General features: G+C 46.5%; 103 protein-coding genes (2 of these 103 running past the window's edge). 91 read left to right on the top strand and 12 right to left on the bottom strand.

The window, feature by feature from the left end; all coding sequences use genetic code 11:
• Positions 1 to 334 carry the 5' portion of an SBBP repeat-containing protein gene (locus tag AC6RGY_RS06290; RefSeq protein WP_499860696.1) on the bottom strand. The gene continues 1,694 nt to the left of window position 1, outside the view, so only the first 334 of its 2,028 coding nucleotides appear in the window; its start codon is at positions 332 to 334; the stop codon falls past the left edge of the window.
• A 333-nt stretch (positions 335 to 667) separates the two neighbouring features.
• On the opposite strand from AC6RGY_RS06290, the gene rimP reads away from it, so the two are divergent.
• The 12 genes from rimP to AC6RGY_RS06230 all read left to right on the top strand — a co-directional run bounded on the left by rimP (position 668) and on the right by AC6RGY_RS06230 (position 13,434).
• Positions 668 to 1,129: a ribosome maturation factor RimP gene (rimP, locus tag AC6RGY_RS06285; RefSeq protein WP_499860693.1), complete on the top strand. Its 462-nt coding sequence runs from the start codon at positions 668 to 670 to the stop codon at positions 1,127 to 1,129.
• A 23-nt stretch (positions 1,130 to 1,152) separates the two neighbouring features.
• Positions 1,153 to 2,337: a transcription termination factor NusA gene (gene nusA / locus AC6RGY_RS06280; RefSeq protein WP_499860691.1), complete on the top strand. Its 1,185-nt coding sequence runs from the start codon at positions 1,153 to 1,155 to the stop codon at positions 2,335 to 2,337.
• Positions 2,338 to 2,375: 38 nt separating this feature from the next.
• The gene (gene rnpM / locus AC6RGY_RS06275; RefSeq protein WP_499860688.1) at positions 2,376 to 2,633 is read left to right on the top strand and encodes an RNase P modulator RnpM; all 258 of its coding nucleotides are present in this window, start codon (positions 2,376 to 2,378) and stop codon (positions 2,631 to 2,633) included.
• Between the two features lie 14 nt (positions 2,634 to 2,647).
• Positions 2,648 to 2,941 carry a YlxQ family RNA-binding protein gene (locus tag AC6RGY_RS06270; protein WP_499860685.1) on the top strand — a complete coding sequence of 98 codons (294 nt, stop codon included), beginning with the start codon at positions 2,648 to 2,650 and terminating at the stop codon, positions 2,939 to 2,941.
• A gap of 21 nt (positions 2,942 to 2,962) precedes the next feature.
• On the top strand, positions 2,963 to 5,176 hold the full coding sequence (gene infB / locus AC6RGY_RS06265) for a translation initiation factor IF-2 (RefSeq protein WP_499860683.1): 2,214 nt from the start codon (positions 2,963 to 2,965) through the stop codon (positions 5,174 to 5,176).
• Between the two features lie 2 nt (positions 5,177 to 5,178).
• Positions 5,179 to 5,454, top strand: coding sequence for a DUF503 domain-containing protein (locus AC6RGY_RS06260; protein WP_499861474.1), 276 nt, complete (start codon positions 5,179 to 5,181; stop codon positions 5,452 to 5,454).
• A 25-nt stretch (positions 5,455 to 5,479) separates the two neighbouring features.
• Positions 5,480 to 5,845, top strand: coding sequence for a 30S ribosome-binding factor RbfA (gene rbfA / locus AC6RGY_RS06255; RefSeq protein WP_499860681.1), 366 nt, complete (start codon positions 5,480 to 5,482; stop codon positions 5,843 to 5,845).
• Positions 5,820 to 6,815, top strand: a complete 996-nt coding sequence (locus tag AC6RGY_RS06250; RefSeq protein WP_499860679.1) for a DHH family phosphoesterase — start codon at positions 5,820 to 5,822, stop codon at positions 6,813 to 6,815. The genes rbfA and AC6RGY_RS06250 overlap by 26 nt, the downstream gene beginning before the upstream one ends.
• Entirely contained in the window at positions 6,812 to 7,717 is a 906-nt protein-coding gene (gene truB, locus AC6RGY_RS06245; protein WP_499860677.1) for a tRNA pseudouridine(55) synthase TruB, read from the top strand. The genes AC6RGY_RS06250 and truB overlap by 4 nt, the downstream gene beginning before the upstream one ends.
• Positions 7,653 to 8,663: a bifunctional riboflavin kinase/FAD synthetase gene (locus tag AC6RGY_RS06240; protein ID WP_499860675.1), complete on the top strand. Its 1,011-nt coding sequence runs from the start codon at positions 7,653 to 7,655 to the stop codon at positions 8,661 to 8,663. The genes truB and AC6RGY_RS06240 overlap by 65 nt, the downstream gene beginning before the upstream one ends.
• 233 nt (positions 8,664 to 8,896) lie before the next feature.
• Positions 8,897 to 10,984 (top strand): SBBP repeat-containing protein, encoded by a 2,088-nt coding sequence (locus tag AC6RGY_RS06235; RefSeq protein ID WP_499860673.1) that lies wholly within the window; start codon positions 8,897 to 8,899, stop codon positions 10,982 to 10,984.
• Between the two features lie 362 nt (positions 10,985 to 11,346).
• Entirely contained in the window at positions 11,347 to 13,434 is a 2,088-nt protein-coding gene (locus tag AC6RGY_RS06230; protein ID WP_499860671.1) for an SBBP repeat-containing protein, read from the top strand.
• A 206-nt stretch (positions 13,435 to 13,640) separates the two neighbouring features.
• On the opposite strand, the gene AC6RGY_RS06225 is transcribed toward AC6RGY_RS06230, so the two are convergent.
• The 4 genes from AC6RGY_RS06225 to AC6RGY_RS06210 all read right to left on the bottom strand — a co-directional run bounded on the left by AC6RGY_RS06225 (position 13,641) and on the right by AC6RGY_RS06210 (position 15,896).
• Positions 13,641 to 14,087 (bottom strand): GNAT family N-acetyltransferase, encoded by a 447-nt coding sequence (locus AC6RGY_RS06225; RefSeq protein WP_499861473.1) that lies wholly within the window; start codon positions 14,085 to 14,087, stop codon positions 13,641 to 13,643.
• Positions 14,088 to 14,254: 167 nt separating this feature from the next.
• The gene (locus AC6RGY_RS06220; protein ID WP_499860669.1) at positions 14,255 to 14,446 is read right to left on the bottom strand and encodes a hypothetical protein; all 192 of its coding nucleotides are present in this window, start codon (positions 14,444 to 14,446) and stop codon (positions 14,255 to 14,257) included.
• 186 nt (positions 14,447 to 14,632) lie between these two features.
• The gene (locus tag AC6RGY_RS06215; protein ID WP_499860666.1) at positions 14,633 to 15,082 is read right to left on the bottom strand and encodes a PH domain-containing protein; all 450 of its coding nucleotides are present in this window, start codon (positions 15,080 to 15,082) and stop codon (positions 14,633 to 14,635) included.
• Positions 15,083 to 15,179: 97 nt separating this feature from the next.
• Positions 15,180 to 15,896 carry an aspartate/glutamate racemase family protein gene (locus AC6RGY_RS06210; RefSeq protein ID WP_499860664.1) on the bottom strand — a complete coding sequence of 239 codons (717 nt, stop codon included), beginning with the start codon at positions 15,894 to 15,896 and terminating at the stop codon, positions 15,180 to 15,182.
• A gap of 479 nt (positions 15,897 to 16,375) precedes the next feature.
• Between AC6RGY_RS06210 and AC6RGY_RS06205 the strand changes: the two genes are divergently transcribed.
• Entirely contained in the window at positions 16,376 to 17,671 is a 1,296-nt protein-coding gene (locus AC6RGY_RS06205) for an MDR family MFS transporter (protein ID WP_499860662.1), read from the top strand.
• A 30-nt stretch (positions 17,672 to 17,701) separates the two neighbouring features.
• On the opposite strand, the gene AC6RGY_RS06200 is transcribed toward AC6RGY_RS06205, so the two are convergent.
• Entirely contained in the window at positions 17,702 to 18,157 is a 456-nt protein-coding gene (locus AC6RGY_RS06200; RefSeq protein ID WP_499860659.1) for a nucleoside deaminase, read from the bottom strand.
• Between the two features lie 241 nt (positions 18,158 to 18,398).
• On the opposite strand from AC6RGY_RS06200, the gene rpsO reads away from it, so the two are divergent.
• The 14 genes from rpsO (at position 18,399) to AC6RGY_RS06130 (ending at position 35,117) form a co-directional block, all read left to right on the top strand.
• Positions 18,399 to 18,668 (top strand): 30S ribosomal protein S15, encoded by a 270-nt coding sequence (gene rpsO, locus AC6RGY_RS06195; protein ID WP_499860656.1) that lies wholly within the window; start codon positions 18,399 to 18,401, stop codon positions 18,666 to 18,668.
• A gap of 122 nt (positions 18,669 to 18,790) precedes the next feature.
• On the top strand, positions 18,791 to 20,896 hold the full coding sequence (pnp, locus tag AC6RGY_RS06190) for a polyribonucleotide nucleotidyltransferase (RefSeq protein ID WP_499860653.1): 2,106 nt from the start codon (positions 18,791 to 18,793) through the stop codon (positions 20,894 to 20,896).
• A 175-nt stretch (positions 20,897 to 21,071) separates the two neighbouring features.
• Positions 21,072 to 22,031 carry a polysaccharide deacetylase family protein gene (locus AC6RGY_RS06185; RefSeq protein WP_499860649.1) on the top strand — a complete coding sequence of 320 codons (960 nt, stop codon included), beginning with the start codon at positions 21,072 to 21,074 and terminating at the stop codon, positions 22,029 to 22,031.
• Between the two features lie 87 nt (positions 22,032 to 22,118).
• Positions 22,119 to 23,375, top strand: a complete 1,257-nt coding sequence (locus tag AC6RGY_RS06180; RefSeq protein WP_499860647.1) for a M16 family metallopeptidase — start codon at positions 22,119 to 22,121, stop codon at positions 23,373 to 23,375.
• The gene (dut, locus tag AC6RGY_RS06175) at positions 23,368 to 23,811 is read left to right on the top strand and encodes a dUTP diphosphatase (protein WP_499860644.1); all 444 of its coding nucleotides are present in this window, start codon (positions 23,368 to 23,370) and stop codon (positions 23,809 to 23,811) included. The genes AC6RGY_RS06180 and dut overlap by 8 nt, the downstream gene beginning before the upstream one ends.
• A 17-nt stretch (positions 23,812 to 23,828) precedes the next feature.
• On the top strand, positions 23,829 to 24,005 hold the full coding sequence (locus AC6RGY_RS06170; RefSeq protein ID WP_499860640.1) for a Spo0E family sporulation regulatory protein-aspartic acid phosphatase: 177 nt from the start codon (positions 23,829 to 23,831) through the stop codon (positions 24,003 to 24,005).
• Positions 24,006 to 24,113: 108 nt separating this feature from the next.
• Entirely contained in the window at positions 24,114 to 24,359 is a 246-nt protein-coding gene (locus tag AC6RGY_RS06165; RefSeq protein WP_499860637.1) for a YlmC/YmxH family sporulation protein, read from the top strand.
• Positions 24,360 to 24,464: 105 nt separating this feature from the next.
• On the top strand, positions 24,465 to 25,364 hold the full coding sequence (gene dpsA, locus AC6RGY_RS06160; RefSeq protein ID WP_499860634.1) for a dipicolinate synthase subunit DpsA: 900 nt from the start codon (positions 24,465 to 24,467) through the stop codon (positions 25,362 to 25,364).
• Positions 25,361 to 25,963 (top strand): dipicolinate synthase subunit B, encoded by a 603-nt coding sequence (locus AC6RGY_RS06155; RefSeq protein WP_499860632.1) that lies wholly within the window; start codon positions 25,361 to 25,363, stop codon positions 25,961 to 25,963. Before dpsA ends, AC6RGY_RS06155 begins: the two co-directional genes overlap by 4 nt.
• A gap of 233 nt (positions 25,964 to 26,196) precedes the next feature.
• Positions 26,197 to 27,243: an aspartate-semialdehyde dehydrogenase gene (locus AC6RGY_RS06150; protein ID WP_499860629.1), complete on the top strand. Its 1,047-nt coding sequence runs from the start codon at positions 26,197 to 26,199 to the stop codon at positions 27,241 to 27,243.
• Positions 27,244 to 27,261: 18 nt separating this feature from the next.
• A complete protein-coding gene (gene dapG, locus AC6RGY_RS06145; protein ID WP_499860627.1) occupies positions 27,262 to 28,491 on the top strand; it encodes an aspartate kinase in 1,230 nt (409 codons plus the stop codon).
• 310 nt (positions 28,492 to 28,801) lie between these two features.
• Positions 28,802 to 29,671, top strand: coding sequence for a 4-hydroxy-tetrahydrodipicolinate synthase (gene dapA, locus AC6RGY_RS06140; protein ID WP_499860623.1), 870 nt, complete (start codon positions 28,802 to 28,804; stop codon positions 29,669 to 29,671).
• 204 nt (positions 29,672 to 29,875) lie between these two features.
• A complete protein-coding gene (locus AC6RGY_RS06135) occupies positions 29,876 to 31,555 on the top strand; it encodes a ribonuclease J (protein ID WP_499860619.1) in 1,680 nt (559 codons plus the stop codon).
• 253 nt (positions 31,556 to 31,808) lie between these two features.
• Complete coding sequence (locus AC6RGY_RS06130; RefSeq protein WP_499860617.1) at positions 31,809 to 35,117, top strand: DEAD/DEAH box helicase; 3,309 nt, start codon at positions 31,809 to 31,811, stop codon at positions 35,115 to 35,117.
• A 120-nt stretch (positions 35,118 to 35,237) separates the two neighbouring features.
• On the opposite strand, the gene AC6RGY_RS06125 is transcribed toward AC6RGY_RS06130, so the two are convergent.
• The gene (locus tag AC6RGY_RS06125) at positions 35,238 to 35,510 is read right to left on the bottom strand and encodes a hypothetical protein (protein WP_499860615.1); all 273 of its coding nucleotides are present in this window, start codon (positions 35,508 to 35,510) and stop codon (positions 35,238 to 35,240) included.
• A gap of 343 nt (positions 35,511 to 35,853) precedes the next feature.
• Positions 35,854 to 36,159: an SRPBCC family protein gene (locus tag AC6RGY_RS06120; protein WP_499860611.1), complete on the bottom strand. Its 306-nt coding sequence runs from the start codon at positions 36,157 to 36,159 to the stop codon at positions 35,854 to 35,856.
• A gap of 607 nt (positions 36,160 to 36,766) precedes the next feature.
• On the opposite strand from AC6RGY_RS06120, the gene AC6RGY_RS06115 reads away from it, so the two are divergent.
• The 21 genes from AC6RGY_RS06115 to AC6RGY_RS06015 all read left to right on the top strand — a co-directional run bounded on the left by AC6RGY_RS06115 (position 36,767) and on the right by AC6RGY_RS06015 (position 63,216).
• Positions 36,767 to 37,525, top strand: coding sequence for a ClpP family protease (locus AC6RGY_RS06115; RefSeq protein ID WP_499860607.1), 759 nt, complete (start codon positions 36,767 to 36,769; stop codon positions 37,523 to 37,525).
• On the top strand, positions 37,522 to 37,743 hold the full coding sequence (locus AC6RGY_RS06110; protein WP_499860604.1) for a YlzJ-like family protein: 222 nt from the start codon (positions 37,522 to 37,524) through the stop codon (positions 37,741 to 37,743). The genes AC6RGY_RS06115 and AC6RGY_RS06110 overlap by 4 nt, the downstream gene beginning before the upstream one ends.
• Before the next feature lie 96 nt (positions 37,744 to 37,839).
• Positions 37,840 to 40,146, top strand: coding sequence for a DNA translocase FtsK (locus tag AC6RGY_RS06105; RefSeq protein WP_499860601.1), 2,307 nt, complete (start codon positions 37,840 to 37,842; stop codon positions 40,144 to 40,146).
• A 201-nt stretch (positions 40,147 to 40,347) separates the two neighbouring features.
• Positions 40,348 to 41,391 (top strand): BMP family lipoprotein, encoded by a 1,044-nt coding sequence (locus AC6RGY_RS06100; RefSeq protein ID WP_499860599.1) that lies wholly within the window; start codon positions 40,348 to 40,350, stop codon positions 41,389 to 41,391.
• A 78-nt stretch (positions 41,392 to 41,469) separates the two neighbouring features.
• Positions 41,470 to 42,987 carry an ABC transporter ATP-binding protein gene (locus AC6RGY_RS06095; protein ID WP_499860596.1) on the top strand — a complete coding sequence of 506 codons (1,518 nt, stop codon included), beginning with the start codon at positions 41,470 to 41,472 and terminating at the stop codon, positions 42,985 to 42,987.
• Positions 42,988 to 42,993: 6 nt separating this feature from the next.
• Positions 42,994 to 44,064, top strand: coding sequence for an ABC transporter permease (locus AC6RGY_RS06090; RefSeq protein ID WP_499860593.1), 1,071 nt, complete (start codon positions 42,994 to 42,996; stop codon positions 44,062 to 44,064).
• The gene (locus tag AC6RGY_RS06085) at positions 44,057 to 44,986 is read left to right on the top strand and encodes an ABC transporter permease (protein ID WP_499860592.1); all 930 of its coding nucleotides are present in this window, start codon (positions 44,057 to 44,059) and stop codon (positions 44,984 to 44,986) included. Before AC6RGY_RS06090 ends, AC6RGY_RS06085 begins: the two co-directional genes overlap by 8 nt.
• Positions 44,987 to 45,150: 164 nt before the next feature.
• A complete protein-coding gene (gene yfmF, locus AC6RGY_RS06080; protein ID WP_499860590.1) occupies positions 45,151 to 46,455 on the top strand; it encodes an EF-P 5-aminopentanol modification-associated protein YfmF in 1,305 nt (434 codons plus the stop codon).
• Complete coding sequence (yfmH, locus tag AC6RGY_RS06075; protein ID WP_499860589.1) at positions 46,442 to 47,722, top strand: EF-P 5-aminopentanol modification-associated protein YfmH; 1,281 nt, start codon at positions 46,442 to 46,444, stop codon at positions 47,720 to 47,722. The genes yfmF and yfmH overlap by 14 nt, the downstream gene beginning before the upstream one ends.
• Before the next feature lie 500 nt (positions 47,723 to 48,222).
• A complete protein-coding gene (ymfI, locus tag AC6RGY_RS06070) occupies positions 48,223 to 48,975 on the top strand; it encodes an elongation factor P 5-aminopentanone reductase (protein WP_499860587.1) in 753 nt (250 codons plus the stop codon).
• Between the two features lie 112 nt (positions 48,976 to 49,087).
• Entirely contained in the window at positions 49,088 to 49,333 is a 246-nt protein-coding gene (locus AC6RGY_RS06065) for a DUF3243 domain-containing protein (protein ID WP_499860585.1), read from the top strand.
• Between the two features lie 259 nt (positions 49,334 to 49,592).
• Entirely contained in the window at positions 49,593 to 50,366 is a 774-nt protein-coding gene (locus AC6RGY_RS06060; protein WP_499860581.1) for a DUF3388 domain-containing protein, read from the top strand.
• A gap of 56 nt (positions 50,367 to 50,422) precedes the next feature.
• A complete protein-coding gene (locus AC6RGY_RS06055) occupies positions 50,423 to 51,622 on the top strand; it encodes a helix-turn-helix domain-containing protein (protein WP_499860576.1) in 1,200 nt (399 codons plus the stop codon).
• A 24-nt stretch (positions 51,623 to 51,646) separates the two neighbouring features.
• Positions 51,647 to 53,125, top strand: a complete 1,479-nt coding sequence (locus AC6RGY_RS06050) for a helix-turn-helix domain-containing protein (protein ID WP_499860573.1) — start codon at positions 51,647 to 51,649, stop codon at positions 53,123 to 53,125.
• Between the two features lie 142 nt (positions 53,126 to 53,267).
• Complete coding sequence (locus AC6RGY_RS06045; protein ID WP_499860570.1) at positions 53,268 to 53,999, top strand: hypothetical protein; 732 nt, start codon at positions 53,268 to 53,270, stop codon at positions 53,997 to 53,999.
• Between the two features lie 124 nt (positions 54,000 to 54,123).
• Complete coding sequence (pgsA, locus tag AC6RGY_RS06040; protein WP_499860566.1) at positions 54,124 to 54,711, top strand: CDP-diacylglycerol--glycerol-3-phosphate 3-phosphatidyltransferase; 588 nt, start codon at positions 54,124 to 54,126, stop codon at positions 54,709 to 54,711.
• A gap of 18 nt (positions 54,712 to 54,729) precedes the next feature.
• A complete protein-coding gene (locus AC6RGY_RS06035; RefSeq protein WP_499860563.1) occupies positions 54,730 to 55,992 on the top strand; it encodes a competence/damage-inducible protein A in 1,263 nt (420 codons plus the stop codon).
• Positions 55,979 to 57,562: a DEAD/DEAH box helicase gene (locus AC6RGY_RS06030; RefSeq protein WP_499860560.1), complete on the top strand. Its 1,584-nt coding sequence runs from the start codon at positions 55,979 to 55,981 to the stop codon at positions 57,560 to 57,562. The genes AC6RGY_RS06035 and AC6RGY_RS06030 overlap by 14 nt, the downstream gene beginning before the upstream one ends.
• Before the next feature lie 210 nt (positions 57,563 to 57,772).
• Positions 57,773 to 59,857, top strand: coding sequence for an SBBP repeat-containing protein (locus AC6RGY_RS06025; RefSeq protein ID WP_499860557.1), 2,085 nt, complete (start codon positions 57,773 to 57,775; stop codon positions 59,855 to 59,857).
• A 77-nt stretch (positions 59,858 to 59,934) separates the two neighbouring features.
• Positions 59,935 to 62,091, top strand: a complete 2,157-nt coding sequence (locus AC6RGY_RS06020; protein ID WP_499861472.1) for an SBBP repeat-containing protein — start codon at positions 59,935 to 59,937, stop codon at positions 62,089 to 62,091.
• Between the two features lie 222 nt (positions 62,092 to 62,313).
• Positions 62,314 to 63,216 carry a vanadium-dependent haloperoxidase gene (locus AC6RGY_RS06015; RefSeq protein WP_499860554.1) on the top strand — a complete coding sequence of 301 codons (903 nt, stop codon included), beginning with the start codon at positions 62,314 to 62,316 and terminating at the stop codon, positions 63,214 to 63,216.
• Positions 63,217 to 63,303: 87 nt separating this feature from the next.
• Here AC6RGY_RS06015 and AC6RGY_RS06010 read toward each other — a convergent pair whose 3' ends face one another.
• Positions 63,304 to 63,615, bottom strand: coding sequence for a metal-sulfur cluster assembly factor (locus AC6RGY_RS06010; protein ID WP_499860552.1), 312 nt, complete (start codon positions 63,613 to 63,615; stop codon positions 63,304 to 63,306).
• Between the two features lie 187 nt (positions 63,616 to 63,802).
• Between AC6RGY_RS06010 and recA the strand changes: the two genes are divergently transcribed.
• From recA to AC6RGY_RS05815, 39 genes are all read left to right on the top strand, one after another.
• Complete coding sequence (recA, locus tag AC6RGY_RS06005; RefSeq protein WP_499860549.1) at positions 63,803 to 64,891, top strand: recombinase RecA; 1,089 nt, start codon at positions 63,803 to 63,805, stop codon at positions 64,889 to 64,891.
• A gap of 28 nt (positions 64,892 to 64,919) precedes the next feature.
• The gene (locus tag AC6RGY_RS06000) at positions 64,920 to 65,561 is read left to right on the top strand and encodes a RecX family transcriptional regulator (RefSeq protein WP_499860546.1); all 642 of its coding nucleotides are present in this window, start codon (positions 64,920 to 64,922) and stop codon (positions 65,559 to 65,561) included.
• A 16-nt stretch (positions 65,562 to 65,577) separates the two neighbouring features.
• The gene (locus tag AC6RGY_RS05995) at positions 65,578 to 66,564 is read left to right on the top strand and encodes a metallophosphoesterase family protein (protein WP_499860541.1); all 987 of its coding nucleotides are present in this window, start codon (positions 65,578 to 65,580) and stop codon (positions 66,562 to 66,564) included.
• Positions 66,561 to 68,009, top strand: coding sequence for an AAA family ATPase (locus AC6RGY_RS05990; protein ID WP_499860538.1), 1,449 nt, complete (start codon positions 66,561 to 66,563; stop codon positions 68,007 to 68,009). Before AC6RGY_RS05995 ends, AC6RGY_RS05990 begins: the two co-directional genes overlap by 4 nt.
• A 5-nt stretch (positions 68,010 to 68,014) precedes the next feature.
• Positions 68,015 to 68,260 (top strand): hypothetical protein, encoded by a 246-nt coding sequence (locus AC6RGY_RS05985; RefSeq protein WP_499860533.1) that lies wholly within the window; start codon positions 68,015 to 68,017, stop codon positions 68,258 to 68,260.
• Between the two features lie 2 nt (positions 68,261 to 68,262).
• A complete protein-coding gene (locus tag AC6RGY_RS05980; RefSeq protein WP_499860529.1) occupies positions 68,263 to 68,955 on the top strand; it encodes an OLD family protein in 693 nt (230 codons plus the stop codon).
• A 158-nt stretch (positions 68,956 to 69,113) separates the two neighbouring features.
• Complete coding sequence (gene rny, locus AC6RGY_RS05975) at positions 69,114 to 70,667, top strand: ribonuclease Y (RefSeq protein WP_499860527.1); 1,554 nt, start codon at positions 69,114 to 69,116, stop codon at positions 70,665 to 70,667.
• A 51-nt stretch (positions 70,668 to 70,718) separates the two neighbouring features.
• A complete protein-coding gene (locus AC6RGY_RS05970; protein ID WP_499860524.1) occupies positions 70,719 to 71,513 on the top strand; it encodes a TIGR00282 family metallophosphoesterase in 795 nt (264 codons plus the stop codon).
• 329 nt (positions 71,514 to 71,842) lie between these two features.
• Positions 71,843 to 72,103, top strand: a complete 261-nt coding sequence (locus AC6RGY_RS05965) for a stage V sporulation protein S (protein WP_499860522.1) — start codon at positions 71,843 to 71,845, stop codon at positions 72,101 to 72,103.
• Between the two features lie 116 nt (positions 72,104 to 72,219).
• On the top strand, positions 72,220 to 73,170 hold the full coding sequence (locus AC6RGY_RS05960) for a dipeptidase (protein ID WP_499860518.1): 951 nt from the start codon (positions 72,220 to 72,222) through the stop codon (positions 73,168 to 73,170).
• Positions 73,171 to 73,351: 181 nt separating this feature from the next.
• Positions 73,352 to 75,112, top strand: a complete 1,761-nt coding sequence (locus AC6RGY_RS05955) for a 2-oxoacid:acceptor oxidoreductase subunit alpha (RefSeq protein ID WP_499860517.1) — start codon at positions 73,352 to 73,354, stop codon at positions 75,110 to 75,112.
• Positions 75,099 to 75,965, top strand: a complete 867-nt coding sequence (locus AC6RGY_RS05950) for a 2-oxoacid:ferredoxin oxidoreductase subunit beta (protein ID WP_499860515.1) — start codon at positions 75,099 to 75,101, stop codon at positions 75,963 to 75,965. The genes AC6RGY_RS05955 and AC6RGY_RS05950 overlap by 14 nt, the downstream gene beginning before the upstream one ends.
• Before the next feature lie 434 nt (positions 75,966 to 76,399).
• A complete protein-coding gene (locus AC6RGY_RS05945; RefSeq protein WP_499860511.1) occupies positions 76,400 to 77,137 on the top strand; it encodes an MBL fold metallo-hydrolase in 738 nt (245 codons plus the stop codon).
• 244 nt (positions 77,138 to 77,381) lie between these two features.
• Positions 77,382 to 78,527, top strand: a complete 1,146-nt coding sequence (locus AC6RGY_RS05940; RefSeq protein WP_499860508.1) for a cation:proton antiporter — start codon at positions 77,382 to 77,384, stop codon at positions 78,525 to 78,527.
• 345 nt (positions 78,528 to 78,872) lie between these two features.
• Complete coding sequence (locus tag AC6RGY_RS05935) at positions 78,873 to 79,658, top strand: TerC family protein (RefSeq protein WP_499860506.1); 786 nt, start codon at positions 78,873 to 78,875, stop codon at positions 79,656 to 79,658.
• Between the two features lie 231 nt (positions 79,659 to 79,889).
• On the top strand, positions 79,890 to 80,930 hold the full coding sequence (gene tdh / locus AC6RGY_RS05930; RefSeq protein WP_499860504.1) for an L-threonine 3-dehydrogenase: 1,041 nt from the start codon (positions 79,890 to 79,892) through the stop codon (positions 80,928 to 80,930).
• A gap of 147 nt (positions 80,931 to 81,077) precedes the next feature.
• Positions 81,078 to 82,271, top strand: a complete 1,194-nt coding sequence (locus AC6RGY_RS05925; protein ID WP_499860501.1) for a glycine C-acetyltransferase — start codon at positions 81,078 to 81,080, stop codon at positions 82,269 to 82,271.
• Between the two features lie 370 nt (positions 82,272 to 82,641).
• Positions 82,642 to 83,658 carry an NAD-dependent epimerase/dehydratase family protein gene (locus tag AC6RGY_RS05920; RefSeq protein ID WP_499860500.1) on the top strand — a complete coding sequence of 339 codons (1,017 nt, stop codon included), beginning with the start codon at positions 82,642 to 82,644 and terminating at the stop codon, positions 83,656 to 83,658.
• Between the two features lie 15 nt (positions 83,659 to 83,673).
• Complete coding sequence (locus AC6RGY_RS05915) at positions 83,674 to 84,480, top strand: GNAT family N-acetyltransferase (RefSeq protein ID WP_499860498.1); 807 nt, start codon at positions 83,674 to 83,676, stop codon at positions 84,478 to 84,480.
• 1,040 nt (positions 84,481 to 85,520) lie between these two features.
• Complete coding sequence (locus tag AC6RGY_RS05910; RefSeq protein ID WP_499860496.1) at positions 85,521 to 86,843, top strand: hypothetical protein; 1,323 nt, start codon at positions 85,521 to 85,523, stop codon at positions 86,841 to 86,843.
• 676 nt (positions 86,844 to 87,519) lie between these two features.
• The gene (locus AC6RGY_RS05905; protein WP_499860492.1) at positions 87,520 to 87,852 is read left to right on the top strand and encodes a DUF6944 family repetitive protein; all 333 of its coding nucleotides are present in this window, start codon (positions 87,520 to 87,522) and stop codon (positions 87,850 to 87,852) included.
• 195 nt (positions 87,853 to 88,047) lie between these two features.
• Positions 88,048 to 89,523 (top strand): tRNA (N6-isopentenyl adenosine(37)-C2)-methylthiotransferase MiaB, encoded by a 1,476-nt coding sequence (miaB, locus tag AC6RGY_RS05900; RefSeq protein WP_499860489.1) that lies wholly within the window; start codon positions 88,048 to 88,050, stop codon positions 89,521 to 89,523.
• Positions 89,516 to 89,941, top strand: coding sequence for a YlbF/YmcA family competence regulator (locus tag AC6RGY_RS05895; protein ID WP_499860487.1), 426 nt, complete (start codon positions 89,516 to 89,518; stop codon positions 89,939 to 89,941). Before miaB ends, AC6RGY_RS05895 begins: the two co-directional genes overlap by 8 nt.
• 104 nt (positions 89,942 to 90,045) lie before the next feature.
• The gene (gene cotE / locus AC6RGY_RS05890) at positions 90,046 to 90,627 is read left to right on the top strand and encodes an outer spore coat protein CotE (RefSeq protein ID WP_499860484.1); all 582 of its coding nucleotides are present in this window, start codon (positions 90,046 to 90,048) and stop codon (positions 90,625 to 90,627) included.
• A gap of 130 nt (positions 90,628 to 90,757) precedes the next feature.
• Positions 90,758 to 92,158, top strand: coding sequence for a putative amidoligase domain-containing protein (locus AC6RGY_RS05885; protein WP_499860481.1), 1,401 nt, complete (start codon positions 90,758 to 90,760; stop codon positions 92,156 to 92,158).
• Positions 92,159 to 92,204: 46 nt separating this feature from the next.
• Positions 92,205 to 94,829 (top strand): DNA mismatch repair protein MutS, encoded by a 2,625-nt coding sequence (gene mutS / locus AC6RGY_RS05880; RefSeq protein WP_499860479.1) that lies wholly within the window; start codon positions 92,205 to 92,207, stop codon positions 94,827 to 94,829.
• Between the two features lie 17 nt (positions 94,830 to 94,846).
• On the top strand, positions 94,847 to 96,919 hold the full coding sequence (mutL, locus tag AC6RGY_RS05875) for a DNA mismatch repair endonuclease MutL (RefSeq protein ID WP_499860476.1): 2,073 nt from the start codon (positions 94,847 to 94,849) through the stop codon (positions 96,917 to 96,919).
• Position 96,920: 1 nt separating this feature from the next.
• Positions 96,921 to 97,703 carry a class I SAM-dependent methyltransferase gene (locus AC6RGY_RS05870; RefSeq protein ID WP_499860473.1) on the top strand — a complete coding sequence of 261 codons (783 nt, stop codon included), beginning with the start codon at positions 96,921 to 96,923 and terminating at the stop codon, positions 97,701 to 97,703.
• The gene (gene miaA / locus AC6RGY_RS05865) at positions 97,700 to 98,635 is read left to right on the top strand and encodes a tRNA (adenosine(37)-N6)-dimethylallyltransferase MiaA (RefSeq protein WP_499860470.1); all 936 of its coding nucleotides are present in this window, start codon (positions 97,700 to 97,702) and stop codon (positions 98,633 to 98,635) included. The genes AC6RGY_RS05870 and miaA overlap by 4 nt, the downstream gene beginning before the upstream one ends.
• A gap of 39 nt (positions 98,636 to 98,674) precedes the next feature.
• Positions 98,675 to 98,929, top strand: a complete 255-nt coding sequence (gene hfq, locus AC6RGY_RS05860) for an RNA chaperone Hfq (protein ID WP_499860467.1) — start codon at positions 98,675 to 98,677, stop codon at positions 98,927 to 98,929.
• Positions 98,930 to 99,076: 147 nt separating this feature from the next.
• Positions 99,077 to 100,012 carry an AAA family ATPase gene (locus AC6RGY_RS05855; RefSeq protein ID WP_499860463.1) on the top strand — a complete coding sequence of 312 codons (936 nt, stop codon included), beginning with the start codon at positions 99,077 to 99,079 and terminating at the stop codon, positions 100,010 to 100,012.
• A 113-nt stretch (positions 100,013 to 100,125) separates the two neighbouring features.
• Positions 100,126 to 101,379, top strand: a complete 1,254-nt coding sequence (gene hflX, locus AC6RGY_RS05850; protein WP_499860461.1) for a GTPase HflX — start codon at positions 100,126 to 100,128, stop codon at positions 101,377 to 101,379.
• A 68-nt stretch (positions 101,380 to 101,447) separates the two neighbouring features.
• Positions 101,448 to 102,722 carry a methionine gamma-lyase family protein gene (locus AC6RGY_RS05845; RefSeq protein ID WP_499860458.1) on the top strand — a complete coding sequence of 425 codons (1,275 nt, stop codon included), beginning with the start codon at positions 101,448 to 101,450 and terminating at the stop codon, positions 102,720 to 102,722.
• Positions 102,723 to 102,726: 4 nt separating this feature from the next.
• A complete protein-coding gene (locus AC6RGY_RS05840) occupies positions 102,727 to 103,218 on the top strand; it encodes a DUF456 domain-containing protein (protein ID WP_499860456.1) in 492 nt (163 codons plus the stop codon).
• 514 nt (positions 103,219 to 103,732) lie between these two features.
• A complete protein-coding gene (locus tag AC6RGY_RS05835; RefSeq protein ID WP_499860454.1) occupies positions 103,733 to 104,134 on the top strand; it encodes a MerR family transcriptional regulator in 402 nt (133 codons plus the stop codon).
• 30 nt (positions 104,135 to 104,164) lie between these two features.
• Positions 104,165 to 105,508, top strand: a complete 1,344-nt coding sequence (gene glnA, locus AC6RGY_RS05830; RefSeq protein WP_499860451.1) for a type I glutamate--ammonia ligase — start codon at positions 104,165 to 104,167, stop codon at positions 105,506 to 105,508.
• 492 nt (positions 105,509 to 106,000) lie between these two features.
• Positions 106,001 to 106,849, top strand: a complete 849-nt coding sequence (locus AC6RGY_RS05825; RefSeq protein ID WP_499860449.1) for a sialate O-acetylesterase — start codon at positions 106,001 to 106,003, stop codon at positions 106,847 to 106,849.
• A 30-nt stretch (positions 106,850 to 106,879) separates the two neighbouring features.
• The gene (locus AC6RGY_RS05820; RefSeq protein ID WP_499860447.1) at positions 106,880 to 107,407 is read left to right on the top strand and encodes a PadR family transcriptional regulator; all 528 of its coding nucleotides are present in this window, start codon (positions 106,880 to 106,882) and stop codon (positions 107,405 to 107,407) included.
• 199 nt (positions 107,408 to 107,606) lie between these two features.
• A complete protein-coding gene (locus tag AC6RGY_RS05815) occupies positions 107,607 to 108,911 on the top strand; it encodes an ammonium transporter (protein ID WP_499861471.1) in 1,305 nt (434 codons plus the stop codon).
• 276 nt (positions 108,912 to 109,187) lie between these two features.
• On the opposite strand, the gene AC6RGY_RS05810 is transcribed toward AC6RGY_RS05815, so the two are convergent.
• The gene (locus tag AC6RGY_RS05810; protein WP_499860445.1) at positions 109,188 to 109,439 is read right to left on the bottom strand and encodes a hypothetical protein; all 252 of its coding nucleotides are present in this window, start codon (positions 109,437 to 109,439) and stop codon (positions 109,188 to 109,190) included.
• Positions 109,440 to 109,551: 112 nt separating this feature from the next.
• Here AC6RGY_RS05810 and AC6RGY_RS05805 point away from each other — a divergent pair, with 112 nt between their 5' ends.
• Entirely contained in the window at positions 109,552 to 110,049 is a 498-nt protein-coding gene (locus tag AC6RGY_RS05805; protein WP_499860444.1) for a hypothetical protein, read from the top strand.
• A 66-nt stretch (positions 110,050 to 110,115) separates the two neighbouring features.
• On the opposite strand, the gene AC6RGY_RS05800 is transcribed toward AC6RGY_RS05805, so the two are convergent.
• Positions 110,116 to 111,306: a CapA family protein gene (locus tag AC6RGY_RS05800; protein ID WP_499860442.1), complete on the bottom strand. Its 1,191-nt coding sequence runs from the start codon at positions 111,304 to 111,306 to the stop codon at positions 110,116 to 110,118.
• Positions 111,307 to 111,473: 167 nt separating this feature from the next.
• Positions 111,474 to 111,932 (bottom strand): Dps family protein, encoded by a 459-nt coding sequence (locus tag AC6RGY_RS05795; RefSeq protein WP_499860440.1) that lies wholly within the window; start codon positions 111,930 to 111,932, stop codon positions 111,474 to 111,476.
• Between the two features lie 170 nt (positions 111,933 to 112,102).
• Between AC6RGY_RS05795 and asnS the strand changes: the two genes are divergently transcribed.
• The 3 genes from asnS to AC6RGY_RS05780 all read left to right on the top strand — a co-directional run.
• Positions 112,103 to 113,392: an asparagine--tRNA ligase gene (asnS, locus tag AC6RGY_RS05790; RefSeq protein WP_499860438.1), complete on the top strand. Its 1,290-nt coding sequence runs from the start codon at positions 112,103 to 112,105 to the stop codon at positions 113,390 to 113,392.
• 227 nt (positions 113,393 to 113,619) lie between these two features.
• Positions 113,620 to 114,345, top strand: a complete 726-nt coding sequence (locus tag AC6RGY_RS05785) for a DnaD domain protein (protein WP_499860436.1) — start codon at positions 113,620 to 113,622, stop codon at positions 114,343 to 114,345.
• 113 nt (positions 114,346 to 114,458) lie between these two features.
• Positions 114,459 to 115,343, top strand: the start of a protein-coding gene (locus AC6RGY_RS05780) for a YheC/YheD family protein (protein ID WP_499860435.1). The gene runs 1,383 nt beyond the window's last position; only the first 885 of its 2,268 coding nucleotides appear in the window; it begins with the start codon at positions 114,459 to 114,461; its stop codon lies beyond the right edge, outside the window.

Genomic DNA, 115,343 nt, shown 5'->3' with positions numbered 1-115,343 from the left:
TCACCGCCTCCATACAGGCACCTGGATGAACGACAACATCATACTTTAGCTGCTTCCCTTCGCCATAGAAGAGGACATCAATTCCTTGCCATACCTCTTTATAGAGGATGTGTTCGCCTCTGGACTTACTGGTTTTTACTCGTTCGGGGAACGAGTTCCCGTCTGTACCGATAAACCGGAACAGGAGCTGAGAAGATTCATCTAGCGTGAGGGAGAGTCCTTGCGGTAGAAAGGTATACTTGATTCCCTTCGTTTGCGCCACATAGAGACCTTCTAACTGATAACAGCGTTTAAATGGAAGAGACTCATCTAACGCCTGCTTTGCTATTTTCACACCACTAACCTCCAAATAAAAATGAATATATTTCAGATTATTCTATGATGAATGAGAGAAAAGAGGAAGAGATAGCTGTGTAAATGGGTTTAAAAGAAACTTCTATCCCTAAATGTGAGGGATAGTAAAGAAAGAGATCATACTTCTATTCTCGGATGATGAGGCCCTCTTGACCCTTACAAATTGCGTAAGATAGGGAGAGTATGCTATAATCAACTTGGCTATACTGTAAGGTAGATATGTTCGGGGAGAAAGAGTGGGTCTGCCGCCCACTCTTTCCATTTGTAATGGACATGCAGGCGTTTTAAGATGGATTGTGAAAGGAGTTACAGTATGAGCCAGAAAGTAACAGAAGCGGTCGAGGCCCTGGTGCTTCCGGTCTTAGAAGAAGAAAAAATGGAATTGGTCGACATTGAATTTAAAAAAGAGGGGAAGAAGTGGTTTCTCCGTCTCTTTATCGAACGGATGGAAGGCCGCATCGATATTGATGATTGTGGACGCATCAGTGAACGTGTAAGTGCTGTCCTGGATCAAGAAGATCCGATCCAAGTTCCTTACTACTTAGAGGTATCTTCTCCAGGTGCCGAACGTCCGCTGAAGAAAGAGCGGGATTATGAGCGCGCAGTTGGAAAGAGAGTCCACGTGTCTACATATGAACCGATCAGCGGACATAAAACAGTGGAAGGGACACTTTCCCATGTGACAGCGGAGGAATTGTCAGTGGAGATGGATGGGGAACTGATTGTGATTCCACGCATAAAAGTGGCGAAAGCACGTCTTGCCATTGCTTTTTAACCTGAAGGGAGGATATTAAAGCGATGAATGTAGAATTCATCGAAGCGCTCAATCAGCTAGAGAAAGAGAAAGGTATCAGCAAAGATATCCTGATTGAAGCGATCGAAGCGGCACTTATCTCGGGCTACAAACGAAATTTTCATTCTGCGCAAAATGTGCGGGTAGACGTAGATCGAGATAGCGGTCAAGTGCGTGTTTTTGCGCGCAAGGTAGTAGTAGAGGAAGCACTCGATGCTCGGCTAGAAATCTCGCTGGAGGCAGCGAAAGAGATTAACCGTTCGTATGAACTAGACGATGTGGTGGAAATTGAAGTGACCCCGGCGGATTTTGGGCGGATTGCAGCACAAACAGCCAAACAAGTGGTGACCCAGCGCATTCGCGAAGCGGAGCGGAGCATTGTTTATGAAGAGTATGTCGATCGGGAAGACGACATTGTGACAGGGATTGTTCAACGTACGGATCATCGCTACTATTATGTAGATTTAGGTCGTACGGAGGCTCTTTTGCCTCATGCAGAAGTGATGCCAGGTGAGAAATTTCAACATGGGGATCGTGTGAAAGCGTACATCACGAAAGTGGAGAAGTCCACGAAAGGGCCTCAGGTCTATGTGTCACGCACGCATCCAGGTCTTTTAAAGCGATTATTTGAACTGGAAGTGCCAGAGATTTATGATGGGATAGTAGAGATTCGTTCGGTGACAAGAGAAGCAGGTTACCGCTCCAAAATCTCTGTTCATTCACGGGATGAAGATGTGGATCCGGTAGGTGCCTGTGTAGGACATCGTGGCATGCGCGTACAAACGATTGTTAAGGAATTGCGTGGCGAGAAGATTGACATTGTCCGCTACTCCGAGGACTTAACCGAGTATGTGTCCAATGCACTTAGCCCTTCCAAAGTCGTTCATGTAGAGATCTTGGAGGAGCAGAAGATGGCACGGGTGGTGGTGCCAGATCACCAGCTTTCCCTCGCCATTGGCAAGGAAGGACAAAATGCGCGTCTAGCAGCTAAGCTGGTCAGTTGGAAGATTGATATTAAGAGTGAATCGGAATACGAACCAGCAAAGGATGCCCCTACTGTAACGGAGACCTTGGAAGAATCTGAGGAAATGGAACCGACCCATGCAGGAACAGGCGCTCTGGAAAAGGAAACATCTGGTGTGAGTGAGGGAGATACTCCCAAAATGAACGAAGAAGAGATGGAATCATAGCATCCTTTTTTCACCACCGCGGGGAGGTGAACGAGGTTATGAAAAAAAAGAAGAAGACGCCACTGAGAAAGTGTGTCGCGTGTCAAGAGATGAAAGATAAGAAAGCGTTGATTCGAGTCGTTCGCACACCAGAGCAAGAAGTGCGGATCGATCCGACTGGTAAACAATCGGGTCGGGGCGCGTATGTCTGTGCGGAAGAAGCATGTATTGAGCTTGCACAGAAAAAAGGCTCTTTGGATCGGGCACTCAAGACGAAAGTGAGCGAAGATATTTTCAATGCATTAAAGTTATCGTAATGGGGAGCGAAATCATGGATAAGAAGAAACAATTATTGGGGTTGGCCATGCGTGCCAATAAAGTGGAGAGTGGAGAGGAGAACGTACTACGTTCCATTCGCTCGGGAAGAGCTCAACTTGTCTTCTTGGCGACAGATGCCTCACACAATACTTCCAAGCGATTAAAAGATAAGTCTTCTTATTATGATGTTCCGCTCATCGCCTATGGTTCCCGCATTCAATTGGGGGAAGCCATCGGAAAACCATCGCGAGTCGTTGTTGCTATTACGGACCCAGGTTTCGCTCGTGCACTAATGAAGCACACGTAAACGTTAACGGGGGTGAGGCGAATGGCAAAATTACGCGTCTATGAATATGCGAAGAAAATGGATATGAGTAGTAAGGAAATCTTAGCGATCTTAAAGCGATTAGAGATTCCCGTTCGCAATCATATGAGTGTGATGGACGACAATATGATCAACAGCGTAGAAAAATTCTTTAAAGATGTAAAAAAAGGGGCGGCAAAATCGACAGTGGAGAAACAAACCAATATGAAAGAAAAAAATACGAGACAACCGTCGGAAAAAAGCAAAACACAAGCAGCATCAACAGCACCGAAAAAGAAGACCTCTGGTTCCACAGGCAAATCCCCTAACGCTCGAGGTGGTAAGGGCAAAGGTGGACAGCAACAACAAAGCCGTGGAGGACAAAAAGGAGGAGCACGTCCTCAGAATGCACGCGGACGTGGAAACTACCGTAACAATAAGCGCAGAGGGCGTTCACAAGCTCCAAAGCAACCTCCAGTATTACCAACCGAAATCGAAATCACCGGTCCAATGACCGTTGGGGACTTAGCGAAAGCACTACGCAAAGAAGCCTCTGCGGTAATTAAAAAATTGATCCCTCTTGGCATTATGGCAACGATTAACCAAGAGATCGATGTGGACACGGTTACTTTGGTTGCAAGTGAATTTGGTGTGAAAGCCAACTACAAAGAAGAAGTAGATGAGTCAGCGATTGAAGAGATTGAAGAGGAAGATCGTGATGAAGATCTTTCGATTCGTCCACCAGTCGTTACCATCATGGGGCACGTCGACCACGGGAAGACTACCTTGCTTGACACCATCCGTAAGAGTAAAGTGACTGCAGGCGAAGCGGGTGGGATCACCCAGCACATCGGTGCTTATCAGGTGGAAGCCAATGGGAAGAAGATTACCTTCCTCGACACCCCTGGTCACGCCGCATTTACAACGATGCGGGCACGTGGGGCAAGCATTACCGATGTGACTATACTTGTGGTGGCCGCAGATGATGGTGTGATGCCTCAAACCATTGAAGCGATTAACCATGCTAAGGCAGCCGGAGTTCCAATCATTGTCGCTCTTAATAAGATGGATAAAGAAGGGGCCAATCCGGAGAAAGTAAAACAACAGCTGACCGAGCATGAATTGGTACCGGAAGATTGGGGCGGCGATACGGTTTACGTACCTGTCTCTGCAATTAAAGGCGAAGGTATCGATGATATCTTGGAAATGGTGTTATTGGTTTCCGAAGTACAAGAGCTTAAAGCGAATCCGAATAAGCGTGCGCGCGGAATCGTTATTGAAGCAGAGCTGGACAAAGGTCGGGGCGCTGTGGCAACCGTGCTTGTACAAAACGGGACGTTGCAAGTAGGCGATGGCGTGGTAGCAGGGAACTACTTCGGGAAAGTCCGGGCCATGCTGAACGACCGTGGACAGCGTGTCGAAAAAGCTGCACCTTCCATGCCAGTTGAAATCCTTGGTTTGCCCGATGTTCCAAGTGCAGGCGATCCGTTCATGGTATTTGAAGATGAGAAAAAAGGACGCGTCGTAGCAGAAAAACGGAACTTGAAGCAACGCCAAAAAGATTTGGGTGCGAGCAGTCGTGTTACGCTGGATGACTTGTATCAACAACTCCGCGAAGGTGAAATCAAAGACCTCAACATCATTATTAAAGCAGACGTACATGGGTCCGCAGAAGCCCTGCGAGGTTCGTTGGAGAAGATTGATGTGGATGGTGCACGCGTGACGATCATTCATATGGGTGTTGGGGCGATTACGGAATCCGATATCATTCTGGCCTCCGCTTCCAATGCGATTATCGTTGGTTTCAACGTTCGTCCAGAACCTAATGCACGTTCGATGGCCGAACAAGAACAGGTAGACGTTCGTTTGCACAACGTGATTTATAATGTGATGGAAGAGATTGAGTCAGCGATGAAAGGTCTTCTCGATCCGATTCATGAAGAGCGTGTCGTCGGTACCGCAGAAGTACGTCAAACCTTCAAAGTATCGCGTCTCGGTACGATTGCTGGTTCCTATGTGACCGAAGGAAAAGTCGTACGAAATGGGAAAGCCCGCTTGATTCGTGATGGCGTCGTGATCTTACAAGAAGTTGAAATCGAAGGCTTAAAGCGCTTTAAAGATGATGCGAAAGAAGTGCAACAAGGATACGAATGCGGAATCACCTTGAAAGATTTTAATGATGTAAAAGAAGGCGACTTAATCGAAGTCTTCGTTATTGAAGAGGTGGCTCGCGATTGATCGTGGCAACGGCAGAGATAAAGTGCCGGGTCCCGGCATCCACTTCGTTAAAACAGAAGCGAAGTGTGATTAAAAGCGGACTCGCACGAATTGGACATCGCTTCAACTTGTCGGTGGCAGAGGTGGATTATCAGGACCATCGACAATTGGCGATGTTGGCACTCGCTGGTGTGGCGAGCAACAAGAAAATTGTGGAACATGAGTTACAACAAGCCCTGTACTTACTCGAAGAGAAAGAGGGGCTAGAAATTTTGGATACGGTCGTCACCATCCTGTGACGTCCGTGCAAAGGAGGTGTCGCCGATGGCGCGCATCCGTGTGAGCCGTGTCGGCGAACAAGTTAAGAAAGAGCTGAGCCAATTACTGCAACAAGAATTGAAAGACCCACGAATCGGGTTTGTCACAGTGACAGACGTTGAGATGAGTGGAGATTTGCAACAAGCCAAAGTATTTATTAGTGTACTTGGTTCTGATGAGCAGAAGGAAGCGACCTTAGCGGGCTTGTCACGGGCAACAGGCTTTTTACGCAGTGAGATTGGGCGTCGTATTCACATTAAGCACACTCCGGAACTGATCTTTAAGTTTGATGAGTCGGTCGAATACGGACAGCATATTGAAAAACTTCTATCGGAAGTTAATCATAATGATCCCCGTGACAAAGATGAGTAAAGAGGCAACTGTAGCGAGTGCTTTCTTAGAAGAAGCAGAACGCTTCCTGGTAATTGGGCATGTGGACCCGGATGGAGATGCGATTGGCTCTACGCTAGCGGTGGGTGAAATCCTAAATCTCATGGGAAAGCAAGCAGTTATGGTGAATGAATCTCCCATTCCACGCCGGTTTCATTTTCTGGAAGGAATAGAGAAAATAAAATATCCAGAGGACGTGGATGTGGACTCTTTTTCGCATGCGATTACGGTGGATGCAGCAGACATTCACCGTATCGGTGCGCTTGGTACCACACTCGCTACAACTGCTAAGGTCCTTAATATTGACCACCATGGAACCAATGATGGATATGGTGTGGTTAATTGGATTCTTGCGGACGCTGCGGCCACAGCCGAAATTTTGTATCAGTGGGTGGAACATCTACCGATAGCTTGGACAAAAGCGTTGGCTACTGCGGTGTATACGGGCCTATTTACAGATACAGGTGGTTTTCGCTACTCCAATACCAATCAACAGGTGATGAGCATCGCTTCTCATTTACTTGCCCACGGAGTACCCGCTCATCAAGTGGCGGAGGAGGCAGTTGAGACGGTTTCCCGCTCCCATCTGGAGTTGCTCCAAAGAGCGCTGTCAACGCTTTGTTTTTCCTCTGATGAACAGATAGCTTGGATGCTATTAACAGAGGAAGACTTAGCAGAGGGGCGTATGAATGAGGTAGAGGGCATCGTCAATTATGCACGCAATGTTGAGGGTGTTGAAGTGGGCATTCTCTTTCGTGAGGTCGATAATCATGTGTGGAAAGTGAGTCTTCGTTCACGTGAAATTGTTGATGTGAGTCAAGTAGCAAGCTCTTTTACAGGGGGAGGCCATGCCCGAGCGGCCGGCTGTACCGTCAAAGGAACGAAAGAGGACGTGATCGAACGAGTCCTTTTGCTTGTTGAACGTGCTCTGTCAGATGAGGAGATTGTATGAAACATGGTGTAATTCCAGTGATAAAACCTCAAGGGATGACCTCTCATGATGTGGTTGCTGTCGTCAGACGGCTCGCTGGACAAAAACGAGTAGGGCATACGGGGACGCTTGATCCTGATGTAGTGGGGGTTCTGCCTATTTGCTTAGGACAAGCTACTCGCATTGTAGAATATGTACAGGAATTACCCAAGCGCTATCGAGGTAGGATGATACTTGGAATCGCTACAGATACACAAGATGCTTCGGGAAATGTCATCGAAGAGCAAGCGGTCCCAGCGCTTACCGAAGAGCAACTCTTAGATGCTTTTCGCCATTTCACCGGTGAGATCGAGCAGATCCCACCCATGTACTCAGCTGTTAAGGTAAATGGGAAACGTCTTTATGAATTGGCACGAGCAGGGAAAGAAGTAGAACGAAGAGCGCGTCAGGCAACGATCTATGAATTCCACTGTCTCCACTTTGCGCAAAGCGAGAGAAAATGGATCATCGATTTTGATGTCCTGTGCTCACGCGGAACTTATGTACGAACGTTGTGTGTGGATATGGGAGCTTATCTGGGTTATCCGGCGCATATGGCTCACTTGGAGCGTGTGGAGAGTGGTCCGTTGCGGATGGAAGATGGAATTTCGCTAGACCAATTAGGGGAAGCTGCGAGTAAGGATGAGTGGGACGAAGTGTTACTTGCTCCCGATGCATTATTGGGTCATTTTCCTTCGCTCGTGGTGGAAGCGGAACAAGTAAGCGATGTGCTTAATGGACTCAGTCTCTCTTTTCCGCCTCTTTCTACAGCGCTAGACTCGCCATTGTGGCGCGTATATAGTGAGGATGGGCAGTTTTGTGGAATTTATCGATCAGTGGATGAACAATCTGCAAAACCAGAAAAAGTTTTTCGGGATGGGTAAGGTGAAACCGATGGAAATGATTCGACTTTCATATCCCTTAACATTATTTGAATCTGTGCCGCCGGTTGCGATGGCTATCGGCTTTTTTGATGGTGTTCACAAGGGGCATCAAGCGGTCATCCGTGAGGGGCAACAATTGGCGCATGAGCTTGGCGTGCAGTCGGCAGTCATGACATTTGATCCCCATCCGCGTGAGGTACTGGGAAGGGAAAAGCATCAAGGGAGACTGACTCCACTTCCTGAAAAAGTAAAGCAGTTGGAAGCACTGGGCGTGGATCGAGTTTATGTGATGTCTTTTGACCTTTCCTTTGCTAATCTACCGCATGAGAAGTTTGTTGAAGATATTTTGCTTCCTCTACAAGTAAGAGGCGTATCTGTTGGCTTTAACTTCACCTTTGGCCGTCATGCGGCGGGGAAAGCAGGAGATCTCATTCATCTGGGGGAGGGTCACTTTTCGACTCGAGTGATGGAGCCGATTGAAGAGGGGAATATCACCATTAGTAGTACGCGTCTGCGTCAAGCACTGATGGAGGGGGAGATGTCTGTAGCGGCAGCCATCTTGGGACGTTCCTATTCTCTTACAGGTGAAGTGATTACAGGAGATCAACGCGGGCGCACCATCGGCTTTCCTACTGCCAACCTTTCATTGACCGACTCTTATTGGGTGCCCAGAACGGGTGTCTATGTGGTTCGGGTTAAGTGGCGTGGCAAGTTTTACGAGGGGATCATGAATATTGGTGAGCGTCCGACCTTTGATGATCCAACCCCGCGCAAGACACTGGAAGTTCATCTGCTGGATTTTCAGGGAGACCTGTATGGTGATACGTTGGAAGTCCAGTTTCTCCATTTCCTTCGCGAAGAGAAACGCTTCCCGTCAGTGGAGGAACTTACTGAGCAGATCCGCTCCGATGAAGCAACAGCGCGAGCATGGTTACATGAGAAATAATTGATCCGTCATCGACTCTTCTATATGAGAGAACGATGGCGGATTTTTTATGGGTAATCCGCTAGGAGAGGAAAGCGATGCACGATGGCGACTGGCTTTTGTTTTTAAGTTAAGGTGCCATGGAACGAACTTCTTTGTTGAGCGAGGGAGTAGTTGTATATGTTCAGCTGCACCCTTTTCGGATGGAGACATATATCTACTAAAGAATTAACCATCCGAAAGGAGTAATGAAAGTGAATCAAAGAGTCCTGCGTTCGCTTGACTTCACGACCAATGCAGTATCCGATGAGCGGACAGAGTGCTTGTATCGGGCAGACGGAGAACGGTGCCAATTCTTGTTCTTCCGTGATCGAGTGGTGTTTCAGTTTCCCACTAGAGAAAAGGATACCAGCTTGACATTGTTTTTTCTGGGTATCCAATCACACGCGTCTATCGCACTAGATCCCATTGAACAGAAAGTGATCTATAAGGAAGTATGGAGGGGGATCGACCTGATCTTCTCGGGGGATCAAGAGCAGATCAAATATGATGTGGTGGTTCAGCCGGGTGCTTGTATAGAGGATATTCGCTTACGGTACGATGGCGGAGACAACGTGACCCTCAATGAGCGGGGGGACTTATTGGTTCATACATCACACGGTATGCTACGTGAAAGAAAACCCATCAGCTTTCAATTAACAGAGCAGGGAAAACGCTTCGTGCCCACCCATTTTCGATGCTCTCCCGATGAAAGCATCGGATTTGAAATCGAGAAAGAAACATATGATCCCGCAAAGGTTCTGGTGATTGATCCCGTTGTCTTCTATTCTACGTACCTAGGTGGTACGAGGAATGATTTTGGTAATAGCCTTGCCGTGGATTCTGCGCGGAATGCTTATGTAACGGGAGGGACGTTTTCTACTGATTTCCCCGTTACATCGGGTGCGTTTCAGACCATGAAAGCGGGTATTTTCGATGTCATTGTCAGTAAATTTAATGAGGCAGGTACTTCTCTCCTTTACTCTACCTATATTGGGGGAGGCTCTTCTGAATCGGGCAGCAGCATCGCGGTGGACGGTTTGAATAACGCTTATGTGACAGGGGTTACCAATTCGAATGACTTTCCTGTTACTTCTGGTGCTTTTCAGACGGTATTTGCAGGCGCAAGTGAGGTCTTTGTAAGCAAATTAAATGAAACAGGAACTTCTCTTGTGTACTCCACCTATCTTGGAGGAAATAGTATAGATAGGGGTAGAGGGATCGCTGTGGACGGAACGAACAACGCTTACATTACAGGTGACACAGGATCTATGAATTTCCCCATAACTACGGGTGCTTTCCAGACGATAATAGGAGGAGGAGTTGATGCATTTATAACAAAACTAAACGCAACAGGCACAGCTCTTGTGTACTCCACCTATCTCGGGGGAGGGGCAACAGACATTGGAGAAGGGATTGTTCTCGATGAGAATAATCAGGCATTTGTTACGGGGTTAACCTCATCAGGTGATTTTCCTGTAACCACTGGTGCTTTTCAAATAACATTTGGTGGGGCCGTGGATGCGTTCATCACCCAATTAAATACGACAGGGACAGCACTTGTGTATTCTACCTATTTAGGCGGTTTTGCGGGTGATAGAGGTTTTGCCATTGATCTGGATGGAGCGGGGAATGCTTATGTGACAGGGAATACTTCTTCGACCAACTTTCCTACAACAAACAATGCTTTTCAAACCAGCCTATCCGGTCTAAGTGATGCCTTTGTCACGAAGGTGAATCCGGTGGGAAGTGCGTTGATCTATTCCACTTATCTTGGTGGAAGTAGTGATGAAAATACATCATCGAGTGGACCCATAGCGGGTATCGCTGTTGATACTTTTGGCGGTGCATGGGTGACGGGAAATACTCTCTCGACGAATTTTCCTCTTACTTCCGATGCTTTTCAAGACAGCTTAGCAGGTTCATCCGATGCTTTTGTGGCACAGATGAGCTTTTCCGGTCAAGGCATCTCCTTTTCATCGTATTTAGGTGGGAGAGACGTGGAGCAAGGAAACGATGTGGTGGTGGATGATCAGGAGAGTGCTTACTTTACCGGATCGACGACCTCTGTTAATTTCCCTGTTACCTTTGCAGCCTTCCAATCCATCTTTGGAGGGATTAATGATGCTTTCGTAATGAAAGTAGGAACACTTACTTCTGAGGGATTGACGGGTCCTACGGGGCCAACCGGTCCAGCAGGTGCAACCGGAGCGCAAGGTCTACGCGGTCCACGAGGAAGACGTGGACCGAGAGGGCCAAGAGGTCCGCGTGGCGCAGGTGGGGGAGGAGAATCAGGTCTATAGGGCAGCCCATGTTTCATATAAGTAAAAGTAATTTCATTTTGTTCGCGAAGAGAAACGCTTCCTCCGTGGAGAAACTGATTGAGCAGATCCGCTCCGATGAAGGAACAGCGCGAGCCTGGTTACATGAGAATTAATGAATCCGTCATCGACTCTTGTATAGGAGAGAACGATGGCGGATTTTTTATGGTTAATCGCTGGAGGAGAGGAGAGTGACGCACGATGGCGACTGGATTTTGTTTTTAGGGAGTCACGAAACGAGCTTCCTTGTTGAGCGAAGAAGTAGTAGTATGTTTGAGTTGCACCCTTTTTAGATGGAGGCATATATCTAACAAAGAACTAACCATCCGAAAGGAGTAATGAAAGTGAACCAAAGAGTCCTGCGTTCGCTTGACTTCACGACCAATGTAGTATCTGATGAGCGGACAGAGTGCCTGTATCGAGCAGACGGAGAAGGTTGTCAATTCTTTTTCTTCCGTGATCGCGTGGTGTTTCAGTTTCCCACTAGAGAAAAGGATACTGAGTTGGCATTGCTTCTTCTGGGCACTCAACCACATGTGTCTATCGCGCTAGATCCCATTGAAGGGAAAGTGATCTATAAGGAAGTATGGAGGGGGATCGACCTGATCTTCTCGGGGGATCAAGAGCAGATTAAATATGATGTGGTGGTGCAGCCGGGTGCTTGTATCGCGGATATTTGTTTGCGGTACGATGGCGGAGACAACGTGACCCTCAATGAGCGGGGGGACTTATTGGTTCATACACCACACGGTATTCTACGTGAAGGGAAGCCCATTAGCTTTCAATTAACAGAGCAGGGAGAGCGCTTCGTGCCCACCCGTTTTCGATGCTCTCCCGATGAGAGCATCGGATTTGAAATCGAGAAAGAAACGTATGATCCCGCAAAGGTTCTTGTGATTGATCCGATTGTCTTCTACTCTACGTACTTAGGTGGTACAGGGAGTGATTTTGGTTATAGCCTTGCCGTGGATTCTGCGCGGAATTTTTATGTAACGGGAGGGACGTCTTCTACTGATTTCCCGGTTACATCGGGTGCGTTTCAGACCATAAATGCGGGAAGTTTCGATGTCTTTGTCAGTAAATTTAATAAAGCGGGTACTTCTCTCCTTTACTCTACCTATATTGGGGGAGGCTCTGATGATACGGGAATAAGCATCGCGGTGGACGGTTTAAATAACGCGTATGTGACAGGGATTACCGATTCGAATGACTATCCTGTTACTTCAAGTGCGTTTCAGACGGTATTTGCAGGTACAAGTGATGTATTTGTATCCAAATTAAATGAAATAGGGACTTCTCTTGTGTACTCCACCTATCTTGGGGGAAATAATGTTGATGTGGGTAGAGGGATCACTGTGGACGGAGCGAATAACGCTTACATCACAGGTGAAACAGACTCTACGAATTTCCCGATAACCACCGGTGCCTTCCAGACGATAATAGGAGGAGGAGTTGATGCCTTTATAACAAAACTAAACGCAGCAGGCACAGCTCTTGTGTACTCCACCTACCTCGGAGGAGGGGGAGCAGATTTTGGAGAAGGGATTGTTCTCAATGAGAATAGCCAGGCGTTTGTTACGGGGCGAACCTCATCAGTTAATTTTCCTGTAACCACCGGTGCTTTTCAAATAACCATTGGTGGTGGCGTGGACGCGTTTATCTCTCAATTAAATACGGCAGGGTCAGCGCTCGTGTATTCCACCTATTTAGGTGGTTTGGCGAATGATAGAGGTTTTGCCATTGATCTGGATGGGGCGGGGAATGCTTATGTGACGGGGAATACTTCTTCGACCAACTTTCCCACAACCAACAATGCTTTTCAAACGAACCTATCCGGTCCTCTTGATGCCTTTGTCACGAAGGTGAATCCGGTGGGAAGTGCGCTGATCTATTCCACTTATCTGGGTGGAAGTGGTTCTGAAAATGGTTCATCGAGTGGACCCATAGCGGGTATCGCCGTCGATTCTTTTGGCGGAGCCTGGGTGACGGGAGATACCACTTCGACGAATTTTCCTCTTACTTCCGATGCTTTTCAAGACAGCTTAGCTGGGTCATCCGATGCTTTTGTGACACAGATGAGTTTTTCCGGTCAAGGCATCTCCTTCTCATCGTATTTAGGGGGAAGAGGCACCGAGGTAGGAAACGGTGTGGTGGTGGATAACCAGGAAAGTGCTTACTTTACCGGGTCGACGAGATCTACCAATTTCCCTGTTACCTTTGTGGCCTTTCAATCCATCTCTGGAGGGGGTAGTGATGCCTTTGTTACAAAGGTAGGAACGCTCACCTCGATCGGAGCGACAGGGCCAACAGGGGCAACCGGTCCAGCAGGTGCGACCGGAGCGCAAGGTCCACGCGGACCACGAGGAAGACGTGGACCGAGAGGACCACGAGGTCCGCGTGGCGCAGGTGGGGGAGGAGAAGCGGGTCTATAGATTAGTCCATGCTCCTTATAAGTAAAAGTAATTTCATCTCCTTCGCGAAGAGGATCGCTTCCTCCGTGGAGCAGCTAATTGAGCAGATCCGCTCCGATGAAGGAACAGCGCGAGCATGGTTACTTGAGAAATAATTGATCCGTCATCGACTCTTGTATAGGAGAGAACGATGGCGGATTTTTTATGAGAGGAATGAGAGGGATGGTCTACAAAGGAAGCACAACCGCCATTTCTTTACCAAAGCGATCTCCATGATCGATAAAGCCCAAGCTAGCGTATAAGCGGTGTGCTTCCATATTATCGGGATGGTATCCCACAACGATTTTGCGAGCATCAGGGAGCTTAGCAATCTCTTCTATCATCAAGTGAGCTGCTTGTTTGCCGATGCCTTTGCCTTGAAAGCGTTGATCGACCATGATGCGGTAGATCCAGTAGCCATCTAGTTCTTCTCGTACGGTGTTAAACATGAGAAACCCCACGGTTTGATCTTGATAGCGGATGGCGTAAGGCTTAAGTGTGGACTCAAATTTGGATTGAAGAATGGAAATGGCGTTTGATTCCATATACGCTTTCTGTGTTTCGGATACATGTAATTGGCAACATTCATACCAATTTTCCGCGTTTACTTCAACGATGGTTACTTCTGTGTTCATCATGTATGGTTCCGCCTTTTGTCTAATTGATGGTTCTTTTTATTTAGATAGGCTCGAGTTGAGAGATAGTGAAAGTAGAGTACACTGTATTGTACCTTTATCACCAGATAACCACAATTAGGGGGAAAAGAAATCGCCACGTAGAAGGGAGAACGTTCTCCTTAGATCTACTCATTATCTTTAGTAATGACGTCTGCTAGAATGATGGATAATATGATGATGATGAAAACGACGGAAAAGAAAACGAAATGGCTAGTAGCGATTGACCAATTGCTATGATTAATCAGTAGTTTTGTCAGTTGAAATAGAACATAGAATAAGAAAAGAAACACGATCGCGAAATTTATTTTCTGTCTCATGATAGAGAACCTCTTTTGCTAAAGTTACTGGTAGTTTGCGCCCATACTCCTGGATAAAAGGTCCTCAGCATGGGAGCATCAAGTTCTTTCGACCTCTTCCATCCATAAGAGGAGGAGCGTTCTTAAAGGCAGTTTCTCTTTCTTAGCTAGTGGTGATGTTGATTTTCGTCCAGACCCCAACCTTCTCTATTTGAACTCCGATACACCCTCGATTCTTATGTGAGGGTTTTTCTCTTTGAGGATAGCGAGAAATTCCTGCTCATTCTTAGGAGAAATCATGATTATTCCCCTCAGTTTGGCGGTAGTATACGTGATTTCTAGCTTTTCATAGGCGAAAGAAGGGCTAGAGAGAATGCTTTTGCATTGTCTTATCTCATCAATTGAATCATATGGAATGCGCCAATGGAAAGGTCCGCCACGAATAACAAGGGTATTTTCTCTTATTTCGTAGTACGTACCAAGGAGTAGCCAGATGGTAAATAGTTCAACGAGACTGATGGTAACGACGGCTCCTATGGGAGGGCTACTTTCTCCAATGAGAAAGTCAAAGAGGAGTGCTAGAGGGGGAAGGATCAAGATGGCTCCAAAAAAGATACCAAAGATACGGTCTTTACGAGAGTAATAGCGCTGTTTCATGTCTAAAGCATATCTCCTCTCTTGATAGAACTCTTCTACACGAACGTTGATACGGAAATCCTGCTGGATGCTCCATCGTCACCGTTGAATAGCCTAACTACTCTTCCCAATAGGCTTCATAAGGAGAGAGAGCCCATGAGACGGCGGCCTCTGCATGGATTTTGGTGGTGTCTAGCGTGGGCAGTCCTAAAACCTCTTTTTCTGGAAAAAGCATGCCGATCTCGGTACAACCAAGGACCAAGCCACTTGCTTTATGTGATAAGCCTCCGATGATCTTGAGGAAACGTTCCCGAGCATTCTCTGTGACGATCCCTCGACATAGCTCTTCATATATAATCTGATGAATTACTTCTTGTTCCTCTGCATCAGGCGTGTATAATGGAATTCCAAAGCGATCGTTGATACGTTTAGTATAAAAGTCTTGTTCCATTGTAAACTTGGTTCCTAGAAAAATCGCCTTTTGAATCCGTTGCTTTTCTAGTGCGGCTCCTGTGATATCGCTAATGTGGAGAAAAGGGACTGTTACTGCTTGCTCGATGTACGTAGCCACTTTGTGCATGGTATTGGTTGCAAGGAGGATGCCATCCGCACCGGCTTGTTGTAGGAGTGTGGCGGATTGCGCCAATTTTTCGCCTGCTTCATCCCAAGCTGCCTCTCTTTGAAGCTGTTCCATCTCTGCGAAATTACACGAATTTAACAAAATACTGGCGGAATGGAGTCCTCCTAAGCGATCTCGTACTCCCTGATTGATTAATTGATAATAGACAGCTGTTGATTCCCAGCTCATGCCCCCCAAGATTCCGATAGTTTTCATGTATATGCTCCCTTTCTGATTAAAGGTTGGTAATGGAGAGTAAGTAGAGAAATAGAGAAGAGGCAAGGTTACTTTATACTAAACTCATACAGTTCACTCTATTTTATCATATGATCGCTCAGGCTGGACCGACCGATAATATGATTTGCAATCAATAGAAATGCTTGCTTTTTCTATGGGAAAAACATATAATCGATTTATCATATGAGTCGGAAGGAAGTGTGAGGGGAGCCATGCGTTTTGGAATGAAGGTCCGTAATCAACAATGCGCTATTGCATAGTTTGTTTGCGGGAGTCGTCTGTCCAATTTTGGGCATTCACCTTCTTTTAATCCAAACGTAAGGCTTCCCTTTTTTCTTTCCTTAAGCACCGGGAACGGTGCCTTTATGGATCAAACGTGTTTATCAACGCGTGTGGGGAAACCTGCATGCGTTTTTTGTATGAAAATGATGGGATGAGTGAGAGAGCGAGGGTGTACGATGCGTTTACGAGATTGGGATCGAAATTTAAAAGTTCGTCTATATGGAGAAGCTTTGATTAACCTATTATTTTGGATGTTCTTCCCCTTTATGGCGATCTATTTTGCTGAGGAGTTTGGCAAAGTGATGGCGGGGGTTTTACTTGTACTGGCACAAGTCGTCGGTGTCTTCGTCAATTTGATAGGGGGATATTGCGCGGATCGCTTTGGTCGAAAGAAAATGATGGTGATCGGTTCTGTGATCGAAACCGTGGGCTTCTTCCTGTTTGCTTATGCAAATTCGCCCTGGTTGGATTCGCCTGTTCTTTCCTTTATCGCCTTTACTTTATTGGGGGTTGCTTTTTCGCTCTATTGGCCCGCGAGTCATGCTATGGTAGCAGATGTGGTGCAAGAGAAGGACCGAAATTCGGTCTTTGCTGTGTTCTACACAGCGATTAACCTGTCTGTAGTAGCAGGACCCCTTCTGGGTAGTTTCTTCTTCTTTCACTATCGTTTTGAGCTTTTGCTATCGGCAATCGTAGCTAGCATATTCTTAACCTTATTAATCCATTTTCTCATCGAAGAGACTGTTCCTGATCAACCACAAGAACCCGATCGCCAGTCGAGTCGTTGGTACCAAGCCTTGTGGACGCAGTTAATAGATTATCGTGTTATTTTTCAGGATCGCGTGTTTCTCTTGTTTATTGTTGCAGGGGTGTTGGTCATACAAGTGATGATGCAACTAGATTTGTTGGTGGCGATTGCAGTGAGTAATAGTGCAGGTATACAAACGCTCTTTTCACTGGGAGAATGGTCCCTCACCCTGGGGGCAGAACAGATTTTTAGCTTGCTATTAGCGGAAAATGGACTACTCATCGCGTTGTTTACTGTGGTGGTAACACGATGGATGAGTCGCTTTCAAGAGCGAAATGTGTTTGTGATTTCTGCACTCCTTTACAGCTATTCCATGCTCTTTTTTGCGGTATCCATGAATGCATGGGTGCTACTTATCGGGATGTTGGTATTCACAGCGGGTGAAGTGATGGTGGCAGGTATGCAAGATGGGTTTGTCTCCAAATTGGCTCCAGAACATATGCGTGGTCAATACTTTGCTGCGGGTAGCCTTCGTTTTACGATTGGACGTACGATCGCACCCTTCGTCATTCCGTTATCTGCGTGGGTGGGCGATGCCATTAGCTTTGTTGTACTGGGAGCGCTGTCCTTGATCGGGATGTTTGTCTATGTTTGGATGTTCCAGCTATTGGGACAAAAAGAGGCAGCCCAAGTGAGGATGGCAGATGGGAAGAGCACGGTTTAAGAGTGAAGGGAAGGTAGAGAGGGTAACCCACTACCTAAATTGGTATCCTGTGAACACCTCGATTCCTTCTTTATTCAGCACATTGCCAACGAGGTGGGGCTGATAGGGACTACGCGCAAACACTTCATGACAGGGGATCATCATGTTGTCACCCGCAATGGCCGCGAGTTGATCGTGTGAGAGGCTATACACAAGCTTGCCCAGTTGAGCCCATACCATCGCGCCTGCACACATGGCGCAGGGTTCACAGCTGGTATAGAGGGTGAAGTTTTGTAAGTGTGGGGGCGCGTGTTGGCGAAAATAAGTCTGGATTAGGCTTAACTCTGCATGTTGCGTAGGGTCGTGGTTTGTATGAATTTGATTTTTACTCGTCATGATGACTTCATTGTCTTGTACCAATACCGCTCCGAAGGGTTCATTTCCGTTTTCTCTTGCTTGCTGGGCGAGCCGAAGAGCGGTTTTCATATGAATGTTGTCGTTTGTCATGGATAAGATCCTCCTATAATGGACAGTTTGAAAGAAGGGTGAACGTTCATGGGTACATTTTAGCAAAATTATTTTTCTCTTGCCTTGCAATGAGGATGAGAAGCGAGATATACTATACACTAGTGCATTGGATTTATTCCACTGCATAGTAGAAGGAAACCAACCCTAGCGCGGAGAATCGATTGACCTCGGCGATTGACTGGGCTATGGGGGGTTTTTCAATTATTAGGAGGTGTAAGGGATGACCTTGTCCCTAGAAAAGAAGCGGGAAATCATGGAAGAATTCAAAACACATGAGAATGATACGGGTTCGCCGGAAGTGCAGATTGCGATTTTGACTCATCGCATTACGGAACTTAACGACCACTTGCGCGAGCATAAAAAAGATCATCATTCCCGTCGTGGGTTGCTAAAAATGGTAGGACAACGGCGGAATCTGTTGAACTATCTGAAGAAGAAGGACATTACACGTTACCGTACGTTGATTTCCAAATTAGGTCTACGTCGGTAGTAAAAAGCGGGGTGTACCCCCGCTTTTTTCAATCTCCCTTTAAAATGGTGAGAAGAAGGAAATAACAAGGATATGAAGAAGTGTGAAACTGGACAGTTTTGAGAGGAGGAAATGAAGAACCTATGGAACCTGTCGTTTATGAAATGACACTTGCAGGAAGAAAACTAACTTTAGAAGTTGGGAAATATGCCAATCAGGCCAACGGCGCTGTCATGGTGCGTTATGGTGACTCGGTTGTCTTGGCAACGGTAACGGCATCCAAAGAGCCGAAAAACCTTCCCTTCTTTCCATTGACGGTAAACTATGAAGAACGCCTCTACGCAGTTGGGAAAATCCCAGGAGGCTTTATTAAAAGAGAAGGAAAGCCAAGCGATAAAGCGGTGTTAGCAAGTCGGTTGATTGATCGTCCGATTCGCCCGCTCTTTCCAGAAGGCTTTCGCAATGAAGTACAAGTCATGACGACTGTCATGTCGGTTGATCAGGACTGTTCCACGGAGATGGCGGCTATGATTGGCGCTTCCGCAGCTCTATCGATTTCTGACGTTCCGTTTGACGGACCCATTGCGGGTGTGACGGTAGGACGAGTGGATGGAGAGTGGATGATCAATCCCAATGTGGAACAACAAGAAAAGTCGGATGTCGACCTCGTTGTTGCAGGCACCAAAGATGCGATCAATATGGTGGAAGCAGGAGCGAACGAGGTATCAGAAGAGACCATGCTGGAAGCGATCCTGGTTGGTCATGATGTGGTCAAAGAGGTTATCTCTTTGATTGAGCGTATGGCGGAAGAGATGGGTCAAGAGAAGATCGAACCCCAGTTGCATGGTCTTGATCAGGAATTGGAAGAAAAAGTACGCGCGCTGGCGACGGAACGCTTATCCCAGGCGACTCAAACATTTGATAAGCAGGAACGTCAGGCCGCAATTGACACGATTGCGGACGAGATGGTAGCCAACCTGTCAGAATCATACGAAGCAGAAGAGTATGAATCTGAAATGCGGGAGATCCTGGATAAAATCGTGAAAGAAGAAGTGAGGCGCCTAATTCTTGATGAAGGAAAGCGTCCGGATGGGCGTACCCCTGTGGAAATTCGTCCACTGTCGAGCGAAGTAACGATCCTTCCTCGTACCCACGGTTCTGGCTTGTTCAAAAGAGGACAAACCCAGGTCTTGAGCGTTTGTACGTTGGGAGCACTAGGCGATGTACAAATTTTGGATGGCCTCGATTTGGAAGAGTCCAAACGGTTTATGCATCACTATAATTTCCCTCCATACAGTGTGGGTGAAGCACGGCCGGTACGGGGACCTGGACGGCGCGAAGTAGGACATGGTGCCTTGGGTGAACGAGCGCTTGAACCGGTGATTCCGTCAGAAGAAGTCTTCCCTTATACGGTTCGCTTGGTCTCAGAAGTACTTGAATCCAATGGATCTTCCTCACAAGCCAGCATTTGTGCATCCACTCTTGCTTTGATGGATGCGGGTGTGCCGATTAAAGCACCCGTAGCAGGGATCGCCATGGGCTTAGTCAAAGAGGGAGACAAGGTACAAGTCTTAACGGATATTCAAGGAATGGAAGACCACTTGGGTGATATGGACTTCAAGGTAGCCGGTACCGCGGCCGGAGTAACCGCACTCCAAATGGATATTAAGATTAGTGGAATTGACCGTCCTATCTTGGAAGAGGCGCTGGAGCAAGCACGAAAAGCTCGTCTGACACTGCTTGAGAATATGTCAGATGCACTAGAAACCCCTCGTGATCAGCTCTCTCAATATGCTCCTAAGATCTTGACCCTGCGTATCGATCCTGATAAGATTCGTGACGTTATTGGACCGAGCGGACGCGTCATCAATAAGATTATTGATGAAACAGGCGTGAAGATCGACATTGAGCAGGATGGTAAGATCTTTATTGCTTCGAGCGATCCAGAGAAGAACGATCAGGCAAAATCCATTATTGAAGGACTAGTACGCGAAGTGGTTGTGGGAGATATCTACCTCGGTACAGTGAAACGGGTAGAGAAATATGGAGCCTTCGTAGAAGTGATCCCAGGTAAAGAAGGGCTTGTACATATTTCTCAGCTAGCGATGGACCGTGTCAACAAAGTGAGCGATATTGTTGATGTAGGGGACCAGATCACGGTGAAGGTGACGGAAATTGATGGACAAGGACGCATCAATTTATCGCGCAAAGCTGTTCTCAAGTCCCAAGAGGAATCGACAACGAAATAAGGAAGTTGAAACAAAAAGAGTCAGAGCGATCTGTCTCTTTTTTCATCTTTGCATAGGCTTGTTTATCCTCGCATAGATTAGTATCATCCCTGGCTTTCTAGCTGTAACCGATTGCTTTTATGAAAGGCGTGAGCAACGTTTAAGTAGACTTGGCATCAAGGAGGGAATAAGCAACGTGCAACGTCCAGTCGCTCGCCGTTGGGTGTTGGTGTGTACCATTTTGCTCGTTGGTTGGCTGGTTCAATCCGCTCCGATGACTGCTTATGTGGCTTCCGTACAGGAAACAGAAACAACCCTGGGAACCTTCATCGATCCTCTCCAAGACCGGATTGAGAACAAAGCCAAGACAAAGAATGTACCCGCAGTCGATGCTCGACTGGATGATGTGTGGCGACTGATTCCCGGATACAATGGACTCCGCGTAGATGTGGAGCAAACTATACAAGCAACGAAGCAAAAGAGGGACAATAGTAGCATTGCCTGGAGGTTTGAGGAGATCCAGCCGAAGGTCTCACTTGCTGATTTGGGCGCACATCCCATATACCGTGGCAATGAAGAGAAGCCCATGGTAGCATTTATGATCAATGTTGCATGGGGAACGGAGCATATACCTCAAATGTTAACGACCTTGCGCGAACACGAGGTAAAGGCAACCTTTTTCCTTGATGGCTCTTGGTTACAAAAACATCCCGATATGGCGAAGACAATCGTGGAACAGGGGCATGAAATCGGCAATCATGGCTATTCCCATCCGCTTATGAGCCGTTTATCTCAAGCGCAAGTGAACAAAGAAATTCAAAAAACTGAAAGCTTGATTCAGTCTTCTCTTCATCGTTCGTCTAAATGGTTCGCTCCTCCTTCTGGAGACTATAATCAGCAGGTCGTCGATCTGGCCAAGGAAGCGGGAATGTATACCGTGCTATGGACAGTCGATACCATTGATTGGAGAAAGAGTACGACCCCGACCATGATGAGGAAAAGATTACAGTCTGTGGACAAAGGGAGTCTCGTCTTGATGCATCCGACAGATCGAACCGCCGTAGCCCTGCCAGATTTGATCGCATTGGTAGAAGAAGAGAAAGGCTTAACACTGGGGACGGTTAGCCAGGTGCTCTCTTCCGAACGTGTAAAATAGGTTGTGCCTTGTCACCCATTTTGATATAGTGAGATTAACTTCCTTCGGGGGGATTTTTGTTTTTTTGGGTGATTGAGGAGGATTGTCGTGATCGAGAAACATCGGTTGACGAGTGGAGTGCGCGTGGTTGCTGAACATTTGCCTCATGTGCGCTCTGTTTCGCTTGGATTGTGGTTCGGTATTGGCTCTCGTCACGAGATAGAGAGTCAAAATGGAATTTCACATTTCATTGAACATATGATGTTTAAAGGAACCAAAGAGCGAACCGCTCGTCAATTAGCCGAAGCTTTTGATGAAATTGGTGGGATGGTCAATGCGTTCACTTCCAAAGAAATAACGTGTTATTATGCTAAAGTCTTAGATCAACATTTTGATACGGCCGCGTCCATCTTGTCTGATATGGCGTTTCATTCACTCTTTGCGGAAGAGGAAATTGAAAAAGAGAAAAAAGTAGTACTAGAAGAAGTATATATGGTGGAAGATACACCAGATGATCTGGTTCATGATCTTCTATCAGAAGCGATGCTGGCTAATCACCCTCTCGGATTGCCGATTTTAGGGACAGAAGAGACGATCAGACAGTTCACACGGGAGCAGTTGCTGGAGTATCGGCACCAAAACTATGGTCCGGACAATTTGGTGATTGCGTTGGCGGGTCACCTGCCAGAAAATTACTTAGAAATTCTCGAAAAGCAATTTTCTTCTTATCCTTTTTCTTCATCTGCATTGGCGGAAGAAAACCCTCCAGCGTATGAAGCCAAAGCGTTGGTCCGTAAAAAGGAGACTGAACAAGCGCACCTGGCACTGGGGATTCCGGGAATATCTATTCAAGACGCGCGTATCTACTCGTCCGTTCTTTTGAGTAATTTATTGGGTGGCAATATGAGCTCACGCCTTTTTCAAGAAATACGTGAAGAACGGGGGTTGGCTTACTCTGTTTTCTCTCACCATTCTGCTTATCGAGATGGTGGCTTATTTACTATTTATGCTGGCACAAGTCCGGGGCAGGAAGATGAAGTACTGGATGTCGTATGGAATATGCTTGATGATATCTGCCAACATGGTGTTTCCACGTCTGAGTTAGAGAAGGCGAGGGAACAGTTAAAAGGCAGTATGATATTGGGATTGGAAAGCTCAGGGAATCGTATGCACCGTCTAGGCAAGAACGAATTGCTTTTAGGAAAACAAGTGTCTATTGATGACATCATCGCGAAAGTAGATGCTGTTACAAGAGAAGATATTCATCACATGGCTGAAGCACTCTTCTCACAGCCGGTTTCCATGGCGATCGTATCCCCAGATGGTAAGGTTCCGTCTTCATACAGGAGGGATCTTTTTGTTTGATGTTCATATTCAACGAGTAGCAGGGAATGAGGACTTGCCTCTTCCCGAAAAAATGTCGCAAGGGGCAAGTGGATACGATCTCCGGGCAGCAGTCACAGAAACTTGCTGGGTTCAACCAGGAAAGTGGATGCTGATTCCTACGGGCATTGCCCTGGGGATGCCGGCAGGTTTGGAAGCCCAGATTCGCCCACGGAGTGGGTTAGCATTAAAACATGGAATATCGATGGTCAACGCCCCAGGTACCATTGATGCAGATTATCGTGGGGAAATTAAAGTGAATCTATTAAACCTCGGTTCAGAGCCTTTTGCTGTGGAACGTGGGGATCGCATTGCTCAACTTGTTTTTCAAGAAATACCGGCCATACGCCTGACTCCTGTACAACAGTTGGATGAGACAGATCGTGGATCTGGTGGGTTTGGTCACACAGGAAAATAAGAGGAGTTGGGAGCCAATTGAATACCGTTCGGATACAGAGGTTGGAAGAAGAGATGGAAGAGCTCCGGAAGCGGCTGTATCAAGCCGTTGCCGGTCAACCTGCGCGTCTGAATCATGCTGGTGTCCTTCCTATCAGTAGACGGCTCGATCGACTGATTTTAGAATACCAAAAAGAACAACGAGCGAAGCAGTGATAAAAAACCTCCCCTATGGTATCGGGTAACATAGGGGAGGTTTTTTCACATATTTGTGCTGTTTGGGCGATAACCTATAATAGTTTGAGAATAGGAAGGAGAATGAGAATGCGCTGGAGTGAACTATCTGAGAAAGAAGTGATCGATCTAGCGAGTGGAGAACGTTTGGGCGTGATGGGGAAATCGGATATGAAGGTCAATCGTGAGGATGGAGGGATCCAATCGTTTGTTATGCCTATTGGTACTTCTTGGTTAGGTAAAAAACAAGGAGAGTTCGAAATTTCGTGGAACATGATCAAAAAGATTGGTCCGGAAATGCTCATTATTGAGTCCCCACCACGCTATCGCCGCTAGACAAAAGTGCATCGTCACCGATTGCGAGGCCCCTTCATAAGATAGAGCAGATGTGCAAGGCGATTTCCTGTACCCGAAAAGCACCAGGAAAGGGGTCTTGTGAGTATGTTGACAGGAAAGCACGTTGCCTTTCTGGGCGGAGATGCTCGGCAATTGGAAGTAGTGAAGCGATGCATAGAATTGGATGCTACCGTTAGTCTCATTGGATTTGATAATCTGCAACGACCTCTCAGTGGAGCCAGCCTCAAAGAGTTATCAGCGAAGTTACTCAAGACAGTCGATTTGTTGGTGTTACCCATCGTCGGTCCCGATGAGGAGGGACGGGTTCAGAGTGTATTTACGAATAAAGAACTGGTGTTGACAGAGGATCTTCTATTGGCACTACCTACTCACTGTATCGTTTATGCGGGAATGGCGAAGTCTTACTTACAAGCGCTCGCCAAAAAACACGCGATTCGTTTGGTAGAGCTATTAAACAGAGACGATGTTGCCATCTATAATTCCATTCCGACAGTGGAAGGTGCACTCATGATGGCGATTCAGAATACAGATTTCACCGTTCATGGTTCGAACTCGACTGTGCTCGGATTTGGACGTGTGGGGATGACATTATGCCGAACATTGCGTCAACTAGGCGCTCATGTGGAGGTGGGTTTACGGCAATCGGCGCAAATGGCTCGCGCCTATGAGATGAATTTGATACCGTTCCCTATACATTTATTAGAGAGTCGTGTGGCAGCTGTCGATTTACTTTTTAATACGATACCGGCTCCGATTGTTACAGAACAAGTGATTCGTAAGTTGCCCCATCACACGGTGATTATTGACCTTGCTTCTAAGCCGGGAGGCGTTCACTTTGACTATGCCAAAAAGCGTGGAATCAAAGCGATTCTTGCTCCCAGTCTCCCGGGCATTGTGGCACCTAAAACGGCGGGTCGTATGTTGGCGCGTACCATGACGGAACATATGCTGAAAGAGAGTGAGCAAGGAGGTGGGAACTTGTGAATGTAGCAGGGAAAACCATCGGATTTGCTCTAACCGGCTCTCATTGCACGCACGATGAAGTCCTCCCCCAAATGCAACGCCTCGTTGATGAGGGAGCACGTGTGATCCCCATTGTTTCTTATACGGTAGCCAATGTAGATAGTAAGTTTGGAACCGCAGAAAAATGGCTGACAAAGATTAAGGGGATCACGGGTGAGAATCTGATCTCTTCTATTCCTGAAGCAGAACCAATAGGACCCAAAAAGATACTGGATTGTCTCGTGATTGCCCCGTGTACGGGAGGTTCATTAGCTCGATTAGCCAATGCGATTACAGACAGCCCTGTGTTGATGGCGGCAAAAGCACAAATGAGGACGTACCGACCCGTGGTCATTGCGATATCAACCAATGATGCACTCGGACTCAATGCAACGAATATTGCCAAATTACTTCCGATTGGAGAGATCTTCTTCGTTCCTTTTGGGCAGGATAACCCAGAAGGAAAACCGAAGTCGATGGTGGCTCGAATGAATCTAATTCCCGAAACGGTTGGTGCTGCATTAGAGAATAAACAAATTCAGCCAATGATTATTGAAAGATACCGCGACTTACCTTCATAATGGAAAGGAGACCTTTCTTGCTCCTTTCTTTTTTGTGCCGACTTCCGTGGATCAGGGTTGAGAAAAATTATCAATGAGAGTACAATAGGGGAAAATCGATAGCCATAGTACCATATAAAAAAATGAGAACAGACTCAAGAGAAGAGGCCAGAATACAGTGTTTTCTCGCTTCTTTCTCATGCGTGTGGGTTCTAATAGAATACACAATGGGTCGCGGAAGAGAGGGAAAGTAGATGGAGGAAAAGCAATGGGTTATCGCCGTTGTAGGGGCGACGGGTGCAGTTGGACAAGAGATGCTACGAAATTTGGAAGAACGGGCACTGCCTATGAAGGAGCTCTGCCTATTAGCATCTAAACGTTCCGCCGGTAAGCGATTGACGTTCCGGGGAGAAGAAATTGAGGTTAGAGAAGCGACACCAGATGCTTTTACCGGTGTCGATATCGCTCTTTTTAGCGCTGGTGGCGAGACGAGCAAAGCACTTGCCCCCGAAGCAGTCAAACGCGGAGCGGTTGTCATCGATAATTCGAGTGCTTTTCGTATGGATGCTGATGTTCCGCTGGTGGTACCTGAAGTAAACGAAGAAACTTTGCATCAGCATCGTGGGATCATCGCTAACCCCAATTGCTCTACCATCCAACTAGTGGTCGCGTTAAAACCACTGTTGGACCGGTATGGACTGGAGCGTATCATTGTTTCCACCTATCAAGCGGTATCGGGCTCAGGCTGGAAGGCTGTAGAAGAATTGCGCACACAGACGAAAGAAGTGTTGGCGGGTGAGAAGCCCACAACAGAAGTGATGCCGGTAGGCAAGTTGGATGAACATTACCCGATTGCCTTTAACGTCATTCCGCAATGTGATGCGCCTGATGAAGCGGGTTATACATTTGAAGAGATGAAGATGGTTCGCGAGACGAGGAAGATATTCGCGGATGATCAAATTGGACTTACTGCCACTTGTGTGCGGGTTCCGGTGGAGCGTGGCCACAGTGAATCTGTCTATGTTGAGTTAAAGGAAGCGTTTGAACTGGAGGAGTTGCGGCAAGTTTTAGCGGCTGGAGAAGGCATCATCCTAAAAGATGACTTAGCAGCTCAAGTGTATCCAATGCCTCTCGATGCAGAAGGGAAACCGGAGGTGTTTGTTGGGCGCTTGCGAAAAGATCTTACTCATCCTCGTGGTTTAAACCTGTGGGTGGTTTCGGATAATCTCTTGAAAGGGGCAGCGACGAATGCTGTTCAGATTGCAGAGAGCTTGATCCGTTTCAACAAGAATGAGGGATGAAGAAGGGGAAAAAGAGAGATGGATATGATTGTACAAAAGTTTGGCGGTACCTCGCTAGCGACCGATGAGGCGAGACAGCGAGTCATCCACCACATTCGCCGCGAAATGGATGAGGGCAATCAAGTGGTCGTTGTCGTCTCTGCAATGGGGCGAAGTGGAGACCCCTTTGCTACCGATACCTTACTCGATTGGTCTAAAGCGCATGGCCAGCTACAGCCTCGTGAGCGAGATCTTCTCCTTAGCTGCGGTGAGATGATCTCTGCAACGACCTTGTCAGGTTTGCTACATGAAGTGGGGATCTCCAACTGTGTCCTTACGGGCGGACAAGCGGGTATTATGACGACTGATGACTATACCAATGCACAAATTACCTCCATTCAACCACATCGTATCTTTAAAGAATTGGAGAAGCATTCACTTGTGATTGTTACCGGTTTTCAAGGGTCCTCTTCCGAAGGGGATGTGACGACTTTGGGGCGTGGGGGTAGTGATACGACAGCAACGGCTTTGGGAGTAGCTCTTCAAGCGAAAAGGGTGGATATTTTCACCGATGTTGTCGGTATTATGACAGCTGACCCACGGATTGTACAGGATGCGATGCCACTCTCGATGGTGACGTATAATGAAATCTGCAATTTGGCTTTTCAAGGTGCCAAAGTGATTCATCCGCGTGCTGTGGAGATTGCGATGCAAACCAATGTACCGATCCGTGTACGCTCTACATTGAGCGACCATCCGGGAACATTGGTAACGCAAATTACATCCGATCATCCGCTAGCGGGGGAAGTACATGAACGTCCCATTACGGGAATTGCGCATGTCCCTCATGTCACACAAATTGAAATTAAGGCGAAGGAAGGGCAATACGATCTGCAATTGCAAGTATTCAAAGCGATGGCTGAGAACGGAATCAGTGTAGATTTTATTAATGTGAATCCCAGTGGAGTAGCCTATACTGTTTTTGATGAGGTGGCAGAGCGCGCAGAAGCGCTTCTTACGGAGCTAGGTTTTGAGCCAACCCTGCATCCAGATTGTGCCAAAGTTTCAGCGGTCGGTGCAGGCATGAAAGGTTCGCCTGGGGTGATGTCTCAAATTGTGGAGGCATTAACAGAAGAGGATATTCCGATTTTGCAGTCGGCTGATTCACACACGACCATCTGGGTACTGGTACGTGGATTGGATATGGTACGTGCTGTCCGTGCTTTACATCGAACCTTCCATTTACATGAGAGTAATGAAGAATGGTAAATGAGATAATCGCTGTTTCCCCCGCTTTGCTTGCCTTGTGCAAGCAAGACGGGGTTTTTCTCTTTTAGTACACGATCCGATTTCCATGTCGACTTTTGATTTGTTGTATACTAACATTAGTTGAAATGGAGGAAAGATACGACATTCGTTGCGGGTAAAGCGATCGTTACGAGGTAGATCCATGGTCACGGGGTGTTTCCCTGGCATACAATGTGAATCGTGTCGTCTTTCTTTTATTTTTCGATTGCAGGATAGACTGCTGGATGTATGTGTTATTATGGAAAGAAGAAGTGTTTCTGGAGGGATGGTAATGAAACTGGGCCGCTTATTAACAGCGATGATAACCCCGATGAAATCGAAAGGTGAAATTGACTGGGATAGCGTAGGCACGATGATGGATCACCTGATTGCGACAGGGAGTGAATCGATCGTTATTGCGGGCACTACGGGAGAATCCCCTACCCTGTCAACTGAAGAAAAATTGGAACTATTTCGCTTCGCGGTGAAATATAATCAAGGCAGAGTAAATATTATTGGTGGGACCGGTAGCAATGATACGAAAGGCTCGATAACACTAACGCAAGAAGCTACGAAAACGGGCATTGATGGTGTGATGTTGGTGGCGCCTTATTATAATAAGCCATCGCAAGCCGGAATGGTTCAGCACTTTCGTGCGGTAGCTGAGTCAACCTCACTGCCTGTGATGATTTACAATGTGCCACCACGGACGGGCATAAATATGACCGCAGAGACAATGGCGCGTATCGCTCAGTTGGATAATGTGGTAGCGGTAAAAGAAGCGAGTGGAGATCTGGTACAAGTGACGGAACTAGCCACACTGCTTCCCGAGGGCGTGGAATTGTACTCAGGAGTTGATGAACTTCTCCTTCCTTACTTATCTGCGGGTGCCACGGGCGTAGTAAGTGTCGTCAGCCACCTTGCAGGGAGAGAGATGAATGACATGATGAAGTCTTACTTTACTGGCGATGTAAAGCGAGCAACACAAATTCATCAGCAGTTGCTCCCGCTTGTGCAAGCCGTCTTTATGACGTCCAGTCCGGCCCCACTCAAATATGCTCTTGCGCGCAAAGGGCTCTGCGATGCTCATGTACGTCTTCCTGTCATCCAACTAACGGAAACGGAAGCTGGGCAGATGAATGCGGTTTTAGCACAATCGTAAAGGAAATGATGGTGAGGAAAAAGTCCGATGAACCATCGGGCTTTTTCCTCTATTATGATCGAGCTTTCCGCCCTTTTACACTATACGTATCCATTTTTGTTATTCCTGCTTGCAACTCCAATTTCTATTCGTGTATAATACATGTAAGTGACTTGTGCGGTTTCGGGTATTATAAAAAATGAAACACTGAAAGGGGATACACTTTTGAGTCGAAACAACTCGCGAGGCAAATGTACGATTTTTGCACTCGGTGGGTTGGATGAAATCGGGAAAAATATGTACGTCATCCAGTACGATAACGATATTGTCGTAGTGGACTCGGGGTTGATGTTTCCGGAAGATGAGATGCTAGGCATTGATGTTGTCATTCCGGATATTTCGTACCTCGTAGAGAACAAAGATAAAGTACGCGGGATTATTATTACACATGGGCATGAGGATCATATTGGAGGCTTGCCGTATATCTTGCGTCAGCTAAATGTACCTATCTATGCAACAAAGCTGACCATGGGACTTATTGAGCACAAATTACGGGAAGCGCATCTGCTAAATGAGACAAAGAGAATTTTGATTTCTTCCTCGTCGGAGGTTCGTCTTGGCTCAATGACTGCTACTTATTTCAAAACGAACCATAGCATTCCGGATTCTGTCGGAGTTTGCTTAGACACACCAGATGGTTTGGTGGTCCACACCGGTGACTTTAAGTTTGATATGAATCCGGTCAATGGGCAAGAAGCAGAACTTCATAAAATGGCAGAAATCGGGAAGAAGAATGTCTTGGCTCTCCTCTCTGATAGCACCAACGCAGAGAAACCTGGATTTACAGGGTCGGAGAAGGGAGTCGGAGAAGCGATTCACGATGTCTTCCAAAAATCGAAACAACGGATCATTGTTGCTACCTTTGCTTCCAATGTTCATCGCATTCAACAAGTGGTAGATGCTACTGTGGCCTCTGGTCGTAAGCTGGCTGTTATGGGGCGCAGTATGGTAAATGTGACGAACATCAGTACGGAACTAGGGTATCTCGATGTTCCAGATGGACTCATCATTGATCCTGATGAAATTGGTCGTCTACCGGCTCATAAGGTAGCGGTCATCTCGACGGGTAGTCAAGGAGAACCGATGTCAGCGCTGACACGAATGGCGCATGGCTCTCATCGCAAGATTGATATTGTACCTGGCGATACGGTAATCTTGGCCTCTCACCCCATTCCAGGGAACGAGAAGTTTGTAGCCAAAGTGGTAGATCAACTGTTCCGTGCAGGAGCAGAAGTGATCTACAACCCAGGAGCACAACAGCAAGTTCACGTTTCCGGGCATGGTTCGCAAGAAGATCTCAAACTCATGCTCAATTTAATCAAACCCAAGTATTTTATCCCGATTCATGGTGAGTACCGCATGTTGCGGGCTCACGGCCAACTTGCCGAATCTGTTGGTATACGTCCTGAGAATGTCTTTATTTGTGATAATGGTGATACAGTTGAATTCGTCAATGGACGCGCGCGTTATGGTCCCAAAGTGGGAACAGGCAATGTCCTCATTGATGGTTTGGGTGTCGGCGATGTAGGAAATATCGTCCTTCGCGACCGTAAACTGTTATCGCAAGATGGAATTTTGGTCGTGGTGGTCACGTTAAGTAAGCAAAATGGAACCGTCTTATCGGGTCCGGACATCATCTCCCGTGGTTTTGTCTATGTAAGAGAGTCCGAGAAACTCTTGGATGAAGCCAACCGCATTGTCACCCAAACGCTGGAGCGATGTGTCCGTGATCAAGTAAGTGAATGGTCGTCTCTCAAGACGAGCATCCGTGATTCCTTAAGTCGCTTCTTATACGACCGCACGCGCCGTCGTCCGATGATCTTGCCGATCATCATGGAAGTGTAAGAAAGTAGGAAGCCGTCTTCTCATTATAGAGAAGGCGGCTTTATACATATATAGGGAATTTATGGGAGTTTGGATATTCTCTGCTCCTATTCGTAAACACGGTCTGTTATTGAGGACTTCGCTCGCTACGTTTACCTATGAAAACGACCGTCTATACTAAGCAAGAGAATGAAGTGAGGTCCGTATGCTAGAATGAAAGGATAAGCACATTGAAGAGATTTGAATGGGAGCAACCAAAAAGGAGAGCATAAGCATGTCATTGGTGACCACCTTAGAAGAAATCCAACGACGAAGCGCGAATCCCTCTACCTATAACAAAGGGGTTCACTATTATGAAGCGGGTAGAATCAATCGGCTCCAATCCATCTTGAATGAACAAGGATATGAAGCGACTGTAGTTGGACAAAACGAAGATTCATACCTTGTGAACATTTACTGTGGTAAAGAAGGAAAATTACAGGATGCTACCTGTTCTTGTCCTGCTGCAGCTTCTTACTTTGGCTTTTGTAAGCATATTGTGGCAGTTCTGATCCACCTCTTTGAATACACCGTTGTAAACAATGGTCGTTTGACAGGGATAGGAGGGTTACCACCTTGGGTGAAGGAAGGGCACCGGAGGCGAGCAGAAAGCATGATGGAGCACTTCTTAGTTGAGAGCCCTGCCATCGAAGAGAAGGGGAATAGGAGCGAGAACGAAAGGGATAAAGAAGAGTTACACGCCTATTATGAACTCATCCTACAGATGCCAAACCGGAGTCGATTGATGGATCGCCATTTATCTTTGCAAATGCGGATCGGTCCGAAGCGTCTCTATGTTGTGAAGGATATACGTCAGTTTCTTTCTTCTTTCCAATCCAGAGAAGAGTTACCATTTACCAAAACGTTTACATATTATCCGTCTCAGCAGTTTTTTAACGACACGGATCGTGAGATGTTGCGCTTTTTATATGAGCTGGTGCGAGAAGAGTCCCTTTATAAACAACTATTAGTATCTGGTTGGTACGACGAACAGTTGGATAAGCGTTCGTTACTTATTCCCCCGCAACGAATCGAAGAGTTTTTAACCCTTCTACCGGAAGGGCACTATGAGTTGACGGATGAGTTTGATGATGCCCCCTACACACATCTGGTTCGAAGTAGTGATGAAGTTCCTTTTTCTTTTTCACTAACGGAAGAGAATGACTTGTTTGTGATGCAGAATGAACATGATGAAGAGATGGTTCGTTTAACGGATGAGGGATTATGTTTCCGGGCAGGAGAGCTATTTACCTTGACGCAAAATCAACAGAGATATTTGCTTCCTTTTTCTCAGGAAATGGATGAACTACCAGAAGGGAAGCTGTATATTTTACCTGAACAAATCGAGGAGTTTGCTTCGACGGTCTTGCCGGTCTTACAAAAGGAAGATTGCTTAACAATCGATGAAAGTGTCTCGAAAAAAATTGTACAATATCCGCTCCATGTGGATGTCTTCCTGGATCGTACGGAAGAAATTGATGAAAATGAACGGTTGACTGCCAAAATTCATTATCAATATGGGGAAGAGGTGTTGGACCCTTTTGTAAAGCAGGAGGAGCAAGATGAAGAGGAAAGAATCTTGATCCGTGATACAGCCAAAGAACAGACGGTTATGAACATATTTGAACAGGCGGGGTTCCACTTCAATGGAAATGAATTGTATCTAGAAGGGGAAGAAGAGCTGTTTGCTTTTCTCTACGATTACTTGCCACAACTAGAGAAGCAGGCTGAAATTTACTCAACAGAGCGTGTAGAAGCCATTTCTTTGGATGAGCCAGAGGCACTGGCTCCTGCAATTGAGCTGGATCGGGGCATGAATTGGCTGGAGATTCAGTTTGACCTCCCAGATATTGAGGAGCAAGATTGGAATAACCTCACCCGCGCTTTACGCGAAAAGAAGAAGTACTACCGTCTGCCGACGGGTGAGTTTGTCGCACTGGAGAACGAAGGCTTTCAGTTGGTACACCAGCTCATGCAAGAGGGGGATCAACCATTTATTGAGGGGCAGATGATGAAATTGCCTGCTCTGCGTGCTATGCAAGTAAACGAGATGGCTCAGGAACAAGGGGTGGATGTGAAGAGAGGGAGCCGTTTTCGCCGCTTGGTGCGGGATATCAAAGATCCAGAAAACTTGGCTTTTGAACCTCCTGCCTCCGTTGCGCCTATTTTACGTGACTACCAGCGGTTCGGCTATGAATGGATGAAGACACTGGCTCACTATCGCTTGGGTGGGATACTAGCGGATGATATGGGATTGGGAAAAACCTTGCAAGCTCTGTCTTTTATCCTCTCTGAACGAGAGCAGAACCTGGAGAAAGAAGGAACTTCTTCTCTTCCACCGGCACTAGTGGTAGCTCCGGCTTCCCTAATCTATAACTGGGAGGATGAGTGTCGCCGCTTTGCCCCTCATCTGCAGGCTGTGGTTGTTGCGGGTACCGTGTCTGAACGCCAAACGTTGCTGAGTGAGATGGAAGAAGTGGATGTGGTGATTACCTCCTATCCACTGTTACGGCGGGATATTGAATGGTACGCACAACGGGAGTTTCAGACCCTCATTCTAGACGAAGCACAATCCTTTAAAAACCGACAATCACAAACAGCTCAAGCAGTGAAACGGTTACATGCGGGGACGCGCTTTGCACTTAGTGGAACACCGATTGAGAATAAAATTGAAGAGCTGGCTTCGATTTTTGAAGTGATTCTTCCGGGGATCTTTCCGAGTCAGCGCCGCTTTCGTGAATTATCTACCGAACAAATTGCCAAACGGGTTCGCCCCTTTATCTTGCGTCGCATGAAGCAAGAAGTGTTGACCGAGCTTCCCGATAAGATAGAGACCAATCAAGTATCCGAGCTAACTAGTGAGCAAAAGGCGATCTATGTAGATACACTAGGGAAAATTCAAGCGGATGCAGTACAAGCGCTGCGTACGGAAGGCTTTCAGAAGAGCCGTATGAAAATCCTAGCTGGCCTTACTCGCTTACGGCAAATTTGCTGTCACCCTTCGCTCTATTTAGAGAACTATACCAAGGGTGCGGGGAAGTTTGAGCAGTTAGCAGAGTTGGTGGAAGAGTTACTACTCAACCGGCGGAGGGTGCTCATTTTTTCTCAGTTTACCAGTATGCTGGCCCTGATTCAGAATCTCCTTAAAGCAAAAGAGGTTCCCTACCATTATCTTGACGGCCAGACTCCGAGTAAAAATCGTTTGGAGATGGTTAATCGCTTTAATCAAGGAGAGAAGGATATCTTCTTGATTTCCCTCAAGGCAGGAGGAACAGGGCTCAATCTAACCGGTGCGGACACGGTTATCCTTTATGACTTATGGTGGAACCCTGCTGTAGAGCAACAAGCGGCCGATCGTGCCCACCGCTTTGGACAAAAGAAGACGGTACAAGTAATCAAGATGATCGCTCGCGGAACGATTGAAGAGAAGATCCATGAGTTGCAGCAAAAAAAGAAAGCGTTATTTGATCAAGTGATTCAACCTGGTGAACAAATGATTACTTCTCTGGGTGAAGAAGATATCCGGGAGATACTTAGTATTTAGCATTAGAAGATATTGATATGAGAAGAACCCTCCGTTGTCCCTCCTAGCTTGAATGGAGGGGCAACGGAGGGTGAAAAAAGAATAATCTATCGAGACGGAGTTAAGGAGAATATCAGGTATTTATGTTTCTGACCCCTTCCAGGTAATAAAACCTGATGGTTCAAAAAATGGCCTTTCTCCATACTCTTTATAGCGATCTTTAATGGCCAGCATAACATCTTCTTCCTTCATCTTTAGTGGAGGGAAGTCTGTATCAATAATATGAAAGAGCAGAACCCATTTAGGCAATGCGTGCAATAAAAGAGGAAGGAAGTCCTCAATGGGAGTGGGAGTACCATACCAAAAGCTTTCTGGCCAGAAATGCGATCGGTATAATTGCTCTAGTGCATCCATCTTACCTCGTAAATTAAAAGAACAAGAGAGCCACGTTGATCTACATAGTTATCAGGTGTGCTCTCAACCATTTGATGGTGTACAGTAGGGGACGAGTATTTATCTAGCAATTCGGGGAACAACTTTATCGTCTCAAATGTGACATCTCCGTAATCACCACTCCATTTGAATATGCGAGGCTCTTGTGAATAGAGATGACCTCCCCATCTCACCTTCTCTTCCTCTAATGATTGTAATTTTGGAATATACGGTACACATATATCTAAATAAGCTTCCAAGGCAGTCCCTCTCTTCCTTCACTCACTTGTTCATCATTATAAATCAAAGCGCCCCCAAAGAGGTATTAAGCTAGTGATAGAGCCCTCTCTATCCCTCGCGCGCGCTCAGTAAAAAACTTCTCTATTTGTTTAGCGACAAAGAGGGAATGAACGGCTCGCCCAGCTGCTCCTCCGGGGAGCTGATAACTTACACTGTCGGTCACCATAACACCGTCTTTTACTGGAGAGAAAGTGTGTTTATGATGCCAGAAAGCGAAGGGACCAGCCAGCTGTTGATCGATGAAGGATTCGTATTCTGTGACGTGACTGACCACGCTTGTCCAGGTAACCCGAACTCCAGGCAGTGGACGCATCTGAATAGAAAAGAGCATCCCGGGGTGAACGCGTGATCCATGGGGGAATTACAACCGAAGTTTGTGAGATGCAGGGGAGACGACTTTAATATTACGGATATCGGTAAAGAAATCCCACGTTTCTTCCATAGAAAGTGGGAGAATCATCGTACGCTTGACATGGTGCATAGGAGGCCTCCTTTTTTATTATTGTAAATTATAGAAACTAAAATGGTGATCTCCTTTTGACTTGACGTCTAGGAGTGATGGTTAAGGCACCTAGTTCTTTCTCTTATCCTTTACCCCCTTCTTCGTTCTATTAAAGCTAACCATAAGCATGATTGGAGGATAGGAGAACAATTTCTCCTTGAGAGACTCTGAGCCGTGCAGGCAACGATAGGAGATACCGCCTGCCCGTCAACCGCGTTGCGAGAGAACCTGGTACTCTCATGTAGTCTGTTTTTATCTGGGGCATTGTAACCTACATAGACCATGTGTGTTTTCAAAAAAGCTCTTATCAAATCAACAGACGCCCGAAAACGTATTAAAATCCGAATCTTTTCCGTCTAAAAGAGAAGACTTCCTCCTTTTGTATGCCAGTCCCCTCCAGTGGTGCATACTAATGAGCGTTAAAGGAGGGTATAACATGGGAAACCAAGGAAATGACCAACAGAACGACAAACAGCAAGAAGAACAAAAAGAAGAACAAAATGAAGGACAAAATGAAGAACGTAAAACGGTGATGGATGCGATAGAAAAGTTGGGGCAGACCAATGTCCCAAAGGCAGAATCCAATATTCATTGTTTAACTGTCGTAGGCCAGATCGAGGGCCACCTTCTGATGCCATCGCAAAATAAAACCACCAAATATGAGCACGTCATTCCTCAGTTGATTGCAGCTGAGCAAAACCCCAAGATTGAAGGAATGGCGGTGATTTTAAATACAGTAGGTGGGGATGTGGAAGCAGGATTAGCGATTGCAGAAATGATCTCAACCATGAGCAAACCGACTGTGTCACTGGTACTGGGTGGCGGGCATAGCATTGGGGTTCCGATCGCGGTAGCTGCGGATGTTTCCTTCATTGCGGAGTCGGCCACCATGATCATCCACCCTGTGCGGTTGACGGGTTTGGTGATCGGTGTTCCGCAAACCTTTGAATATCTAGAAAAAATGCAAGACCGGGTGGTTCGTTTCGTCGAAACACACTCGAATGTGGATGAAAAAACGTTCCGTAAACTGATGTTCCAGACAGGAGACTTGGCTCGCGATATCGGGACGAACCTGATTGGAGAAGATGCTGTTAAGTACGGCCTTATCGATCGCGTAGGCGGACTGGGTCATGCCTTACAGGAATTGAATCGCCTCGTGCAGGAGCGCAGACCGGCGCAAGAGGTGATCCAATGATTCATTACACCGTCATTCCTCATGAGCTAATCTTTATGGACCCGGAACGACCTGTTCCTGAAACCAAAGAGGTGGTTGTAGATGGGATCACGATGGAAGTATCGATGAATGCCGCCGGAGAGGCGCAAATCGTGCGCCTCCTTTCGTCCGACCCCGCTCACTATCTACATCCTCGTCTTCAGCCAGGAAGCCCGCTCCATATGATTCCGACAATCTAGGGTTGGGAAGTGGGGATACAGATCGAAGCAGTATGGGGAGAGTTTCCATGCTATAATGAGGCTAGAGACGAGCACGTAAAGAAGGTGAAAAGCTCTATGCCTAAGAAAAAGAGAAAACAGAAGAAACAGGAGACTTTACAGCGAGCGATTCGTTTTGAAATTTATGGGATTGCCCTTTTCACCCTATCCTTGATTGCGATGGCGCGCTTAGGCGCTGTGGGGCGATCACTCAGCTATCTGTCACGTTTTATCGTGGGAACCTTTGATTTCCTCATTCCGCTGATGGGGATGGTGGTTGCTGGGTACATTATGTATAAGCGCTCCTGGCCACAGAAATGGTCTGCACGCTGGACGGGGGTATTATTAATCTTACTGGCTCTTTTGATATGGAACCACATGAATACCTTTGAACAGCTCAGAGCGAGTGGCGAAGAAGGTACGGTGTTACGGGTGACGTGGGATAAGATACTAGAAGAACAACATTCACGTTTGCCCACGGATATTGGCGGAGGGTTGATAGGAGCACTAGGATATGCTCTCTTTCTTTATCTCTTTTCTCATACGGGGACTCCCTTTGCCATTGTCGCTTTGCTGTTAGTGGGGATCTTGCTAACCATTCGTCTCTCCTTTGTCAACTTGTTTCAGGCAATGCGGAAGGGAAGCATGGAACAGCTTCGTACATGGAATACCACGGTGAGTCAACGCTGGCGCGAGTACCGGAGCAAAGAAAAGCAACCACCAGTCCAGCCAGAAAAGGCGGATGCCCCAGCCATGCCACCGAAACGGGTGAACTCATCATCAGAACGGCCCGTGATTCATGACTTTGCTGACCGTGAACTGGAGCAGAAGGGAAGAGCAGAGCAACTTTCGCTTTCGCTGGATGGAGAGAATAGCTCTGCTAAGAAGGAGTCCATAAAAGACGGGGAGCTGGATTTGAAATTGTCTCCAGACAAAGCTTCGCCGGATGCGGCTTCTTATCGTCTGCCTGCCTATAACCTTTTGCAGAAGCCAGCGAGACAAGGGCGAGGACGCGAGCGCAAAGATATGACGGCCAACGCCAAAAAATTAGAAGAGACCTTAGAAAGCTTTGGAGTGAAAGCCGAAGTTACACAAATTCATCGTGGACCGACGGTTACACGCTACGAAGTCCAACCACATACCGGGGTAAAAGTGAGTCGGATTGTTAATTTGGCTGACGATATTGCTTTGGCTCTGGCTGCGAAAGACATTCGGATTGAAGCGCCTATCCCAGGAAAAGCGGCCGTGGGGATTGAAGTGCCTAATCAGGAAGTGTCTATCGTTGGCCTACGCGATGTACTGGAGAGTTCGCAATATCATGAGGCCAAATCCAAGTTGAGTATTGCCCTGGGGCGGGACATTTCTGGGGAAGCTATCGTAGCTGATTTAGCAAGGATGCCTCACGTTTTAGTGGCTGGGGCGACCGGTTCAGGTAAAAGTGTCTGTATCAATGGGATTATCACCAGTCTTCTCTACAAGGCAAAGCCACAAGAAGTAAAGTTGATGATGATTGATCCGAAGCGAGTGGAATTGAACGTCTATAATGGGATTCCTCATTTATTGGCACCTGTTGTGACAGACGCGCGTAAGGCGGCTATCGCTCTTAAAAAAGTAGTAGCAGAAATGGAAAAGCGCTACGAATTATTCGCCCAATCGGGTGCACGTGAGATTGAGCGATACAACCAGATGGTACGGGAGAGCGGAGAAGAGGGAGTCTCCCCCTTGCCCTATATCGTTGTTATCGTAGATGAGTTGGCTGACTTGATGATTGTGGCTCCGCAGGATGTGGAAGATGCCATCAGTCGATTGGCACAAATGGCTAGAGCGGCAGGCATTCACCTAATCTTAGCCACGCAACGTCCTTCGGTTGATGTCATTACAGGAGTGATAAAGGCAAACATTCCTTCGCGGATCGCTTTTGCTGTCTCTTCTCAAGTGGATTCACGCACCATTTTGGATGGCAATGGGGCAGAAAAATTACTCGGTCAAGGAGATCTTCTCTATCTGCCTGTGGGTTCTTCCAAACCGACGCGTATTCAGGGGGTATTTGTCTCCGATCAAGAGGTAGAGAAAATCGTTCATTATGTAAAAGATCAACAAGAAGCTAGTTACCAACAAGAGATGATCCCAGATCAAGAAGAGCCTACGTTAGATCAAAATGCAGATGATGAACTTTATCCACGTGCTGTTCAACTGGTGGTGGAATCGAAAGCGGCATCTGCTTCCCTGTTGCAAAGACGCTTGCGGGTAGGCTATACACGTGCCGCGCGCTTAATTGACATGATGGAAAATCGCGGGGTTGTGGGTCCGTATGAAGGAAGTAAGCCACGCGAGGTATTGATCTCGCAAGAACAATGGCATTCACAGCAAAATATTTCTGTGTGACAAAGTTTTATTAAAAAACGTGGCACAAGAGAAATGGGTATGGTATAAATGTGTTGGGACAGCTTTCATTCTTTCCGTAATTAGTAGAACGCAATAGACAATAAAGATATGCTTCGGAAAGGTAAAAAGGGATCACAGCCTTTACATTGTCGTCTAAATGAGTCGATCAGGTCCCATTACTTTTGAAAAGGGGTAATTTGAGTGAAGAAAAAGAGCTGGCTGTTATTGATGTTGTGTGCCATGTTGGTACTGAGCGCATGTGGAACCTCCGGTGGAGGAGAAGAAGGTACAGATAGCAAGAGTGAAGGAGACCTCAAATTGGGTCTGGTTACAGATACGGGCGGGATCAATGACGAATCCTTTAACCAGACTTCTTGGGAAGGCATGAAAAAGGCGCAAGCGGATCTTGGAGCAGAAGTGAAATACTTAGAGTCTAAGCAAGATGCGGATTACATCCCGAACTTGACCAAGCTGGTCCGTGATGACTACTCTCTTACTTGGGGCATTGGATTTAAATTTCAAGAAGCCATGGTCGATGTTGCGAATCAATTCCCAGATGCGAAATTAGGGATTGTGGATTCCAACTTAGGTGGAGAGATTCCGGATAATGTGGTAGCGGTTACATTTAAAGAGCATGAAGGTTCGTTCTTGATGGGGGTTATCGCAGGGGCAACTACGAAAACAGATAAGGTTGGCTTTGTCGGAGGCATTACTTCACCTTTGATTGAGAAATTTGAAGTGGGCTTCCGTGCAGGTGTTCATGCTGTAAACCCAGATGCTGAAGTAGAAGTTGCTTACGCAGAAAGCTTTACCGATACGGCAAAAGGACGTTCCCTCGCGAACGGGATGTATAACAACGATGTGGATATCATTTATCATGCCTCTGGTGGTGTAGGTAAAGGGATATTCAGTGAAGTGAAAGAGCGTGAGCAAGGGAAGTATTGGGCGATCGGTGTGGATATGGATCAATCCGGTCTGGCTCCAAGCCATACCTTAAGCTCCATGATTAAGAAAGTAGATGTGGCGGTTTACGATGTGGCTGAAGACCTTAATGAAGGCAACTTTAAAGGCGGAGAAGAAGTTGTGCTCGGATTGAAAGAAGACGGAGTGGGCATTGCACCTACCAGTAGCACCAATACTTCTGCTGAGGTTCTGAAAAAGGTAGAAGATTTCCGTACGAAGATCATTGATGGAGAAATTGAAGTTCCATCCACCAAAGACGAACTTGAAACTTTCAAGAAGTAACGAAGAGCATATTGATTTCACAGGGGGCTAGCGTTAGCTGGCCTCCTTACCTGCTACAAGGAAAGGGGGAGCCACAATATGAATGTAGTGGAGATGAAAGGCATTACCAAACGTTTTAATGGATTCGTCGCCAATGACTCCATCGACTTGACTGTAAAAAAGGGAGAAATTCACGCCTTATTGGGTGAGAATGGGGCAGGGAAATCGACCTTAATGAATGTTCTATTTGGTTTGTATCAACCCGATGAGGGGGAGATTCATCTTAAAGAGGAGCTCGCTACCATAAGTGGTCCCAATGATGCCAACAAGTATGGGATCGGGATGGTTCATCAGCATTTTATGTTAGTTGAACCGTTTACCGTAACAGAAAATATTATGTTGGGTGCGGAGAAGAAGAAAGGGCTGTTTATCGATCGCGCTCAAGCTGAAAAAGAAGTACAAGCCCTTTCCGATAAATATGGATTACAAGTGGACCCGAAAGCCAAAATAAGAGATATCTCGGTAGGCATGCAACAGCGAGTGGAGATTTTAAAAACCTTGTATCGTGGTGCGGATGTGTTGATTTTTGATGAGCCCACAGCGGTTTTGGGACCAAAAGAAGTAGAAGAACTTCTTACCATTATGAAAAACTTAGTGCAAGAAGGAAAGACGATTATCTTTATTACTCATAAGCTGAAAGAAATTATGAGCGTGTGTGATACGGTTACGGTGATTCGTCGCGGGCGCGTCATTGACTCCTTGACGGTGACGGAAACCGACGAGAATGAACTGGCGACGAAGATGGTGGGTCGTGAAGTAACCTTCTCAGTGGATAAGGAGAAAAGAGAGGCGCAAGAGACGGTATTAAAAGTGGAAAACTTAGTGGTAAATGATCATCGCGGTTTACGTGCCGTCGATGAGTTGAATTTAGAGGTGCGAGCCGGTGAAATCGTAGGGATTGCTGGCGTGGATGGAAACGGTCAATCCGAGTTGATTGAAGCGATTACTGGGCTCAGAAAAGTGGAAGCAGGTAGGGTCCGGTTAAAAGAGGAGGAGCTTACGGGAGCAACTCCACGGACGATCGATCGCGCAGGTGTGGGCCATATCCCAGAAGACCGTCATAAACGTGGATTGGTGCTCGACTTTTCCATTGGTGAGAATATGGTCTTAAAAACATACAATCAATCACCTTTTGCTCGTGGGATGACCATGAAGTATCCTGAGGTATTTAAATATGCTAAAAAGCTGATTGAAGAGTTTGATGTACGGACACAAAACGAGCATACTCCTGCACGTGCCCTTTCGGGAGGGAACCAACAGAAAGGTATTATCGCTCGTGAAGTGGATCAGGACCCAGACCTATTGATTGCCGCCCAACCTACACGTGGGCTGGATGTGGGTGCAATTGAATTTATTCATAAGCGGTTAATTGAACAACGGGACAAAGGAAAAGCTGTCTTGTTGATATCAATGGAATTGGACGAAGTGCGGAATTTGAGCGACCGCATTGCTGTTATATATGAAGGCAAGATCGTGGGTTGGGTGGATCCAGAAACAGCAACCGAAGAGGAATTGGGTCTACTCATGTCCTCAGGGAAACAGGAACAGGAGGTGTAGGCATAAATGCAATCCATTATGAAGATTAACCGGCAATCTCCCCTCGTTCTTTCCCTGGTATCCATCATATTGGGACTGGTGGTTGGAGCGATCTTTATGTTGATCGCTGGGTACAACCCGCTGGTGGCGTATGCAGAACTTTTCCGCTCGGCTTTCTTAGAACCCTATGATATGGGAGAAACACTAAGGCAAGTAACCCCTTTGATCCTTACTGGACTGGCTGTTGCCCTTGCCTTTCGTACAGGCTTGTTTAACATCGGGGTGGAAGGTCAATTGATCGTCGGCTCACTAGCGGCGGTGATTGTAGGAACCCAACTCTCCCTTCCTCCAGGGATTCATGCGGCAGTGGCTATTTTGGCAGGGGCACTCGCAGGAGCATTATGGGCTTTTATTCCTGGGTATTTGAAGGCGAAGAGGGGAGTTCATGAGGTGGTGACGACCATCATGATGAACTTTATTGCACTTAACTTAGCCAATGTGGCCATTCGTGAATGGTTGTCTGAAGGAGCAGATAAAACGGATCGAATTGCGGATTCTGCTTCGATTCGAATGGACTGGTTGTCGGCATTGTTTGGTAACTCCCGTATTAATTTTGGTATCTTCTTGGCACTCATCGTAGCCTTTCTTCTGTATTACTTGTTGTGGCGGACAACCTTTGGTTATGAAATGCGCGCCGTGGGATACAATCGACATGCGGCTGAATATGCAGGCATGAATGTTAATCGTAACATCGTGATGTCTATGATGATTTCCGGAGGTTTTGCGGGGATTGCTGGGGCGACAGAAATCTTGGGAACCTTCGAGTATATGGCGATTGCTGATGGCTTTACTGGGCTTGGCTTTGATGGGATCGCAGTGGCGCTCTTGGGTGCCAATACCGTTATCGGGACAGTACTGTCGGCAGGCTTGTTTGGTATATTGACGTACGGTGGCGGTGCCATGCAGTTTGATCCTGGCGTCCCGTTTGAAGTGATTCGAGTTGTATTTGCTGCCATCATTTATTTTGTAGCTGCCAATATTTCTAAGCTCCTCATGGATGCATTTGGCTCAAAGAAGCGAGGTGAGAAAGATGCTTGATGTTTTATCCAACATTCTGCAATCCATGGTCATTTACGCCACTCCTTTGATTTTGACGGCTATTGGTGGCTTGTACTCGGAGCGTTCCGGTGTGGTAAACATCGGTCTAGAAGGAATGATGATCATTGGTGCCTTTACGGCGGCAGTTACCACTCACTACACAGGTAGCCCGTGGTTAGGGTTATTATTTTCCCTGTTTGCCGGAATTGTGATTGCTATTCCTCATGCAGTCGCTTCCATCACGTTGAGAGCGGATCAGGTTGTGAGCGGGGTAGCCATTAACTTTCTCGCCTTAGGAATAGCGGTTTACTTGGTTAAGCATTTATTTAATTCTGGTCAGACCCCAACGGTTACTGTGTTGGATAAGATTGCTATTCCAGTCTTGAAGGATATTCCTGTCATAGGGCCTGCTTTCTTTAATATGTATCCGACGTCCTACCTAGCCATTATCGTCGTGATCGTTACTTATTTCCTTCTCTACAACACCGCCTTTGGCATGAGACTGCGGGCTGTGGGGGAACATCCGCATGCGGCAGAGACGAGTGGTGTAAGTGTAATCAAAATGCGCTATGTGGCTGTGTTAATCAGTGGTTCATTAGCAGCCCTTGGTGGGGCGGGATTATCGATTGCTATTGGGAACGAATTTAGTGCGACCACGATCGCTGGACAAGGCTTTATCGCTCTGGCAGCACTTATCTTTGGGAAGTGGCATCCACTGGGTGCATTTGCAGCGGCCAGCTTCTTTGGATTGACGGTTGCTCTTGCTTTGGTGGGGCAACTACAAGGACTCACTGATTATGTCCCTAGTGGCGTACTCAATATGACTCCGTATATATTAACCATCCTGGCTTTGGCAGGATTTGTCGGTCGTGCGGAAGCGCCATCCGCATTAGGCAAACCGTTTGAAAAAGGAACCCGCTAGAAAAAAAGAGTGCACCTCCTATGTCCAATGGAGGTGCACTCTTTTTTCAAGGGTTTAAGAGATGAAAAAAATGGTGTAAAATCACGAGCAAGGAGGGATATAATAGTAGTGAAGTCGATCTTGTCTAGAATCCCCTATTAAAAAATGGAAGGTGAGGTGTTGGCATGACGATTGCACCATTTGAAACAATCTCCATGGGAAACTACCGTTTGCACATTTCATCATCAGATAAATTTAAAACAAATGTGGTTATCGCAATGATTCAGCAACAACTGTCTCCGGATACGGTTACACAAACCGCGTTACTCCCCAATGTATTGGAGCGAGGAACAAAATCTTATCCGACGACGGTGGAGCTAAAGCGGAAGTTAGAGTCCCTATATGGAGCCGTTCTTTACTCAGGTGCGTTCAAACGTGGAGAGCGCCATATTCTGCAGTTAGGGATGGAGCTGGCCAACGAAACGTATTTACCCGATCAAGTAAACTTACTCGAACAGGGAATTGCTTTCCTAGGTGAACTATTATTTCAGCCAGCAACAGAGAACGAGGGCTTTTTACCCGCATATGTTGAAGCGGAGAAGAAAAATTTAAAGCAGCGGATAGAGGCACTCAAGGATGATAAGATTCGTTATGCGTCACAACGGGCGACAGAGGAGATGTGCAAAGAAGAGCCATTTGCTCTTTCCAGTCTGGGTCGCATGGAAGACCTTTCTACAATTGATGCCCGATCCCTGTATACATATTATCAGGATATGTTGGCCACACAGCCCCTCGATATTTATGTGATGGGCAACGTTTCTGCCGAACAGGTGGAAAAACTACTCAAGCTTCACTTCCCAACTCCTGGCACAGAGCGAATGGAGGATCCTGTTCGTGTAGGAGCAACAAAGCAACAGGTGGGTGAGATTCGCGAAGTAGTCGAGCGAATGGATGTGAAGCAAGGAAAGCTAAATCTTGGATGTCGAACACATTTGACTATGGCAGATGACGATTATATCCCTCTGCTTGTCTACAATGGCATTTTCGGAGGGTTTCCTCACTCCAAGTTATTTATCAATGTGAGGGAAAAAGCGAGCCTTGCTTATTACGCTTCTTCGCGACTGGAAAGTCACAAGGGCATCATGATGATTCAAGCCGGAATTGAAGTGGAGAATTATGAGCAGACGGTGGATATCATCAAAAAGCAACTGGAAGCCATGAGGCAAGGAGAAATCTCTGACATGGAATTGGGGCAGACGAAGGCGATGCTATCCAATCAGATGCGGGCCCGTCAAGACCGTGCGGTTGAACTGATCGATTATGAATATCACCACGTGCTCAGTGGCCGGAAACGCTCTTTGGAAGAGACGCTTCAAGCCATTGAAGCTGTGCAAGTAGAAGACGTACGCCGTGTCGCGCAAAAAGTGGAGTTGGACACGATTTACTTTTTACGGGATGCTGAGGAGGGAAAAACGAATGGAGCCACTTAGAGACGAACAATTACAAGAGACGTATTATCGTGAACAGCTTTCCAATGGATTAACGGTGGTTCTGCTTCCGCGCCCGGACTATGTGAAGACCTATGCCATTTTTACGACGAACTATGGCTCGATCGACAATCATTTTCGCCTCCCAGGAGAGGAAGAGAACCAGGTCCCCGATGGGATTGCTCACTTTCTCGAGCATAAGATGTTTGAAGAGAAAGAGGGAGATGTCTTTCAACAGTTCTCGCAACAAGGGGCTTCTGCCAACGCTTTTACCGCTTTTAATCGCACCTCCTATCTTTTCTCCTGTACGGAAAATGTCGATCAAAACTTGAATACATTGCTCAATTTCGTGCAGAGTCTCTACTTGACTGACGAAAATGTAGAGAAAGAGAAGGGGATTATCGGGCAAGAAATTCGAATGTACGAAGATAATCCCGATTGGCAAGCTTATTTCGGGTTAATCGGTTCCCTCTATCGCGAACATCCCGTACGTATAGATATTGCGGGTACCATTGAGTCGATCTCTCGCATCGACAAAGAAGTACTGACGACTTGTCATGAGACTTTTTATCACCCTAGCAACATGATTCTCTTTGTAGTGGGACCGATGGACCCTGAAAAAACAATGCAATTGGTTCGTCAAAACCAAGAGAAAAAGCCGTTTCACGATCGTCCGAACATTGAGCGATTTTTCCCTACAGAGCCTCAGCAAGTAGCCAATAAGCGTCACGAAATAAACCTAAACGTAGGAATTTCCAAATGTACCTTCGGCTTTAAAGAACAGCAATTAGGAGCAAAAGGAGATGACTATCTCAAACAACAGTTGTCTACTGACTTGATGTTGGAGTCCATCTTCGGAAGTGGCTCTGACTTTTATCAGTCCCTCTATGATGAAGGTTTGATCGATGAGCAATTTGGCGGAGGCTATACCCTGGAAAGGGGCTTTGGCTTTTCTGCCATCGGTGGTGATACCTCCAATCCCGATCGCTTGCTGGAACGTGTTCAAAAAGAGCTTCCGCGTCGTATAGAGCAGGGGATCTCTGAAGCGGAATTTGAGCGTTTGCGCAAGAAAGAGATGGGGCGCATGGTCAAAGCTTTCAACTCTCCTGAGTGGGTAGCCAATAACTTTACGGGACTTTGGCTCAATGGTAGCAGTCTGTTGCGTTATCTACCGGTATTAGAAGCGATGAGCGTAGAAGATATTAATCGTCGTTTCCGCGAACACCTTCATGAAAAAAGTTTCGCAGCTTCTATTATTAAACCGATGTAGCGTAGGGCCCGTTATCATAAAGTAAAGGAATCTTCCCGTCCTTTGACTTGTGAATAAGAGGAATGCAATTTACGATTATGGCTGTGGGTACTCATGAGGGGGCTCACAGCCTTTTTTATGGAAGTCTCTATCTAGGTTCTTTGGATAGGAAGTTTCCATGGTGTGACTCCTGCGCTGGATGGAAGCAGATTGTATGGGATTTTCAAGTTCTCTCGTGGCGTGGTTGATGGGCGGCGGCATCTCCCTTCGTGCCATGATCCACGGCTCATGAGCTTTCACCCGCAGGGAATCTCTTGGAGTGGCAGTGATAACGTTTTCGGACAGCCGAAAAAAGATACCTGGCTATTTACAACAACACTATGAGAGTATTAGATATATTTTGTATCGTTGCTTCAATACATAGACATGGAGTAGATTATTTGGGATTCTATAACGGTTTACACTCTTCGAGGGTGATGAACTTATAACAGTAGTTCAATACATACATAGGAGGTATATTCATGCAAAAAAATAAGCGGCAAGTCGCCTTTATTTCCGGAGGAAGTCGTGGAATTGGTAGCGCCACGGCAAAAAGGTTGGCTCAGATGGGAATAGATGTAGCCGTGGGTTACCTCCACGCTGAGAAAGAAGCACATGAAACCGTACAAAGCTGTTCCACTTATGGAGTTCGGGCGATACCCGTTCAAATGGATGTACGATCGAGAGGCGCGGTAGAAGAGGGCTTGCAAGTTGTCCGTTGGGAATTAGGAGAAGCTCCTTCCATACTCGTACATAGTGCAGGCGTTGCTCAGATGGGACTGGTCCAAGATATGACCGATACGGATTTTGATCAAATGATGGATGTTCATGTGCGGGGGGCATTGTACCTGATTCAAGCGGTGATGGAGGAGATGATTAGGAGGCGGGATGGACGGATTATATTGCTCTCCTCCATCTGGTCGGAAGCGGGTGGTGCCGGCGAAGTACTGTATGCGACCGCGAAGGGGGCCATTAATGGGCTGGTGCGTTCTCTGGCAAAAGAACTGGCCCCTTCTCAAATCACCGTCAATGGAGTAGCTCCGGGCGCGATTGAGACGGATATGGTAACTGATGTTCTGACACAGGCAGAACAGGTCGCGCTCGCAGAAGAGATTCCGCTTGGTCGTTTGGGGCATTCTGAAGAAATCGCTTCTCTCATCGGATACTTGTGTGAAGAAAAAGCGCGTTACCTAACCGGGCAAATCTTGCACATGAATGGTGGATGGTATTGTTAGTTCGCTGTATAGAAAGTTGCCTTGAAGGACATATTACCCTTAGAAAGCAGGAATGGAGGAATCCGCTTACCTTACGTCGGACCATTCTTGATGAATACAAGGGGGAAAGAACATGTCTGTTTTAGATAACTTTCAGCAGTGGAAAAGCTTCTTGAATGAGCGTTTGGATCAGGCAGAAAATCTAGGCGTCGATCAACAGACGATTAGCAACATGGCTTATCAACTGGGTGATTACTTAGCCAAAGGAGTAGATCCTAAAAACCACCAGGAGCGTGTGTTAAAAGAACTGTGGGATGTGGCTTCAGATGAGGAGCAACATACCATCGCCAACCTAATGGTGAAATTGGTGAAGCACTAATCGTCGTTCGCGAAAAAAAGAGTGTTGAGGGAGTGATCATCCTTCACACTCTTTTTGTATTCCATAAATAAAGGTCTGATAGGTATTTATAAAATTTATTGCCTGAAAATTACTGCAAAAGAGAGGGTGGCGTTTCTTATAAGGCGTACTTTCGGGGATTTTAGACGGTTTTCTGGTCAGAAGGGTTCGCTTATTGACTTACATATGCTATACTATTATATAAATATACTACGTCTATTACTTGAAAGGTGTGACTTTCTTGGGCGGACACGACTGGTATTTAGAGTACCACATTCATAAAAACCGCCCCGGTCTTTTGGGGGACATTGCTTCAATACTAGGCATGCTGTCCATTAACATCTTGACCATTAATGGAGTGGAAAATCAACGTCGTGGAATGTTACTGCGAACGGATGACCGTGAGAAGGTTCATGCTTTGAAACAGATTCTGAACCGTATCGATAATATTACGATTACGGCAATGCGACCTCCCACGTTGATTGACCGCATGGCTGTGCGCCATGGTCGTTATCTCGATCGCTGCTTAGAAGATAAGCGTACCTACCGATTTACGCGTGATGAATTGGGTCTGTTGGTTGACTTTTTGGCGGAGATTTTTCAGAAAAAAGGGCATCAACTGATCGGTGTACGCGGAATGCCACGTGTGGGGAAGACCGAATCTATCGTTGCTTCCAGCGTGTGTGCCAATAAACGATGGACTTTTGTCTCATCAACCCTGTTACGTCAAACGATAAGAAGTCAACTAGCGGAAGATGAAATGGTACCTGGCAATGTATACATCATTGATGGAATTGTGTCCACACTTCGCTCGACAGAACGGCATCATATGCTGATGCGTGAGATTATCCGGATGGATGCAACCAAGGTGATTGAACACCCAGATATTTTCGTCCGAGAGACAGAATATGAGTTGGATGATTTTGATTATTTTATTGAATTACGTAATCATCCAGATGAAGAAATTACTTATGATCTTTTGGATTCAGGATTTTCTGCTTTTGATATCAGTTAAGCACACTACAAGATAGACGAATGAGATTGAATGAATAAATTCAGGGGGTGCGACTGATGGCCGGAATTGGTATTCAGTTGAAACAAGCTAGAGAGTCAATGGGACTCACCATGAATGATGTGCAAAGGATGACCAAAATTCATATCGAATATTTGCAAGCATTGGAGGAAGATCAATTTCACTTGCTTCCCAGTCCTTTCTATGTGCGGGCATTTCTTCGTTCCTATGCACATAGTTTGGGGTTGGATGCAGAGCCATTTTTGAATCGTTATGATAAAATGAACAATGGACAAGCAGAAACAGGTCCAGAAAAAGAAGTTTCTCGAGGTGAGGGTAGCTTTAACACAAGCAGGCAAGAGGAGCAAGCGCTACCACCACGGACAAGTTCTCAAGATACGAAGCGTATGCGACCAGCTACCCCTCCATCTACACCACCGGCAAAGGAGTCTCCACGAACGTTGTCGCGCAGTAAGCGTCATCCCGTTGTTAAGGATTCAGATATGGCTCCACAAGGGACAGAGCAGGAGAAGCCAAGCTCCCCGCGTTCACAAACAACGCGTAGTAATCCAACGATCGAGCAATCCAGAGTTGCCATTGAGAAAACAAGGGTTGCCACCGGAAATACCAACACACCTACTTCATCGCTTGCCTCCCGAAATACAGGGAAGCAAACAGCTGTGGAGCAAGGGAGTGGCACGTCTTCTCGTTCAGTTCATCCTGCCTTAGCTATGATGAATAGCAAGAAGAAGGGCAAACTGAATAAAGGCGTAATCGGTGCCATCGTGGCAGGAATTCTCCTTGTTCCTGTAGGGATTATGTTCGCGCTCAGCGGAGGAGAGGATGAAGCGCAACCGAAGGAAGAGAAAACGGTTCAAGCGGATAAAGCATCTGATTCTGATTCGACGGTTACGGCTAGCGCAGAGGAGTCGACGACATCAACATTGCAAATGGGTGAGAGCGGGGAATCGGACGCTGAGGGTCAACTCTACGAACTAAGTGGAGAGAAAGAAATTATTGTAAGTGTGCAGAACCAAGGCTCGGGCGCGGTAACAATTAAGTATGGAGACAAGATCAATGAGTCAGATGAGAACTTGGATCTGGACCTCGGGAAGAAGATTGAGTTTAAAAAAGAAGACTTTGTATGGTTCCGTATATCCAATCCATCCGATACCAAAATACTCGTGAATGGACATGAAATTGAAACGTTAGCCAATGAATTGCCGAAGAGCTATCGCATTAAACTAGTCAAGGAATAATGATTGTCGAGGGAGGTGGGCCGGGTGTCAGATGAAATCGGTCTCCGGCTCAAGCGAGCACGAGAGGCCATGGGGCTATCAGTGGAAGAGGTAGCAGATCAAACACGTATTCAACCATCAGAGCTTTCATTAATTGAAGAAGGACGATTCGAAGAACTGCCCAGTCCATTTTATGCTCGTTCTTATTTACGCTCATATGCTAACGCGGTGGGAGTGGAGCCACAAACCATTCTACGGCAGTACCGAATCAGCGAGCAACAGCGCTTGCGTGGTGCAGAAGGAGGAGCTCCCTCTGCGGGCAAATCGCGTGCCAGTAGAGTGAAAAGAAATCAACGTCGTATGGAGGAGCCCAGTGCTCGTGATAGTGAGTCGCTACAACCAAAAGGAAGACCTTACAACGAAGAGGTAAAAGAGGCACCTTCCTCACATGCTCCTCCATCAACGCCGATGCAAGAGGAAAAGCAAGAGTCTCGGTCACGTCTCACACGTTCATCAGAGCGAGAATCCAGTGCAAGAGCAAACCTGGAGAAATCGCCGAGCAATCCTCCTACCCAATCGCATGACCGCGTAGAGGAAGAAGGGACGTTGTCACGTCGTGAGACACAGGCAACGCGTCGTGTGCAGATGCCAAGAGATCTACCTAAGCCGGAAGAAGTGGGGTTGCCTTCGCGTTCGCGCACGGAAGAAAAAGCAGAACCTCAGGAGTTATCCCGAAGCTCACGCATGGCTCCGGATTCGACTGGCCAGGAGAATTTACAGCGCTCACGAACGAAACAAGAGGTGGCTTCTACGAGAGAAGAGCCTTTAAAGAAGGAAGAGTCGATCAGTCCTCCTGAGCGAACCTTATCGCGAACAGCTGCACAAAAGGCTGTTTCTGATGGTGGGCGTGTTTCTCGCTCACGCATGCAGAGAGAGGATGGGGAACGTGATTCCTCCTCAGCAACCAAACCCTGGTGGAAGTCTGCTTTTAACATTCTGCTTATCGCAGGAGTGGCTCTCTTCGTGATTGCTGCTATCTTTGTAGCGACACAAGTGTTGGGAAATGAGGAGACACCTGATCCAGCGGATTCTCCATCCTCTAGCGAGCAGGGTGAATCAGGCGGATCAAGTGAAGATGGCACAGGAGAGGCTGATTCGTCAGGAGATTCCTCTGGGCAAGGGGACCTCACGAAGATCGATGCTGGAGAAGGAAAGCCAGATGTCTACGAATTATCGGGAACCAACCAAATGGAAATCGAATTGAAAGCAGAGCAGAAAGTCTGGATTCAATTCCGCAAATATGAAGAATTGGCTAGTGGTGAGGATGGATTCGAGGGTGTTTTAAAGGATCTCGAACTTCCAGATGGAGAAACCTTTAAATATACGCTACCAGAGGATTTAGACGAGGTTTGGATTGAGTTTGGTAATACAGCTGGAATTAGCACCATTAAAGTAAATGGGCATGAATTGGAACTATCATCTAATGAAGCAGAAAAGAAATTGAACATTAAACTACTCCGCTAAAAAGCTCCCGTTCGCGGGAGCTTTTTTGACATAAAAGCGAACCGTAAGGTATACTGAAGTGAACTGAAGCTATTTTCTAGAGACTACGTTCTTGTATTTCCATTTCTTTCGCTGATTGCTTTCATCTTGGGAGATGAGATTTATGTTACAGAGAACAAAGAACTTTCATAGCCAACGTGAGCGGAAGGGTCTTCGCTCCGAAGGACCGGAACAAGAGAAGGAGCAAGCAAGCAACCTTACACGTTCTCAAAGAGAACAACAACGAAAGCAGAAAAAGAACGAAGGCGGCTTTGTGACTTCATTGTATACGTCTTTCCTTTCGTTTGTTCGAAAGCATCGCCTTATCCTGATGATCGTAGGTGGAATCGTACTCCTTTTGGCACTGGGCACTGTGGGTTTCCTTTATGGGAGTCAGACAGAGCAACCGAATGAGTCGGCCGTGGTGGCTGACCAAGAAGAGAACGACGAGGAGACAGATACGAACACGAACGATCAACCGGAGGAGTCATCTTCATCTGAGGGTGGTTCTGCAGGAGTTCAGTTGCAACTAAATGTGCCAGCTGAAAAAAATGATTTCGGTGATGAGTATCTTGTGAAAAACGTAGACAGCATCCAGGTAATGGTGGAAGCGCAAGAGGAAGGAATGGTTCGCTACCGTGCAGGTGGTCCGACAGAAGAGATCACAGAAGAATTGACGATGAAAAAAGGGATGACGAAGACGTTTGAACACGATCAGTGGGTCTCTATTTACTTTGAGAAGCCTGATCAGATGAAATTAGTCGTCAATGGACTATCTATTGATACGAGCGGACAAAAAGAAGCACAAGCGTATCAATTGAAAATAGAGGGGTTAGATGAGCAGGGTGGCGAGTAATAATAGCAGGACTCTCTGCTCGTTTTGACACGTATAAATGAGCTCACGTATACTTGTAATGGATGGACTTTAGTGTTGTGGAGGAAATGAATATGGTGAAGTTCTGCGAAGGGGGGCTCTTCGTGTGAATCTGGCCAATCGAATTACGTTAGCGCGAATTTTTCTTGTCCCCGTTGTGATGTTTTTTCTTCTTGTTAGCTATGATTTCGGTCAGATTTACATAGGCAAGGAAACGGTTTCAGTCAATGAAATCATAGCTGCACTCATCTTTATTGTGGCAGCGGCGACCGATGGTCTAGATGGATATATAGCTCGGAAGAGAAAGATGGTTACGAATCTAGGGAAGTTTCTAGATCCGCTTGCTGATAAGCTTCTCATCACAGCCGCTTTGATTTCATTGGTGGAAATGCAACGCCTAGATGCTTGGATAGCGATCGTGATTATCAGCCGTGAGTTTGCTGTTACGGGTTTACGCCTGGTGGCGGCGGCAGAGGGAGAAGTGATTGCTGCCAGCCCGTTAGGGAAAGCGAAGACGATTGTGCAAATTGTGGCGGTAGCTGTCTTGATCTTGGATAACTTCCCGTTTTCTTACTTTGCGCTTCCTTTTACAGAGATCTTTATCTGGCTGGCTGTGATCATTACCATCATCTCTGGTATCGATTATTTCTATAAGAATCGAAGCGTGATGCAGTTTTCGAAATCACAAGAGTAGCGAGAAGGGAAGAAACATATGCGAGCGGAAGTTATTGGTGTTGGAACAGAATTGCTCTTGGGGCAAATTGTTGATACCCACGCCGCTTTTTTATCAGATGCACTCTCGCAATTGGGGATTGATGTCTTCTATCATACATCTGTCGGTGATAATAGGCAGCGGTTAGAAGAGGTGATTACCCTCGCTTCGTCCCGCTCCGATCTTGTTCTATTGACGGGCGGATTGGGACCGACTGACGATGACCTCACGAAAGAGGCAGTTGCTTCTGTGACGGGTGTATCGCTTGTGGAGCATGCCCCTTCACTGGAGTGGATTGAATCGCTTTTTCGCCGTTTTGGACGTACGATGCCGGTATCCAATCGCAAACAAGCCTTAATGTTTGAGGGTGGCGTTGTTTTTCCTAATAATCGAGGGACTGCCCCAGGGATGGGTGTAACGCATGCTGGAACAACCTATGTGTTGTTACCGGGACCTCCGCACGAGCTGAAAGCGATGTATGAGAAAGCGGTGGTACCGTATCTCACCACGTTAATTCCGCAAGAACAAGTGGTTTTCTCTCAAGTTTTACGTTTTATGGGTATTGGAGAATCCCATATGGAAGAATTGATTGATGATCTTATTCAGAATCAAACCAATCCAACCATTGCTCCTTTGGCTAAAGAGGGAGAGGTTACGCTACGCTTGACGGCGAAGGCGGCTAGTGTAGAGGAAGCAAAGCACATGATTGCCCCTGTGTGTACAGAGCTACGATCTCGCTTGGCTCCTTATTATTATGGAGAAGGCGAAGATCGTTTAGAAAAGCGAGTGGTGGAAGAGTATACTCGTGCACAGAAAACCATTGCGCTTGCCGAAAGCTGTACCGGTGGACAAGTTGCTGGACTGCTTACGCGTGTAGTAGGGAGTAGTGCCGTTTTTCGTGGGGGAGTCGTCTGTTACACCAATGAAGCGAAATCCCAACTATTGGGTGTGAAGCCGGAGCGATTAAAAGAGTTTGGTGCGGTCAGTAGTGAGGTGGCAGCGGATTTGGCTGAAGGAGCATTGTCTCGTTTCCATTCGGATATTGCGATCGGCATTACAGGGGTCGCCGGCCCGGATCCTGTTGAGGGAAAAGAGGTTGGGACTGTCTATATGGGTGTGAGAGAACGTGGAAAGAGTACGGTTGTCTATCAATTGGCGTTGGCGGGGACACGTGATCATGTTCAACTGCGAGCGACTTATCAAGCCTTATTTTTATTATTGGAGCGTATACAGAAAGGTGTAGACATGCATGAAGTCATTTGAGATGTTTGAAATGGATGAGCAAGTGTTACAAGGTGTTAAAGATATGGGTTTTGAAGAACCCTCTCCGATTCAAGAGAAATGTATTCCGATGGTGATGCGAGGAGAGGATGTGATCGGTCAAGCACAGACCGGCACAGGGAAGACCGCTGCATTTGGTATTCCAATCCTAGATCAAGTGGATGTGGAGCGGCGCGTGATACAAAGCCTTATTTTGGCTCCCACACGTGAATTGGCGATTCAAGTATCTGAGCAGTTGCAACGTATCGGTCGTAAGAAGAATGTACGTACCCTTCCGGTATATGGTGGACAGTCGATTGGACATCAGATCAAAGTATTGAAACAAGGCGTTCATGTTGTCATCGGAACTCCGGGTCGTGTGTTGGACCATCTTCGTCGTGGCACATTGAATCTAGACGACGTAGAGATCATGGTGTTAGATGAAGCAGATGAAATGCTAGACATGGGGTTTGTCGAAGATATTGAAGCGGTTCTCAAGTATTTGCCAACACAGCGTCAGTTGCTTCTGTTTTCGGCAACAATGCCCCGCGCGATCCGTTCGTTAGCGCAAAAGTATATGCGCAAACCACGATATATCACGGTGAATCGCGGGGATGTAACGGCTCCTGTGATCGAACAAGTGGTATATAAGGTGCTGGATAGCGGGAAGTTGGATGGCTTATGTCGCCTGATCGACAGCGAAGATGTTAGCTTGGGGATTGTATTCTGTCGGACGAAGAAGGGTGTAGATGAGCTGGCAGATTCTCTCTCCGCGCGTGGCTATCTCGCAGGGGGACTTCATGGTGACTTGGCTCAACCTCAGCGTGACCGGGTGATGAATGCGTTTCGTCGTCGGGAGATTGACTTGTTGATTGCGACCGATGTTGCCGCGCGTGGAATTGATGTCGGGGATGTCTCCCATGTGATTAACTACGATATTCCGCAGGATTCCGAGAGCTATGTGCATCGTATTGGTCGTACGGGTCGTGCCGGTCGCTCGGGAAGAGCCCTTACCTTGGTAACACCGCGTGAAACGAAGCAACTTCGTTCGATAGAGCAAGAAGTGGGCTTCCGCTTAAAGGTCCGCTCGCTTCCTACATTGGAAGAAGTGGCGGAAAAACAACAAGTGGCGTGGACCGCCCGACTAGAAGAGACCATGAAGTCGGATCAAGAGTATCCCATCTTCGACAACATGGTGAAAGAGTTGGCTACTCGTTACGAGCCGGAGCAAATTGCGGTGGCGGCTCTTCACTTGGCGTTTGCTGACCGCTTCACCAATGAGACGGATGCCAATTACAACTTTGGTGAAACGGGTGCCTCCCCAGGTATGGTACGCTTCTTTATTAATGTGGGTCGCAATGCGGAGATCCGCCCACGTGAACTGGTGCACGCGATTGCAGATCAAGCGGGCATCGAAGCGCGGGAAGTGGGACGAATCAATATTTATGATCGCTTCTCGTTTGTAGAGGTACCGGAAGAAGCGGCTCCATTTGTCTTTGAAGCATTACGGCAGACACGCATCAACGGTGCTCGGATCAACCTAGAGCCTGCTCGTCCGCGAAACCGTTCTTAATGAATAATCGATAGAGGTATAGACTGCTTATCGGCTTTAGAAGCTGGTAAGCAGTCTTTTTTTGGCCGTGCGAAATGATATTTTCCTGGCGAGATATAGGCTAGTAAGTAGGATTTCATCTTGTATCTGTAAAAGAATGAATATTGCCTTCACCTCCTGCCTGGTGGGTTGCATACTGTATTATAAGATCGCGAGAGGGACAGATCTATCATGAATGAGTGGAAGGAAGGGCGGGAGAAGATTGCGATGATGAAGGATGATCGAGAGGTTCCGTTGGCGGAGAAGGAAAGGGAGAAGATTTTTGTTAGTGGAGGATACCACAACCTAGGGGTGTGGTTTTATCCAGATTATATCGTCTATTCTGACAATCATTATGGTGCGCAGCTAACCTTACGTTTTATGGAAGACAAAAGCGAGCGATCTTCTTTGAATTTGCCACCTCGCGTTGTTTACCCACTCTCTTCTCAGGAAGTCCTGTATCCTTCTTGTTGGAATGGCATCGATGTGATTTTTTACCTCACCCATGTAGGATGGAAGAGTGATTGGGTGATCCAGCCTTCTTCTTCGATTGAAGCGATTCGCTATGTCTATGAGGGAGCGAAGCACCGTTACCTGGATGATCGTGGAGATCTATGGTTGTGGAGTACACATGGCATCTTCAAAGAGGAAAAGCCTGTCGCCTTTCAATATACTCCTGATGGCAAACGTTATATACCAGTTGCTTATCAAATGAATCAAGATGGGTCCATTGGATTTACTATCGGAAGGGAATATGACTCAACAAGGCCACTCTTGATTGATCCGATCATGCGCTACTCTACCTTTTTAGGAGGAATCAATTTTGATTCTGGCAAAGGGATTGCCGTCGATCAAGTTGGAAATGCGTATGTCGTAGGAAGAACATTTTCGAGAAACTTTCCAACAACGACGGGAGCATTTCAGGAAAACCTAACTGGAGTTTCAGATGCGTTTATTACAAAGATGAACCGCTTTGGATCGTCCCTGATCTATTCCACCTTTTTAGGCGGAATTGGTCCTGATTTTGCTTGTGGCATTGCGATTGACACACAACAAAATGCTTATATCACCGGTTCCACACATTCCTTTAACTTTCCAGTTACTTCTGAAGCTTTTCAACAAAACTTTACGGGTGCCGATGGCTTCATCACGAAGCTGAATGCCAGTGGAAGCTCGCTTATTTATTCTACCTATTTAGGAGGAGCTGGAGGTGTCACGCAAGGGGCCAGCATCAAAGTAGACGAGATGGGCAATGCCTTTGTGGGTGGGGCGAGTAGTTCGGCCAATTTTCCAACGACACCGGGTGTAATCCAAACACAATATGCTGGGGTTTTTCCTAATTTTAATGGGACGATTACGAAGTTAAATGCCAGTGGTTCCTTTCTCATCTATTCTACCTACCTTGGTGGAGGGAACGAAACACAAACCCTAAGTAGGATTGCGATCGACGACACAGGAGCCGCTTATGTGACGGGGACAACATTGGCAAATGATTTTCCTATTACCCCGGGTGCGTTTCAGACTGCCTTTGGGGGCATTTCGCAGGCTTATGTCTCGAAGGTAAATGCGACAGCAACAGCCCTTCTTTATTCTACTTATTTAGGGGGAGTCAATTTCATTGATTTAAATGGTGGCCATGCGATTGAGATCGACTCTGCTGGCAATGCTTATATCACTGGATGTACCTCCTCTACCAATTTTCCTATCAGCGCAGGGGCATTTCAGCAGAACTATGGTGGGGGTAACCTCGATGCCTTTGTAAGTAAGTTGAATCCTACGGGTTCTGCCCTTCTCTATTCTTCTTATTTAGGAGGAGCGTCGATAGATGACGGGCTGGGGATTGATATTGATCGCTTCTTTAATGCGTGGCTCACCGGTTTGACACAGTCGGGGAACTTCCCTGTCACGTCGGACGCGTTTCAAAAGTTCCGCAGAGGTTCACAGAATGCGTTTATCGCTCAGGTAAGCCCAGCTGGAACGGGACTCACTTTTTCTACTTACCTTGGGGGGAATACGACAGAGGAAGGCAACGATATTGTGGTGGACGAAAAGAGAGAAGTATATGCGACAGGGTTTACCGCTTCGCCTAACTTTCCTGTCACGTTAGATGCCTTTCAACAACGGTTTGGTGGAAATGCAGATGCCTACCTCATCAATCTTGGCTTTGGGGTGATGCCAGAGCCTGGTCCAACGGGTCCAGCAGGGCCAACGGGGCCACGAGGTCCACGCGGGCCAAGGGGAGCGAGAGGTCCTGCGGGAGAAGCGGAGAGGGGTTAGCGGTTGCAGAGGAAGCTTTGTCAAAGGGACTCTATTTTTTCATACTATAGTTAGATGAAGGAAGGGGCTTGATTAAAGTGTATTTTCAGAAAAATATTTCTGAGGGTGATTCTTTGTTTGAAAAGTGCAACGCGCATTATGTGGCAAGAAGAGGTGAATGTAATCTTATCTTTTCTTCTGGTTGTGTCCAGTTTGTCTCTTCTGCTAGTAGACAAGGAGATTGCACCTCTTCTGATACCTGGCAAGATAAAAAGAGCGTTCTCACGATGTGGTTTGCCGATAGGACAGAGAGTAAAAGTACCTTAGGAAAGGGGGATAAGGAGGGATATCCTATCCTTTCAGCGCAAGCTGGATCACTGAAGTACCTATCTGTTTGGCCAGGCGCAGATATATATTTTTATGATCGCGATGGCGAGATCAAGTATGATGTGTGGTTGCAAGCGGGAGTGTTACCAGAAGTGATCCGCTTTACTTTTGCAGGATTGCAGGAAGGGATATCACTCAATGAAGAGGGGGATCTTCTCCTCGCAACCCAACAAGGTTGGATGTTACAAAAAAAGCCGGTTTCTTTTCAACCGACTCTTGACCCCGCACGGGAGATTGCTACTCGGTTTAAGCTGATCGATGCTCATACCGTGGGTTTTGAACTAGAAGAGGAGGTAGATTCTTCTCATGCCGTACTGATTGATCCGCTTATTCTCTATTCAACCTACCTTGGGGGAAGCGGGACTGATACGGGATTGGAGGTGGCGGTTGATCAAGGTTCTCCTGTTAATGCCTACGTTACAGGAGATACGAATTCTCCGAATTTCCCCATCACATCGGGTGCCTTCCAGACAACCACTAGTGGGAATACAGATGCTTTTGTTAGTCGGATTAACGATACCGGTACTTCTCTGATCTACTCTACTTACCTGGGGGGAAGTGGGGCGGATTGTGGTTTGGATATCTCCGTGGATGCCTTCTCCAATGCGTATATAGGGGGGAGTACCACTTCGATTAACTTCCCCATCACCTCAGGTGCCTTTCAGACTATCCGTCTGAGTGGGCAAGTCGGCTTTGTGACCAAGCTAAATCCTCAAGGGAACTCACTTGTCTATTCCACTTACCTGGGTGGGGCAGGCGGAACGACGACTGTGGAAGGAGTTGCAGTTGAATCTTTGCCGAATGCCTTTGCAACAGGTCAAACGACCTCCGATAATTTTCCAGTTACCTCAGGAGCTTTCCAATCAACCAGAACAGGTGGGTCAGATGCCTTTGTCACAAAGTTGGACCCAACAGGAAGCTCACTAATCTATTCCACCTACCTGGGTGGAAATGGTGCAGACCCAGCTTTTGACATCGCACTGAATAGCGCAGGAAATGCTTTTCTCATTGGGCAAACGAATTCCAATAATTTTCCTGTAACCAATGCTTTTCAACCGACCAAGTCTGTTGGAAATGATGCCTTTGTTACAAAAGTAAGCCTTACGGGAAGTTCGCTTATCTACTCTACTTACTTGGGAGGCACTGGAGCCGACGTCGGTTTTGATATTAAAGTAGATGTGGATGATCATGCTTATGTGACGGGACAGACAACCTCCAATAATTTTCCCGTTACCTCAGGTGTATTTCAATCGACCAATGCGGGGGGCCAGGATCTCTTTGTCACCAAGTTTACGGTGGGCGGGATGAGTTTGGTCTATTCCACTTATATTGGCGGTAGTCAGAATGATTCGGGCAGGGGAATTTCCCTGGATGCCTTTGGAAACGCCTGTGTGAATGGGATAACTTCCTCCCTTGATTATCCGACGACCTTTGATGCCTTCTCCCCTAATTATAATGGGGGTTCATCCGATTCTTTTCTTTCTATGCTCAGTTTAACGGGCGACAATCTCATCTTCTCCTCCTACATGGGGGGAAGTGGAGCGGATCTGGGAAGGGGGATTGCCACCGATAGACTTAATCGTGTCTATGTAAGTGGGTCAACCACTTCCGCTAATTTCCCCACTACTCCAAATACCATTCAATCGCAAAACGCCGGGGGAGAGGATGTTTTTGTAGCCAAGATTGGAATGACTCCGGCTACCGGTCCAACAGGACCCACAGGTCCGCGAGGGGCAACGGGCGCGAGAGGGATGACGGGGGCAGCAGGTGTTCAAGGGGCGACAGGACCGATGGGCCTACCCGGGAGAAGAGGTCCACGTGGGCCCAGGGGAGCCAGAGGTTTTGCAGGAAGAGGAGAGATGAAGTAGACGCAACAGGTTGAGGTGATCGTATGGTTAGATAAAGGAGTTACGACTGATTCGAGCAACCACCCTGCGATCAACAAGGGGAGGTTGCTCTTCTTTGTGCAGTTAGCTGAAGAGCGCTTTTGTACACGAGCATAAAATTTTTAACATGGGGCGTTTTCTAGCACTCTCTCTATCAAACTAGCATATGTTAGTAGAAGATTGAACAGAAAAGAGATGAGAGAGATGGATGAACCCAATTATTCCTTGTGGTCGGAACTTCCCTATGCTGGAGAAAGTACACCTCCTGACAATCCAGAAGAACCATTGGCCGGTTCTTGGCCACTTTACTATGTCCGAAGAGGAAGAAGGAGAGATGATCAAAACGACGGTCGAGACGGGCGTAGAACGCTGTTTACTGATGCGAATGGTGTTCCACTCAAATTAATCGAAAAACCAAACAAAATCGATTTTCAGTCCGAACTCATCGAGGTACAAGATACGCTAGCCAACTTGACTCCAGAGCAGGTTGCGATTGCTAGATACTGGGGCACGGGACCTGCAACGAAGCAATGGACACCCATCATTGATCGGCTCATTGATACCTATAGTGCCGAACAACCCTTTAACCTTTTGGTGTCCGCTCCGGATGCGGCGCGTATCTTAGCCGCAGTGCAAGCGGGGATGTCAGATACCTTTGTAGTCACTTGGTATCTTAAGTATAAGTACAATGTGGCACGCCCCAATCAGTTGGACCAAAATTTAGCGACGGCCATTTGTACTCCCCGCCATCCTACGTATCCTTCAGGACACGCAGCGACGGCAGGTTGCGCAGCGCAAATTTTGAGCTACTTCTTTCCAACCGAATCGAATCGATTGATGCAATTGGCGGCGGAAGCGGCTAACTCACGGCTGTTGGGCGGTGTTCATTTTCGGAGTGATAATGAACAAGGGTTACGCCTTGGGCGTGAAATTGGCTCCGTCGTCGTCGATGTACTGAGAAAACAAAAAGACTCCAGTGGAAGTTGGATTGATGACCCACCACAACAAAACTTAAATGCTGATTTGAATCCGCCTCCGTATGAACAAGTGATCCCATTTGATTACCCTGAAGTTTGTCAATCCAAGGTGATTGACGAGGACGAGTAACCAGATAGGTAAACGATCGTTTGCAAAAGAAAGAGGACGAGTGCGCACTAGCTTGTGGCTAGTCGCCTCGTCCTCTTCGTGCTTTTATTAATGAATGCCGAGTGCCATCTTGGCATAACGGGACATACGCTCTTTGGACCATGGTGGATTCCAGACGATTTCTACTTCTACATCCTCTACACCGTCTACTTTCTTGACGGCTTGTGTAACCATCTCTTGAATCATTCCAGCGAGAGGGCAACCCATGGCGGTTAAAGTCATGGTGACTTTGGCTTTGTTCTCGTCATCGATATCGACACCATAAACCAAACCAAGATTGACGATGTCAATATTGAGTTCCGGATCGATGACTTCTTCTAACGCTTCCATGATCTGTTCTTCTTGCTTTTCTTTATCCATAAATGTAACACCTCTTTTTTGGCAAAAGGATCAACTGTCTCTCTCTTTACTGTATCATAAGCAGGAACGGGTTAAAATAGGTAACAAAATAAACGAATAAATGTTCGTAAATGATCTTGGCACACAGGAAAAAACCATGTATGATGAGAATAGAATAAAAAGAAGAGAACGAGAGGGAGTGGAAGAGATGTCAGATCGTAAACAAGCATTGGATATGGCATTGCGGCAAATTGAGAAGCAGTTTGGGAAAGGCTCTATAATGAAAATGGGTGAAGATTCATTCCCACCTGTGGAGACCATTCCGAGCGGTGCTTTGGCTGTCGATATTGCGCTGGGGATTGGCGGTTATCCACGCGGACGCATCATTGAAGTATATGGACCGGAATCCTCAGGGAAAACGACCGTCGCTCTCCATGCGATCGCCGAAGTACAACGTGCGGGTGGACAAGCTGCGTTCATCGATGCGGAGCACGCGTTGGACCCGGTGTATGCGCGCAAATTGGGAGTAAACATTAATGAATTGCTCTTGTCTCAGCCAGATACGGGAGAACAAGCGTTGGAGATTTCTGAAGCATTGGTACGGAGTGGCGCAGTGGATATCATCGTGGTGGATTCGGTGGCTGCGTTGGTGCCAAAAGCGGAAATTGAAGGCGAGATGGGAGACTCTCATGTCGGTTTACAAGCTCGCTTGATGTCCCAAGCGCTACGCAAACTGTCGGGTGCGATCAGCAAGTCCAAGACGATTGCGGTCTTTATTAACCAGCTCCGTGAAAAAGTGGGCGTCATGTTTGGCAATCCAGAGACGACACCAGGAGGACGGGCTCTCAAGTTTTACTCCAGTATTCGTTTGGATGTGCGCCGTGCGGAGACGATCAAACAAGGACAAGAGATGGTGGGGAACCGCACACGCATTAAGGTTGTGAAAAACAAGGTAGCGCCACCATTTAAACAAGCAGAAGTCGACATTATGTATGGAGAAGGGATATCGAAAGAAGGCAGTATCCTCGATATCGGAAGCGATCTTGATATCGTCGATAAAAGCGGGTCTTGGTACTCCTTTTCTGGAGAGCGCTTAGGTCAAGGACGGGAAAATGCGAAGCTGTTCCTCAAGGAGCATACGGAGATTGCGGATCAGATTGAGCGCAAAATCCGTGAACACCATCAGCTGATCCAGCCGGAAGAACAAGCAAAAGAAGAAACAGCAAGTGCTTCAAGTTCTGCAACAACGAAGAAGAAGGGCAAGAAGAAAGAGGAAGAACAATCCTTGGATGTCTAGCTTTCCAGGATGAGAGGGAGGGGCAATCATGAAGGGTGGCGTGATAACCCGGATTGAGAAGCAAAAAAAACGTGCAGCCCGCTACCATCTTTATCGAGAGGATGAGTACTGGGGTACGGTTCATGAAGAAGTGTTGGTGAAGAAGGGGTTGCGCAAGGGACTTCAGCTTACACCAGAAGAATGGGAGCAAATTGGAGAAGCGGAGGAGCGCAGTCAGGTGCGGCAGGCCACCTTGCGTTACCTCAGCTATCAACCGCGGACTGTTTTTGAGGTCCGCCGTTTTCTTTTACAAAAAGAATATGCGGAAAGCCATATTGAAACCATCATTGCGGAGTGTAAACAACAGGGATACTTAGATGATGCCCATTTTGCTGAGGCATGGGTTGCTTCTCGATCACGGAGTAAAGGTCTGGGCAAGCGAGCACTGCGTCAGGAACTGGAACGAAAAGGGGTAGAGGATGACGCGATCGATGAGGGGCTTGCGCAGGTCGAGGAAGAAGACGAGTGGGAAAAGGTACAAGAGCTAGCCATGAAGCGTTATCAACGGTTGCGTCATCTACCGTGGCCGACGGTAGAGCGTCGTTTGGGAGGGTATCTTTTGCGTAAGGGGCATCTCCCGCCTCTGGTGTATCGCATCTTGCGTGAAATACGCCAGCAACACCAGGCGTAGAAAGGAGGAAACAGATTTGCGTTTACTTTACTTAACCGATACGCATATACGAGGAACCTCTCCGCGCAGTCGGATGGATGATTTTCCAGAGACTTTGAAAGAAAAGTTGCATGAAGTACTCGCCATTGCGGAAGAAGAAGAAGTGGATGCCGTGCTCCATGGGGGCGACTTCTTTGATCGCCCCGATGTTTCTCCGTCTGTTGTAGGTGAATTTGCCTCTATCCTAAGGCGTTTTCAGGTTCCCATTTTCACCATTGCAGGGAACCATGATATCTATGGTCATAATCCAGAGACGGCGCACCGCTCGATGATTGGTCTGTTGGACGCATTTGGTACCGTGCGCATGCTCCGTGAAGGGGAGAGGGAGCGATTCACCGTGAACGGGCTAACGGTACAGTTGTCGGGCCAACCTTTTCACTATGACTTGGATCGGCGTGACCCTGCTATGGATTATGCGGTGCAAAAGGAGGAAGGGGCATCGTATAGTATCCACATGGTGCACGGGATGGTCGTGGATCGAGCGCTTCCCGACGGGGTCCATCATACGCTGGTGGATCAACTATGGTCTACGGAGGTCGATCTTTTGTTGACGGGTCATTACCATGCAGGGTTCCCACTCCAGGAAAAAGAGGGGAAATACATCGTGAATCCCGGTGCATTGTCCCGCATCAATAACCATCCTTCGGAGATGCGACGAAGGCCACAAGTGGCGCTCATTACCTTAGGTGATACCCTCTCGGTACGTCTCCGCCCCTTGCAATGTGCGGCGGACGGGAAAGATGTGCTGGATCGATCTTATTTGGAGGAAGCGGCATGGAGATTAGAGAAGATGAGCTCATTTGTACAGGAAGTTAAAGCGGCCGGTTCGTTTCAGTCCATGGACATTATGGATATTATTCATGAGATCGCTGATCTAGAAGGGATTAAAGAAGAAGTGAAGCTGGAAGCGATGCGACGTATTGCGGTCATTCAAGAGCGGATCGGAGAGGGGAGAGCATCATGAAATCTTTGCGCCGCTTGGTGATTGAAAATTTTCAGTCCCATGTAGAGACGGAGATCCACTTTACCGACGGGCTTCAAGTGTTTGTTGGCCCGTCCGACAGTGGGAAGAGTGCCATCTTACGCGCATTGCGCTGGGTCTTATACAATCAGCCACGTGGCAGTGATTTTATTCGGACCGGTGCCAATCGATGCCGTGTCTCCCTTACCTTGTCTGATGGGACAACGATTCTACGTGAGAAGAGTTCGTCGCTTAATCGCTATGTGCTTGTTACGCCGGAGGGTGAAGAGCAAGTATACGAGGGTTTTGGCAGTCAAGTGCCACAAGAGGTTTTGGAAGCGCATCAGATGCTCCCGCTAAAAATGGACGGCGATTGGGAGATGGCAATGCAAATAGGAAGCCAGTTAGAAGCTCCCTTTTTGTTAGCGGAGACGGGCAGTGTCAAAGCCAAATCGATTAGCCGCATTAGTGGGGCCCATGTAATGGATATGGCACTCGGCGAGGTGGTACGTGATCGCCAGTCCACACTCACGGAAAAGAAGCAGTTGGAAAGGCAAGCAGAAGAGGCAAAGCAAAACCTTGTACCCTATGAAAACCTCCCGGAACTCAAAGGAAAATTGGACCGTGTGGAACAGCTGCTCGGTCAAGTAGAAGAGAGGAAAGTCCGCTTAGAAAGATACCGACGGTTACAAGCACAGTGGCGAGAGGTTTTAGAGCAGTTGAAGGCGTGGCGGGAAAAGTGGAATCGCTTAACCGAAATTGAGCGAGCGCAGGAGAAAGTGGTCACGGCAGAAGCAGTGGGGTATCGCTTGCAACGAATTGAACGCATAACCAAGCAATGGACCCGGTTGCGGCAAGAGAAGCAGGAATGCAAGCAAACACTTACAGTTGTTGGTAGCCTTCCGCAAGCAGAAGCGTTGATGGAAGCGCTCATGGTCAAACAAGCACAACAAGCGCAACAAAAACAGCTACGACAGAGATGGAATCAACTACAAGAACAGTTGCATCTGAATCGCATCCATACAGCGAAAACAGAGAAGCTTCCCGTTGTTCAGGAGCGGATCGAAGAGATAGAGCATGCCCTTACCTATTTTCGGCGGATGCAACAAGTAGGGCCCAAGTGGAAGCAAGCGCAAACCGTTCGCTTAAAAGTGGAACGAGTACTGGAGCATACGTCTTCCGTTACCAAGGTAGAACAACAGACACACATGTTGACGGAGAAAGCGGACAAGGTGAAACGGTACCGTTCTTATCTCGTACAGCGGAAGGATTTATTGAAGCGCAAACGGGAAGGAAGACAATTTTTTCAGCAAAAAGAGCAAGAGATTGAATCGCTATCAGCGGAATATGTAGGTCTTCTGAAGCAGTGGGGACAGTGTCCCACTTGTGGAGCGCAAGTGGAAGACGAGCATGCGTTACACCATATCTTGGTCAATCATGGAGGATGAGAGCCATGCAAGCATTAGAAGAACGATTGAAACAAGTAAAAACATCATTGGAAAAAGCGAAAGACCTGCGGTATAAAGCGGAGGCACGTCTTGAGCAATTGGAGAAACAAGAGGAAGAACTCTTGTTAGAGTTAAAGGAATTGGCTGTTGAACCGGAACACTTAGATGAAGAGATTGCCAAATTGGAGCGCGAAATGGAGCAGAAGTTGGAAGAAGCGATGGCGCTTCTACCTGAGGAGCTGATGAAGTAACCATGGAACGTTCTCAATTGGAGACAGCCATCAAAGAAAAGCTGGCGTGCGCCAAACAAGAGTGGATGCGTCGTGATGCCAAGCGCGAAGCGTTAAATGGATTATTGACGGAAGTGGAAGAGAGTCTAGCGGAGAAACAGCGCCAATTGGATTTATTTGAGTCGGTGCGTATTCTCTTGCAAGAGTCCTCTAATTATGCGCGTCAGCAGGCGAAAGAACAGATTGAAACGCTGGTGACCAATGCTCTTCAATTTATCTTTGGTTCCGCGTTTCGCTTTGAAATTGAATTGTCCGAATATAGCGGAAAGCCGTGGGCGGAATTTTACGTTGTGACAGAATGGGAAGGGCAAGAGATCAAAAATAAGCCACAAGAGGCACGCGGTGGGGGCATCGTCGATATTACCTCACTCGCATTACGGATTGCGATGGTGGAAACCTTTGATCCGCGACCAGAGGGTCCGGTGATCCTGGATGAGCCAGGAAAACACGTGAGCAACGACTATGTAATGAATATGCTGGAGTTCCTAAAATCGACGGGTCATATGTTTGGACGACAGATGATCCTCGTGACGCACAACCCTCATTTGACGGAAGCGGCCGATCAAGTACTGCAAGTACAGATGAAGAGCGGGCGCACCCAAATAATTCCGTCCGCCTTTCTTGACAGCAACCATACGAAAATAATAAAATCATAGTGTATCTCTGTTTTTTTTATGCGCAAAAGTAACGATGAAATTTGAATAAAATCGGTTAAATTGTCAAGGTATGAACAAAAAACGTCTGAGAGTATGAGCAGACCGAGAGCGATCGGTCTTCTTTTATAGTTGGTGAAGGAAGGAGGGTACCTTGAAAAATGAATGGAGGAGTAGTAGATCTTATCTATATTCTGCTGCTCGTGATTGGACTTGCTGCAGGCATTGCTATTGGGTACTGGGTGCGAAAGCTATTAGCTGAGGCTCGTATTGGCAGTGCGGAGCAAGAAGCTGGACAAATCACCGAGAAAGCAAAACATGAAGCTGAGGCATTGAAGAAAGAAAAAGTATTGGAAGCGCGTGATGAAGCGCACTATTTGCGTCAAGAAGCCGAACATGAGATTCGTGAACAGCGAAATGAGTTGTTGCGCTTGGAGCGGCGTCTGATGCAAAAAGAAGAGGGATTGGATCAGAAGATCGAATCCGTCAGTGAGCAGGAGAAAGGATTCATTCTCCGTGAACGTGAATTAGCGGAGATGGAAGAACGAGCCGCCTCACTGGAGAAGGAACAAGCAAAAGAGCTTCAGCGGTTGTCGGGGCTTTCGACTGAGGAAGCACGTACGTTGATTCTCTCTCGTCTCGAAAATGAAATGAAACACGAGACAGCGCAGATGATCAAAGAGATGGAGCAACAAGCGAAAGAAGAGGCGGACAAAAAAGCGAGAAGCATTCTTTCTCTTGCCATCCAACGATGTGCGGCTGATCATGTAGCAGAGACGACCGTATCGGTTGTTAATTTGCCCAATGATGAAATGAAGGGCCGGATCATTGGTCGTGAGGGTAGAAACATTCGTACATTGGAAACCCTGACGGGCATTGATTTGATTATCGATGATACACCTGAGGCCGTTATTCTCTCCGGTTTTGATCCTGTGCGCCGGGAAGTGGCCCGCGTGGCATTGGAAAAATTGGTGGCGGATGGACGAATTCACCCTGCACGTATTGAAGAAATGGTGGAGAAGTCTCGCCGGGAAGTGGACGAGCGTATTCGTGAGTATGGAGAACAGGCTACATTCGAAACAGGCGTACATGGTTTGCATCCTGACTTGATCAAGATTATTGGTCGCTTAAAGTTCCGGACGAGCTATGGACAAAATGTACTGTTACATTCCATGGAAGTTGCCCATTTGACAGGGATGCTGGCAGCGGAACTGGGCGAAGATGTGATGTTAGCGAAGCGAGCGGGATTGCTCCATGATATCGGGAAGGCGATCGACCATGAAGTAGAAGGCTCTCATGTGGAGATCGGCATCGAGCTGGGTAAGAAGTACAATGAACACCCTGTTGTGATCAACGGGATTGCTTCACATCATGGTGATGTGGAAGCAACCAGTGTGATTTCCGTCTTGGTCGGAGCAGCGGATGCCTTATCGGCGGCGCGGCCAGGAGCGCGCAGAGAAACCTTAGAAGCTTATATTCGTCGCTTGGAGAAGCTAGAAGAGATTTCTGAGTCGTTTGCGGGAGTGGAAAAATCGTTTGCCATTCAAGCAGGCAGAGAAGTACGTATCATCGTGCGACCAGAAGAGATTGGCGACGATGAAGCCGTTCGCTTATCGCGGGATGTAAAAAATGAGATTGAAAAACAGCTGGATTATCCAGGTCATATCAAAGTCACCGTTGTGCGTGAAACACGGGCGATTGAATATGCAAAATAGAAGCGGCTTTTTTAGCCGCTTCCTTTTTTAAGTAGGTTGGAGGAAAAGTGGATGGATGTATTGATGTTTGGCGATATTGTGGGGGACCCAGGAAGAAAGGCGATACAACAATTTCTCCCCCAGTTAAAACGAACGTATCAGCCAGATGTGATTTTGGCAAATGGGGAGAATGCCGCTCACGGGAAAGGAATCACCAAACCGATTGTACAAGAACTATTACAGGCGGGGATTCATGGAATCACAATGGGGAATCACACATGGGACCGCTATGAGATTTTTGACTTTATTGATGCGGAGCCGCGTATGGTTCGTCCAGCCAATTACCCAGAAGGAACCCCCGGTCAAGGGATCATGAAACTGAGTGTAGGGGGAGCACACCTACAGGTAGTCAATTTAATGGGAAGAACCTTTCTTTCCCAGCTGGATTGTCCATTTCGGACGGCAGATCAGTTATTAAAACGATTGGACCCTAAAATCCCAATTTTGGTGGACTTTCATGCGGAGACCACTTCGGAAAAAATGGCGATGGGTTGGCATCTTGCTGGTCGTGTCGCCGCTGTGGTGGGGACACACACCCATGTGCAAACAGCGGACGAGCGTTTGCTCCTCGATCAGACGGCTTATTTAACGGATATAGGGATGACGGGACCGTATGATAGCATTCTGGGAATGGATCGTGAATTGATCCAGAAAAAATTTATGACGCATCTCCCGATTCGAATGGAAGTGGCCGCAGGACGGGTTCAGGTTAATGCGGTTTTGTTAAAGCTCGATCGTACAGGCCAACGTGCTACGCGCATCAAGCGTATTCGTATTGATGAAGATCAGCCCATGATGGAAGGTTGAGCCTCCTCTTCCCCGTACCGAGTATGTAGAGAAGAGGACGTCATTTTCTGGGGGTGCCAAATCATCTGACCCCCTCCTCTTTTTTTAGATTATGAAATCTAAATTATCCGTAAATAAATAGCTCCTGTTTCCACTTTTCCAACCTTTGTGATGGATAGCAGGAATTATTGAAGGAATAGCGAATATAGTTTACTAAGGCGTTTTATGATCATTCATTCTTTCCGATCACTTTTGCGCTAAACAAGAGGCAATGTTCCATCATTTATCCTACTGGTATGGAACCCGTTGTCATTTACTATCATACTTCATCCATCGAGGAGGTACTAAACATGGAAGTATTAAAAGTTTCAGCAAAGTCTAGTCCGAACTCCGTTGCTGGTGCACTAGCCGGCGTATTGCGTGAACGTGGTCAAGCGGAAATGCAAGCGATCGGTGCAGGTGCACTCAATCAAGCAGTGAAAGCAATCGCAATTGCGAGAGGGTTTGTGGCTCCTAGTGGAATTGATCTGATCGCCATCCCTGCATTTACGGACATTATTATCGATGGAGAAGAGCGTACTGCTATTAAATTAATTGTAGAACCACGGTAAATATAAGGTGATCCAATAAAAAATGGACGAACAAAGGGCACAGTGAGGCAGTAATGCCAAGCGAGTGCCTTATATTTTTGGAGTGAAAAGGTGCGAGAAGGAGGAGGAAAAAGGTGATGTGGTGCGATGGTCACTGCGATGTGTTGAGCAAAATGTGGCGAGCAGGCGGAAAGCTTTCTTTCTATGAGGATTCTCACAGTCAGCTCGATGTTTCTTGGCGACGAGCACAAAAGGCGTCTCTTCGCTTTCAGGTTTTTGCCATCTATATACCAGAATCCGTCCATTCTAGTGCGAAGTGGGAAGTTGCACTGGAGCAGGTGGATCTTTTTTATGAACAAGTGATAGCGGATGGAGCACATGTGCAAGCGGTGCGGACGGCTTCCGATTTAGATGAAGTGGTGTCGAGCCCGCGCATGGGCCGCATGGGTGGGCTACTCTCGTTGGAAGGAGCGGATGCCTTGCAAGGGGAGCTCCATCGTTTACGTCTCCTGTATCGCTTAGGAGTGAGACAAGTAGGACTAACCTGGAATTACGCCAATGAAGTAGCTGATGGGATCTTAGAAGAACGGAATGGCGGACTGAGTACTTTTGGACAGCAATTGGTCAAAGAAATGGAACGACTCCAGATGGTACTGGACGTTTCTCACTTGTCTGTGCGAGGGTTTTGGGATGTGTTGGAATCAGCTGAGATACCGGTGATTGCCTCTCACTCCAATTGCCGAACCATCTGTCCACATGTACGCAACTTGCATGATGAACAGATCGAAGCATTGATTCAAGCGGATGGGCTTATCGGGCTGACGTTCGTCCCTCATTTTGTTCATTCGACTGAGCTAGCAACCATCGATCACCTTTTACACCATGTTGAACATGTATGTAGTCTGGGTGGCGAAAACCATCTCGCCTTTGGTTCGGATTTTGATGGGTATCCGCTGTTGGTCGAGGGGTTAGAGCATGCGGGCAAATTGGGAGCACTGACGGAAAAATTGTTGCGCTATTATCCGGAAACCCTTGTAAACAGATGGATGAGTCAAAACTGGCAGGAGATCTATCGTCGAGTCCTGTAAAATGGTAGACGCTCGCACCTTTTTCATATTTGTGCTATCATTTGAGTTAAGCGAAGGATGGAAAAGTTAAGAATAAAGAGGAAGTAAAGGGGGCGATGGTCGGTCTTTTTCAGCCGTTACGCGTAGCCAGACTGAGATGTAAGATAGAATGAGAAAGGGATTTTAATAAGGAGATGAGTTGATGATCCAGCAACTGTCATGGAAAGTGGGGGGCCAACAGGGAGAAGGAATTGATAGCACGGGCGAAATCTTTTGTCTTGCGCTAAACCGTATGGGGTATCATCTATACGGCTATCGCCATTTCTCTTCCCGCATCAAGGGGGGACACTCCAACACCAAGATACGCATTAGTACGCGTCCCATGCGCGCCATCTCGGATAAACTGGATATTTTGGTTGCTTTCGATCAGGAGACGATCGATGTGAATGCCCCAGAGTTGCGCGCAGGTGGAGTAATTTTAGCGGATGAAAAATGGAAGCCAGCTCTCCCAGATGGAATTAAAGCCGATCTGATTCCCATCCCCTTTACGGAGATTGCGAAAGAGATTGGTATGGCACAGATGAAAAATATGGTGGCTGTCGGAGCTTCCAGTCGATTACTTGGCTTGGCTACCGAAGCCTTTCAAGAAGTGATAGAGGCCAAGTTTTTACGCAAAGGCGAAGAGATAGTGGAGCGCAATATGGAGGCGATCGCTCGAGGTGCTGATGCGATTAGTAAACATTTAGAAGGAAATAAGCCCAAATACGAATTGTCTCCAGGTGACGGCAAGAAACGCCTTTATATGATAGGAAATGATGCGATTGCACTTGGGGCATTAGCAGCAGGTGCAAGATTAATGGCGGCTTATCCGATTACCCCGTCTTCTGAAATTATGGAGTATTTGATTAAAAAACTACCGCAATTTGGCGGAACGGTTGTACAAACAGAAGACGAAATCGCTGCAATTTCCATGGTCATTGGTTCCAACTACGGAGGCGTGCGCGCTTTAACCGCGTCTGCTGGGCCCGGTTTGTCGCTGATGACCGAAGCGATTGGATTATCGGGGATGACGGAGACGCCAGCAGTTATTGTTGATACACAGCGGGGAGGTCCGAGTACGGGTCTGCCGACGAAGCAGGAACAGAGTGACTTGAATGCGATGATCTACGGGACTCATGGTGAGATTCCTAAAATTGTGATTGCTCCGAGTACGGTGGAAGAATGTTTTTATGATACGATTCAAGCTTTTAATCTGGCGGATCAATATCAATGCCCAGTTATCATTCTCTCCGACTTGGCCTTGTCTCTAGGAAAACAAACGGTCGATCCACTGGATTATAAACGGATTCAAATCGATCGAGGTAAAATGATCACCGATGAGCAGGATTTAAGTGAGCTTCCCCCATCTGAACTTTTCCCTCGCTATCAGGAAACGGATGATGGCGTGTCGCCACGGGTTATTCCTGGCGTGAAAAATGGCCTTTTTCATGTAACAGGAGTAGAGCATAATGAAGTGGGTCGCCCCTCGGAAAGCCCCACCAACCGTGCCAAGATGATGGAGAAGCGTCTGCGTAAGTTAGCGGATGGAATCTCCTTTAAAGAACCGGTGATGGTAAATGCGAAATCGGACAAGGCAGATGTGTTGATCGTGGGGATTTGCTCGACGCGAGGCACCATCGAGGAAGCAAAGGACCGGTTAGAGAAGGATGGTCTAGAAGTGAATCATATTCACATTCGGCAGTTGCTTCCCTTCCCTACCGATGAAGTGAAAAAGCAAATCGGTCGAGCCAAGAAAGTGCTCGTGGTAGAGAACAATGCAACAGGACAGCTCACATCGTTGATCACGCAATATTGCGGTTCGGGAGAGAAGATGATCCACTTTGGCAAATACGACGGAAATCCCTTCCTTCCATCAGAAATCTATAACCAGTGCAAGGAGTTGATGGTTCATGGCCACGTTTAAGGATTTCCGCAATAAAGTGAAGCCCAATTGGTGTCCTGGCTGTGGGGACTTCTCGGTGCTGGCAGCGTTGCAACGGGCACTCGCGAGTACAGGCAAAGAGCCGGAAGAGGTGGCGTTGGTTTCCGGGATTGGTTGTTCGGGACGCATCTCCGGTTATACTCACTCTTATGGGTTTCATGGCATCCACGGTCGCTCCCTACCTATTGCACAAGGATTAAAGCTGGCCAATCGTGATCTGACGGTTATTGCCGCTGGGGGAGATGGAGATGGCTTTGCCATCGGATTGAGTCATACCATTCACGCCATTCGGCGCAATATCAACATGACCTATATCGTGATGGATAACCAAGTATATGGGTTGACCAAGGGGCAGACGTCTCCACGTAGTGCGGTCGGATTTAAGACGAAGAGTTCCCCACAAGGAGCGATCGAAGCGGCCCTTAATCCGATGGAGATGGCACTATCTGCAGGTGCCACTTTTCTCGCACAAGGTTTCTCCAGCGATCTGAAACAGATGACCCGCGTGATTGAAGAAGGCATCCGTCATGAAGGCTTCTCCCTTATCAATGTCTTTAGCCCCTGTGTAACCTATAATAAAGTGAATACGTATGAATGGTTTAAGCAGAATTTGACCAATTTAGATGAAGAAGAAGGTTACGATTCTTCCAACCGTCTCGCAGCGATGCAAAAGTTGATGGAGAATGAAGGTTGGGTAACCGGTATTATTTATCAGAATAAAGAACAACCACCCTACGAGCAGTTGGTACGCGGGTATAGTGAAGATCCGCTCGCTCATCAGGACTTACGGATGGAGAAAGCAAAGTTTGAGGAATTGATGATGGAGTTTACATGAGTCTCACATGAGTTTCGTATCGAAGACTCTCTAACAATCACATACCAGTGACTACTCAGTGAGGCGAGTGGTTGCTGGTATGTTTTTATTGGCAGAGGTTACGCGTTGTCCATCCTTGGTTGCAAGGTGCGTACTTGGAGCTTGAGGATATATTCAAATCAAGATGATAGAGGCATTGATGAAGCGATCACAAGGTGTGGGTGCTCCTTTGAGGAAGAAAGTTTCTAAGAAAGCTAGGGAGCGATTAAATCTAAATGGTCATACTGAAATGAAAGGGATCATCATCAGTGAAAAACTGGCTAGACCAAACAAAAGCGTGGTTATCGCCTGTAAACCTTCTATAGCAAGTGCGATTTGTAGACTGTTTAGACTTAATACATACTTCTTTGGTCGCCTTTTGATAAACTCTATATTAAAGAAACGGAGTGATTACGATGAAATGGACCGTACTCGGCTATCAATCTCCTTATCCTGGTGCAGGCGGGGCCACGCCAGGATATTTATTAGAAACGAATAACCAACGCATCTTAATCGATTGTGGAAGTGGGGTGTTAGCGCAACTGGCTCACTACATTTCTCCTTATGACATCGATGCGGTCATCTTATCACACTTGCACCACGACCATATCGCTGACTTCTTCCCTCTGCAATACGCGATTCAAACAGCACGTCGCTTAGGGAAACGCCAGGAGCCTTTGCCCGTGTATGCTCCGGAGAAACCACATAAATGGGGAAAGCTCCTGCCATACCACGATGCGATCCAGTTGACAACCATTCAACAACATACAAGCATCTCCTTAGCGGATGTAGAAGTGACCTTCTTTCTGACGGACCATCCCATTCCTTGTTATGCGATGAGAATAACGGATGGGAAGAAAACGATTCTTTACGGAGCAGATGCCGGTCCCAAGACGATTTGGTCTGCGATGGATCGTGCTCCTGATCTCTTTATCTGTGAGGCCACCTTTTTACATAAAGACCTTCCGCAAACCCCGATTGGTCACTTATCCGCCCACCAGGCGGCTTTGGCGGCTCAGACTGTACAAGCGAAGCAGTTGTTATTAACGCATCTCTATCCAGAGTTATCAAGAGATGCTTACGAGCGGGAGGCACAAGCATCTTATCAAGGAGAATTATTGGTGGCAGACATCGGATTGACAGTAGAGGTTTAATGAATAAAAGAAAACCTTGAAACCAACCATTCACCAAACGTTCATTTATTTTTGGATTGGATGCGAATGGGGCGGGGAATAGTTAAAAGGGATAATAGGCCACAAGATAAAAAGGAAATGGGAACGGAAACAAGATGAGGTGTAATCACGCCTCACTGACAAGATAGACAAGAATCATGATTGTCCTCGTCGTGACGGGATTACGATCGGTCAAAATAGGGAGAAGACTGGGGGAATAGAAAACGTGCTGATCATTCAATTGGCAGCGATCTTATTTGCATCTAAGGTAGCAGGAGACATTAGTGTGAGGTTGGGCCAACCGTCTGTCCTCGGGAAACTGTTAATTGGAATAGTTTTGGGGCCGACTGTATTAGGGATTGTGACGGACACAGAAATATTAAGTGAAATTAGTCAAATCGGGGTCATTCTGCTGATGTTCATTGCGGGACTGGAAACGGACTTAGATAAATTAAAAAGTACGCGGAAAGCATCTAGCTATGTGGGACTGCTAGGAATCATTGTTCCTCTGTCGGCTGGTTATCTCGCAGGAATATGGATGGGTTTGCCCCTGATTGAAGCGATCTTCTTAGGGCTTCTGCTCTCAGCAACCAGTATTAGTATCTCAGTCCAGGCTTTAAAAGAGATGAATCGGTTGAAGACAAGAGAGGGGACAACCGTATTAGGCGCAGCCGTGATTGACGATATCTTGGTCATAGTCTCGTTAGCGTTTTTGATGAGTTTCGCTGGTGGAGATGTACATTTGGGCGAGGTCATTTTGAAGAAAGTCCTCTTCTTTACTGTAGCTATTGCGATGGCCTGGAAGGTGATTCCTTGGGTCCTGAAAATGTTTGCCCCGCTTAAAGTAACAGAAGCAGTGGTCTCGGCTGGCCTGATCATTTGTTTTGTATACGCGTTTTTGGCTGAATATGCGGGGGTAGCTGCCATAATCGGGGCCTACATCGCGGGAGTGGGGATCAGCCTAACCAATTACAAGCACGAGGTCTTCGAAAAGGTGGAAACCATTAGTTATTCTATCTTTGTGCCTGTCTTTTTCACATCGATTGGTGTGGCGGTCGAATTTATTGGTATTGGCGATCAAATTGGCTTGATTGTGATCCTTAGCATCCTCGCCATTCTAACAAAATTGATCGGATCAGCAGTAGGGGCGAGGTTGGCCGGTTTTCATTGGCGAAGTGCACTGGGCATCGGCTCTGGGATGGTATCACGTGGGGAAGTAGCGTTAATCATTGCGGCGATTGGATTGGAAGCGGCATTATTAAGTGAAGAGCTTTTTGCTGTCCTTGTTGTGGTAGTGCTTGTGACAACGATCGCCACACCTCCATTGATGAAAGCCTTTTTTACAGAGAAAGAGCCAGATATCACGCAATAAGAAATGAAGCATGAAGGATAGCTACGTGCACTTACTCCACACTAGATTATGTAAAAGTAGGCTCACCATCAGTACACCGACCTCTTGTTGAAATGATGGCTAAGTCAATGGGTGGAGGTAGGATCGAAAGTGCCGCAGATAATAGGTTTCAAGTGTGAGACATGTGGGAAAGTAGTTACTGAAAAAGTCAAAGGGGAGTAACTTCTACAATAAAGTCGTCAATACAGAGCTCGAACGGCTCTCGGCTTTATTGGCAACTGTACCGGTTGCTAGTGAGACCTTTGCCTCAGGGGCAAGGGTTTTTTCTTGCCTCGAAATCATAAATCTCTTGAGGGAGTGGATGAGATGGATTTCGCGGTGTTAATGGAGTATGGCTGGATTTTGTTGGTGTTGATCGTGCTCGAAGGGATTTTAGCCGCTGACAATGCGTTGGTGATCGCGATCATGGTGAAACACCTACCCGATAAAAAGCGGAAGAAAGCTTTGTTTTACGGCTTAGCCGGCGCTTTCGTCTTTCGATTTTTGTCTTTGTTTGCTATATCCTATCTCATTCATGTATGGCAACTACAAGCAATCGGTGCTTTCTACCTCATCTGCATCTCACTTAGCCATGTCGTGAGAAAGTGGCTGAGCGAAAGAAGAGAAAGCAAAAAAGTAGAGACTCCTCCGTCTTCTCAATCGGGATTCTGGATGACAGTAATAAAAGTAGAGTTGACAGATATTGTGTTTGCGGTTGATTCCATCTTAGCTGCAGTAGCCCTTGCTGTAAGTTTGCCGCAAACGCCTTTGCCCCCTATTGGTGGAATTGATGGCGGTCAATTCTTGATCGTCCTCATAGGGGGAGTGATTGGACTAATTTTAATGCGCTTTGCAGCAACCTTTTTTAGTGGTCTGTTAGAAAGTAGGCCTGGATTAGAAACCGTCGCTTTTCTCATTGTAGGGTGGGTAGGGGTGAAGTTGGCTGTATATACGCTTTCTCATCCTTCTCTTGCCATTTTCCCGGAGTCCTTTCCTAGCTCGCTCGGATGGAAAGCTCTTTTCTGGGGTGTCCTCTTAACGATTTCCGTCGGTGGCTGGTTCTTATCTGGAAGAAACAAACAGGAAGGAGAAGGAACCAATCCGTCAACCTGAGAGAAGAGGTAAGGGGAGAGGAAGTCGATTGACATGAACCATTCTTGTTGATGCTGGTTTTCTCTCTTTCTCCGCAAGTGGACGGGAATGCGGCCTCTTTCATGCTGTATTTGATTGTCTCTTTCAAATGGACACTTTCTTCGTCGGTGGTTTGGCTCAAAAATCATCAGCATGTTATAATTCAGGTGAGCAAATTGTACTTGATTCGTTATTGGGGAGGAAGTGTCCGTCGTGAGTGGAAAAATGAAAGCGCTTGTAAAACATCATGCGGGAAAAGGAGCCGAGTTGCGGGAGGTACCGATTCCATCCATCGGTGCGCATGAGGTGTTGATTCGTGTGAAAGCAACAAGCATTTGTGGCACAGATGTTCATATATATGACTGGGACGATTGGGCCAAAAGTCGGGTAAAGCCCCCCTATATTTTTGGCCATGAATTCTCTGGTGAGGTTGTGGAAGTTGGACCAGAGGTGACACGTGTCCAAGTAGGGGATCATGTTTCGACAGAAACACATATTGTCTGTGGAAAATGCCCGCCTTGTCGGAAAGGCGAGGCGCATGTTTGCTTAAATACAGAGATTATTGGTGTGGATCGTACGGGCTGTTTTGCAGAGTACATGGCGATGCCGGAAGATAATCTGTGGGTGAATAGCAAGTCCCTACCACATGAACACGCGTCCATTATGGAACCGATGGGCAATGCGGTACACACAGCTTTATCTGGCCCCATTGCCGGCAAAGATGTTGCCGTCGTCGGATGTGGCCCGATTGGACTCATCTCGATTCTCGTGGCACAGGCGACAGGTGCGCGGCGTGTTTATGCCCTCGATATTAATCCGTATCGCTTGGAGCTGGCTCGTTCTCTTGGTGCAGATGCTGTTATTCATTCAGGCGAAGTGGACCCTGTGCAAACCATTTTTGATCAAACGAGTGGTCAAGGAGTGGAAGTAGTGCTGGAGATGTCGGGCCATCCACTCGCCATTCAACAAAGCTTTTCGATGGTCACACCGGGTGGACGTGTCTCGATGCTCGGCTTACCCACGCGCAATGTGGAGCTAGACATCGCGCGCGATGTTGTCTTTAAAGGGCTAACCATCCATGGGATTGTTGGACGACGCATGTATGAAACATGGGAGCAGACGGCGGGATTGTTAGAATCGGGCAAGGTAAATGTTGAGCCTCTGATTACACACCGTCTTCCTTTGGAGGAGTTTGAGAAAGGGTTCGATCTAATGCTACGTGGTCAGTCAGGCAAAGTGGTATTATACCCGTAAGGGATAAAAGAAGGAATGGAGCTTGCCTTGTTCCATCTTTTTTAAGAGAGGGCCAGCTACAGTGAGTAGGTGTCTTTGCTTATCGATGAATTCAACCGCGATGAAGTGCCTACTCATTCTTGTAAGGATACAAAGGAGGAGAAAAGCATGAGCCGTGACTTAGTACAAGATTTTGCTTATCTGGCACAAGAACTGGATGAGCTAAAGCAGGAAGGAATCTTTCGCCCACTGACTGAATTGGAGTCAGAGCAGGGGGCAACCGTAACCATCCGTGGAAAGAAAGTGATCCAGCTTTCTTCGAATAACTACCTTGGTTTGACTACCCACCCTCGTTTAAAAGATGCGGCCATCAAAGCTGTAGAAGGATATGGTGCAGGAACGGGTTCGGTGCGTACGATTGCGGGAACTTTCTCGATGCACGAACGTTTGGAGGAGAAATTGGCGCGGTTTAAGCACACCGAAGCAGCCTTGGTATTCCAATCTGGATTTACCGCCAATGTGGGTGTATTGGCTACGATTCTTGGTAAAGAAGATGTGGTTATTAGCGATGAGCTGAACCATGCTAGTATCATTGATGGTATTCGCTTGACGAAGGCGGGACGTCAAATTTATAAGCATGCAGATATGGCGGACCTGGAGCGGGCATTGAAAGCATCGCAGGATGCACGTACTCGCTTAGTTGTGACCGATGGTGTCTTCAGTATGGATGGAGATATTGCACCGCTGGATCAGATCGTGGAGCTGGCAGAGAAGTATGATGCGATTGTCATGGTGGACGATGCGCATGCGAGTGGCGTGCTAGGTAAGAATGGGCGCGGTACCGTTGACCATTTCGGCTTACACGGACGTGTACATATTCAAGTAGGAACGCTCTCTAAAGCGATTGGCGTGCTAGGTGGCTACGTCGCTTGTCCCAATGTGATGCGTGACTACATGATTCAGCGTGCTCGTCCCTTCCTCTTTAGCACTTCGCACCCACCAGCTGTTACCGCAGCCAATGATGCGGCGATTGATGTGCTAGAACAGGAACCGGAATTGATTGATACCCTTTGGTCAAATACGCGCTTCTTTAAAAAAGGGCTGGAAGAGTTGGGCTTTGACACTGGGAAAAGTGATACCCCTATCACTCCGGTAATCGTAGGTGAGGGCTCCTTGGCATCTCGTTTTTCAGATGAGCTATTTGAAGCCGGTGTCTATGCCCAAGCCATTGTCTTCCCAACAGTAGCCAAAGATGCGGCGCGAGTGCGTACGATCGTCACCGCGGAGCATACAGAAGAGGAACTGAAGCAAGCCCTACTGATTTTTGAGGAAGTAGGGAAGAAACTCGGGATCATCTCCTAGGTGAGTGGTTCGGTTTGTTTGGAAAACCCCTTACGGCTGAAGTCGTAAGGGGTTTTTTGGTTTGCGGAGGGGATTCAACCTTTTGTGTAGAAGCATAAGACCTGACAACAATGCTTTCTAAAAGATCTAGCCAGTGACTCTCTCATCGAAATGGAGACAAGAAAAAGAATTGACCGTCTATTTTTCTTCTGTGGTAGAGATGGAAAAGGAGGGAATGAAGGAACACTGTTCTCTATGTAGAAAGGATATTAGTTGAGGAGATGCGATCAACAAAGAAGTAGATAAGATCTCTCTTCACTCTGTTTGGAGTGCAGTTGATGAGAGATGAGTAGAAGCACTTCTCGTTACTATCTGGAGGAGGCGAGTAGCTATGAAGATTTTAATAATCGGCGGGACCTCTTTTGTCGGTCGTTCCCTTACAAATGTAGCTATAGAGCGAGGTCATGAGGTAACCCTGTTTCACCGTGGTAAGACCAACCCTAATCTATTTACAAATGTGGAATCGATCCTTGGGGATCGTCTGATGGATTTACACTTCCTAAAGGAAAGGAAATGGGATGTTGTTATTGACACGTGTGGTTTTCATCCCAGGTGGGTGAAGGAGAGCGCCCGTGCTTTGGCTGATCAAGTAGAATCCTACCTCTTTATTTCCTCGATTTCGGTTTATCAAAAAAAAGATCAATTACATATGGATGAAAACGCGCCACTCGCAAAAGTAGAGCAAGAGGTTGTAGACCAAATTGAGGAGAACGCAATGAGTCCTCATTATGGTGCGTTGAAAGTGTTGTGTGAACAGGAGGTCCGTAAACATTACCCGGAAAATTCCCTCATCGTACGTCCGGGCTTAATCGTCGGTGCGCATGACTACACAGATCGCTTCACTTACTGGGTAGAGAGGATTGCACGCGGAGGAGAAGTGTTGGTACCAGAAGGACCTGAAGTACCAACTCAGTTAATCGATGTACGTGACTTAGCTGAATGGACGATCCGCTCGATGGAAGTAAAACAGACGGGAATCTATCATGCTACCGCTGAACAGGTAAGCGTGGGAGAAGTATTCAACGTCATAAAGGAAGTAACTCAAAGCGATGCCACCTTTACTTGGGTGGAGCCTGATTTTCTTTACGATGATGAAGTTCGTCCATGGGTGGATTTGCCTCTTTGGATTCCAACTAGAGGGAAATGGGTAGAGGAAAATGGACCGTCGCGTGGAATGATTAGCGTCGATACAGAAAAAATACGGGAGGCAGGATTGACGATTCGCCCTCTCCAAGAAACCGTCGAAAACATATTCACGTGGCTACAAAGCATAGAAAAGAAAGAGTGGAAAGCCGGTTTATCAGCAGATAGAGAAAAAGAATTGTTGGAGAAATGGCATCAGCGGTAGGAGGATGAGAGTTTTATGCACACTCCCTCAATGACGAAAGAATTAGCTATGCGTATAGAAAGATCAGAAAGGGAGGCTGTTTTATCACGCTTGCAGGCCATTTCCCGACGTGATGGGAATCCAATGGGAGTAGAGATTGTACAAAAAGGTGAGGCGATGTTGTTCACCATCAAAGGCATTCCTGGCCCAAGTTTTAACAAGGTACTGGGTTTATCATCGAGTGAGATAGACCAGATGGATGATATCCTTCACTTTTATCGTGAGCGAGAAATTCCTTGCCGCTTCAAACTGATTCCGGGTCATTCGTCACCAGAACTGTTTCGTACTCTTGTGGGCAAAGGTTTGGTACAACAAGATTTTCATACAGTACTATACGGAAGTCCACAAGAGAGAGAGGTAAGAGAAGCTACGGGGGTTTCCATTCGCCGGCTGGAGAGGAATGAGTTCCGCCTGTTTGCTCAGATTTATATACGTGGCTTTGGAATGCCAGATTTTCTGGTTGAGCCCCTCACAGAAAATAACGAAGTTTTATATGATCAAACCGGTTGGACGTTTTATGTAGCCAGTGTGGATGATCAACCGGCAGCTGTTGGTGTGCTCTATATAGAAAATGGGATCGGGAATTTGGCGGTGGCTGCCACTCTGCCAGAATATCGAAAAAGGGGTTGTCATCAGGCGCTTACGATCGCACGCATAGAAGATGCAGCTGAAGCTGGATGTGATTTGATCGTGGGGCAAGCTGCTTTTGGAAGTGGAAGTCAGCGCAACATGCAACGCTGTGGTATGCAAATAGCGTACACAAAGGCGATCTGGGCGGAGTAGAGTGAGGGAAGTAAGTGATGATATCTGATTAGCTATATGCAGCACATAGGTTACGGTGACAGGCTTCCAATGGTTTATTGGGAGCCTGTTTCTGGTTCATCGTGCTAGATTGCAAAATTGCACTAACAAATATCCAATAACAAATAAATAGACGAATCATCCGTTATATGATCTCTATCACACTTTATAAACTAGTGGCATATATTATATTGAAATCAATTTCTGAGTTTTAAATATAATGGGTGAGGGTGATGTACATGGTTTGTAGAAACTTTAGTGAATTAGAGTGTGGGGATGCTATAGGTGTATGTTGGCTAAATCCATTATGTAACCCAATGGCGACAAATGGGAGATTAATACGAGAAAATACATCATTCATAAGGATTAAACATCTAGAGAGGAATGGAGCAATAACTTTTAGTAATATTCCATGGGTTAAGATAAGATCCGTGAAAAAATTGGATTCCATAGACAATAGGAACTCAATTGAATGTAAGACGGTACCTAGAGAGGGACAAGTTATAGGCGTGAACCTTCCTAGAAGTTCTAGTCCAGAGGGCATTGAGAATATCAACGGCGTGGCAACAGCTGTCACAGGGAATACTTTTAGAATATTACGGTTTAGTAAAGAATGCGAACTTGCTGTTTCGGATCCAATTAACATTAGTGATGTCCTTACAATATCATTGATAAGAGTCGACTGTAGAAATATAGTATTAGATGATTAAGAAACAGTAAGTGATAGTTTTTGAAAATGCATTTAAAAAATTGAACACTGATCCTTCGTTGACCCCTATGAAGAGACCATTTTTATTTGCCAATCAGGGTGAAAGCTCTTCCTCTTCATCGATGGAAGAGACCTTCATCCAGGAACGTGCTAACGGTGTTCTATTGAAGCTAACGAACTGTTTGTTAGCTAACCAATCCTACATTGAATTATTTTAAAAAAATATCTATTAAATATAATCTACCTATTGAAACAAGATAGAATTAGTATATAATAAGCTTTAACGGAAGGTTTTTCTAAGGGGGAGTGAAGAATGAAAGGGTTACATACAAAAGAAATTGGAGAAATTCTTCGTAGAATCCGCAAAGAAAAAGGACTTCGCTTAGAAGATGTGGCAGATGAAAACATCTCGCCCGCGACCGTGAGTAATATTGAGCGAGGCGTTCCACACGTATTACCTGGAAAGGTTCAGTATTTGATGGAGCGATTGGAGACGAATGAAGCGGATGTTAAGCGGTTGAAGGCGGGTGTGGGGGAAGAATTGCAACAAATGGAGTTGGAGCTATTAGCGGTCGAGTCCCTATGTGATGTTGGGGACGTTGAAAGTGCAGAAGAAAAACTCAAAAAATACGAAGATTTAAGTACCGAACATCCTCTAGTGGCTATTGTCCATTACTTAAAAGGAAAGTGCTATATTTCGCGTAGTAATTGGGTGAAAGCGAAGAGAGAGCTTTCCAATGCTATTCGATTAGCTAAAAACTGTCCCGAAGAGAATATGGAAGCTTGTGCTTACTGTTTTCTAGGTGTGGTTTCATTCTTTACAAATCAATTAGAACAAGCCATTGTTGATACGGATAAAGGATTAAATGCTTTCGTAGAAGAGGGGAAAAGAGATCAAGTATTCGATGTTCTTATCGTGAATAAGATAGCCTACCTTGAGAAGCTCAATCGCATTGGGGAGGCATTTGCCTTAATCAATGAGATATGGAATCGGAAAGAAGAAATTAAAAAGCCCGGTATTTTGCTACATCTGTATCAACTCAAAGTGAGCTTACTTAGAAAAACTGATCACTATGGTGAGGCGATTGAGATTGGTACAGAGGGTATTGAACGTGCTCGCCTTACTAGTGAATATAATCGGATGCATGAAATATGGGATGCATTAGGAAGTGTGTATCTTCGAATGAATGATTTAGATAATGCAGAAATCAGTCTTGGATTTGCTTCTAACTTAGGAAAGAAGGTTTCGAAGAAGCAATATTACATTACGACACTCACAAAATTAGGGATACTATTTATGAAAAAGGAGAAGTGGCAATGTGCTGAAGAACAACTGAGTAAGGCTATTTCATTGGGAAAAGAACTAGATGCAGGGGTATATCTAGTCGATGCTTTTGCTGTGATGGGGGACTTAAAGAAGAGCTTAAAGGAGAACAATGAAGCGATTGTATTTTATCAGCAAGCCCTAGAGCTTGCTGATCGGTATGGATTAATAAAGAAAAAGCATGCGATTCTTATTAGATTGGGTCAATCCTATAGAGATATTGATCGAAAGGAATTTGTCGATCATGTGTTGAATACGTTTGAGGTACAGCTAGAGTTGAAGGAGGATGCTTTGTTAGATGAAATTATTTAAATCAATAATAATCTCAACCGTTGTTATCATAGGCCTCTTCTCAGTTAGTACTTCGAATCTAAATGAAGTTTCTGCTGAAAGTGGGCAAGAAAGGGCTTTGCCAGATGGTCCGTAGCTATTTGATGAGGATAAGAAATACCTCGTAAATGTTAATTTTCTTGAAGTAGAGAGTTGAAGGAGGATGGGCTAGTTCATGAAATCATTTAAGTTATTTTTAGGATTTTAACGAGACGAAAGTGTTAGCAGCAACAAATGCCCAACAAGTAGATCCAGGAGGTCCGTAAGTTACTTCCTGTTCCACTTGATCAAATGGGTCTGATGTATCAGCATTTACCTCTCTAAACCGAGCTTATGATGCCTAGACAGAATTAAATTGGGGATTTAGTGATCCCAGCCCTCCATGAAAAAGAAAAACCACCAAACCGACCCCTGGGATTTGTCCCGCAGAGGTCGGTTTTTCATTAAATTTTAAAACAGAGGGGTCAGACTGATTTTCTCAATGGTCGATGAGCCTAAATTTGGGGTTTCTCCTCTCTTCTCTAGTCGAGAAGGGTAAAGGACTATTTTCTATGTACTTGATCATTTTTGTGGGTAGCGGTATTCGTATCTCTTTCCGGTCAGCGTAGTTGTGAGTATACTATCAAATAATCCATAGATAAAAGGAGATCGACTGACATTGACCCACATACAGTCCGAGGTGGATCGATTATTATACAAAATCAATTATCTGATTACTCAGAGTGTATGGCTGCAAGCTCTGGGAACAAATATACAAGCGATTGGTCAAACCAAAACGTTATCACCGCAAGCAAAAGGTCGAGTAGTAGGAAATCAACTAGTGAATCTGGGGAACTCCATTCAGTCGAGTGCCAACGCAATCCAAGCCCTCTTAGTGAAAGAACAAGCCAAGCTGACCCAAGACCCTGAGGGTGCTGATCTAAATGCATTGGGCTCATGGTTGCAATCCGTTGGCAATGCACTTCAAGTCCTATCCACCATAGATAATTAAGGATTAGCGTCAGTTTATCAGGAAACCTCAACCGACCCCCGGGATTCGTCCCGCAGAGGTCGGTTTTTTCATTGAAGAATCCGCTTAACTTCGGTATAATTACATGATGACCTACTCTATCCTTTTTAGGATAGTTAGCGGTATAAAGCGAACGATGGTATAAAAACTCATCTAAGTAGAGGGGTTGACTAAGCGATGAGTCAGAAAATCAAAGATGTTGCTCATTACTTTGTCCAGCCGGATTTGAAAGCGGCAAAAAAGCGGGGCAAAGAAGAGATACAAGTGTTAGATTTTGACCAAATTCCAGAAGATATGCGCGACGTAGGTGTCGGCAAAAAATATATGATCAGAACGTATGGATGCCAGATGAATGTCCACGATAGCGAAAACATCGCTGGGATGCTGGAGCAGATGGGGTATGAAGAGACCGCAGAACGAAAAGAAGCGGATATCATTCTCTTTAATACGTGCGCGATCCGAGAAAATGCGGAGGATAAGGTTTTTGGCGAGATTGGTCGCTTAAAAACATTGAAGACGGAAAATCCGGACCTTATTTTAGGGGTCTGTGGCTGTATGTCGCAGGAAGAAGCAGTGGTTCAGCGTATTTTGCAAAAACATCAGCACGTAGACCTCATCTTTGGTACGCACAACATTCACCGTGTTCCTCACTTATTACGAAATGCGTTGCTCAGTAAAGAGATGGTAGTAGAGGTGTGGTCCAAAGAGGGCGATATCGTTGAGAAGATGCCGAAAGCACGCCAAGATGGACTGAAGGCATGGGTCAACATCATGTATGGTTGCGACAAGTTTTGTACCTACTGTATTGTTCCCTATACCCGCGGGAAAGAGCGGAGTCGTCTTCCAGAAGACGTATTAGATGAAATTCGTGAATTGGCCCGCCAGGGGTACCAAGAAGTTACTTTACTCGGGCAAAACGTAAATGCTTATGGGAAAGACTTTACGGATCGTACTTACCTCTTTGGCGATCTGATGGATGAGGTACGCAAGATTGGCATTCCTCGTGTGCGTTTTACCACCAGTCATCCACGTGACTTTGATGATCATCTGATCGAAGTGCTAGCCACAGGAGGAAATCTGGTGGAACACATCCACCTTCCGGCGCAATCCGGGAATAGCCAAATCTTAAAGATGATGGCCCGTAAGTATACACGCGAGAAGTACTTGGAGCTGGTAGGAAAGATTAAAAAAGCGATTCCAGGTGCGGTGCTAACCACGGATATCATTGTTGGTTTCCCAGGAGAGACGGATGAGCAGTTTGAAGATACCCTTTCTCTGATGCGGGAAGTAGAGTACGATGCAGCCTTTACCTTTATTTACTCTCCGCGAGAAGGTACACCCGCAGCCAAGATGAAAGATGATATCTCGATGGAAGTAAAAAAGGAACGTCTGCAACGGTTGAATCGCCTGCAAGAAGAGATTAGTTTGAAAAAGAACCAACAGCTACAAGATCAAGTGGTGGAAGTGTTGGTTGAAGGTGAGAGTAAGAAAAATGCCGAGGTGCTATCCGGTCGCACCCGTAGCAATAAGATGGTCAATTTCGTTGGACCCAAGCATCTGATTGGGAAAATGACAATGGTGAAAATAACCAAACCGAAAACTTGGACCCTAGACGGGGAATGGGTCGGGGAGGCGGAAGCGCTTTATGGTTGAAACCAAAGTGAATCCCACACACACCGTACTGCAATTAGCTAATCGTTTTGGTCAGGAACTGGCTCATGTTGATGAAGTGGCGATGTTTCGCCGGGCGGAAGCGCAAGTAGATCGAAGTGTGCGTGTACAGGAATTGATTGAAGAAATTAAGCGCAAGCAAAAAGAACTGGTGCATGCCAAGCATTATCAGAAGACCGCTTATATTCATCAGGTGGAGAAAGAGCTTGATCGGCTACAGGGACAGTTGGACAATCTACCGATTGTAAAAGAATACCAACAATCGCAGGTAGCTGTAAATGATTTACTGCAAACTATCCAACAATCGCTCGCAGCGGCTGTCATGGATGAAATCGACGTAGAAACAGGAAACGTACCGCCTTCAGGCTGTGGAAATGGTGGCCCCTGTGCTTGTTCATAAAAATTTTTTTCTTGTCCCACGGATTTTCCGTGGGTTTTTTGCACCCTGGACTTCTGTCCCGCATACATATGTTATTGAACGATTGCTTCGAGGAGGGAATTTAGATGTCTGCTAGAAATAATGGAATGCAATATCGGCATATTGTCACGAAAGCGGTTTGTGGAAAGGGTCGCAAGTTTGCCAATGCAACACATACCATCCATCCCCCGGAAGGGATCTCCAGCGTGTTGGGGGCATGGATCATTAATCATTCCTATGATGCCATGAGACGTGATGACACAGTGGAAGTAACTGGTAGCTACGATGTCAATGTATGGTACTCGTACGAAAAGAATACGAAGACGGATGTTATGAAGGAAACCGTCCACTATGTTGAGCAGATTCCACTTTCAGATTACGACCGCAACATGAGGGACCGTAATGTCGAAGTAAGTGCTGTTGCCGTGCAACCTCCTAACTGTGTGGAAGCCACCATCTCTGGTACAGGAAACAGTATCCTGGTGCGGGTGGAACGCGAATTCTCCGTTGAAATGTTAGGGGAAAGACGAGTTTGTATCGCTGTCTATCCCGCTGCCTACGATGAGTTGGATGACAAGGAATTCGACTTGGGTCCTCAAGGATCAGCAGGACAGGAATTTGAAGAATTGGATCCCGACGATTTGGTGATTGATGATCTAGACAACTAAGGCATAAAATCAGGGGCTTAAGGGGAGGCGCTGGCCTCCTTTTTCTTTTTTTACTAACATTTTTGTCTCCTCTAACATATCCTAGCAACAAGTTGGATGGGAACCTTTTGGTTTAGAAAGGGGAAAAGCCATGGTTTCCCTATCAGATACACACACCGAAGTGAGCAACCAGACGATTCGTCAGAATTTAGTAACTACAGATCGGAAATTGGTTCCATCTGTAAAGGTTAAAAGCAATCTGAATTACATTCCTTCGACGTTGTCGTTAAATCGTGAAGAAATGATGCAGATGTATCAGACGCGTGAGCAGAGGTGCTTTTCTTATGCGATGCACGGTATTGCTTTTGCTGAAGAAGAAGAGAGTCCACTCACGCAGTATGTGATTGCCGTTTTTCAAACGGACGCGCTCTTAATTTATAAATCAAAAGAGCAAACGGTCTGGTTATCTGGGAAGCGCACGTTGAAACCCACCTTTCAACGAATTCCTGTCAACATGAAGGAGCGAGAAAGCCGACGCGTATCTTCGTTAGCTATTCGAGCGATGTATGCACTTGGATTGGATTATGGGATTGTCAAAGTGGGACTCTTTGAGCGCAAACGTTTAAAAGTGATCGATGTGATTATTAATCCACGGGTGAATGAAGAGATGGAAATTGCTTTTTCGCAGGCAGTAGGACAATACATTCGTCGTTTGCCCGACATGGTCTCTCGACTTGACAGGGTGATGCTAGGAGCAGATCCAGAGTTTGTCATGAGAAATGAGGAGGAAGGGGAAATTCTACTTGCCTCCGATTATTTTCCACGACATGGAAAAGTGGGTTGTGATGCGATTTGGCAAGGGGAGGACCGCAGTAAAAAGCCATTGGTAGAACTACGGCCCACACCCAGTACCGATCCAGAAACATTGGTTTTACGGATGTATCAGGGTTTGTTGTATGCCAATCATCACGCACCGGATGGCGATATTGTTTGGCTGGCTGGCGGACTTCCTATTCCTAATTTTCCATTGGGAGGACACATTCATTTTAGTGGGATTGACTTGAACTCTGCACTATTACGTGCGTTTGATAATTATTTGGCGTTTCCGTTGATACTTGTAGAGGACCCGAGGGGGGCGTTTCGGCGTCCTAAGTACGGTTTCTTAGGTGACTTTCGTCGACAACCACATGGGGGATTCGAGTATCGGACACTCCCTAGCTGGCTGATATCCCCGACGATTACAAACGGATTGATTGCACTGGCACAATTGGTCGCCAGTTCATACCCTTATTTGGATTACGAACCTCTTATGTCTGTGGAAAACCAACAAGCCTATTATGAAGGAAACAAGAGTGTCATCCGTAGTCTTGTCTATGATTTGTGGATAGACTTACAAAAATTAGATGACTATCATAAGTGTGGCGTTGTGATTGACCGTTACTTCGAGACCTTATGTTCCGGACATACCTGGGATGAGACCAAGGATATTCGGATTGCCTGGAACATTTCCACGCAAAGCCTAATAAACTTGTCTGATAGAAAAGAAACATGATAGAATAACCAGGATAAAAGAAAAATATGTTCGGAGGGTTGGATTCGTGGCCACATATACTCCGATGATACAACAGTATCTATCGATTAAGGCAGAGGTTCCCGATGCCTTTTTATTTTTTCGTTTGGGCGATTTTTATGAGATGTTTTTCGCGGACGCCACACGGTGTGCGGAAGAATTAGAAATTACGCTGACCAGTCGTGATGGAGGGGGTGGAGAGCGCATTCCTATGTGTGGAGTGCCTCACCATTCCAGTCAAACCTACATCCAACGGTTAGTAGAAAAAGGATACAAAGTAGCGATCTGTGAGCAGGTAGAGGACCCTGCGACAGCCAAAGGTGTGGTGCGACGCGAAGTGGTGCGCGTCATTACACCGGGTACGGTGATTGAAGATCAGATGCTGATTGACAAGGAAAATAACTTTCTCGTGGCTTTGTCCACAGATGGGCAGTACGGGTCGTTAGTGGCCACGGACCTATCGACAGGAGAATGCCATGCGACACAGCTGGAAGCAGACCACGCGCGCTGGGTGGATGAAGTGGCTAGTTACCGACCAAAGGAAGTGGTTATAGACCGGGCAATTCCGGAGAAGGAGCAACTGGAAGCTCAGTTGAAAAGCCAGGTGAATTGTCTGGTTACGACGGTGGATCTTCCGGACAACTTGCTTCTATCTGAGCTGAAAGAAATGATTGGAGAGCAGTTCCCACAAGAGGAGATCGCACTACTTTCTCCGTCCATGGTGCGGGGTTGTGGGGTTCTCCTTCATTATTTACGGCAAACACAGAAGCGTTCACTTGCCCATGTACACCGCCTGCATGTTTATGATGCCAAGCAACATATGATCCTAGATGAAGCGGCGCGGCGTAATCTGGAATTGACACGTACATTACGAGAAGGAAAGCGGAAGGGTTCGTTGTTGGACCTATTGGATATGACGGGAACAGCAATGGGTAGCCGTATGCTGAAAAAATGGCTGGACAAGCCTCTCCTACAAAAAAAGGAAATTGAGGCACGGTTGGATGCAGTGGAAGCACTTGTAAACGACCGCTTATTGTTAGAAGAGGTACGTGCGCTCTTAAAGAAGATTTATGATTTAGAGCGTCTCTGTTCACGTATTGCCTATGGATCCGTTAACGCACGGGAACTTGTCTCTTTGCAACAATCTCTTACTCTCCTTCCAGATTTGAAGTCATTACTCAGGCAAGCAGATAGTTCGCTGTTAGGACAGATGGAAAACCAACTAGATCCTTGCACAGAGGTGAGAACGCTCATTGAAGAAGCCATTTCGGAGGACCCACCTGTTTCGGTGAAAGAGGGAGATATCATCCGTGAAGGCTTCGATCCGGAGTTGGATCGTCTGCGTCATATCCAACGAGATGGAAAGGGATGGATGGCGCGTTTTGAACAACAGGAACGGGAAGCAACGGGGATTAAATCTCTGAAGGTTCGTTACAACAAGGTGTTTGGCTACTTTATTGAGGTGACTAAGTCCAACTTGCCAATGGTGCCTCAGGATCGTTATCAGCGGAAGCAGACGTTAGCCAATGCGGAACGCTATATTACGACTGAGCTGAAAGAACACGAACAGCTCATCCTGGAAGCGCAAGATCGTTCCACCGAGTTGGAGTATGAACGGTTTGTTGAGGTGCGTGAACAGATTGCGACGCAAATTCCTCAGTTGCAACGCGTGGCGGAACGTGTAGCACAACTGGATGTGTTACATGCATTAGCACACGTGGCAAACCAATTTCAATATGTACGCCCGACCATCGTAGGGGACGGAGAGTTTTCTATTCAAGCAGGACGTCACCCAGTGGTTGAAGCAGCTGTGGGAGGGGAAGCCTTCGTTCCTAACGACCTTAGCATGGATCGGAAGCGACAATTGCTCCTTATCACAGGTCCCAATATGGCGGGAAAAAGTACGTATATGCGCCAAGTAGCGCTCATCGCCATTATAGGGCAGATCGGCAGCTTTGTACCAGCACAAACGGCGCGGCTTCCAATTCTCGATCGTATCTTTACGCGTATTGGTGCAGCGGATGATTTAGCTGGCGGACAGAGTACCTTCATGGTAGAGATGGCAGAGACTTGTGGGGCACTGCGTCAGGCAACGGCGAACAGCCTCATTCTACTGGATGAAGTGGGACGTGGAACCTCTACATATGATGGAATGGCGCTGGCGCACGCGATCGTCGAACACTTACACGATGAAGTAGGGGCAAAAACACTCTTTTCTACACATTACCATGAGTTAACTCAACTGGAGCAGGAGCTTTCCAAAGTGGTTAATGTACATGTCCGTTGTGTAGAGAAAGAGGGACAAGTCGTCTTCCTCCATCAAGTGGCTCCAGGTCGTAGTGACCGCAGTTATGGTATTCAAGTAGCTGAACTGGCCGGTCTACCTGAGGGTGTCATCGCTCGTGCCAAAGTGATTTTGGAGGGGCTGGAATCAAGGCGTGAAGTGGCAGCTACAGAGCAATTGGATTTGTTCGCCTACGAGCAGAAGCTTACCGTAACAGAAGAGCCGGCAGAGGAAGCCGTTTCCGATACAAAAGCAGATAAAGAGAAGCAAGTGATTTTGGAGGAGCTAAGCAAGTGGGATGTGCTAAATAAAACCCCGCTGGATACAGTCCAATTTCTCCAGGAATTACAAAGTAAATTACAATCGTAACAGGGAGGCGATAGCCGGTGGCAAAAATCCATATTTTAGATGAACACCTAGCCAACCAGATTGCCGCGGGAGAAGTAGTGGAACGACCAGCGTCTGTGGTGAAAGAGCTAGTAGAGAATGCATTGGACGCCAACGCTACTCGCATCCAAATTGAGATTGAAGAAGGGGGCATTCGTTCCATTCGTGTCTCTGACAATGGGGAAGGCATGGACCGGGAAGATGTGGAGCGTGCCTTTAGTCGCCATGCGACGAGTAAGATTAAGAGAGATCGTGATCTATTTGCCATTCGTACACTTGGATTTCGCGGTGAAGCCCTTCCTAGTATTGCCTCCGTAGCGCGGGTAACGGTGAAGACATACGATGGCGAGAAGGGTGCCCCTACGAAGGTGCGTGTGGAAGGAGGCGAGGTTGTCGCCATTGAAGATACAGCTCATCCTCAAGGGACGGAAGTAAAAGTAGAGGATCTATTCTACAATACACCTGCTCGTTTGAAATACTTAAAAACCGTCAACACTGAGATTAGTCATATTGCTGATTATGTAGGGAGATTGTCGCTTGCCCATCCTGAGGTGTCATTTCTTTTGCGGCATAATGGACGTCAGTTATTTCATGCGACTGGCGATGGGAAACGTCTACATGCCATCATCTCTCTTTATGGCAAACAAGTGGCCAGCAAGATGGTCCCTTTCTTCGCAGAGGACCCCGATTACAAGGTGGAGGGATGGGCGGCTCGCCCAGAGGTGACTCGTGCCAATCGTTCCTACATTACAACGGTGATCAATGGTCGCTACGTTCGGAGTATGAAGCTGGCAAAAGCGGTGACGCTGGCGTATGATACCCTGCTTCCGATCGGGCGTTTTCCGATTGTCGTGTTGGCGGTGCAAATGGACCCCAAGCTTCTGGATGTGAATGTTCATCCAGCGAAGTTGGAGGTACGCTTAAGTAAGGAAGATACTTTATTCTCTTTGATTGAAAAAGCATTGAAAGAGAAGTGGCAAAGCGAGCGTCTCATCCCAGGAGTAGATCATGCACGGGCGAAAAGTATGGATGGTGGGTCTGCTCAGATCCGCAGACAAAAATCAGAGCGTCCGGAACAACAGCGACTGTGGAATACGCGTGGGGAACGTGCTTGGTCAGCGCAAAATGGAGAGGTAAGGGAACGAACAGAAGCGGAAGAGGGCGTAGAAAGACGTGCACGAACGTTGGAGGGAGAGCGAATCGACCCCACGAATACCGTGTCCCCTTCGTCGTCTTCAACTCGTGCCTCGTCGAAAGATCCTACTTCCCTTTTGTCTCCCCCACCCTCTTTGGCTTCTCCTTCCTCTAACCAACAAGAGAAGGGGACCTCTTTCCCTTCGCCTGAGGAAGATGGTTCTTCCGCTGTTCACTCCCATAAGCCTTCTTCAGAAGGAACAGAAGAGAAGGCAGAGAAAACGTGGGATGGTGCCGGGGAGCAGGAGGCGATGAAGAAAGAGAATAGGGAGGAGAGTACGAAAGAGAATTCTTCCTCCCTTCCTGGTGTACGCCCACTGGCACAAGTGCATGGGACGTACATTGTGGCAGAGTCAGAAGATGGTTTTTACTTGGTGGATCAGCATGCTGCGCACGAGCGTATCTATTATGAACGGTTTATGGAGAAAATGGCGACCGAATCGTTTGACCAGCAAGCACTACTCGTTCCCTTAACGCTTGAATGTACTGCTTCTGAGGCGCAATTGTTGGAACGTTACCAAGAAGAGTTGCAGAAGGTAGGTATTGAGCTGGAGGCATTTGGCGGAACAACCTTTCTGGTCCGTTCGCATCCACGTTGGTTTCCTAAGGGGAGCGAAGAAGAGATTATTCGTGAGATGATGGCGTGGCTCGAACGGAAGGGAGAAGTCCGTGTGGAATGGTTGCGTGATGAAGGGGCCAAGATGATGTCTTGTAAAGCAGCGATTAAGGCCAATCGCCACTTAACCAAACAGGAGATGGAAGCACTCTTTGTCCAATTGCATGCTTGTCACACACCGTATACCTGTCCGCACGGTCGTCCGATCTTTGTTCACTTTTCCGGATACGATTTGGAAAAGCTCTTTAAGCGGGTGATGTAGGATGCTGCTAACGACTTCACTAAAAGAAAAGGTGTCCGATGTCACTTTAGCCGAGCAACTAGCAGATCAATGGAATGTACCTTTTATATCGCGCCAGCAATCCTCTTTGACGGACCTGCTGCTACAAACAAAAACGGAGGCGGGTGTCGTTGTCGCCAACGGAGAGTTGCGTTGGTTTGATGAGACGGGGGCTGAATTCTTCTTTCACCCCAACTTGGCGGCGCTTCGCTTAAAACAATGGAAACAGAGTGGAAACGATGGGCTGATACAAACGGCTGGCATCGGTCGCGGTGACCAGGTATTGGATTGTACGTTGGGGATGGCTGCGGATGCGGTGGTGGCAGCTCATGTTGTCGGAGCGGAAGGGCGAGTGGTCGGTTTGGAAAGTGAACCGATTATCGCCACGATTGTGGAAACGGGATTAAAGGGCTACAAAACGGATCGCGTCGCACTTAAACAAGCAATGGAGCGGGTGCAAGTGGTGTGTGCCGATTATCACTCCTATCTTGTGAACTGTCCTAGTCAGTCGTTTGATGTTGTTTTCTTTGATCCGATGTTCCGGCAAACGGTGAAAAAATCACCAGCGATGCAATCGCTCAAGCAATTAGCGAATCCCAGCCCCTTAACGCCTACTGGAGTAGAGGAGGCGTTACGTGTCGCCCGTCGCAAAGTCGTATTAAAAGAACGAGCAGGCAGTGAAGAGTTTGCCCGTCTAGGCTTTCGTGTTGTTAAAGAGTCGAAACGCTTCGCTCTGGGCGTGATTGAGAAAGGGAGAAAAGAATGACTACGCAGGGGAAGCTATTGGTTATTATTGGACCGACAGCAGTCGGAAAGACGCAATTAAGTTTGCAATTGGCGGGAAGGTTTGCAGGCGAAATCCTTTCAGGGGATTCCATGCAGGTGTACCGTGGGATGGATATTGGAACGGCCAAGGCGTCTGTGAGAGAGCAACGGGCGGTGCCTCACCACTTGCTGGATATTGTGACACCGGATCGTCCGTTTTCGGTGGATGAGTTTCAAACGCGTGCGTATGAAGCGATCTTAAGAGTTCATGAGCGCGGTCATCTTCCCATGCTGGTAGGTGGAACAGGATTATACATTCAAGCGGTTACGCACGGTTACCGCCTGCCTGATATTGAGGAAGATCCGGACTTTCGTGCGGAGATGGAGGCTTTTGCCGATCGTGCGGGTAATGAAGCGTTATGGGAAAAGCTTCAGGAAGCCGATAACCAGTCTGCTCAGCGTCTTCATCCCAATGACCGACGCCGCATCATTCGCGCTTTGGAAGTCATCGAAAAAACCGGAAATCCTTTTTCCTCCTTGCAAATACAGCAAAAGCCACCTTATGATATTTGTTGGATTGGGCTTACCATGCCAAGAGAGCTACTCTACCAACGAATTAATGAACGGGTGGATCAAATGATGGAAGCAGGGTTGGTGGAAGAGGTTGAATCTCTTGTTTCCAAGGGCTACCATTCGGGGTTGACTTCGATGCAGGCATTAGGATATAAAGAAATTATGCAGGTTTTACAAGGAGAGATTTCCATGGAGGAAGCCGTCTATCGGATCAAACGTGGAACTCGAAAATTTGCCAAAAGGCAACTTTCCTGGTTCAGACGGATTCCTGAGATACACTGGTTTGATCGCAGTAGACCTGATTATCAGCAAGAAATAACCTCCCTGATTGCAGGAAAGTTTCTTGTAGACAGAGAATAGAGTAAACGAATGCTAAACGTACATAGGAGGTACACCGCATTGAAACAATCGATTAATATTCAAGATACGTTTTTGAACCAGATCCGCAAAGATTCGATCCCTGTGACGATCTATCTGGTTAATGGCTTCCAACTACGTGGCATTGTCCGCGGCTTCGACAATTTTACCATTTGTATTGAAAGTGAAGGCAAACAACAAATGGTTTATAAGCACGCGATTTCTACTTTTACTCCTGTGCGTCCTGTCAACCTGATGGCCAATGGAAATCAAGAAGATAGTGAGAGCGAGAAATAAAAACCAAGTGATTTCACTTGGTTTTTTTGTATCGTGTTCGATAGATAGCTACTTTTTGCTCGTGCTTCAAAAGAGCAGTGTTCACCATTCTTTGGGTACTTGCGTATGAATAGAGAAGCCCATAAGAATCGTAAGAGGTGAACTGAGATGAGCCAACGGGTGATCACACGGGCCTCCAACCGTATTCAAGTCTCCTGGGACCGGAGTATGAAAGCGGTGTCCACTATCGATAACCATCCGCGTGTGCTGTCGGAGGCACTAAACAAAGAATATCATCACCAGCCACTACAGCGCTGTGTCCACCGCTTAGATGAGCTGATCGGGCTTTCGCATGTGAAGGAATTTGTAAAAGAAATTTATGCTTGGCTGGAAGTAAACCGGTGCCGTGAGGCGGCAGGACTCTCATCGGAACAGCAAGTGCTTCATATGGTGTTCACAGGAAATCCAGGAACGGGAAAAACAACAGTCGCCCGCTTGATGAGTGAAATGTTAAAAGAGATGAAAGTGATCACGGATGGCCATCTCATTGAGGCAGAGCGGGCCGATCTGGTAGGAGAATATATCGGACATACTGCACAAAAAACGCGCGAGCAAGTAAAGCGCGCTTTAGGTGGTGTCCTTTTTATCGATGAAGCATACTCTTTGGTGCGTGGTGGAGAGCAAGACTTTGGGAAAGAAGCAATTGATACCTTAGTGAAAGCAATGGAAGATCACCATAATGAGTTTGTTTTAATATTAGCGGGTTATTCGAAAGAGATGGACCGGTTTATGAACGCCAATCCGGGTCTGCCGTCACGCTTTCCTCTTCATCTTTACTTTCCTGATTTTTCTGTTGAAGAATTGGTCCGCATTGCTCACGATATGGCGAGAAAGAAAGAGTATTCTTTCACACATGCTACGAGTGATAAGCTGGTGCGTGCCATACGAAAACAACAAGAGGAGGGAAAAGGAGCATTCGGTAATGCGCGTGCGGTACGGAATTTAGTGGAACAAGCGATTCGTCAGCAAGCGGTACGTTTGCTCCATGAACGGGAGCCCTCACGAGAGGCATTGATGACGATTCTTCCTGAAGATATTCCTTAGGAGCTAGGGTTCTGCTCCTTCTTTTCTCGAGAATCGATATCCATTCTCTTTCTACGCAAAAAAGAGATCTTTCGTGGTATACTCTAGCTAAAGGAATGGTTTTATAGAAAGGAATGAAGGTTATCGAAAAGGCAATTGTGGTTGGAACGAGTCCGCGAGCGAAGCAGGCAGAGTTGGAGTCCGCGATAGAGGAACTGGTTCGTTTGGCGGATACCGCACAAGCAGAAGTGGTTCATCAAGTGATACAGATTCGTGAAAAGCCTGATTCCGTTACTCTGGTTGGGAAAGGGAAGGTAGCGGAGATTGTAGATAGCGTTGCAGAGTGGGAAGCCGATATCGTGATCTTTCTGCAGGAGCTGACCCCTGGTCAATTGCGCAACTTAGAACAAGCCATTCCATGCAAGGTGGTCGATCGTACGCAACTGATTTTAGATATCTTTGCGATGCGCGCGCAAACGCATGAGGGTCGTATCCAGGTGGAACTGGCACAGATGCAGTACCTACTGCCGCGGCTTGTCGGTGCGAGACAAGGGTTATCGCGAACGGGTGGCGGGATTGGTACCCGTGGGCCTGGTGAGACCAAGCTGGAAGTGGACCGCCGTCACATCAGAAGACGCATCAGTGAGTTGAAAGCCCAGTTGGAAAAGGTGAAAAGGCATCGTCAACTTCATCGCTCACGGCGGCGCAAATTGGATATCTTTCAAGTGGCGTTCGTTGGCTATACTAACGCAGGCAAATCTACGTTGCTTAATCAGATGACTCAATCTGATGTGCAGGCAGAAGACCGATTGTTTGCGACGCTGGACCCGACCTCGCGCTTCTTTGAATTGCCCTCCAAAGAAACCATCATTCTGACGGACACGGTTGGATTTATTCGTGATCTTCCGCATGATCTGGTTGCAGCCTTTCGCTCGACACTGGAGCAGTTGACAGAAGCGGATCTCTTGCTTCATGTGGTGGATCAAAGCCATCCGGAGGCGAATGAACAGATTAGCGTGGTAGAAGAAGTGTTGCAACAGCTGAATGCCTCTCATGTTCCGGTTCTCACTGTACTGAATAAGGCGGATCAGCTCCATAATGCGGAGGTGATCGTTACAGGCGGTGAGTCGATTTCCATCTCTGCTTTTTCGGAGGAGGATCGGAATCGTCTAGCTCAACGGATTGACGAGCTTCTTCATCAACAGCAGGTAACGGGATTGGCCAGCATTCCGGTGGATCGTGGGGAGTGGATCTCCTCCTTGTATCAAAAAGCGGAGATCTTAGAGTCAGAAGTTTCCGGACTGACCATGAAAATCTCGTTTACGTTGCCTGCGGACCAATTTGAACGCTTGTCTCCGGAAATGAAATCTCATATCCAACTACAATAAGGGTATATCCATTGTGATAACAGGGTCATGAAGAGGAGAAACCATCGTAAAAAAGGAACGAATAGAAGATGTATACGTACTTACACAACGAAGAGATTTTAGAGCAATGGTCACAAGAGATAGAAGAGAAAGTGGGAGGGGTTTTTCAAGCGATCGATCGTCGGGTGGAACGACATCAGATGCGGGTATTGAAAGCCTTTCGTGCAGAGGGCGTGAGTGAACATCACTTATCCTCCTCGACAGGATACGGTTATGATGATGCGGGTCGGGAACGGCTGGAGCGAATATTCGCCCAGCTTTTTGGTGCTGAGGAAGCGCTTGTTCGCCCTCATATCATTTCGGGAACGCATGCCATCTCAGCGGCGCTTTTTGCTATTTTGCGCCCAGGGGATCAACTGGTCTCCCTCACAGGTTCCCCTTACGATACCTTGAAAGAGGTGATTGGCAAGGAGCGTGATGGCTCTGGTTCCTTAGCGGATTTTGGTGTACAGTATCGCGAAATCCCCTTGTCGGATACCGGTACAGTTGATTTTGCTGTTGCCCGAGAAGTGCTTTCCAAGAGACCGAAATGCGTGGCTATTCAGCGCTCCCGAGGCTATGCAGATCGCCCCTCGTTTTCAATTCAACAAATAGAAGAAATGATTTCCTTTACGCGTGCAGCAAGCCCGCAGACGGTGATCTTTGTAGATAATTGCTATGGCGAGTTTGTCGAAGAGCGAGAACCAACCCATGTGGGTGCGGACCTGATCGCGGGTTCGTTAATTAAAAATCCAGGTGGGGGGTTAGCGAAGTCAGGTGGATACCTTGCCGGAAGCGCAGAATGGGTTCAACGTGCGGGGGCTTCTGCTGTCGCGCCGGGTATTGGAGCAGAAGGGGGAGCCAGTCACGGATACTTACGAGACTATTTCCAAGGGTTGTTTCTCGCCCCTCACGTGGTGGGACAGGCACTGAAGAGTGCTGTTTTTGCGGCTGCTCTTCTAGATAAGGCGGGTTTTGCCACTTCTCCATGCTGGAGTGAGGACCGCAGCGATATCATTCAACAGATTTCTTTTTATGATCGGGACCTGTTGGTTGCGTTCTGTCAAGGAATTCAAGAAGCTTCTCCCATTGATGCACATTTGCTACCGGAACCAGCCCCGATGCCGGGGTATGCGGATGATGTCATCATGGCTGCCGGTACCTTTGTTCAAGGAGCGAGCATTGAATTGTCGGCAGATGGACCTTTACGTCCACCTTATACGGGTTTTTTACAGGGTGGTCTCACTTATGCCCATGGGAAGGCGGGCGTTCTGATGGCTTTGGACCGCATGTTGACAACAGGAAAAGTAGATAGGGGAGCGTGAGAGAATGGATGTAATGTGGTGGATTTTGATAGGGGTTTTATTTTTGCTGGGCTTTCTCGGTTTGTTTTTGCCTATTGTCCCCGATAGCCCGTTAATTCTTATTGGATTCATAGTTTATCACTTTGCGATTGATCGCAGTGAGCTAGGGGTCTTCTTCTGGGTGATGGCGGTACTGCTCACCATCTTGATTGTAGTGATTGACTATGTCTCCAGTGCAGTGGCTGCCCGTACATCGGGTGGCTCGCGTGCATCGCTTTGGGCGGCAGTTGCGGGTGCGATCATTGCTCCTTTTATCGGCTTGGGTCCATTGGGCCTCATTGTTGGCCCATTCGTCGCAGTTGTGCTGGTAGAGTTCATGCAACGTCGATCGTGGGAAGAAGCACTAAAAGTAGGGGTGAGTACCCTTGTTGGATTTTTAGGCGGAATCTTTATCAAAGGGTTTTTGATGGTTTGTATGGTCGGATGGTTTTTTATCGAGGTATGGACGGGATTTTAAGAAAATATTGCTTGGAAAGTCACGGTCGTTTGCGATCGTGGCTTTTTTGATGGACGGTCATGGGTGGTTGTCGTACTCTCTTGAATGAAAGCACACGGCGTGGGAGCGTCAAGTTCTCTCGTGACGTGATTGATGGAAGGGCGGCATCTCCCATCGCTGCCTGATCCACGGCTCAGAGTCTCTCAAGGAGAAACCGCTCGCCCATCTTCCAATCACTCTTAGGGTGAGCTTTCACCTTTTCTTCAAATGTGATTTATCATCTAACGCAACATCATTTCACCAAGTGGAGACTTTTCATAGAAAGGAATCAAGGGGCAGAGTGTAACGCAATCTATTATAGAAGAGAACTTGACATACGAAGGGGATCGATGGGAACATTTCAGAGGAAATAGTCGATCTCGGGGTTAAAATTGACTTCATGTAAAAAAAACTAACATTAAATGATATAATAAATTGACAAGGTACGCCGAGGTTCGATATAATACAGGGGAAGAAAGTGAGAGGAGTTTTTGGTATGAGCGATCATATTCGCCGTAATATGCCTTTGTTCCCAATGCGGATTGTGACGCAATTAACTGAGCTGACACCACGTCAGATCCGTTATTATGAACAACAGGGATTGATCCAACCTTCTCGCACCCAAGGGAATCAACGTTTGTTTTCGTTTCATGATGTGGACCGGCTTTTGGAGATTCGGTCGCTATTAGAGAAAAAAGTAAACATAGCAGGCATCAAAGAAGTCTTGAAAAAACAAGCTTCTGGTGAGTCTATTCCGGCAAAAGAGGTTCCGCGGAAGAAGGAACAGCAAGATATGTCGGATGAAGAGCTACACAAGTTGTTGAAACGACAGCTAAGCGATACTGCTAGCCAACGAACCCACTTGACACGCGGAGATTTAGCACGATTCTTTCATTAAATCTTACCTACTTGAGAGGAGAAATCGTCCATGGCCCGTACTTTTACTAAAGATGAAATCTTGGCTTCCGTAGAACAAGAGAATGTACAGTATATCCGCTTGATGTTTTCTGACCTGTTAGGAACGATTAAGAATGTAGAGATTCCACGCAGTCAATTAGGAAAAGCTCTGGATAATAAAATGATGTTTGACGGTTCTTCCATTGAAGGATTTGTTCGCATCGAAGAATCGGATATGTACTTATTTCCTGACCTCGACACGTGGATGATTTTCCCATGGTCGTCCGATTCTGAAGGAGGGCGTGTAGCCGGGCTTCTCTGTGACGTTTATAACCCAGATGGAACTCCGTTCGAAGGAGATCCGCGCGGAATCTTGAAAAAAGTACTGCAAGAGGCTGCTGATATGGGCTTTACTGCGATGAACGTTGGTCCGGAGCCTGAGTTTTTCCTCTTTAAGTCTGATGAGGCGGGCGAGCCGACGATGCGGTTAAATGATAAGGGTGGTTATTTCGATCTCGCACCATTGGATCTAGGGGAGAACTGCCGTCGTGAAATCGTGGTCACTTTGGATAAGATGGGCTTTGAGGTAGAGGCTTCTCACCATGAAGTAGCTCCCGGTCAGCACGAAATCGACTTTAAATATGCGAATGCCTTGCAAGCAGCAGATAATATTCAGTTGTTTAAGCTGATGGTGAAAAACATTGCCCGCCGCTATGGCCTGCATGCTACGTTTATGCCTAAGCCACTTTACGGTGTGAATGGCTCGGGTATGCACTGTCACCAATCACTCTTTCAAGGTAGCACCAATTCCTTCTACGATGAAAAAGATGAACTGGGCTTGAGTAAAACGGCTCGGCACTATCTAGCAGGGATTTTAAAACATGCCCGCTCGTTTGCTGCCATTACCAATCCAGTGGTCAATTCGTATAAGCGTCTGGTTCCAGGTTTTGAGGCTCCTTGCTATGTAGCTTGGTCTCCGAAAAACCGTAGCCCATTGGTGCGTGTACCTGCTTCTCGTGGTTTGAGCACGCGCATTGAGTTGCGTAATCCGGACCCAGCAGCGAACCCATATCTTGCGCTGGCTGTGATGTTGAAAGCCGGTCTTGATGGAATTAAGAATGAATTGGAGCTTCCAGAACAAACGGATCGCAATATCTACGTGATGGACGAGGCAGAACGCAAGGAAGAAGGAATCGAAAGCTTGCCAGCTACCTTGCATGAAGCTTTGGAAGCGCTGAAAGGGAATGAAGTGATCCAATCTGCCTTGGGAGAGCATGCATTCGCACACTTCATTGAAGCGAAAGAAATTGAGTGGGATATGTTCCGCACGCAAGTGCACCCTTGGGAACGCGAGCAATACATTCAACTATACTAAAATACTAAACTGATAAACCCTTGGCACCACTGGTGCCAAGGGTTTATATTTCGTGGATGAAATAATGCAAAGTTCATTCTTTATTATTTCATCCACGAAACACCCACAAAAAGTTACATCAGTATCTCACTCGTGCAGTTTTTCAAATTAACTCATACTGGTAAATACTCGTCAAGAGATTCATCATAGCAAACCCTCGTCGTTATCGACAAGATCATGAACCTCACTATGTGAATAGCCACCAAGAGTAGATCCTCACGTTTAAATGGACCTGAGATATGGATATCACACCCGAACGTCGATTCTCTCATTTGACCCAATTAAAAATCAATGAAGCTATAGGGCAGTTTTTTGGAATGAGGAATTCTTATATTTAATCCACAATAGGGCCATTTCGTTGAATAAAGACAAAATCGACTAGACAAAAAAGAGATAGTAAGCTATACTCATAGTCTAATTAGACTATAACAAGCGAAGAAAGTAGGATTTTCTATGAAATCTATATTATTAATTGGACAATCAAATATGGCGGGAAGAGGATTTATTGAGGATGTACCACCGATTTATAATGAGCGCATCCATATGTTGAGAAATGGCAGATGGCAAATGATGGCAGAACCAATAAATGTTGATCGTCCTGTATCTGGTATTGGACCGGTAGCATCTTTTGCCCAAAATTGGACGAATGACCATCCAGCTGAATCCATTGGGATCATTCCGTGTGCTGAGGGAGGAAGTTCTATTGATGAGTGGACAGTTGATGGAGTATTAACAAGACATGCCATTGCCGAAGCAAAATTCGCTATGGAAACAAGTGAATTAATAGGTATCTTGTGGCATCAAGGAGAGAGTGATAGTTACGGTGAACGTTATAAAACGTATGAAGATAAACTGCTTTCATTGATCAAACATATGAGAGAAGAATTGAATGCACCAGATATCCCAATGGTAATCGGTGAATTAGGCCATTACCTTGGAGTGGATGGATTTGGAAAAAGTGCTGTAGAGTATAATCAAATAAACCGGATTTTATCTAAAGTTGCTCATAACGAAAAAGATTGTTACTTTGTAACATCGAAAGGCTTAACAGCAAATCCAGATGGTATTCATCTTGATGCTATTTCTCAAAGAAAATTTGGATTAAGATACTATGAAGCTTTTTCAAAGAAAAAACATGTTTTGGATATTTTAGATACAGAGGACGAATGGATTGACAAGGAAGCAAAACGTGAACTGACAAAAAATGAAAGTATTTATGTTCAAAGTACGAAGTTTGCTTTAGGGCAATTGAGTTTTGGGGATTTTTCCGTAAATGTCTCCAAAATTAATGAAAGTAATTAAAATTAATTTCACTTTATGGGGAGGACACAATTGATTCCACTTTTAATCTTAGGTTTGTTAAAAGAGAAACCAGGTTCGTATGGATATGAACTTCTTGCAATGATGAATGAGCGAAATTACAGGTTTGTAGTCAATTATACCAAAGGTTCATTTTATTATAATATCCAACAATTAGAAGAAAAAGGATGGATTCAACGTGTTCATGAGGTTGAGAAATCAGGATCGAGGGAAAAGAATAAATATATTATCACTGATTTAGGAATTACCGAGTTTAATTGCCTCATGACTAAGTATGGGACAAAAACAGATTATATGAATTTTTCCTTTTACAGTGCCATGCTTTTTGAAGGGGAATTTGACAAAGAAAAGATGAGGGAAATCATACTTGTCCAGATTAAACAGACAGAGGAAAGGATCTTCCTCATAGAGGATGCTTTGATGAATAATACAACTCTTATGAGGAGTTTTGTTCGTATGCTGGAAAATTCCCTTTCTCACCATAAAGTTAATCTGAATTGGTTTCATGAAATATTAAAGGAGATCGATGCGGAAGAATAGTGGGAAAAACAGTAGACGAAAAAGAACCTGCCGGAAATCATCCAGGCAGGTTCTTTTTATATGTAATAAAAGCTAACATAGACAGTTGACCCCTCTTGTGAATTGTGTTAATATTAGTGACAAGAAGAACTTATGTAAAATAAGTTTACATCGGGAGGGAATTTTAGTGAACGTTGCAGATGTTGCTGGTGCACTAGATATGGTTTGGGTGATGTTAGCTGCTATTTTAGTTATTTTTATGCAAGCAGGATTTGCGTTGTTGGAAGCAGGATCGACACGTATGAAGAATGCGGGTCATATTGCAGGAAAACAGGTTCTTAGCTTTGCGATTGCGGCCCTTTGCTTCTGGGCTGTGGGATATGGCATTACGTTTGGCGATTCCAATGGTTTCATGGGGACAAATGGCTGGTTTTTAAATTTTTCAGGTGAGCAAGATTTCCCAGTCGAAATTATGTTTTTATTCCAAATGGCATTTGTTGCTGTTTCGCTCGCGATCGCGTGGGGTGGCTTCGCTGAACGGGCAAAATTAAGTGTCTACTTTATCTTTGGCGCCTTGTTTACGATGGCTATCTATCCGGTCGCAGGACATTGGATTTGGGGTGGCGGTTGGCTATCTGAATTAGGGAAGCAAGACTTTGCTGGATCGACTGTTGTACATTTGCAAGGAGGGATTGCCGCCCTCATTGCCACTTTGCTTTTAGGACCACGTTTAGGAAAATTTAATAAGGATGGTTCTTCTAACGCACTTCCAGGACATAACCAAGTGTATACGGTATTGGGCGTATTGATCATTTGGGTAGGTTGGTTTGGTTTTAATGCAGGGAGTACATTGGGGGCAATGGACGGTTTCTTCGGATATGTCGCCTTAACGACACAATTGGCGGCTGCGGCGGGAGCGATTGCTGCCTTTATCGCCGGACGTGCGATTGTCGGAACTTTTGAAGTTCCCGTATTGCTAAATGGGGTATTAGCAGCGTTGGTGGCCATTACCGCCTCTTGTGCCTTTGTCGAACCGTGGGCAGCGGTCGTCATCGGGGCGATTGCGGGAGCCTTAACCTCGTGGACAGCGTATTTCTTTGATAAGAAAGGGATCGATGATCCGATTTACGCCTTTTCTGTCCATGGCGTGGCTGGGATCTGGGGAACCTTATCCACTGGTTTCTTTGCTTCTCCTCGCTTGGTAGAATTGACGGGTGTGGGAAAAGCAGGCCTTTTCTACGGTGGAGGTTTTACCCAGTTGGGTGTGCAAGCGTTAGGCATCCTTGTGGTATCGGCATATGTGGCTTTGGCTAGCTTCCTCATCTTGTGGGGATTGAAGAAAACGATTGGCTTGCGTGTTTCGGAAGAGGAAGAGTTAAATGGTCTCGACTTGAGTGAACATGGTAGCTATGGTTATGCTGAGCATATTCAATACTTTGGTCTCCATGCGGAGGTCGCTTCTGGAGAGGTTGCCTCAGGGATAGAGGCAGCAGAAGTAAAGTCCAGCATTAAGAAGTCGAGTTAGGAAATTTTGGTAGTACAATTCTCTAGTGAAATTAAGTTCAATATGTGGAGACTTTCATAGACAGCAAAAAACCAGGCACGTAGCCTGGTTTTTTGCTGTCTGTATGCTAAAAAGATGATTCGTCATAAATCCCGCTGGTAATGAACGAATGGGATCGATCCCTTTTCTTGTGCGACTTCCTCTGTGAAAAGAAAGTGAAATCTGTTTTTTTCGAGTACTCGTTGCGAGGGTTTATTCACTGTGGTTGTTTTGGCTTTCAAGGATTTTATGGGGTATTCAGCTTTCGCTCGCTCGATTATGGTGGTTAATGCGTCCGATCACTTTTCCCTCTTCATTAAAAATAAGGTGAAAATAAGAAAGACCTTGCTTCTGTTCGTTTAAGAGGTCTTCCAAGCGCGCAAGAAAGGTGGGGTAGTGATAGTACGCATCACCGCGGCTCGGGACCATGGTCTCAAAATATAATCGGTTCTCGTATTCAAATTGGTAAAGTAAAGAGGCATCTTGTTGTGAGAGTTGTTTGATGTCCATGTTTTTCCTTCCTCATGGTGTTGTTTGAATGATTGAAGATTAAGGTGCCGTTTCCTCTCCTTTCTACTGATCATACAATAGAATAGATTCTTAATGAAAGGAGGGGGTCAGAGTGAATAATAGTAGTCGTATAGATAAGCAAGTGAAAATGGCGCAAAGTGGCGGATTTGATGTATTATTTCGGAGGCAATTTACGTTCTTAGCAAATGATGAGACATTTAATTGTATTACAGATGCGCTGTTTCGGTTAGACGTTAATGTATTTGCTACCACTTATGCTAAATTACCTTCCGGCGTGAATGTTGTCCGTTTTGTTGTCGGTCCGCAAGAAGGGAACCAAGAACAGACCAATCTCTTAATGAGAGGAGTTCTTCAGTTTTTTAATTCTCCTAGTCAAGAAAAACAGGTTCTCCAAGTGTTCGGTTTTCCATCGGGAATTCCGGGAGTGCTCAATACGATTTATGGATTACTATGGTGTCGGACAAAAGTGAATGTGATCTATCTTGGAGAACAGACGCAAGCGATTGTGGATGTAGATAATCCAGTACTAGGAAGAGGGATTTTAACATCGGGCATTTTGGACGTGTGCCCGAAAACGTGTACACGGTAGTACTTTTTTCTTGGCAACGAGTACCCCGACCGAAGAATCTTCCTTGCGATCGGGGTGATAGGATTTTTACTCATCTAAGGAGAACACAGGGAATGCTTGATGCTTTTCCATCAGCGTGGTCGTATTTATCCAAGTATCTTGTAGTTTATCATGCGGTACCTGGGGGATGCTGCTGTCATAGGCATTTTGCTCTCCTGTTACGGGTAAGATCGTGTAATGCTTTTTTCCATTTTCATGATAGATATGCCTGTAGGTAGGGACGTAAGTGGCTTTCTCAAAGGAAATTTCGTTTGTATCTGGATTTTCAGTGAGTGTGACATAGACGAGTATTCCCTCATCTGTATGTTTATATTGTTGGTTCGAGATGGCGTTTCCCATTGAATAGATGACAAACTTCTCTTCTCCATTCACCTGCGACTGTTTCATGGGCTGTAGAACATGGGGATGTCCACCAAAAACCACATCGGCTCCGCTAGCAAATGCTTCTTCAACGATTTTTTGTTGCCCTTCGCTGGGTGAACGTTGGTATTCAGGCCCATAGTGGAAGAAGACGATGACCGCTTCTGCACCGGCATCTTTACTGGCTTGGATGTCTTGTTTCATTTTCTCAGGGTCAATGCGATTGACGAGGTATTCTTTTCCTTCAGGAACGGGAAGCCCATTCGTATGTTCGGTATAGGCTAAAAAAGCTATTTTAATGCCATTTTTCTCGACGAGTACGGGTTTTTGTTCTGTTGCGCTGGGTGCCGTACCGATGGGTGTGATTCCTTCTTGCTGGAGAATTTGATAGGTACGGATGAGTCCATCTTCTCCTGTGTCCATGGAATGGTTGTTGGCTGTCGTTAACAGATCAAAGCCTGCTTGATGCAAGGATGTAGCGAAGGCATCAGGAGCATGAAAGCGTGGATATCCACTATAAGGGCGACCCTCACCCGCAAGGGTGGTTTCTAAGTTTCCGATAGCAAGATCGGCTTCTTCTAAATACGGTTTGATTTCTTGAAAGAAAGAGTCGTATTGATAGGTACCATCCGCTTGCTTACCTGCCTGGATCTGACCGCTGTGCATCATGAGGTCCCCCGTGGCTGCGATCGTGACGGTTCGTGGAGGTGCAGGTTGGGGCTCTTCTTTTTTCTTTGCGTCCGTCTCCTCCTGCGAAGATTCAGAGGGTTGCGGATCAGCAGACAGTGAACAAGCCGTGATGAGTAAGGAAGTGAGAAGCAACAAGAGAAAAGAGATGAATGTTTTACGTGAATACATGGTATCCTCCTCAATGGAATCTAGTGTCTAATGTATATTTTATACGAATTAGAATATAAATGAAAAGGTTAGCAAGTCAAAATTAGAAAGAAAGATGGGGGATGGCCCGACAAAAAAGCCAAGGAAGCTCCCTTGGCTTGATAAATAGCGAAATCCTTGTACATTGATTAATCCCGAACTAAGAACGACTCTAACATCCATGTATGTTTTTCCGTCTGTGTGTGTATGTGTGTCAGCATATCGGCTGTTGGATGATCGCCTTCTTGTTCCGTAATATGAATGCCTTGATGAAGATCGGAGATCAACATACGAAAATCATGGGCGATGCTACGCACCATCTGTTCCGATGTTTCATTTCCAGTGGCTTCTGAGATGGAGGCTTCTTGTAAATAATCTTTCATTGTTCCGATGGGTTTGCCTCCGATTGCAAGTAAACGCTCAGCTAAGTCGTCCACATATTTGGCAGATTCAGTATAAAACTCTTCAAATTTGGTGTGAAGCTCGTAAAAGTTTTTTCCTTTGACGAACCAGTGAAAGTTATGGAGTTTTACATAAAGAACACTCCAGTTGGCAATTTGCTTATTAATTACTGTCGAAATGGTTTTGCTAGCAACATCTTGGATCATCTCATCACCTTCCACATTTTTGTGTGACTCATGGTGGAGTTCTATTTGTGAGCTTAACCAGCACACCTTGCTTTCATACTGGATATTTGTTCTAATACTCTCGTTGACGTAAGTAGGAGACGAGCGGTATAATGGCAGGAAGTTTATAAGATTTTAGGGGGGAAAATGGGATGCCAACATTAATCAAAGATGTCTCTAGTCATGTTGGACAAGAAGTCAAGTTGGGGGCTTGGCTTTACAATAGACGATCCAGTGGAAAAATCCAGTTTTTGCAGCTACGTGATGGAACAGGATTTATTCAAGGGGTCCTGCTTAAAAAACAAGTTGAACCGGAAGTATGGGAAAAAGCACAATCCCTTACTCAGGAAAGCTCGCTATACATATGGGGAACTGTACGTGCAGATGAGCGTGCTCCTAGCGGGTACGAGCTGGATGTAACCAAGGTTGAAGTGATTCAAATCGCCGGTGAGTATCCCATTGCGTTGAAAGAACACGGCGTAGATTTTCTCATGGATCATCGCCATCTGTGGATGCGTTCTCCACGTCAGCAAGCGATATTACATATCCGCGGAGAAATTATTAAAGCGATGCAGGCGTGGCTCAACAACCATGCTTTTACGCTGGTGGACCCACCGATTTTGACACCGGCTGCTTGTGAAGGAACAACGGAACTTTTTTCTACGAAGTACTTTGAAGAGGATGCTTATTTATCGCAGAGTGGACAGTTGTATGCAGAAGCGGCGGCGATGGCACTGAACCGCGTTTATTCCTTTGGTCCCACGTTCCGTGCAGAAAAATCGAAAACCCGTCGCCATTTGATTGAGTTTTGGATGATTGAGCCTGAGATGGCTTTTGTTGAGCATGAGGAAAGCTTAGAGATGCAAGAGCAATTCCTTACCTACATTGTCGAGCATATTTTAAGTACATGTAAAGAGGAATTGCAAACGATTGGCCGTGACGTAAGCAAGCTAGAAAATGTGAAGGCTCCTTTTCCGCGCATTACCTATGATGATGCGGTGGAACTTCTTAACCGCGAAGGATTTGAATTTACTTGGGGAGATGATTTCGGCTCACCACATGAGACGAAGATTGCGGAATCCTTTGAGCGTCCGGTTTTCATTACTCACTACCCAACAGAGCTGAAGTCCTTCTACATGAAGCCTGCCCCTGGACGACCGGAAGTGGTCCTATGTGCAGATTTAATCGCACCAGAAGGATATGGAGAAATTATTGGTGGAAGCCAGCGGATCGATGACCCTGAACTACTCAAACAGCGCTTCGACGAGCACCAATTGCCACAAGATGTTTATCAATGGTATTTAGACCTACGCGAATATGGGACCGTTCCACACTCCGGCTTTGGTATCGGATTGGAACGCACGGTGGCTTGGATTTGTGGCTTGGAACACGTACGGGAAGCCATTCCGTTTCCACGGATGCTCAATCGCATGTATCCTTAAATGAAGGCAAGAGGCTAGAGAAGAGGAAGAGGAAAGAGCAGGTTGTCTCGGATGAATATCCGTATCCAATCTGGTGAAGTCGAATAAGAATCCGTTTGCCTTTGTATAAGGTGGAAAAACGGATTCTTTTTTCGCTCTTTCTGTCAGGGATGCGGATGCTTCTTCTATTTTCAAGCCTGTTTTTTTCTTTTTTTGGTTGCTATAGTAGAAGGCGAGAGGTGGAAACAATGAAAGAGATAACTAGGCCTCAATTAGCGATGATACAGCTCTTGGAACAAGGGCATGTCTCCGTACCGGCTACGCTGATTTCTGAATATGCCAAGTTAGGACTATCAGAGGGACAAGTGATGCTCCTCCTACAGCTACTCCATTTCAAAGAAAAAGAAGGGAAATCCTTTCCTACTGTCACGGAGCTGGAGGGAAGGATGAGCGTGGGAGCGGATGAAATTGTTGGTTGGTTACACACCCTAATCCGTGATCAATTTCTAGCGATTGAAAAGAGTGTGGATGAGCATGGGCTACATAGTGAGCAATACAACTTGTCCCCACTTTATCAACAGTTAGCGGATAGGCTGATCAAACAAGAAGAGAAATCCGCTACGCATCAATCTGGAGCGAGTTATGAGAGCATATTTCAATTGTTTGAACACGAATTTGGCAGGCCTCTTTCCCCGTTGGAATGCGAATCGTTGGCTCAATGGGTAGATGAAGACGGTCACTCGGAAGAATTGATTCAACTGGCACTGCGAGAAGCGGTGTTTAGTGGCAAGATTTCCTTTCGCTATATTGATCGGATTTTGTTAGAGTGGCAGAAGAAAGGAATTCAAACGTCTGCTGAGGCGATGGAGCATACGAAAAAGTTTCGCCAGAAGGGAATCCTTTATCAATCTGCGAGCGAACAGCACGCAGAGGCTTCTCCCGGTAACTTTTCCTTTTATAAGTGGGTGAAATAAGAAGTAGGCAGGGGGCTTTCTATGCACCTGTCTATTTTTTATTGATATAGACAGCTGTTCCCTTCCTTTTAGCCTGTGCAGCATATGGATATAGGGAAGAAGGAGGGGATTAAATGACACATGAAGTGGGTGTTTTGGTTAGTAAAAATACCCTGAAAGCGGGACTAAGAGGTTGTTCCCCCTATGAATCATTTGCGCTCTATGATTTATATGGAAAGAAGTATGGAGTGCAGCCACTCTTCTTTTCATTGAATGATATAGACTTTCGCAAACGAGAAGTGCGAGCGTATACCCGGACGGGGGCAGGGCGTTATGAGGCCAATCGCTATCCACTACCACGCTGGATACATCATCGTGTTCGTCCCTTTGGTCGATCGTCGGTAGAGCAGTTGAGGCGTCTAAAGAATATTAGTCACTCAACATTATATAATGCCAACAACCGATTGGATAAGTGGGAGGTCTATCAGTGCTTGTGTCAGGAGGAGAAGCTGAAGTCCTATTTACCGGAGACGGCTCGGCTGTCCTCTGTGGAGGTAGAACGGATGCTAGCCAAACATAAGCGCGTCTATCTAAAACCCTCTAACAAAAGCTTAGCGATTGGGTTGCTAAAAGTAGAACAAACAGCGGATGGGAACATTCATCTCTCGTACCCAACAAAAAAGCCACCTTGCACGTTAACTCCAGCAGAATGGCAAAAGCAGTTGCAGCAACTCGTCAACAAAGGGAACTATCTTGTGCAACAAGCGATTGATTTAGCGACCTTGGAAGGAAGTCCGTATGATTTGCGCGTCTCTGTCTTGCGCGGTGAAGAAGGCAAGTGGCAAGTGGCAGGGCAGGTGGCTAAAGTAGGTCCAAACCAAGGAATTGCTACCAATGTGTCTGTTGGAGGTCGAGCGCTTCCCTTCCGTGCTGTCTACCATCTAGATGCTCCTTTCGAGAAAATAAAGGAAAAAATCGATGAGGTGGTTATACAGGCTGCGACGCAACTGATTCACATG

It is taken from the genome of Mechercharimyces mesophilus (assembly GCF_059818345.1).
The sequence above is the reverse complement of the archived record's forward strand: the minus strand, read 5'-3'. Positions and strand labels throughout refer to the sequence as shown.

Excerpts from the sequence above, each read along its gene's own strand:
- rimP (WP_499860693.1), top strand. The coding sequence starts at position 668 with ATGAGCCAGAAAGTAACAGAAGCGGTCGAGGCCCTGGTGCTTCCGGTC.
- nusA (WP_499860691.1), top strand. The coding sequence starts at position 1,153 with ATGAATGTAGAATTCATCGAAGCGCTCAATCAGCTAGAGAAAGAGAAA.
- rnpM (WP_499860688.1), top strand. The coding sequence starts at position 2,376 with ATGAAAAAAAAGAAGAAGACGCCACTGAGAAAGTGTGTCGCGTGTCAA.
- AC6RGY_RS06270 (WP_499860685.1), top strand. The coding sequence starts at position 2,648 with ATGGATAAGAAGAAACAATTATTGGGGTTGGCCATGCGTGCCAATAAA.
- infB (WP_499860683.1), top strand. The coding sequence starts at position 2,963 with ATGGCAAAATTACGCGTCTATGAATATGCGAAGAAAATGGATATGAGT.
- rbfA (WP_499860681.1), top strand. The coding sequence starts at position 5,480 with ATGGCGCGCATCCGTGTGAGCCGTGTCGGCGAACAAGTTAAGAAAGAG.
- AC6RGY_RS06250 (WP_499860679.1), top strand. The coding sequence starts at position 5,820 with ATGATCCCCGTGACAAAGATGAGTAAAGAGGCAACTGTAGCGAGTGCT.
- truB (WP_499860677.1), top strand. The coding sequence starts at position 6,812 with ATGAAACATGGTGTAATTCCAGTGATAAAACCTCAAGGGATGACCTCT.
- AC6RGY_RS06225 (WP_499861473.1), bottom strand. The coding sequence starts at position 14,087 with ATGAACACAGAAGTAACCATCGTTGAAGTAAACGCGGAAAATTGGTAT.
- AC6RGY_RS06220 (WP_499860669.1), bottom strand. The coding sequence starts at position 14,446 with ATGAGACAGAAAATAAATTTCGCGATCGTGTTTCTTTTCTTATTCTAT.
- AC6RGY_RS06215 (WP_499860666.1), bottom strand. The coding sequence starts at position 15,082 with ATGAAACAGCGCTATTACTCTCGTAAAGACCGTATCTTTGGTATCTTT.
- AC6RGY_RS06210 (WP_499860664.1), bottom strand. The coding sequence starts at position 15,896 with ATGAAAACTATCGGAATCTTGGGGGGCATGAGCTGGGAATCAACAGCT.
- AC6RGY_RS06205 (WP_499860662.1), top strand. The coding sequence starts at position 16,376 with ATGCGTTTACGAGATTGGGATCGAAATTTAAAAGTTCGTCTATATGGA.
- AC6RGY_RS06200 (WP_499860659.1), bottom strand. The coding sequence starts at position 18,157 with ATGACAAACGACAACATTCATATGAAAACCGCTCTTCGGCTCGCCCAG.
- rpsO (WP_499860656.1), top strand. The coding sequence starts at position 18,399 with ATGACCTTGTCCCTAGAAAAGAAGCGGGAAATCATGGAAGAATTCAAA.
- pnp (WP_499860653.1), top strand. The coding sequence starts at position 18,791 with ATGGAACCTGTCGTTTATGAAATGACACTTGCAGGAAGAAAACTAACT.
- AC6RGY_RS06165 (WP_499860637.1), top strand. The coding sequence starts at position 24,114 with ATGCGCTGGAGTGAACTATCTGAGAAAGAAGTGATCGATCTAGCGAGT.
- dpsA (WP_499860634.1), top strand. The coding sequence starts at position 24,465 with ATGTTGACAGGAAAGCACGTTGCCTTTCTGGGCGGAGATGCTCGGCAA.
- AC6RGY_RS06150 (WP_499860629.1), top strand. The coding sequence starts at position 26,197 with ATGGAGGAAAAGCAATGGGTTATCGCCGTTGTAGGGGCGACGGGTGCA.
- dapG (WP_499860627.1), top strand. The coding sequence starts at position 27,262 with ATGGATATGATTGTACAAAAGTTTGGCGGTACCTCGCTAGCGACCGAT.
- dapA (WP_499860623.1), top strand. The coding sequence starts at position 28,802 with ATGAAACTGGGCCGCTTATTAACAGCGATGATAACCCCGATGAAATCG.
- AC6RGY_RS06130 (WP_499860617.1), top strand. The coding sequence starts at position 31,809 with ATGTCATTGGTGACCACCTTAGAAGAAATCCAACGACGAAGCGCGAAT.
- AC6RGY_RS06125 (WP_499860615.1), bottom strand. The coding sequence starts at position 35,510 with ATGGATGCACTAGAGCAATTATACCGATCGCATTTCTGGCCAGAAAGC.
- AC6RGY_RS06120 (WP_499860611.1), bottom strand. The coding sequence starts at position 36,159 with ATGCTCTTTTCTATTCAGATGCGTCCACTGCCTGGAGTTCGGGTTACC.
- AC6RGY_RS06115 (WP_499860607.1), top strand. The coding sequence starts at position 36,767 with ATGGGAAACCAAGGAAATGACCAACAGAACGACAAACAGCAAGAAGAA.
- AC6RGY_RS06110 (WP_499860604.1), top strand. The coding sequence starts at position 37,522 with ATGATTCATTACACCGTCATTCCTCATGAGCTAATCTTTATGGACCCG.
- AC6RGY_RS06105 (WP_499860601.1), top strand. The coding sequence starts at position 37,840 with ATGCCTAAGAAAAAGAGAAAACAGAAGAAACAGGAGACTTTACAGCGA.
- AC6RGY_RS06095 (WP_499860596.1), top strand. The coding sequence starts at position 41,470 with ATGAATGTAGTGGAGATGAAAGGCATTACCAAACGTTTTAATGGATTC.
- AC6RGY_RS06090 (WP_499860593.1), top strand. The coding sequence starts at position 42,994 with ATGCAATCCATTATGAAGATTAACCGGCAATCTCCCCTCGTTCTTTCC.
- AC6RGY_RS06085 (WP_499860592.1), top strand. The coding sequence starts at position 44,057 with ATGCTTGATGTTTTATCCAACATTCTGCAATCCATGGTCATTTACGCC.
- yfmF (WP_499860590.1), top strand. The coding sequence starts at position 45,151 with ATGACGATTGCACCATTTGAAACAATCTCCATGGGAAACTACCGTTTG.
- yfmH (WP_499860589.1), top strand. The coding sequence starts at position 46,442 with ATGGAGCCACTTAGAGACGAACAATTACAAGAGACGTATTATCGTGAA.
- ymfI (WP_499860587.1), top strand. The coding sequence starts at position 48,223 with ATGCAAAAAAATAAGCGGCAAGTCGCCTTTATTTCCGGAGGAAGTCGT.
- AC6RGY_RS06065 (WP_499860585.1), top strand. The coding sequence starts at position 49,088 with ATGTCTGTTTTAGATAACTTTCAGCAGTGGAAAAGCTTCTTGAATGAG.
- AC6RGY_RS06055 (WP_499860576.1), top strand. The coding sequence starts at position 50,423 with ATGGCCGGAATTGGTATTCAGTTGAAACAAGCTAGAGAGTCAATGGGA.
- AC6RGY_RS06045 (WP_499860570.1), top strand. The coding sequence starts at position 53,268 with ATGTTACAGAGAACAAAGAACTTTCATAGCCAACGTGAGCGGAAGGGT.
- AC6RGY_RS06035 (WP_499860563.1), top strand. The coding sequence starts at position 54,730 with ATGCGAGCGGAAGTTATTGGTGTTGGAACAGAATTGCTCTTGGGGCAA.
- AC6RGY_RS06030 (WP_499860560.1), top strand. The coding sequence starts at position 55,979 with ATGAAGTCATTTGAGATGTTTGAAATGGATGAGCAAGTGTTACAAGGT.
- AC6RGY_RS06025 (WP_499860557.1), top strand. The coding sequence starts at position 57,773 with ATGAATGAGTGGAAGGAAGGGCGGGAGAAGATTGCGATGATGAAGGAT.
- AC6RGY_RS06015 (WP_499860554.1), top strand. The coding sequence starts at position 62,314 with ATGGATGAACCCAATTATTCCTTGTGGTCGGAACTTCCCTATGCTGGA.
- AC6RGY_RS06010 (WP_499860552.1), bottom strand. The coding sequence starts at position 63,615 with ATGGATAAAGAAAAGCAAGAAGAACAGATCATGGAAGCGTTAGAAGAA.
- recA (WP_499860549.1), top strand. The coding sequence starts at position 63,803 with ATGTCAGATCGTAAACAAGCATTGGATATGGCATTGCGGCAAATTGAG.
- AC6RGY_RS06000 (WP_499860546.1), top strand. The coding sequence starts at position 64,920 with ATGAAGGGTGGCGTGATAACCCGGATTGAGAAGCAAAAAAAACGTGCA.
- AC6RGY_RS05990 (WP_499860538.1), top strand. The coding sequence starts at position 66,561 with ATGAAATCTTTGCGCCGCTTGGTGATTGAAAATTTTCAGTCCCATGTA.
- AC6RGY_RS05985 (WP_499860533.1), top strand. The coding sequence starts at position 68,015 with ATGCAAGCATTAGAAGAACGATTGAAACAAGTAAAAACATCATTGGAA.
- AC6RGY_RS05980 (WP_499860529.1), top strand. The coding sequence starts at position 68,263 with ATGGAACGTTCTCAATTGGAGACAGCCATCAAAGAAAAGCTGGCGTGC.
- rny (WP_499860527.1), top strand. The coding sequence starts at position 69,114 with ATGAATGGAGGAGTAGTAGATCTTATCTATATTCTGCTGCTCGTGATT.
- AC6RGY_RS05970 (WP_499860524.1), top strand. The coding sequence starts at position 70,719 with ATGGATGTATTGATGTTTGGCGATATTGTGGGGGACCCAGGAAGAAAG.
- AC6RGY_RS05965 (WP_499860522.1), top strand. The coding sequence starts at position 71,843 with ATGGAAGTATTAAAAGTTTCAGCAAAGTCTAGTCCGAACTCCGTTGCT.
- AC6RGY_RS05960 (WP_499860518.1), top strand. The coding sequence starts at position 72,220 with ATGTGGTGCGATGGTCACTGCGATGTGTTGAGCAAAATGTGGCGAGCA.
- AC6RGY_RS05955 (WP_499860517.1), top strand. The coding sequence starts at position 73,352 with ATGATCCAGCAACTGTCATGGAAAGTGGGGGGCCAACAGGGAGAAGGA.
- AC6RGY_RS05950 (WP_499860515.1), top strand. The coding sequence starts at position 75,099 with ATGGCCACGTTTAAGGATTTCCGCAATAAAGTGAAGCCCAATTGGTGT.
- AC6RGY_RS05945 (WP_499860511.1), top strand. The coding sequence starts at position 76,400 with ATGAAATGGACCGTACTCGGCTATCAATCTCCTTATCCTGGTGCAGGC.
- AC6RGY_RS05935 (WP_499860506.1), top strand. The coding sequence starts at position 78,873 with ATGGATTTCGCGGTGTTAATGGAGTATGGCTGGATTTTGTTGGTGTTG.
- AC6RGY_RS05925 (WP_499860501.1), top strand. The coding sequence starts at position 81,078 with ATGAGCCGTGACTTAGTACAAGATTTTGCTTATCTGGCACAAGAACTG.
- AC6RGY_RS05920 (WP_499860500.1), top strand. The coding sequence starts at position 82,642 with ATGAAGATTTTAATAATCGGCGGGACCTCTTTTGTCGGTCGTTCCCTT.
- AC6RGY_RS05915 (WP_499860498.1), top strand. The coding sequence starts at position 83,674 with ATGCACACTCCCTCAATGACGAAAGAATTAGCTATGCGTATAGAAAGA.
- AC6RGY_RS05910 (WP_499860496.1), top strand. The coding sequence starts at position 85,521 with ATGAAAGGGTTACATACAAAAGAAATTGGAGAAATTCTTCGTAGAATC.
- miaB (WP_499860489.1), top strand. The coding sequence starts at position 88,048 with ATGAGTCAGAAAATCAAAGATGTTGCTCATTACTTTGTCCAGCCGGAT.
- AC6RGY_RS05895 (WP_499860487.1), top strand. The coding sequence starts at position 89,516 with ATGGTTGAAACCAAAGTGAATCCCACACACACCGTACTGCAATTAGCT.
- cotE (WP_499860484.1), top strand. The coding sequence starts at position 90,046 with ATGTCTGCTAGAAATAATGGAATGCAATATCGGCATATTGTCACGAAA.
- AC6RGY_RS05885 (WP_499860481.1), top strand. The coding sequence starts at position 90,758 with ATGGTTTCCCTATCAGATACACACACCGAAGTGAGCAACCAGACGATT.
- AC6RGY_RS05870 (WP_499860473.1), top strand. The coding sequence starts at position 96,921 with ATGCTGCTAACGACTTCACTAAAAGAAAAGGTGTCCGATGTCACTTTA.
- miaA (WP_499860470.1), top strand. The coding sequence starts at position 97,700 with ATGACTACGCAGGGGAAGCTATTGGTTATTATTGGACCGACAGCAGTC.
- AC6RGY_RS05855 (WP_499860463.1), top strand. The coding sequence starts at position 99,077 with ATGAGCCAACGGGTGATCACACGGGCCTCCAACCGTATTCAAGTCTCC.
- hflX (WP_499860461.1), top strand. The coding sequence starts at position 100,126 with ATGAAGGTTATCGAAAAGGCAATTGTGGTTGGAACGAGTCCGCGAGCG.
- AC6RGY_RS05845 (WP_499860458.1), top strand. The coding sequence starts at position 101,448 with ATGTATACGTACTTACACAACGAAGAGATTTTAGAGCAATGGTCACAA.
- AC6RGY_RS05840 (WP_499860456.1), top strand. The coding sequence starts at position 102,727 with ATGGATGTAATGTGGTGGATTTTGATAGGGGTTTTATTTTTGCTGGGC.
- AC6RGY_RS05835 (WP_499860454.1), top strand. The coding sequence starts at position 103,733 with ATGAGCGATCATATTCGCCGTAATATGCCTTTGTTCCCAATGCGGATT.
- glnA (WP_499860451.1), top strand. The coding sequence starts at position 104,165 with ATGGCCCGTACTTTTACTAAAGATGAAATCTTGGCTTCCGTAGAACAA.
- AC6RGY_RS05825 (WP_499860449.1), top strand. The coding sequence starts at position 106,001 with ATGAAATCTATATTATTAATTGGACAATCAAATATGGCGGGAAGAGGA.
- AC6RGY_RS05815 (WP_499861471.1), top strand. The coding sequence starts at position 107,607 with ATGGTTTGGGTGATGTTAGCTGCTATTTTAGTTATTTTTATGCAAGCA.
- AC6RGY_RS05810 (WP_499860445.1), bottom strand. The coding sequence starts at position 109,439 with ATGGACATCAAACAACTCTCACAACAAGATGCCTCTTTACTTTACCAA.
- AC6RGY_RS05800 (WP_499860442.1), bottom strand. The coding sequence starts at position 111,306 with ATGTATTCACGTAAAACATTCATCTCTTTTCTCTTGTTGCTTCTCACT.
- AC6RGY_RS05795 (WP_499860440.1), bottom strand. The coding sequence starts at position 111,932 with ATGATCCAAGATGTTGCTAGCAAAACCATTTCGACAGTAATTAATAAG.
- asnS (WP_499860438.1), top strand. The coding sequence starts at position 112,103 with ATGCCAACATTAATCAAAGATGTCTCTAGTCATGTTGGACAAGAAGTC.
- AC6RGY_RS05785 (WP_499860436.1), top strand. The coding sequence starts at position 113,620 with ATGAAAGAGATAACTAGGCCTCAATTAGCGATGATACAGCTCTTGGAA.